The sequence below is a fragment of the Pseudomonas kuykendallii genome (genome assembly GCF_900106975.1).
Classification (GTDB): domain Bacteria; phylum Pseudomonadota; class Gammaproteobacteria; order Pseudomonadales; family Pseudomonadaceae; genus Pseudomonas_O; species Pseudomonas_O kuykendallii.
On sequence record NZ_FNNU01000002.1, the window covers coordinates 164,081 to 274,069 of the forward strand.

Sequence of the window (109,989 nt, forward strand, 5' to 3'; positions counted from 1 at the left end):
GTGTCGCTCTTCAATTGCAGGGGGACGGGTTCGCGGGTCGGATAGGGCTGGTTGTCGGCGATCTCGTCGCGTTCGCGCACCGACAACGGGCGGCTGGCGCGGTAACGCCACTGCGCCCGCGAGGTGAGGATCACCACGCCGTGGTGGTCGGTCACCAGCAATTGCTCGGGGGTATTGCCCCAGGGCACTTCGGTGATATCCAGGTCGACCTTGACCACCAGCGCCCCGAGCACCCGCTTGCCGTCCCTCACCGCCGAGGCGAAGTAGTAGCCACGCTTGCCTGACGTGGTGCCGAGGCCGAAGAAGCGCCCCTGCTGGCCGGCGATGGCCTCGCGGAAGTACGGCCGGAAGGCGAAGTTGCGGCCGATGAAGCTGTCCGGCTGGTCCCAGTTGGACGCCGCCAGGGTGTTGCCGGCGGCATCCATCAGATAGATCACCTCGGCACCGGTCTGCTCGCGCAACTGCGACAGCAGGCGATTGGCGGCCTCGTGGGTCGGCCCGCTGGCGGGCTGGTCGAGTACGGCGCGCAGTGGCGGCAGGTCGCCAAGAATCGGCGGCAGCACCTCGTAGCGGCGCAGGGTGCCGAGCAGGTTGGCGACATAGAGGTCGAGCGTCTGGCGGTTCTGTTCGGCCAGTTCGCTGCGGTAATAGCGCTCGGCGAGGTGATGCAGCGGCCACAGCAGAGGGGCCAGCAGCACGGCGAGCAGCGCCAGACTGCGCCAGCGCGGGCGGCGGGGATGGGGGTGGTCGGTCATGGGCGGCATTCTAGCAGGGCGCCGGACCCGAATATCCGTATGCTGCGCTGCGCGCACCGGGGAAGCAGGAGCTTGTGGTGCGCATGGCGCACCCTGCGCTCAGGTGGGGCTGTCGGCCAGGCACTGCGCCAGCGCCGCGCGCCAGTCGGGCAGCGAGACGCCCCATTCGCGCTGCAGCCGCGTGCAGTCGAGCCGCGAGTTCAACGGCCGCGGCGCCGGGGTTGGGTAGTCGCTCGACGGGATCGGCAGCAGCCGCGCGCGCAGGCGGTTCTGCGTGGCGAGGTGCGCGGCGATGGCCTGGGCGAAGCCGAACCAGGAGGTCTCGCCGCCGGCGCTGAAGTGATACAGGCCCCAGGCGCCGGGCGTGCCCGCCTGCCAGCGGCGGACCAGCGCCGCAGTGGCCTCGGCGATGGAATCGGCCCAGGTCGGCGCGCCGATCTGGTCGTCCACCACCTTGAGTTCGTCGCGCTCGGCCAGCAGCTTCTGCATGGTCAGCAGGAAGTTGCGCCCCTGGGTCGAGTAGACCCAGCTGGTGCGCAGGATCAGGTGCTCGCCGCCCACCGCCTGGATCGCCCGTTCGCCGGCCAGCTTGCTCTGGCCGTAGACGCCGAGCGGATTGGGTACGTCGCTTTCCAGGTAGGGCGCGGGTTTGCTGCCGTCGAACACGTAGTCGGTGGAATAGTGGATCAGCGCTGCGCCCAGGGCTGAGGCCTCCTCGGCGAGCACGCCGGGCGCCGTGGCGTTGATCGCGAAGGCCTTGTCCGGCTCGCTCTGCGCCAGGTCGACCGCCGTGTGCGCGGCGGCGTTGACGATCAGCGCCGGCCGCAGGACGCGCACTTGGCGGCGAATCGCGTCGACGTCCTGTAGGTCCAGTTGCTCGCTGCCCAGCACGCTCAGCTCGCCCAGCGGGGCAAGGCTGCGTTGCAACGCCTGGGCGACCTGGCCGTTGCGGCCGGTGACGAGAATCCTCATGGGAACAGCTCGGCTTCGGCCAGGGCGACGCCGCTGCGGTCCTTGGCCGACAACTGCGGCGTCTCATGCAGGGGCCAGTCGATGGCCAGCTGCGGGTCGTCCCAGCGGATGCAGCGCTCGTGTTCGGGGGCGTAGTAGTCGGTGGTCTTGTAGAGGAACTCGGCGCTTTCGCTGAGCACCACGAAGCCATGGGCGAAACCTTCCGGGACCCACAGCTGGCGCTTGTTGTCGGCGCTCAGGTGCACGCCGGCCCAGCGGCCGAAGGTGGGCGAGCCGCGCCGCAGGTCGACCGCGACATCGAACACTTCGCCGGCGACCACGCGCACCAGTTTTCCCTGTGGCTGACTGATCTGGTAATGCAGCCCGCGAAGCACGCCCCGCGCCGAGCGCGAATGGTTGTCCTGGACGAACTCCCGGGTGAGCCCGGTCGCCTCGGCGAAGGCGCGGGCGTTAAAGCTCTCGAAGAAGAACCCGCGCTCGTCGCCGAAGATCCGGGGTTCGAGCACCAGCACATCGGGCAGCTCGGTGGGGATGACGTTCATCGGCTCTCTTTCTCCAGCTTGTACAGGTATTCGCCGTAACCGGTCTTGCCGAAAATCCGCGCCTGGTCGAGCAGGCGCTCGCGGTCGATCCAGCCCTGCTGGAAGGCGATTTCCTCGAGGCAGGCCACCTTCAGGCCCTGGCGATGTTCGATGGTCTGCACGTATTGCGAGGCTTCCAGCAGGCTGTCGTGGGTGCCGGTGTCGAGCCAGGCGAAGCCGCGGCCGAAGCGTTCGACGCGCAGGTCGCCGCGCTGCAGGTAGGCGTTGTTGATGTCGGTGATCTCCAGCTCGCCACGCGGCGAAGGCTTGACCGCCTTGGCGATCTTGATCACGTCGTTGTCGTAGAAATACAGCCCGGTCACCGCGTAGCTGGACTTCGGCTCGGCCGGCTTCTCCTCGATGGACAGCGCGTGACCCTGCTCATCGAACTCGACCACGCCGAAGCGCTGCGGGTCCTTCACCCAGTAGCCGAACACCGTCGCGCCGCTCGGATGGGCGGCGGCGCGGGTCAACTGCTCGGTGAAACGGTGCCCGTGGAAAATGTTGTCGCCGAGGATCAGGCACACCGAGTCGTCGCCGATGAAGTCCTCGCCGATCAGGAAGGCCTGCGCCAGGCCATCCGGCGTCGGCTGTTCGGCGTACTGGAAACTCACCCCGAACTGCGCGCCGTCGCCGAGCATCTTGCGGAAGTTCGGCAGGTCCTGCGGCGTGGAGATGATCAGGATGTCGCGGATGCCGGCGAGCATCAGCACCGAGATCGGGTAGTAGATCATCGGCTTGTCGTAGATCGGCAGCAGCTGTTTGGACACGCCGAGGGTGATGGGATGCAGCCGGCTGCCAGAGCCGCCGGCGAGGATGATTCCTTTCATGGGAGTTCCTTGAGTGGGTCGATGGCGCCGAGGCGCTCGCGTTGGTAGCTGCCGTCCTGCACGCGCCGGCACCAGTCCAGGTTGTCCAGGTACCACTGCACGGTCTTGCGCAGGCCGCTGGCGAAGGTTTCCTGCGGCACCCAACCCAGCTCGCGCTGGATCTTGCCGGCGTCGATGGCGTAGCGCAGGTCATGGCCCGGGCGGTCGCTGACATAGGTGATCAGGTCTTCGTAGCGGGCGAGCCCGGCCGGCTTCCGCGGCGCCAGCTCTTCCAGCAGCGCGCAGATGGCGCGCACCACGTCGAGGTTCTTCTGCTCGTTGTGGCCGCCGATGTTGTAGGTCTCGCCGACCTTGCCCTGGCTGACCACGGTGAGCAGCGCGCGGGCGTGATCCTCGACGAACAGCCAGTCGCGCACCTGCTGGCCGTTGCCATACACCGGCAGCGGCTTGCCTTCCAGCGCGTTGAGGATCACCAGCGGGATCAGCTTCTCGGGGAAGTGATAGGGCCCGTAGTTGTTCGAGCAGTTGGTGATCAGAACCGGCAGCCCGTAGGTGCGCTGCCAGGCGCGCACCAGGTGGTCCGAGGCCGCCTTGCTCGCCGAGTAGGGCGAGCTCGGCGCGTAGGGGGTGGTTTCGCGGAACAGGTCGTCCGCGCCGTGCAGGTCGCCGTACACCTCGTCCGTGGAGATATGGTGGAAGCGGAAGGCCGACTTGCGCGGCTCCGGTAGCGTCTGCCAGTACGCGCGGCAGGCATCGAGCAGCACGTAGCTGCCGACGATATTGGTCTGGATGAAGGCGGCCGGGCCGTCGATGGAGCGGTCGACGTGGGATTCGGCGGCCAAGTGCATCACCGCGTCGGGCGCGAAGTCCGCCAGGGCGGTGGCCATCGCGGCGGCATCGCCGATGTCCGCGTGGAGAAAGGCGTAGCGCGGATTGTCGTCGATCTCCCTGAGCGACTCGAGGTTGCCGGCGTAGGTCAGCTTGTCGACGTTGAGCACCTGGTGCCCGGTGTGCTGCATGAGGTGGCGAATCAATGCCGAGCCGATGAAGCCCGCGCCGCCGGTAACCAGAATCCGCATGGATGAGTCCTGTCGTTCGAGCCATATAGAGTGTCGGCAGCGCGGGAAGGGCGCAAGTTCGGCTCGTGCACGGGGCATTATTCAACGCGCCGGCACCGCCTATCGGAATCAGCGACCCTGCCACCGCGCAAACATTCGATTTTTCGATGCCGCTCGACTTTTTTCTGGCGTGGACTATCCGACTTGGGTGATTAGTGGCCAAAAGCCGCCTTTCGTCGCCACCGCTCTAATTCGCCACTTTTTGAGGGATCGTTTGCGCAAGGCGAAAGGTCAGAGTTAACAGATTGCCACTATGGCGATATTCATGTTGTTCCAATTGATACGCGAGTGACGAAAGCGTTTTAAGCCGTCGAAAAACTCGCATCCCGAAGTATAAGCCTGACGGTTCTCGCTGCAGAGTGATCGATAGTTTCGATTTTCGATCACTGTGTCGGCGAAACTGCTCATGAGAAGATATTTCAGGATATGTAGAAATTGTTCGACAATTACAGATGCATCTAAGGAAGGAGAGGAAAGTCATGCGTGTATACGCCGTCGTACTTACTTATAACCGTCAAACCCTGCTCAAGCAGTGCCTCGAGGCGGTTTACCGTCAGACGCGGCCGTGCGATGGCGTGATCGTCATCGACAACGCCAGCACCGACGGTACCGAGCGCATGTTGATGGACGGCAGTTTTCCGGGAATGGAAGTCCACATCCTGTCGAACAACATCGGTGCGGCAGGCGGCTTCAGTGCCGGTTTCCGGATCGCCTACCAGGCCGGCGCGGACTTCGTCTGGATGATGGATGACGACGTGATCCCCGATGATGACGCCCTGGAGCGCTTGATGGACGCGGAGTCGCTGCTCGATGGCAAGCGCGTGGATCACGCGTTCCTGCTCTCCACGGCGCGCACCGAAACCGGTTTGATGACCAATACCCCGAGCATCGACCAGCGCCCCAATGCCATTGCCTACGAGAGCTGGCCGATGCTTCTGGAACATGGCCTGGCGCCGGTTTCCCGCGCCACATTCGTGTCGATTCTGGTGCCGCGGGCGACCATCGAGAAACACGGCCTGCCGATCGCGCAGATGTTCATCTGGGGCGAGGACACCGAATACACCCTGCGCATGACCCGCGATGTTCCGGGATACATGGTCGGCAATAGCAAAGTTCAGCACCTGCGCCAGACCAGTGGTGCGCTTAGTATTCGGACAGAAACTAACGCCACCCGTCTTAATTATCATCGGCACTTCATTCGCAACGAGCTTTATGTCGCCGCTAAATACCGCGGTGCCCGCGCGTTGTTGAAATGCCGCTTGCGCCAGCTTCGTTTGATCCGGCAGTTCATCTTCTCCGGTCAATTGAACAAGGCCTACATCGTGTTCCAGGGTCTGATGGAAAGTTTCAACTTTTCACCGGCCGTGGAAGCCGCTGACTCCCCGCTGGAAAATCTGGGCGTCACCTCGCGGCTGATGGGCCGCTCGGTGCCGGTGGCGCGTCCGGAAAGCGTCGTCTACGAAAACAGCGAGGTCGCGGCCGTCCAGTAACGGGCGATTCGCGAGTATGAAAAAAGCGGCCCTCGGGCCGCTTTTTTGTTTGCCTATCGCCGCCTGGCTCAACCAGGCGCCGGAAGTTCCGGCGCCTCGCTGCACTCAGTAGAGTGGGTCGGTCCTTTCAGCGATCAGCGGCCAGGCCGCGTCCTTCTCGGAAATGGTGGTGACCGGGATCGGCCAGCTGATCCCCAGGCGCTCGTCGTCGTAACGCAGGCCGCGCTCGGCGCTCGGCGTGTAGGGCGACGACACCAGGTAGGTCACTTCCACGTTGTCGGTGAGCGTCAGGAATGCATGGGCGAAGCCCGGCGGCACGTACAGCTCGTGCTTGTTGTCCTCGTTCAGCTCGAAGGCCTGATGCTGCAGGTAGGTGGAGGATTCGGCGCGGATGTCGACGATGATGTCGACGATCGCCCCACGCACGCAGCGGATCAGCTTGGCTTCGCCCACCGGTTTCATCTGGTAGTGCATGCCTCGCAGCGTGCCGCGGTCGGCGGACACCGACATGTTCTGCTGCACGTATTCGGTCTGCATGCCGTGGGCGGCGAACTCTTCCTTGCACATGGTGCGGGCGAAGAAGCCGCGCTCGTCGCCGCGCCGCTGCAGTTCGATGAGGAAGGCGTCGTTCAGTTTGGTTTCGTGAAAGATCATGCGTGCGTCCTGTGCATTCAATTCGGGAATCAGCGGCCGAAGAGGAGTTCCTGCTCGGCGTAGAGGTGATCGATCAGGCGGCCTTCCGGAACGACCACGTCGTCGAAGGTCAGCGGAGTGTCCTTCGCCACCGGGCGTGCCAGCGTGCAGCCGAGCGCCAGGCCGATCGGCAGCAGGTTCTCGCGGCGGACGACGTCGATGTTCTCGGCCACGCCGTAGACTTCGTAACCGCCGAAATCCTCGATGCGTTCGCCGGCGGCCAGGTCCTTCTTCGCCAGTGCGATCACGCCGACACTCGGGCCGCCGCGCGGGGTCAGCACCGGGTCGTCGAACAGCACTGCGCGCGCCACCGAGGTCGGCACTTCGAAGTGGCACAGGTGGTACGGCGTATAGAAGCAGTAGTAGGGGCCCGGGCCCAACTTGTAGAGCTCCAGGTAGTGCTTCTGCCGCGGGTCGTCGAGGGTTCCGAGGACGAACACGCCCGGCCCGGGGCGCGCGCCGACGACGTAGTCGACGATGCCGGGACCGTTCGGGTCCAGATGCGGCTCGAAGGCGGCGACGGTCTGCTCGATCGGTGTCAGCGGGGCACCCGGATCACCGCCCGAGAAATCCGGGCCGAGCATGCCGCGGCGTGCCACCGTCATGCCGGTGGCGTTGGCGACGATGGCCTGCTCGAAGGAAATCTTGGTGCCGTCGGCGAAGGAGGCGACCATCGCCGGCTTCTGGCCCCAGCGCTTGGCGAAGCTTTCCTGGGTGGTGGGGTTGCGGTAGGGGTCGTGCAGGCCCTTGATGTTGCCGCATAGCACCGGCTTCACGCCGATGCCGGCGACGAAGCGGTGCAGGTTCATCTGCACGCCCGGCTGGTCGCCGTCGGAGAAGGTGTAGATCACCCCGGCCTGGTCGGCCTTGACCTTGAGGATCGGGCCGATGGTGCCGTCCAGCTCGGCGTTCATCTGCACCACGTGCTTGCCGGTTTCCAGCGCGGCGAGCACTGCGTGGGCGGCGAACTCGACCGAGCCGGTGACTTCGATGATGGCGTCCAGGCCTTCGGCCCGGGCCAGCGCCACGGCGTCCTCGGTGATTGCCGGGCGGCCGGCGGCGATCATGCTCTCGAGCGCGTGCTGGCTGTCGCAGGGGGTCGCCACCAGGCCGGCCTGGCCGAACACGCCCGCGGCTTTTTCCAGGTTGCGGTTGGCGACCGCGCACAGCTGCATGCCGGGCGTGGTATTGAGGATCTGCAGGCCGATGCCCATGGCCTGGAAACCGGCCCCGATCATGCCCACACGGATAGGTTTGCCCGCGGCCTCGCGTTTGGCCAGGGCAGTGTCAACGATAATCATCGGGTATCTCCAAACGGTTGGAAGGGAAGTTCGGTCTCGAAAACCGGCTCAGGACCCCTGGCATGCCGGGCTGCTGCGGAAAGCGGCAGGCCGGCAAGCCGGATCGCGGCCCGACTTCAGTTGGACCAGGTCTTCCACGGGGCGCCCTTCGCCCAGGTATCCTCGAGCACCTGCTTGTCGCGCAGGGAATCCATGCTCTGCCAGTAACCGCTGTGGTGATAGCTGCCGAGCTTGTCCTGGGCGACCAGGCGATCCATCGGCTCGTTCTCCCAGACGGTCTGGTCGTCGTCGATCAGGTCGAAGACTTCCGGCTCGCAGACGAAGAAACCGCCGTTGATCAGGCCGCCATCGGCCGCGCCCTTCTCGCGGAAGGCCTCGACGTTGCTCAGGTCTTCGCTCAGGCGCAGGGCGCCGTAGCGGCCCGGCTGGGTGACCGCGGTGAGGGTGCACCACTTGTTCGACTCGCGGTGCGCCTTGATCAGCTTGGTGATGTCGACATCGCTGACGCCGTCGCCGTAGGTCAGGCAGAAGGTGTCGTCGCCGAGCAGGTGGCGGGCGCGCTTGAGCCGGCCGCCGGTCATGCTGTCGGCGCCGGTGTCGAGCACGGTGACGCGCCAGTCCTCGGTGGTCGCCTGCAGCCATTCGACGCCGCCGCTCTTCAGGTCGATGGTGAAGTCGGTGCGCGAGCCGCGGTAGTTGAGGAAATAGTCGCGGATGTACTCGACCTTGTAGCCGCCCAGCACGACGAAGTCGCGCATGCCGTGGGCGGCGTACATTTTCATGATGTGCCAGAGGATCGGGCGACCGCCGATCTCGACCATCGGCTTGGGCCTGACGCTGGTTTCTTCGCTCAATCGGGTACCGAAACCGCCTGCAAAAAGTGCGACCTTCATAGCCGGAACTCCTTTTCTGTATACGTGGGTGGAATGACGCTATGGGTCAGCTATTGGCCTGCCAGCGCAGGTCCTCGGACAGGCGCTTCTCGGCGATGTGACCCTGCAGCACGTGCAGGCGCACCAGCGGCGAGGTGCGGAAGTCGGCATCGGCGAACTTCATCCGGGTCAGGCCTTCGATCAGCCCGGCGATGGAGCGCTCCAGCGTCATCACCGGCTGGTGGTTGGGGGCCAGGGACTCGAACAGGCCGAAGTCCACCTGGTAGGAACGGCTGTCGGCCGGCGCGTCGGTGTTGATGCTGACGGTGGTGCCCGGCACGGCGGCGGCGACGGCGTGGGCGAAGTCGCGAACCTGCTGGTTTCGCGCGTTCGAGCCGACGTTGACGTTGAGGATGCGGCCGCCGTTGTCGGCCGGGCGCTGGATGGCCCAGTCGATGGCGCGGCCCATGTCGACCACGTCGATCAGCGGGCGCCACGGCGAGCCGTCGCTGAGCACGGTGATCTTGCCCTGGCTCAGCGCGCAGGCGACGAAGTCGTTGAGCACCAGGTCCAGGCGCAGGCGATCGGACATGCCGCAGGCGGTGGCGAAACGCAGGCAGGTGATGACCATTTCGCCGTCGAGGTCGGCCAGCTCGCGCTCGGTGCCGATCTTCGACTTGGCGTAGGCGGTGATCGGCGAAACCGGGTCGGTTTCCTTGCGCGGGCCGCCTTCGGCGATGCCGTAGACGCTGCAGCTGGAGGCGAACACGAAGTTGCGCACGCCGGCGCGGCTGGCAGCCTTGGCCACGGTGACGCTGGCTTCCTGGTTGATCGCGTGGGTCACCGCGGCGAAGCGGTCGCCCATGGGGTCGTTGGAAACCGCCGCGAGCTGCACGACGGCATCGTAGCCTTCGAGCTGCTCGACGCCGATCGCGCGGACGTCGCCATAGAACTGTTGGTCGAGGAGGTGTTCAGGAAGGGTTTGTGCGCCGGTCAGGCAATGGGCGAAATACCCGTTGTCGAAGCCGTTGATGATGGCGTCCGGATGTTGCGATCTGAGTTCGCGTACGACGGCCGGTCCGACATATCCCATGTTGCCGATGATCAGAATCTTCATGCGCTATTCCCTGCATTCGAAGTCGGTCCAGGTATCTGGAGAGAGGTTTATTGAGTAGGGGTTGTTACCGTCAAGCGAAGTCGCAGGCTGGCTGCGTCAATGTGACTAGCGGTCGGTTTTAATGACCTCAGGCGCAGAAACAAGGTTCCTATAGAGCGTCCACTTTTATGGCCAAAGGCCTGCAATGCTGGCGATACGATCGCAAAAAGCCACATCGTGGCCCAGTATTGGCGCGGTCTTGAGCGCCGTCGGTCAGCCGCTCACCGTTTGTCGGCACCTGTCCGCGGCGCGGCTGCCAAACGCAGGGCAAGCCCTTTTTCTGAGGAGGTGCCCGATGAAGATTTCGATGCTGCTGTCACTCGGCCTGGCGACCACGCTCGCCTGTATCGGCTCGGTCCAGGCCCGCGAGTCGGGCGCCGCGTCCGTCCTCTACGCGCAGGTCGCCGCCAGCGACCCCGGTTCGATCGGCTCCGGCGCGATGGGCACCGGCAAGGACGGAGAACCGCAGGTGGAGAGCCCGCGCAGCGGCTCCAGCAGCGGCACGCCTTCGGTGCCCGCCAGCGGCTCGGAAATGAACGGCGAAACCACCTCGAACGACGGCGCCGGCGGGCCGATCGCCGACGGCGAGCCGAAGGACCCGAAGACCTCCTACGACCCGCCGGTCAAGACCAAGGACAAGTGAGGCCTCAGATGCCGCTGAAGCCGTTGTAGCCCTGGTCTTCCCAGTAGCCGCCGGGGTTCTGGTTGCTGACGAACAGCTCGACGATGTGCTTGGGGTTCTTGAAGCCGAGCTTGGTCGGCACCCGCACGCGCAGCGGGTAGCCGTAGTCCGGCGGCAGGGCGACCTGGCCGAAGTCCAGCGCCAGCAGCGTCTGCGGATGCAGCGCGGTGGGCATGTCCAGGTAGGAGTAGTAGCGGTCGGCGCACTTGAATCCCACGTACTTCGCCGTGGTGTCCGCGCCGATCCGTTCCAGGAAGGTACGCAGCGGCACGCCACCCCACTGGCCGATGGCGCTCCAGCCCTCGATGCAGATCAGCCGGGTGATGTCGCTGCGTTGCGGCAACTGGCGCAACGCCTGCAGCGTCCAGGGCTGCTTGCGTTCCACCAGTCCGGAGACTTCCAGGCGATAACCGTCCAGATCGATCTCCGGCACGTTGTATTCGGCGTAGAAGGCGTTGAACGGGAAGGGATCGGTGATCTGCGTCGCCGTGTAGGTCTGCGCCAGGCGCTGGCCGCTGAACAGCCAGGCCTGCACCCGGTCGTTCCAGCGCGACATGCTCCAGAGCAGTTTGTCGACCTGGTCGCCATCCTGCAGGTTACAGCCGCCCAGCATCGCCAGCGCGCCAAGGCTCAGGCCCGAGCGCAGCAGCAGGCGGCGCTGCAGGTTGACGACTTGCGTCTGTTGCGCCGGCTCCAGCTTCGGCGGGGCTTTCTTGCGTTCACTCATGGGAAGTCTCCCTTCGGCCGCCGGTGATCATCGGCGGCAAGGTGCTCGGCACCAGCAGTACCAGGGTCAGGTGCAGGACGATGAAGGCGGCGATGCCAGCCATGGCGAAGAAATGCACGTAGCGCGCGATGTCGAAGCCGCCGAACAGGCTGGCCAGCCCGTGCAGCTGTACCGGCTTCCAGATCGCCAGGCCGGAAAGCACCACCAGCACGCCGAGCGCCAGTACCAGCCAGTAGGACAGCCGCTGTACGGCGTTGTAGTGACCGAGGCGATGCTGAAGTTTCAGGCGCAGCGCGGCGAACAGATCGCGGCGCACCGCGCTGACGCTCAGCGGTAACAGGTCGCGGGCGAAGTGGCGGCTCAACGCGCCATACAGCAGGTAGGCGAGGGCGTTGATCACCAGCAGCCACATCACGGCCAGGTGCCAGGCGATGGAGCCGCCGAGCCAGCCGCCGAGGGTCGACCAGGTGGGGAAATGGAAGGCGAACAGTGGAGAGGCGTTATAGATGCCCCAGCCGCTGCTGATCATGCAGAACATGCCGAAGGCGTTCAGCCAGTGCGTCAGGCGCACCGGCCAGGCGTGGATGCGTCGGGTGCTCATGGGCGTCTCCCGTGGCGGGGGCGGCCACGCGCAAGGCGTGGCCGCGCGGGCGGCGGATTACATCGGCGGGGTGAAACCGTCCTTGCCGATGGCAATGGCGGCGGCGTTCTTGCCGTCCGGGGTGGGGAACAGCACGATCTTCGCGCCGGGCACCAGTTGGCTGCGCTCGCCCGGCTCGACGTAGGCGATCGGCACGTCTTCGGGCACCACCAGCTGCTTCTCGCCGCCCTTGTACTGCACGGTGAGGGTGCGGCCGTTGGCCTTCTTCAGCGAGCCGACGGTGCCGTTGGTCATGGTGCCAGTGGAGCCGTCGGCGTTTTCCCAACCGTAGTGGCCTTCGCCGGAGCCCTTGAGGCTGGCCTCGAACACGGTCACTTCCAGCGCCTTGAGCGTGCCGTCGGGCTGCGGCGTGGCGGCGGAGCCGACGAAGCTGTCGGCGGCGATGTCGTCCAGCTTGGCTTTGGACACGGCGCGCAGTGCGGTCTTCTCGGTGAGCGCGATGCTCTGCTTCTGGCCGCTGCGGCTGGTGAAGTTCAGGGTGTCGGCTTGCACGTTGTCGATGGTGCCGCGCATCGGCTTGACCACTTTCATCTCGGCGGCCTGGGCGAATACGGCGGCACCGAAGAGCAGGCCGAAGGCGGAACCGAGCAGGAGTTTCTTGTGCATGGGATGTCCTCATGGCGTCGGATTGACCCTGCCATCCTCGGTCGCGGCAAGGGTCGCGAAGATGACCCGCGGATGACAAAAATGTAACCAACGCGGCAGGCCCGCCCGGCTAGAATCGGCCCACGGGACAGCGCGCCGAACCCTCGCGCGGCGCTGTCGTCCGATTGATTCCGAGACCCGGTTTTCACCGAGGAGGCCTGCATGCTGATCCGAATTCCACCGCGTTCGCGCTGCGATTCCTCGGAGATCACTCCGGAGTCGGTCTACCTGTCGCGGCGCCGTTTCATGGGCGCCGGTGCCGCGTTGCTCGGCAGTGCCGCGCTGCCGGTCTGGGCGCAGGCGCAGGCGCCGGCCTCCGGCTACGAAGGCGTCGAACCCGGCAACCCGCCGGGCTGGTTCGCGCAGAAACTCGACGGCGCGCGCTGGAAGGCGATGGAGGTGGCGGGCGAGAGCATCACGCCGTTCCAGGACGCCAGCCACTACAACAACTTCTACGAGTTCGGCCCGGACAAGGGCGACCCCGCCGCCAATGCCGGCGGCCTGCCGACCGAGCCCTGGACGGTGAAGATCGACGGCGCGGTCGGCAAGCCGGGGCAGTACAGCCTGGAAGACCTGGTCCAGCCGCACACGCTGGAGGAGCGCATCTACCGCATGCGCTGCGTCGAGGCCTGGTCGATGGTGATCCCCTGGCTCGGCTTCCCGCTGGGCGATCTGCTCAAGCGCGCCGAGCCGAGCAGCAAGGCGAAGTACGTGTCCTTCGAGACACTCAGTGACCCGGAACACATGCCCGGGCAAAAATCCCGCTTCGGCCTGATCGACTGGCCGTACCGCGAGGGCCTGCGCATGGACGAGGCGATGAACCCGCTGACGATCCTCGCGGTGGGCATGTACGGCCGTGTGCTGCCGAACCAGAACGGCGCGCCGCTGCGCCTGGTAGTGCCGTGGAAGTACGGCTTCAAGGGCATCAAGTCGATCGTGCGCATCAGCCTCGTCGAGGAGCAGCCCTACACCACCTGGCAGAACCTGGCTCCCAACGAGTACGGCTTCTACGCCAACGTCAATCCGCAGGTCGACCACCCGCGCTGGACCCAGGCCCGCGAGCGTCGGCTGCCCAGCGGGCTGTTCAGCCCCAACGTGCGCGACACCCTGATGTTCAACGGCTACGGCGACGAGGTCGCGAGCCTTTACCAGGGCATGGACCTGGCGAAGTACTACTGATGATCCGCCAACCGCTGTTGCGCGGCGGGGTGTTCCTCGCCGCGCTGATTCCGCCGCTGGTCTGGTTCTATCAGGCGCTGAGCAACGCCCTTGGGCCGGACCCGGGCAAGGTGCTGCTCGACCGTCTCGGCCAGGGCGCGCTGATCCTCCTGCTGCTGACGCTCTGCCTGTCACCGCTGCAATGGGCCACGCGCTGGTCCGGCTGGGCGCACATCCGCCGCCAGCTCGGCCTCTGGACCTTCGCCTACGCCTGCCTGCACCTGGTCGCCTACCTGCTGTTCGTCCTCGGCCTGGACTTCACCCAGCTCGCCGTCGAATTGCGCAAGCGGCCATACATCATCGTCGGTGCGCTGGCCTGGAGCGGTCTGCTGGCGCTGGCGCTGACCTCCAACCGGGCGAGCATGCGGCGCCTCGGCGCGCGCTGGAAGAAACTCCATCGGCTGGTCTACGCGGTGCTCGGCCTGGCGCTGTTGCACATGCTCTGGATCGTCCGCTCGGACATCGGCCTGTGGCTGGTCTACTTCAGCTGCGGCGCCTTGCTGCTGGCGCTGCGCCTGCCGCCGGCGAGCCGCCTGCTGAAGAAACTGCGCGGCACCCGCCCAGCCCCGGCACAGGTGTCGCGCTGATGCGCATCCTCCTGGTGGAAGACGACACCCGCACCGGTGAGTACCTGAAGAAGGGCCTCGGCGAATCCGGCTATCAGGTGGACTGGGCGCAGCACGGCGCCGACGGCCTGCACCTGGCGCTGGAGCAGCGCTACGACCTGATCGTCCTCGACGTGATGCTGCCCGGCATCGACGGCTGGCAGATCATCGAGGTGCTGCGCAAGAAGCAGGACGTGCCGATACTCTTCCTCACCGCGCGCGACCAGTTGCAGGACCGCATCCGCGGCCTGGAACTGGGCGCCGACGACTACCTGGTCAAGCCGTTCTCCTTCACCGAGCTGCTGCTGCGCATCCGCACCGTGCTGCGCCGCGGCATGGTGCGCGAGGCCGACCACTTCCACCTCGCCGACCTGGAACTGGATCTGCTGCGCCGCCGCGTCACCCGCCAGGGCCAGCCGATCACCCTGACCAACAAGGAGTTCGCCCTGCTGCATCTGCTGCTGCGCCGCGAGGGCGAAGTGCTGTCGCGCGCGCAGATCGCCTCCGAGGTCTGGGACATGAATTTCGATAGCGACACCAACGTCGTCGACGTCGCCATCAAGCGCCTGCGCGCCAAGATCGACCACCCCTACGAGAACAAACTGATCCACACCGTGCGCGGCATCGGCTACCTCTGCGAGGTGCGCCCGTGCGACGCCAGCCCTCGCTGACCCTGCGCGCCAGCCTGGCCTTCGCGGTGGTGGCGATGCTCACCGTCGGCGGTGCCGGCATGTACCTCTACCACTCGCTGCAGGCAACCCTGCTGCAGCGCAGCGACTACGGGGTGCTCGCCCGTCTCGATCATTTCCGCAAGCTGTTGCACTACGACCTCAGCCTCGAACAGTTGCAGGCCAGCCCGCAACTGGTGGAGAACATGCTCGGCGCGGAAGACGACATCTTCCTCATCGGCGAGGCCGGCCAGCCGCCGCTGATCAACGTGAACCCGCGGGGCGCCGCGCTGCCGGCGTTGCAGGCGGTGGCCGATGGCGAGCCGCTGGGCCTCGCCGACGTGCGCAGCGGCGTGGCCCCCGGCGATGTTCCGCTGCGCGCCGCCCAGGCGCGGGTGCAACTGGACGGGCGCGACGTGCGGATCACCGCCGCGCACCTGCTGGTCAAGGAAATGGCCATGCTGGAAACCTTCCGCTGGCGCATCGGCGCGGCGGTGGTGCTGGCCTTCCTGCTCACCGCGGCGCTCGGCTTCCTGCTGCTGCGTCGCGGCCTGCGTCCGCTGCGGCGGATCGCCGAACAGGCCGCGGCGATCACCCCGGCGCGCCTGCACAGCCGCCTGCAACTGGCCGACACGCCGGTGGAGCTGAGCCAACTGAGCCAGGCCTTCAACGCCATGCTCGAGCGCCTGGACGACGGCTATCGGCGCCTGACCCAGTTCTCCGCCGATCTCGCCCATGAGATCCGCACGCCGGTCGGCTCCTTGATGGGCACCGCCCAGGTCACCCTGCAGCAGCCACGCAGCGTCGACGAATATCAGGGCGTGCTGGCCTCCAGCCTCGACGAGCTGGAGCGCATCGCGCGGATGGTCGAAAGCATCCTGTTCCTCGCTCGCGCCGACGACGCCCAGGCGGTTCTCGACCTGCGCGAGCTGGAGCTGGAGGAGGAAATCCAGCGCATCGTCGCCTACTTCGAGGGCCTCGCCGACGAGCGCCAGCTGCAGGTTCGCCACGAAGGCGGTGGCCGCCTGCGCGCCGATCCGATGCTGCTGCGCCGCGCCCTGAGCAACCTGGTGGCCAACGCGATCCGCTATGCCGACGCCGGCAGCGAAATCCTCATCCGCGTGCGGGAAGAGAAGGGCGCCTGCCTGATCCAGGTGGAGAACGGCTGTTCGCCGCTGCATCCCGGCCAACTGGAGCGGCTGTTCGATCGCTTCTACCGCGCCGACCTGGCGCGCCAGGGCGGTGAGTCCAACGGCCTCGGCCTGGCCATCGTCGCGGCGATCATGCGCCTGCACGGCGGCTCGGTGAGCGTCAGCCAGGACGGCACGCGGCGCATCCGCTTCGAGCTGCGCTTCAACGTCGCCTGACCGGCGCGCCGCCCGTCACCGCCGGTCTCAGGCGTCCAGCTCGTCGTCGCGCAGCAGCACGCAGCGCAGCCCTTCGTCGGTTTCTTCGGATTCCAGCAGGTAATACATCTGCACCTTTCCGGCCGGCGACATCACCGCGGCGTAGTCGCCCGCCTCGGCGATGAAGAACGCCTTCGACGCCGGCTTGGCTTCGCACTCGATCAGCGCCTCGAAGAATGCCTGTGGGTCGGCGTCGTCGTAGAACTCCGCACGCTCGGTTTCGCTCCAGTCGGCCGGCGGCTCGAAGGCACCGAGCAAAAGGATGCGCGCATCGCCGAGGTCTTCTTCCTCGGCATCGAGGTCGTTCTGATCCGGGCGATAGACCGTGCAGTCCAGCGCCTGCGGGCTGGTGAGGATCGCGTTGCGCGCGTCCAGGCGCTTCTGCGGATCGAGGCCGGCGGCCTCGCACATCTGCACCCAGAGGGCGTCCGGGGTTGCTGCCTGTTTGCCGTTGCTCATCTGCGCTCCGTGGTCCGGTGGGAGGGCGCTCGCGGTCGCTCGCCCAGGTCGGGCTAGTGTCCGGGAGCGCGGCATGCCTGGCAAATGCCACGGCGGATGGCCTGTCGTCGGCGTTGCGCAACAGCGACGAAACCTGTGGCGCGTCGGGACGTTCTACTCATAAACCCCCGGAGGCTCGCCATGACCACCTATCACATCACCCCGACCCCCATGGGCTGGCAAATGGCCACGGAAGGCTCCGACGACGCTGTGCTGCGCACCCTGACCAAGGAAGAAATGCTGGCCGAGCTGCCGACCTACCTGGACGGCAAGACCGCTTCGGTGAAGATCTTCACCCGCGACGACACCCTCGAGGAGGCGCGTGAGTACCCCGAATACGCCCACTCGAACCCCGTGTTGAGTTGACGACCATGGATCGCTATTCGGTGAGACGCGCGGCCAACGGCTGGGAACTGGTCCGCGACGGCGAAGAACGCGCCTGCCGATTCTCCGGCAGCAAGGTGGAGATCCTGCGCATCGTCGGGCGGTTCCTCGAAGGCCAGACCGCCTCGGTGGCCATCTACAACGCCGACGGCTCCTACGCCGGCGAGCGGGTCTACCCGATGGTCGCCGAGCGCCACAAGAACGCATCCGCGCAGAAGGCGCGCGGATCATGAACCTCGTCGCGAACTCGCCAATGACTCACCCGCGAATCGGCTTCGCCTGCCAGTTCCGACATCCCGTCCGCGAGCTTTCGGCCGCCGAGCTGAAGGTGATCGAAGCGGGCTTCAACCCGCGCACCACGACCTTGCGCTGGATGGACGGGGTGTCGCCGCAGGTGGCCCGCGACAAGCTGCTGGACATCGTCACCCACAACCTCCAGGCGCAGCTGCGCCTGCTGGAGTATGTGGTCGGGCTACCCGCGACCCTGCACATGTTGCGGCTGAGCAGCGACCTGCTGCCGTTCTACAGCCATCCGCGCGGCCAGGCGTTCTACCGGGACCCGGCCGTCGCGCGGATTCTCGAGGAAGGCTTCGCGGCCATCGGTGCGCTGGCGCGGCAGGCGGACATTCGTCTGTCCTTCCATCCCGGCCAGTACTGCGTACTGGGCTCGGACAAGCCGGGCGTGGTGGAAAACAGCCTCGCCGAATTCGAGTACCACGCCGACATGATCCGCATGATGGGCTACGGCGTTCGCTTCCAGGACTTCAAATGCAACGTGCACATCGCCGGCCGCCTCGGCGGGGAGGGCATCCGTGCGGTCTGGCCGCGGCTGTCGACGGTGGCGCGCCACTGCATCACCTTCGAGAACGAGGAGAAGACCTACGGCGTCGATGACTGCCTGCAACTGGCCGACCTTGCCCCCGTCGTGCTGGACATCCATCACTGCTGGATCAACGAAGGCGACTACATCGCCCCGGACGACCCACGCATCGCACGCATCCTCGACAGCTGGCGTGGCGTGCGCCCGACCATGCACTGCTCGCAACCGACCGAGCGCCTGCAGGACGCGAGCTTCGACGCCGACCGCAAGCTGGAAATGGACGCGCTGCTGGAAGTCATGCCCCGGCGCGACCTCTACGGCCACAGCCTGCGGATGTGGAATCGCTGGACCAACGCCTACGCGCTGGGCTTCCTGCCGCGCTTCGACATCATGATCGAGGCCAAGGACAAGAACCTCGCCGCCCTGGGTTTCTACGAGGGATACCTGGTGTCCCTCGGGCGGGCGGGCGAGACGGGCGAGTCGCGGATGCTCGGTTAGGCACGCCCGCTTCCGATCGCCGCCTCGGTAGTACCCAGCGCCCCGCCCCGAAAACCCCAGGCAACAAAAAAGGCCTGCGATTGCTCGCAGGCCTTTCATCTGTATGGTGCCGGCACCAGGAGTCGAACCCGGGACCTACTGATTACAAGTCAGTTGCTCTACCAGCTGAGCTATACCGGCATGAAGGGGCGCCATTATAGCGGCAGGCGCACCGCTGTAAACCTAATCGGCATGCCTTTTTTCGGCCAGGATCAACAGGTTGCGCGGTGTGAGCTGGGGAGGGCAGAAGCTGCCCAGGCGCGTTCGGTAGCCGTGTTCTTCGAGAAACAGGGCGCGGTCCAGCGCCAGCCAGCACTCCAGCGGGCGGCGGAACAGGGCGCGGAGCAGTTCCAGGTTGCGCACCTGGGCCAGGCATTCCCATGCGGAGCGCTCGAGGCGCTGCCAGTCGGGCGTGTGATCGAGGCGCAGGCCCTTGAGTTCGCAGAGGTCGCGGCAGTAGTCGGCGAGCGACTTGTTCAGCCAGGAAGGCGGCAGCGATGGGGTCGGCAGGTACTCGTCCTGCTGGCGTATCTCGCGCTGCAGCAGGTCGAACGCCAGGCGCCTGGCCATGGACTCGTCGCGCTGCCGGCGCACGCGGGCACCGGCGGTGACGGTTTCCTGCATGGGCATGCGCAGGTCGTCCAGCGACAGGCGCAAGCTCGAGCCGGCCGCGGCGGCGCTGAGCGGCTGGTAATGCTCATCGGCGATCCGGTTGTAGCAGCAGGGCGCGAGGGCGATATGGCCGCAGCCGGCACTGCTGGCCAGATGCAGCAGGCGGATGTGCAGGTCGCCGCAGGCGTGCAGGGCGACCGGTGCCTGGTCCGCCCGCAGATGCGCGAGCACGTCGGCGGCCATCACGTCCTGACAATGATGGCTGACCGGCAACTGCAGGCGCGCGCTGAGGCGCTCGCCGACCTCCACCAGTTGCGCGTCCCATTCCAGGCTGCACACCGGCTGGCCCTGGCTGGCCAGCAGGCGGCTGAGGTGACCTTTGCCGGCGCACCAGTCGAGCCAGCTCCGTGGCGCGCTGTCGAAGCCCAGGCGGCTGGCGAAGGCGTGGATCTGCTGCCATTTGCGGCCCGGCACGTCGACGTCGAGCCGGGATCGCGGGGTCAGCTGCGCAGCGGGAAACTCGCCCAGTTCGCTGAGCGCCGTCGAGCGTTCCGCCAGTGCCGGGAAAGGCGCGGGTGCCGGCAAGTGGTGTGGCTGGTTGTGCGCGGCTTCGGCGTCATCGAGGCTGCGCTGGCGCAACCAGGCGGAAAGCGCCGGATGCTGGTCTTCCCAGGGCAGCCGGCGTTCGGTGAAGGGTTTGGGGCGCCAGAGTGCCTGGTGCTCGACGAGGAAGGCATCGAGCGCCTGGAAGCGCTCGAGCAATGCGGCGCCGTCGAGCACGGCTGCGGGCCTGAATGCCATGGGTGCAGGGCTCAGCGGCCCTGGCAGGCGTCCACGCGCAGCCAGCGTTCGAGCAGCTTGAAGGCGTTGATCAGCACGAAGGTGATAACCAGGTAGTAGATCCCGGCGGTGAAGAAACCTTCCACCGGCAGGTAGGTGCGGGCGTTCATCGTCCGCGCCACGCCGGTCAGTTCCAGCAGGGTGATGGTGCTGGCCAGCGCACTGGCCTTGAGCATCAGGATCACTTCGTTGCTGTAGGCCGGCAGGCCGATGCGCACCGCGCGCGGCAGGATGATGTGCAGCATCGACTGCGCGCGCGACATGCCGAGTGCGCGGGCGGCTTCGATCTCCCCCGGCGGTACGGACTGGATCGCCCCGCGCAGGATTTCCGCGATGTAGGCGGCGGTGTGCATGGTCATGGTCAGCACCGCGCACCAGTAGGGATCGCGCAGGTACGGCCAGAGCGGGCTCTGGCGAACGGCGTCGAACTGCGCGGCGCCGTAGTAGACGAGGAACAGCTGGACCAGCAGCGGCGTGCCGCGGAAGAAGAAGATGTAGCTGAACGGAATCGCGCGCACGTACCAGTGCCGCGACGCGCGGGCGATGCCGATCGGCAAGGCGAGGATCAACCCGGCGATGACCGAGAAGGCGACCAGTTCGAGTGTCAGGATCGCGCCGTCGGTCAGGCGCGGCAGCCATTTGATGATGACTTCCCAGTTCATGCCGCGCTCCTGATGAAGCCGCGCGAGGCGCGTTTTTCGAGGAAGTACATGCCGATCATGGCGAGGATGGTCAGGCCCAGGTAGATGAAGGCCGCGACCATGTAGAACAGGAAGGGCTCCTTGCTGGACGTCACCGCGATCTGCGAGCGGCGCATGATTTCTTCCAGGCCGATCACCGAGACCAGCGCGGTGTCCTTCATCAGGATCATGAACAGGTTGCCCAGGCCAGGCAGCGCGATGCGCCACATCTGCGGCAGGATCAGCCGCCAGAAGATGCGCGCCTTGCTCATGCCCAGGGCCAGGCCGGCTTCGCGGTGGCCCTTGGGAATGGCCAGGATGGCGCCACGGAATACCTCGGTGGCGTACGAGCCGAAGCAGATGCCCAGGGCAATGGTGCCCGCGGCGAAGGCGCTCAGCTCGAGGTTGGGCCGGCCGAGCATTTCGCCTATGGCGTGCATCAGGCCGACGGTGCCGAAATAGATGAGGAAGACCCAGAGCAGTTCGGGAACGCCGCGAACCAGGGTCGAGTAGCTGCCGCCAAGCCATCGCAGCGGCTTGTACGGGGAAGTCTTGGCGAGTGCGCCGAGCAGGCCGAGCACCAGTCCGAGGGACAGCGCGGACAAGGCCAGCTTGATGGTCATCAGCGTTCCGGCAGCCAGTGCCGGGCCGAATCCGTAAAGGTCGAAAGTCATCGCAAGGAACTATGCAAGGGAGCGTGGCAGAGGAGCGGCGCGGTGGAAACCGCGCCGTCCGGACCGATCAGTAGATGCTGAACGGGAAGTACTTGTCGTTGATCTTCTTGTAGGTACCGTCGGCAACGATTTCCTTGAGCGCGGCGTTCAGCTTCTCGCGCAGCGGGTCGTTCTTGCGCACGGCCATACCGATCTTGTCGTTGTCGAACACCGGGTCGCCCTTGAACTCGAAGTCCTTGCCAGCGGCGCTCTTCAGCCATTCCCAGTTGACGAACTTGTCGGCCAGCACACCATCGACACGGCCGGAAGCCAGGTCGAGGTAGGCGTTTTCCTGGGTGTCATAGAGTTTGACTTCGACGGTGTCGGCCATGTTGTCTTCGAGCCAGGTGCCGGCGATGGTCGCGCGCTGGGCGCCGATGACCTTGCCTTTCAGGCTGGCCTTGTCGGTTTTCAGGGTGCTGGCTTTCGGCGCGATGAATTGCAGCTTGTTGGTGTAGTAGGCGTCGGTGAAGTCGACGGCCTGCTTGCGTTCGTCGGTGATCGACATCGAAGCGGCGATGAAGTCGAATTTCTTCGAGTTCAGTGCGGGGATGATGCCGTCCCAGTCGGAAGTCACGACTTCGCACTCGGTCTTCATTTTCGCGCAGAGGGCCTGGGCGATGTCGATGTCGAAGCCGACCACCTGGCCACTGGCGTCGATCAGGTTGAAGGGTGGGTAGGCACCCTCGGTTCCGATTTTCAGCTTGTCGGCAGCGATAGCGCTGGTGCCGAACGCCAGAGTGGCGGCAGCAGCCAGCAGCATCTTCTTGTAAGTCATCATGAGGGACGTAGCTCCGTTAGCGATTGCTGGACATGAATTGTTTACAGCGCGCCGATTGCGGGTTTTCGAAGACCTGCTGCGGCGATCCTTGCTCTTCGACCAGACCGTGGTGGAGGAAAACCACCTCGCTGGATACCTGGCGGGCGAAGCTCATCTCGTGGGTAACCAGCAGCATGGTCCGACCTTCTTCGGCCAGCGCGCGGATCACATTAAGCACTTCTTGTACCATCTCCGGATCGAGCGCCGAGGTCGGTTCATCGAAAAGAATCACCTTCGGCTGCATCGCCAGGGTGCGTGCGATGGCCGCGCGCTGCTGCTGGCCGCCGGAAAGCTGATTGGGATAGACGTGGCGTTTGTCGCCGATGCCGACCTTCGCCAGCAGTGCCTCGGCCACCTCGACGGCTTCCGCCTTGCTCTGCCCGAGCACCCGGCGCGGCGCCTCGATGATGTTGTCCAGCACACTCATGTGCGGCCAGAGATTGAAGTTCTGGAAGACGAAACCGATCTCGCTGCGGATGCGGTTGATCTGCTTGTTGTCGGCGGCCACCAGCTCGCCGCTCTTGCCTTCCTTGAGCTTCAGCTCTTCGCCGGCAACGATGATCTGGCCCTGGTGGGGGTTTTCCAGCAGGTTGATGCAGCGCAGGAAGGTCGATTTGCCGGAGCCGGACGAACCCAGGATCGAGATCACATCCCCGTCGCGGGCGGTGAGGGAGATGCCCTTGAGCACCTCGAGGTCGCCGTAGCGTTTATGCAGATTGCGTACTTCAAGCGCGGGCGCGGCCTCGGCCATGGGGGGTCCTCTTCGTGGTCGGGTGCAAGCTAGCATGGGGTGAGATGACAGCCAAGCTTGCAACCTTTGATCCAATCTGGACGCTGTCGCGCTTGTCGCATCAATGAAGTTGACTGTCGCGATAAGCAAACATGCTGTCGCATTTTCAACGCCTTTCGCCGGCTGTTGGGCTCAAGTGCGTTGGGGTGAAAAGGCGCCGAACGACGCTGCGCCCTCTGTTGGTGCGCTACTTTTCGCCACGCTGCTGCATTTCGGGCGGGGGACGAGGTGAGTTCTTCCCATGGGTGGAATCGCTCCGCCCTCGTCCGCCAGCGTGCCGGGTAGCGTTCAGAGATTCTCGGCTGTTTGGATGTCGGCAGGTGTTTCGGCGCCAACTTCGGTCACGGCGAGGTCCTCGGACCCGAGGCTGGGGTTCTGCAGCGCGGTCTCGGTAGCGGCCCAGGCCTCGTCGAGGCGTTTCGACGACTCGCCGATGGAGCGCTCGGCGACTGTCCGCGACGCGTATGGTACTTGCGTAAGGGCCTCGATCCCTGCCCGCCATGCCGAATAGTAGGGCCTCAGGGTCGACTGCAGGCTGCCGGAGACGGTTCGATAGTCCCGCTCGGCCTGCAGGGTAGCGAGCTCCACGCAGTCGCGGGTGCGGATGAGGGCGGCGGCCCCGGCGAACGGCATGCTGGAGGCATCGGCCCGCCACGAGCACTCGACCCAGGACTTGCGGGTCAGTTCGCGAAAGCTCTGAGCCTCACCCGCTTCCGCGAGCGCCGCGCATGAGCTGAAGCCAGCCACCATCAATGCCACACGCATGAAAAACCTCCACGTTGCCTGTGCTAGAGCCGTTCCCGCCGGCAGGGGTTCCGTGACGTGAAGGGCGGCGCTCTTGGGGCGCCAATAATGGCACATTGGAAATGGGGAGTTCGCTTCGAAAGCGGGCGCGTTCATCGGATTTGCCCGAGGTCAAAATGCAGGCAATAAAAAACCGGCCCTGGGGCCGGTTCTTTAAGGTTTCAGGTGATTCAAGCACCACCTGAAAACGAAAGGTGGTGCCCAGGGACGGAATCGAACCGCCGACACGGGGATTTTCAATCCCCTGCTCTACCGACTGAGCTACCTGGGCAACGGGGCGCAATTAAACGGATTTGGCTTTGCCCTGTCAAGCGAGGTGAAGAAAATATTTAATCAGAACGGGCGCTTACGTTTTCGCTCAGGCGCTGGGCGGCACGTAGCCTTCGGCCTGGGCGTAGTCCTCGCCGGAGAGGAACTTGTCCATCTCGGCCTGCAGGAACTTGCGATCCTCGACGTTCATCATGTTCAGCCGGCGCTCGTTGATCAGCATGGTCTGGTGCGCCTGCCACTCGTCCCAGGCCTTCTTCGAGACGTTGTTGAACAGCTCTTCGCCCTTGGCGCCGGGGTACGGCGGACGGTCGAGGGCGGGCAGTTCCTGTTTGTACTTACGGCAGATCACGGTGCGGGTCATGGGCTTTCTCCTGCGTTCAGCTCGTCGGCGGCGCGTTTCAGCAGTTTCTTGACCGGGGCGGCGAGGCCCAGGCGCGGCGGGGTGGCGAGGTTATACCAGAGCCAGTCGGCCTCGGCCACGGCGTGGGGCATGCTGCTGACTTCCACCAGCCAGGGTTCGATGGCCAGGCGGAAATGGCTGAAGGTGTGGGTCAGCCCGGGCAGCTCGCGACGTTCGCCCAACTGCAGGAAATGCCGCGCGGCGAGGTCTTCGAGCGCCCGCAGATCGTCCAGTTCGGGCAGGCTCCAGAGGCCGCCCCAGAGGCCGCTGGCAGGGCGCCGGTAAAGTAGAATGGCGCCCTCGCGGTTGCTCAGCAGCGGCATCAGCGTGCGCTTCTGCGGCAGCTCCTTGCGTGGCTTCGGCGTCGGGAAGTCGGTCTCGCGGCCGAGCAGATGCGCGCGGCAGCCGGCGCGCAGCGGGCAGAGCAGGCAACTTGGCTTGCTGCGCGTACAGAGCGTGGCGCCGAGGTCCATCATCGCCTGGGTGTAGTTGCCGACGCGGTGCTGCGGGGTGAAGCGCTCGGCCGCGCTCCACAGCTGGCGGGCGACCTTCGGTTCGCCGGGATAGCCGCTCTGCGCGGTGTAGCGCGCCAGTACCCGCTTGACGTTGCCGTCGAGGATCGGCGCGCGCAGGCCCATGCTCAGGCTGGCGATGGCGCCGGCGGTGGACAGGCCGATGCCGGGCAGTTCGGCCAGCGCGAGCACGTCACGCGGAAACTCGCCGCCATGCTGCTCGACGACGATCTTCGCCGTGCGGTGCAGGTTGCGCGCGCGGCTGTAGTAGCCCAGGCCGGTCCAGAGGTGCAGCACTTCGTCCTCCGGCGCCTCGGCCAGTGCCTGCACGTTGGGCAGCGCCTGCATGAAGCGGCCGAAGTACTCCAGCACGGTGGCGACCTGGGTCTGCTGCAGCATGATCTCGGACACCCACACGCGGTAGGGCGTTATGCCCTGCTGCCAGGGCAGGTCCTTGCGGCCGTGGCGGTCGTACCAGTCGAGCACCGCCGCGGAGAACTGCTCGGGGCTCATCGCTTGAACAGCCCCTTGAGCGCGTCCTTGAGTTCCGGGCTGACCTTGTCGCCGAGCTTCTCCTCGATTTTCTGGTTGAGCTTGTCGCCGGCCAGTTGCGCGGCGACCTTGCCCATCCCGTCCTTGTCCAGGCGGCAGGCCTTGGCGCCCAGTTCCAGCGGGCCGCGGCAGCGCAGCGGCCAGGCGATGTCGGCATAGCGCGCATTGACCTGGCAGGCCGGGTCGGGCATTTCGCCCTTGTCGCCTTCGATGACGATGCCGACGCGGTAGTCCATGCCCAGCACGCGCAGGTCGAGGTCGCCGTCGCCGTTGACCCGCAGGCCGGGAATGCGCGCCTTGAGGTCCGGGTTGCTGGCCACGCCGTCGCGGAAGGTCAGGCTGCCCTGGAGCTGCTCGAACGGCGTGTTGCGCCCGCGCGGCTCGCTGGAGAGCGATTTGCGGTTGAGCGTGGCGATGGCCATGCACAGTTGCTGTTCGAGGTTGGCATCGACCAGTACGCCGTCGTTGAGGCTGAAGTTGGCCGTGCCGTTAAGTCCTTCGATCCAGGCCTTCTGACTATTGCCGCGGGTGCGCAGGTCGGCGTTCAGGTCGAGCAGGCCCTGGATCGGCGTCGCCTCGCCGTTGCGCTGGAGAATCTTCTCCACCGGCACGCGGGCGATGTGGCTGGTCAGGGCGAGTTGCACTTCCGGCTGGCGCGCGTCGATCCGGCCCTTGGCGTCGAAACGGCCGTCGTGCAGGTCGCCGCGCAGTTCCTCGACGACGAGCAGCCCGTCCTTGGCATTGCCCCGGAGCGAGGCATTGGTGATCGGCAGCTTGTCCAGGGTCAGCAGGCCCAGGTCGAGATCGACCTTCGCATCGAGTTTGCGCAACGGTTCGAGCGGCAGCGCCGGTTCGGCGCTCCAGGCCTGCTGCGACGGTTTCTCCGGCAGCTCGCTGGTGCCGCGGCCGGCGGCGGCGATACTGCCGTCGACTTCCGACTGGCGCGCGGCGCTGGCGGCCTTGCTGTCCTTCGAAGTGGGCGGCAGGTAGCGGTCGAGGTCCAGGCGGTCGCCCTTGAGCTGCACCTGCAATGCCCGTTTGGCCAGGTCGGTCACGGCGATGGCGCCCGTGAAGTTGCCGCCGTCGAGTTTCAGCGTGAGGTCGTTCAGCGTGATGCTGTTCTCGGTGGCAGTCAGGCGGGTGGCCAGCTCGGCCTTGCCCAGCGCGCCGGCATCGGCCATGGGGGGCAGTCGCTGGCCGATGCCTTCGAGGAACTCCCTGAGGTTGAACTCGGCGATGGACAGGCCGCCGCTGAGCTTGGGCTCGGACTCCAGGTCGCGCACCTTGAGGTCGCCGATGCCGCGCAGGCCATTGGCGGTCAGCTTGAGGCTGTTCCATTCGGCGATCTGCGCGGCGAGGTCGGCGAGCAGTTCGCCCTGCGCGCTGAAGGCCAGGGTCTTGCCTTGCAGCGGCTCGCCGGACGCCTCGCCGGACAGGCGCGCGTTGCCCAGCTGGTAGCGCTTGAGCGCGCGGTCGAAGCGCAGGTCGGCCTGCAGCTCGGTGCGCGCGCGCATCACCGGCTGGTTGCTGCCGAAGAAGGCGCTGAGCGTGATCGGGATGTCGCTGCCTTCGCGAATCGCGCCGGTGCTCAGCTCGATGCTCTCGGCGTTGAACTCGCGACCGTTGCGCTCGTCGCGATAGGCGACGCGGGCGTCCTTCACGCTGAGGCTGTCGATGTCGAGTTTCAGCGGCTCGGCGGGCGCCTCGGCGCGCTGCTCGGCGGCGTCGGAGGAGGGCGCGGAGGCCGTCACCTCGCCGCTGGCCTGGGGCGCCGGGTGGCCGACCTGTTCCCAGTTGCCGTTGCCCTGGGCATCGCGTTTCAGGGTCAAATTGAGCCCTTCGACGCGGATGTCGCTCATCTGCACCTGTTTGCGCAGCAGTGGCAGCACGCGCACGGACAGCCCGAGCATGCGCAGGTCGGCGAACGGCTCGTTCGGCGTCGCGGCGCTGGCCAGCGTGGCCTCGTGGAGTTCGATGCCGAGCCAGGGGAACAGGCTCCAGCCGATGTCGCCGTTGAGGGTCAGCTCGAGGTTGGCCTTGTCGTGGGCGATCTTGCGGATCTCGTCCTTGTAGTCGTTCGGGTCGAACAGGTGGGTCAACGCGAAACCGAGGGCGACCAGGAGCAGCAGCAGTCCGAGGAAGACCAGACCCAGGATTTTGCCGAGGGCTTTCATGGACGAGTCCTTGTAGTCGGGGTGAAGAGGCGTGCGGCAAAACAGCCGCACGCATGGAGGGCCCGCAGTATAACGCGACCGTTCAGAGCGCTGCGGCGACCCGTTCGGCGATCGCCAGGCTGGCGGTCAGCCCCGGCGATTCGATGCCGAAGAGGTTCACCAGCCCCGGCTGGCCGTGTTGCGCGGGCGTCTGGATGACGAAGTCGGCGGCCGCCTCGCCGGGGCCGGAGAGTTTCGGCCGGATGCCGCTGTAGCCCGGATTCAGGCGGCTGGCGTCGAGACCGGGGAAGTAGCGGCTGATCGCCGTGGCGAAAGGTTCGCGCAGGGCTTCGTCGACCACATAGTCGAGGGTGTCGAGATAGCGCACGTCCGGGCCGAAGCGCAGCTGCCCGCCGAGGTCGAGGGTGGCGTGCACGCCGAGGCCGGCGGTGTTGGCTTCCGGCATCGGGTAGATCAGGTGCTGGAACGGCGAGCGCCCGGCGTAGGTGAAATAGCGCCCCTGGCACATGTGCAGGGCCGGGATCTGCGCGGCGCCGAGGCCGTCGGTCTGGGCGGCGAGGCCCTGCGCGAACAGGCCGCCGGCGTTGACCACGCGCTGCGCCTTTATCTGGAACGGCTCGCCGCCGCTGACGCCGCTGGCGATCCAGCCGTCGCCGTCGTGGTGCAGGCTGTCGACGCGGGTATCGAGCACCAGTTGCGCGTCCTGCTGCTCCGCGGCGGTCAGCAAGGAGTGCATGTACAGGTGGCTGTCGATGATCCCCGTGCTCGGCGAGAGCAGCGCGGCGACGCCGCGTACCGCCGGTTCCATCTCCGCCAGCTGCGCCTGGCCGATCTTGCGCAGGTCGCCGACGCCGCAGGCCTCGGCGTTCGCCGCGAGTTTCTCCAGCTTGGCGCGTTCGGCGTCCTCCACGGCGACCAGCAGCTTGCCGATCCGCCGGTGCGGCACGTCGCGCTCGGCGCACCAGGCGTACAGCCGTTCGCGGCCTTCCAGGCAGAGTTCGGCCTTCAGCGAGCCCGGTTCGTAGTAGATGCCGGCGTGGATCACCTCCGAATTGCGGCTGGAGGTGTGGCTGCCGATGAGCTTTTCGCGCTCGACGATGAGCAGACTGTGTTGCGGGCTGGCGAGACGGGCGGCGCAGGCCAGGCCGAGGGCGCCGGCGCCAATGATTAGGGTATCGATGCTATCCATGGCGTTCGCTGCATGAAGGGCTGTTCGGGTCGGTCGTCCGGTGAGGTCGCCGAGATTCGGTGAGGGCCGAGCGGTCGCAATCACGGATGATGGCGCGTTGCCCACCTGCATGCGTCTGCCTGGCGGGGCGAAAGTTCCAGTCGCGCTGGATTTTCCCGGTCGGTGCGGTGAGTTGTCGCATGCGTCGTGGTAAATTCCGCGCGCTTGTTCCTGCCTTGCATGCACATACAACTATAGGAATTACCCATGAGCAGTTCTCCCTTGCCGGTTGGCAAGGCCGGGCCGGCGTTTCTCTCCAAGGAACGCACCATCGCCCGTCCTGGCTTCAACCGCTGGCTGGTCCCGCCAGCTGCCCTCGCGATCCATCTCTGCATCGGTATGGCCTACGGCTTCTCGGTGTTCTGGTTGCCGCTGTCGAAAGCGGTAGGCATCGGTAGCGCCGTGGCCTGCGCTCCGGAAATGGGCTTCCTCGCCCAGGTCTTCGCCGCCGACTGCGACTGGAAGATTTCCATGCTCGGCTGGATCTACACGCTGTTCTTCATCTTCCTCGGCTGCTCCGCGGCGATCTGGGGCGGCTGGCTGGAACACGCGGGCCCGCGCAAGGCCGGCCTGGTTTCGGCAGTCTGCTGGTGTGGCGGCCTGCTGATTTCCGCCCTCGGCATCTACACCCACCAGATCTGGCTGATGTGGCTGGGCTCCGGGGTGATCGGCGGCATCGGCCTCGGTCTCGGCTACATCTCGCCGGTGTCGACGCTGATCAAGTGGTTCCCGGACAAGCGCGGCATGGCCACCGGCATGGCCATCATGGGCTTCGGCGGCGGCGCCATGGTCGGCGCGCCGCTGGCGGCCAACCTGATGGGCCATTTCGCCAGCCCGACCAGCGTCGGCGTGTGGGAAAGCTTCGTCGCCATGGCCGCGATCTACTTCGTGTTCATGGTCGGCGGCGCGCTGTCGTACCGCGTCCCGCCCACCGGCTGGAAGCCCGAAGGCTGGACGCCGCCAGCGAAGAAAAGCGAGAACGCGATGATCACCCACGGCCACGTGCACGTCAGCGTCGCCTGGAAGACCCCGCAGTTCTGGCTGGTCTGGGCCGTCCTCTGCCTCAACGTGTCGGCCGGTATCGGCATCCTCGGCATGGCTTCGCCGCTGCTGCAGGAAGTCTTCGGCGGACGCCTGCTGGGTGTCGACGGCAGCTTCGGCGACCTCGACGCCGGGCAACTGGCGCAGATCGCCGCGATCGCCGCCGGCTTCACCGGCCTGCTCAGCCTGTTCAACATTGGCGGGCGCTTCTTCTGGGCGTCGATTTCCGATCACCTGGGACGCAAGGCGACCTACGCGATCTTCTTCGCCCTCGGCTTCGTGCTCTACGCCTCGGTGCCCTGGTCCGGCCATGCCGGCAGCGTGGCGCTGTTCGTCGGCGCGTTCTGCATCATCCTGTCGATGTACGGCGGTGGTTTCGCCACGGTGCCGGCCTACCTCGCCGACCTGTTCGGCACGCAGATGGTCGGCGCCATCCACGGTCGTCTGCTGACCGCCTGGGCCGTCGCCGGCGTGCTCGGCCCGGTGCTGGTCAACTACATCCGCGAGTACCAGCTGTCGATCGGCGTCGAGCGTGCCGCCGCCTACGACATCACGCTGTACATCCTCGCCGGCCTGCTGGTGCTGGGGTTCATCTGCAACCTGCTGGTGCGCCCGGTGAATCCGAAGTACTTCATGAGCGCCGAGCAACTGGCCGCCGAGCGCGCCCACGGCGAGAAGTCCGCGCCGGTCAGCGAGCTGGCCTGGTCGGCCAGCCCGTCGAGCGTGCCGCTGGTGATCGTCGCCTGGCTGGTGGTCGGCATCCCGCTGGCCTGGGGTGTCTGGGTCACGCTGCAGAAAACCGCGGCACTCTTCGGCTGAGTGCCACGACCCGCTGCGCGTCGGCCAGTCGGCGCCGATGCACAGTGACAGCCGATGGCAGGGCCAATGCCTTCGGCGCGACTTGGCGGACTTGCGGGGGCCTGGTGCGGTAACGCCGCGTCGGGCCTGTCCTCGGGGCCGCCGGGGTCTCGAGCGGCTCCGGCCCGCGGACGCGCAAACGGCTTTTCCGTGGGCCGCCGTAGCCGGCCGAGGCGCCCGTGTCTGCGGCCTGTCGTCCTACCTTGCGTTCGGCCTATAATGTCGCCCTTTCGCCCTGAGATTTCGCGGAGCTGGTGATGGCCGAACGTACGGCATCTGTCGAACGCAATACCCTGGAGACCCAGATCAAGGTCTCGATCAATCTGGATGGCAGCGGCAAGTCCCGTTTCGACATCGGCGTGCCCTTCCTCGAGCACATGCTCGACCAGATCGCCCGGCACGGCCTGATCGACCTGGACATCCAGTGCAAGGGCGACCTGCACATCGACGACCACCACACCGTGGAAGACGTCGGCATCACCCTCGGCCAGGCCTTCACCCAGGCGGTTGGCGACAAGAAGGGCATGACCCGCTACGGCCACTCCTATGTGCCGCTCGACGAGGCGCTGTCGCGCGTGGTCATCGATTTCTCCGGGCGTCCCGGCCTGCAGATGCACGTGCCGTTCACCCGCGCGGTGGTCGGCGGCTTCGATGTCGACCTGTTCCAGGAATTCTTCCAGGGCTTCGTCAACCACGCCCTGGTCAGCCTGCACATCGACAACCTGCGCGGCACCAATACCCACCACCAGATCGAAACGGTGTTCAAGGCCTTCGGCCGCGCGCTGCGCATGGCCGTGGAGCTGGACCCGCGGATGGCCGGGCAGATGCCTTCGACCAAGGGAATCCTCTGATGCAGACGGTCGCCGTGATCGACTACGGCATGGGCAACCTGCACTCCGTGGCCAAGGCGCTGGAGCACGTCGGTGCCGGCCGCGTCCAGGTGACCAGCGATGCCAACGTGATTCGTGAGGCCGACCGCGTGGTGTTCCCAGGCGTCGGCGCGATCCGCGACTGCATGGCCGAGATTCGCCGCCTGGGCTTCGACGAACTGGTCCGCGAGGTCAGCGTCGACCGTCCATTCCTCGGCATCTGCGTCGGCATGCAGGCGCTGATGCAGCGCAGCGAGGAGAACGGCGGCGTCGACTGCATCGGCCTGTTCCCCGGCCAGGTGCGCTTCTTCGGCAAGGACATGCAGGAAGACGGCGAGGCACTCAAGGTGCCGCACATGGGCTGGAACCAGGTGCGTCAGGAAGTCGATCACCCGCTGTGGCACAACATTCCCGGCGACGGCCGCTTCTACTTCGTGCACAGCTACTACATCGAGGCCGGCAACCCCCGCCAGGTGGTCGGTCGCGGCCATTACGGCAAGGAATTCGCCGCTGCACTGGCCGACGGCTCGCGCTTCGCCGTGCAGTTCCACCCGGAGAAGAGCCATACCCACGGCCTGCAATTGCTGCAGAACTTCGCCGCCTGGGATGGCCGCTGGTGAGCACCGCACGCAAGGCGAAAATGCCGATCCTGCAACTCGACGCGGCCCAGGAAAGCGCCGCGGTCGAGGTGCTCAAGCGCTTTCTCGAGGACCGTTTCGAGCTGGAGCTGGGTTCGTTCGAAGCCCGGGAAGTGCTCGATCTGTTCGCCCGGGAGGTGGCGCCGCTTTACTACAACAAGGCGATCTTCGACGTGCAGGCGCACCTCAAGGACCGCTTCGAGAGCATCGAGAGCGACCTCTGGGCGCTCGAGAAACCCTGATTACCCTTGCCGGGCCGCCCGGGTTCGCAGCGCCGAAGCGCTTGCCCGGCGTGCCTTCGAAGAAGGAACAAACATGCTGATCATCCCCGCAATCGACTTGAAGGACGGCGCCTGCGTGCGCTTGCGCCAGGGCCGTATGGACGACTCCACGGTGTTCTCCGACGATCCGGTGAGCATGGCCGCGAAGTGGGTCGAGGCCGGCTGCCGGCGCCTCCACCTGGTCGACCTCAACGGTGCCTTCGAGGGCCAGCCGGTCAACGGCGAAGTGGTCGCGGCGATCGCCCGGCGCTACCCGCACCTGCCGATCCAGATCGGCGGCGGCATCCGTTCGCTGGAGACCATCGAGCACTACATCAAGGCCGGCGTGAGCTACGTGATCATCGGCACCAAGGCGGTCAAGCAGCCGGAATTCGTCACCGAGGCGTGCAAGGCCTTCCCGGGCAAGGTCATCGTCGGCCTGGACGCCAAGGATGGCTTCGTCGCCACCGACGGCTGGGCGGAGGTCAGCGCCTTGCAGGTGGTCGACCTGGCGAAGCGCTTCGAGGCCGACGGCGTCGCCGCGATCGTCTACACCGACATCGCCAAGGACGGCATGATGCAGGGCTGCAACGTCGAGGCTACCGCAGCCCTGGCCGCCGCCAGCCGCATTCCGGTGATCGCCTCAGGCGGCATCCACAACCTGGGCGATATCGAGAAGCTGCTGCTGGCGCGCTCGCCGGGCATCGTTGGCGCCATCACCGGTCGCGCCATCTATGAAGGCACGCTGGACGTGGCCGAGGCGCAGGCCTTCTGCGACGGCTTCAAGGGCTAGATAGTTGAGGTAGGGCGCGCGGGCCGCCTGGGCTGCGCGAACCGCTGACGGTTACCGGTGCGCACGGCGCACCCTACGAGAGAAGTCGCCATGGCACTGGCTAAACGCATCATCCCCTGCCTCGACGTCGACAACGGCCGCGTGGTCAAGGGCGTGCAGTTCGAGAACATCCGCGACGCCGGCGATCCGGTGGAAATCGCCCGCCGCTACGACGAGCAGGGGGCCGACGAGATCACCTTCCTCGACATCACCGCCAGCGTCGACGGTCGCGACACCACGCTGCACACCGTCGAACGCATGGCCAGCCAGGTGTTCATCCCGCTCACCGTCGGCGGCGGCGTCAGAACGGTGCAGGACATTCGCAACCTGCTCAATGCCGGGGCGGACAAGGTCTCGATCAACACCGCGGCGGTCTTCACCCCCGAATTCGTCGGCGAGGCGTCCTCGCGGTTCGGCTCGCAATGCATCGTCGTCGCCATCGACGCCAAGCGCGTCTCGGCGCCCGGCGAAACGCCACGCTGGGAAATCTTCACCCATGGCGGGCGCAAGCCGACCGGCCTGGACGCGGTGGCCTGGGCCAGGAAGATGGAAGACCTTGGCGCCGGCGAGATCCTGCTCACCAGCATGGATCAGGACGGCGTGAAGAGCGGCTACGACCTCGGCGTCACCCGCGCCATCAGCGAGGCGGTCGGGATTCCGGTGATCGCCTCGGGCGGCGTCGGCAATCTCGAGCACCTCGCCGCCGGGATTCTCGAAGGCAAGGCCGCCGCGGTGCTCGCCGCGAGCATCTTCCATTTCGGCGAATACACCGTTCCCGAAGCCAAGGCCTACCTGGCCAGCCGCGGTATCGTCGTACGCTGACCGTGTCCGTCATCGCCCCTACGCCGGGGGCGATGCCACCGGGCGTTGCCCGAGCCTTTCGCGCGTCAGCGTTTTGCCGTCGATCAGCGTGCGCGCCCTGGCTGCGGATATCCTTCATCCACTCCATCGTTCTGCGAGAGATCATGCTCAAACGCGTATTGCTGCCGCTGCTCGGCACCTTGCTCCTGTTCGCCGGCACCGCGCGCGCCGAAATCGACAAGTACTACAGCGTCGTTCTGCTCACGGAGAACTTCCCGCCGTACAACATGGCGATCAACGGGAAGAATTTCGCCCATGAGAGCAATATCAACGGCATCGCCGTGGACATCGTTCGCGAAATGTTCAAGCGTGCCGATATCCGCTACAGCATGACGCTGCGCTTCCCCTGGGAGCGCATCTACAAGCTTGCCCAGGAGAAGCCCAACTACGGCGTGTTCGTCACCGCCCGCCTGCCGGAGCGGGAGGACGCGTTCAAGTGGGTCGGCCCGATCGGTCCCGACGACTGGGTCCTGCTGGCGCGCGGCGACAGCCCGATCAGCGTCGACAGCCTGGAAGCGGCCGGGAAGTACCGAATCGGCGCCTACAAGGGCGATGCGATCGCCGAGCACCTGGCGGAAAAGGGCCTGCAGCCGATCACCGTGCTGCGTGACCAGGAAAACGCCAGGAAACTGGAGAAAGGCCAGATCGACCTCTGGGCCACTGGCGATCCCGCCGGCCGCTACCTGGCCAGGCAGGAAGGTGTGAGCGGGCTGAAAACGGTGCTGCGTTTCGACACCGCTCAGCTCTATCTGGCACTCAACAAAAAGGTGCCGGACGAGGTGGTGCAGAAACTGCAAGCGACGCTGGAGCGGATGCGGGCCGAGGGTTTCGTCGACGAAATACTGGGTCGCTATCTGTAATCGATGCCTGGCCTACATGTAGATGAAACGCCACGGCGACAGACACTGGAGTAGTGCTGACATGCTGAAATCGTTGCAAAGGACGTTGACGTTGAGCTTGTTGCTGGTGGCCTCGGCAGTACGCGCCGAGCTGCCGGCCGACTACAAGGTGGTCCTGCTGACCGAGAACTTCCCGCCGTTCAACATGGCGATCGACGACAAGAACTTCGCCCGCGACGACGGCATCGACGGCATCAGTGCCGACATCGTGCGGGAGATGTTCAAGCGCGCGGGGATCGCCTACACCCTGACCCTGCGTTTCCCCTGGGATCGGCTCTACAACCTCACCCTCGACAAGCCCAACTACGGGCTGTTCTCGACCACCTATACCCCCGAGCGCAAACCGCTGTTCAAGTGGGTCGGTCCGCTGGCCAAGACCGGCTGGGTGCTGCTCTCGGCGCCTGGCAGCACGATCAAGGTCGCCAGCCTGAAGGAGGCCGAAAAGTACAAGCTCGGCGCCTACAAGAACGATGCGGTCAGCCAGCACCTGGAAAGCCAGGGGATGAAGCCGATCAATGCCCTGCGCGATCAGGAGAACGTCGGCAAGCTGCTCAAGGGGCAGATCGACCTGTGGGCCACCACCGACCCGGTCGGCCGCTACATCGCCAAGCAGGAGGGCGCCACCGGGCTGCAGACCGTGTTGCGCTTCAACGACGCCGAGCTGTACCTGGCGCTGAACAAGGACACCCCGGACGAGGTGGTCGAGCGCCTGCAGAAAGCCCTGGACGCCATGCGCGCCGAAGGCTTCGTCGAGGACGCGACCAACAACTACCTGTAGTTGCCACGGGCGCGCAGGCGATGCGCGCCCGTATCTCCCGACTCCCGCACGTTCTTCGCGGCGCGCCGCCGCCTAGCGATAGATCCCGCCCTTGCCATGCGCCGCCATCGCGCGGTTGCCGCGCACGGCGATCATCAGGTCGATGCCGATCCAGTCGATGCCCTGTTCGCGCAGGCGCGGCAGCTCGCGTTCGAGTACCGCGAGGGTATCCGGATGCGGGTGGCCGATGAGCACCGCCGAGCCCTGCTTGCGGGCCAGCTGAATGCCGGCGGCCAGCTGCCGGGCGACCGCCTGCGGGCTCGGATCGTCGTCGAGAAACACGTCGCGCGACAGGCTGGCGAGGCCGATCTTCTGCGCCTGGGCGGCGGCGACGGTGGCGGGGCTGGTGCGGCTGTCGAGGAAGATCAGGTGGCGGCGCTGCAACTCAGCCATCAGCCAGGCCATCGGTTCCGCCTCGGCGGTCATCCGGCTGCCCATGTGGTTGTTCAACCCGTGGGCGTAGGGCACGGCGTCGAGCGCCGCATCGAGACGCTCGTGCAGTTGTTGCAGGGGCATCTGCGGATGCCAGGAGAAGGGCCCGCCGGCAGGGTCCATCGGCAGGTGCAGGAGCACAGTCTTGCCGGCCCGATGCGCGGCCAGCGCCAGTTCGCGTGCGTGCGGGGTGTCGGGAAGGATGGACAGCGCGACCGGTCCGGGCAGGGCCAGCACGCGGCGGTCGCGTGGCGGATTCTGCCCGAGGTCGTCGATGATCAGCGCCAGGCGCGGATGTTTACCTGGCGGCGGATTTTCCTGCTCGGCCTGTGCCAGGCCAAAGACGCCCAGCAGCAGGAGCAGCAGCCAGGCCCGCACCGGCTTACTTGCTGCGGGTGAGGTTCAGGCCCTTGAGCAGGTTCAGCGCCTGGTTCAGCTGGTAGTCGTCGTCCTGCAGGCGCGGTTCGGTTTTGCTTGGATGCCCGCTGGGCTTGTCCGCGCCGCCGTTGCCGTTGCCCAGGTGGCCGGCGAGGTCGGCTTCCTTGAAGGTTTCGCCGTCGCCCTCCGGGGTGACCTTGGCGCGCGCCACTTCGATGTCGGGCACGATGCCCTGGGCCTGGATCGAGCGGCCGTTGGGGGTGAAGTACAGCGCGGTGGTGAGCTTCAGCGCGCGGTCGTTGTTCAGCGGCAGCACGGTCTGCACCGAACCCTTGCCGAAGCTGTCGGTGCCCATCAGCACGCCGCGTTTGTGGTCCTGCAGGGCGCCGGCGACGATTTCAGCCGCCGAGGCGCTGCCACCGTTGATCAGCACCACCAGCGGCACGCCTTCGCTGGCATCGGCCGGGTCGGCGGAGAAGCGCAGCTCGGAGTTGGCGATGCGGCCCTTGGTGTAGACGATCAGGCCGTCGGTGAGGAAATGGTCAGCCACTTCGACGGCGGACTGCAGCACGCCGCCGGGGTTGTTGCGCAGGTCGAGGACCAGGCCCTTGAGCTTGCCGTTGTTGTCCTTGCGCAGCTTGGCCAGGGCCTTGCCGACTTCCTCGCCGGTGTTGATCTGGAACTGGGTGATGCGCACGTAGCCGAAGCCCTTCTCGAGGAACTGGCTCTTCACGCTCTGCACCTTGATCACCGCGCGCGCCAGCTCGACGTCGAACGGCTTGCCGCCTTCGCCACGCACCAGGGTGAGGGAAATCTTGCTGCCCGGCTTGCCGCGCATCTTGTCGACGGCATCCATCATCGACAGGCCCTTGGTCGGCTGCCCGTCGATCTTCACGATCAGGTCGCCGGCCTCGATGCCGGCCTTGGACGCCGGAGTGTCGTCGATCGGCGAGACCACCTTGATGAAGCCGTCCTCGACACCGACCTCGATGCCCAGGCCGCCGAATTCGCCGCTGGTGCTTTCCTGCAGTTCCTCGAACTCCTGCGGATCGAGGTACGCGGAGTGTGGATCAAGGTTGCTGAGCATGCCCTTGATGGCGTTTTCCAGCAGTGTCTTGTCGTCCACCGGCTCGACGTAGGCCGCCTTGATGCGGTCGAGCACCTCGGCGAAGGTTCGCAGCTCGTCCAGCGGCAGCGGCGCCTTGGCCTGCGCGGCCGGTGTGGCGGGCATCGGCGCCGGCGCCATCGAGGCCGGAGGCTGTTGCGCCCAGGCGCCACCGCTGCCCGCGATGAGCGAAAGGGCCAGAGCGAGCGAGGTGGGGCGAAGCAGATGGCGCACGTGCAGCATGTCGAACTCCAAGGTAATGAACGCGCTAACCCTGCGCGCGGCACCATTGCGTGGGGTCGCTGGGGCGGCCCTGTTGGCGGATGGCGAAATACAGCGCGGGGGTTTCTTGGCCCCCGCTGGTGCCGACGGTGGCGATCGGCTCGCCGGCCTTGACGATGTCGCCGGCACTTTTCAGCAAACTCTGGTTGTGGCCGTACAGGCTGAGATAGCCCGAGCCATGGTCGAGAATGACCAGAAGCCCGGCGCCACGCAACCAGTCGGCATACACCACGCGGCCGCCATGCACCGCGCGGACCTGGGTGCCGGCACTGGCGCCAATCAGCACGCCGTCCCATTTGGTTCGAGCGTCGTCCCCGCGCGGAGTGCCGTAGCGGGCCACGATGCGCCCGTCCACCGGCCAGGGCAGCTTGCCACGGGCGCTGCCGAACGGGCCGCCGTAGTTGGCGCCGGCGCTGGACACCAGCGGCCCGCTCGGGGCGCTGGGCGTTCTGTTCGGCGCGCCCTTGGGCTGCTCGCGGGCCAGGGCTTCCTGGCGGCGTTGCTCGGCAAGCGCCTGCTGGCGCGCCTGCTCGGCCTCACGGGCCTGGCGGGCGAGGGTTTCCTCGATGGTCTTGAGCACCTGGCCGAGTTCGGCCTGTTCCTGCTCGCGGGCCTTGAGGCTGCGGTCCTTGGTCGAGTACTCCTGATTCAGCTTGGCCAGGGCTTCCTGGCGTTCCTTGCGGACCTGCGCCAGTTGCTCGCGTCGGCTGTCGAGGCCGTCCTTCTGTTCGTTGAGCTGGGCGTTCTGCGCGGCGATGTCGGTCTCGACGTTGGCCAGCTGGCGCAGGGTCTCGTTGAACGCGGTGAGCTGTTCGAGACGGGCCTGGCTGAGGTAGTCGTAGTAGGTCAGGGTACGGGCGAATTTTTCCGGGTTCTGCTGGTTGAGCAGCAGCTTGATGTATTCCTGGCGACCGCTCTGGTAGGCGGCGCGGGCCTGGATGCCGATCAGGCGTTGCTGCTCAAGGCGTGCGCCCTGGAGTTTTTTTTTCTCTTCGTCGAGGCGCTTGAGCTCGTCCTGGCTCTTGCGCATCTCCTCTTCGAGCTGCCTGACCTGCTTTTCCAGGTCGCCCATCTCGGTTTCGGTGCTGCGCAGTTGCTTCTGCACGCCGCTTTTTTCCTGCTGCACTTTCTCCAATAGCTTTTTCAGCTCGGCGACGTCCTTGCGCGCCGCCTCCAGCTGTTGCTGGGTTTCGGCGCGCTGGTCGGCGAACGCCGGGCTCAGCAACAGGGTGGCAAGCAGGAGGGTCAGGATGCGGAGCATGGAGTGCAGCGATACCGGGATAGAAGTGGAGGTTAGTATGCCTAAGAACCTGTTCACGATCTGCTGTACGTTGGCGTTACCGCGTCAAAAACAAGTTCGGATGCTCATTTACCACTCGTAAACTCCGCTTCCTCGCGTGTTTTTGCGGGAGCGCCTTGCCCTTGTAACGCTCCAGCTCGCGAGATCGTGAACAGGTGCCAGGACGGCGCGAACGCCTTGGTTCAAGCAACGGGCCGGACGCCGCGCAAACGTGCGGTGCCGGCCGCGACGGCATCAGTCCAGCGTTATGATCGAGGTGCCGGTCATTTCCCTGGGGATCGGCAGGCCCATCAACGTCAGCATGGTCGGCGCGACGTCGGCCAGCACGCCGCCTTCGCGGATGTGCAGCTTGCGCTTGCCGACATAGATGAAGGGCACCGGCTCGCAGGTGTGCGCGGTGTGCGCCTGTCCGGTGCCTTCGTCCTTCATCTGCTCGACGTTGCCGTGGTCGGCGGTGATCAGCGCTTCGCCGCCGACCTTGTCCAGCGCGGCGGCGATGCGGCCGACGCAGGTGTCGAGGCATTCCACGGCTTTCACTGCGGCTTCGAACACGCCGGTATGGCCGACCATGTCGCCGTTGGCGTAGTTGACCACGATGACATCGTAGCGCTGGTTCTCGATGGCCTCGACGATGCGGTCGGTGACCTCGGGGGCGCTCATCTCTGGTTGCAGGTCGTAGGTGGCGACTTTCGGCGACGGGATCAGGATGCGCTCTTCACCTTCGTAGGGTTCTTCGCGACCGCCGGAGAAGAAGAAGGTGACGTGGGCGTACTTCTCGGTCTCGGCGATGCGCAGCTGGGTCTTGCCGTTCTTCGCCAGGTATTCGCCGAGCACGTTGGTCAGCGCTTCCGGCTTGTAGGCGCTGGGCGCGTCGATGCTGGCGGCGTACTGCGTCAGCATCACGTAGCCGGCCAGTTTCGGCTGGCGCGCACGGGGGAAGTCCTTGAAGTCGGGCTCGACGAACACGCGGCTGAGCTCGCGGGCGCGGTCGGCGCGGAAGTTCATGAAGACCACCGCGTCGCCGTCTTCCACCGGCGCCGGGGCACCGATGGCGGTGGCCTTGACGAATTCGTCGCTCTCCTCGCGGGCGTAGGCGGCCTCTAGGCCGGCGACCGCGGTGTCGGCGGTGAACTGCGCCTTGCCGTCGACGATCAGGTCGTAGGCCTGCTGCACGCGGTCCCAGCGGTTGTCGCGGTCCATCGCGAAATAGCGCCCGATCAGCGTGGCGATGCGGCCCTTGCCCAGGCGCGCGAAGGTGGCGTCCAGCAGTTCGATGGAGGCCTGGGCGCTGCGCGGCGGGGTGTCCCGGCCGTCGAGGAAGGCGTGCAGGTAGATCTTCTCGGCGCCGCGACGCGCGGCCAGCTCGGCCATGGCGACCAGGTGATCCTGGTGGCTGTGCACGCCGCCGTCGGAGAGCAGGCCGAGGATGTGCACGGCCTTGCCCGCGCCGACGGCCTTGTCCACGGCGGTGCAGATCGCCGGGTTCTCGAAGAAGTCGCCGTCGCGGATCGCCTTGGTCACGCGGGTGAAGTCCTGATACACGACGCGGCCGGCGCCCAGGTTCATGTGGCCGACTTCGGAGTTGCCCATCTGCCCGTCCGGCAGGCCGACATCCATGCCGCTGCCGGAAATCAGGCCGTTCGGCTGGCTCGCCAGCAGGCCGTCGAGGACCGGCTTGCGCGCGGCGAGCACGGCGTTGGAGTCAGGGCTGTCGCTGTGACCGAAGCCGTCCAGGATGATCAGAACCAGGGGTTTGGGCGTTGCGCTCATGAAAGGCTTCCTGAAATTTTCCATTCGTTGCGGCGGGGTGGCCGCGCTGGGCAGTTGCCATCGAACATCGCCGGCCGTGGCGGTGACGGCGGGCTCGGCATTCTAAGGGGCACCCGGTTTCGCGTCACGGTTCGGCAGGTTTCGGCCGGCTTGGGGTGCTGTGTATACTGGCCGGCATTTTACCGTCCTGGAACCTATTGATGCTCGCCAAGCTGATTGAATTCGCCACTAACCACTACGTGCTTGCCAGCCTGTTCGTCGTGCTGCTGATCGCCCTGATCCTCAACGAATCGCGACGCGGCGGCCGCAGCCTGAGCAATCGCGAGCTGACCTCGCTGGTCAACAGTGGCGAGGGCGTGGTGTTGGACGTTCGCGTCAAGAAGGAGTTCGACACCGGGCACGTGGTCGATGCGCTGAACATTCCTTACGACAAGGTGGTCAACCGCGTGGCCGAGCTGGAAAAGCACAGGTCCAAGACCCTCATCGTGGTCGACGCCATGGGCCAGCATTCCGGAACCGTCTGCAGCGAGCTGAAGAAGCTCGGCTTCAACGCCGTCAAGCTGTCCGGCGGTATTTCCAGCTGGCGCGGAGACAACCTGCCCCTGGTCAAGTGATATGTCGAAGATCGTCATTTACACCACGCCCTGGTGTCCGTACTGCATCCGCGCCAAGCAGCTGCTCGAGCGCAAGGGTGTCGCCTTCGAGGAAATCGGCGTGGAGCGCGACGCCGCGCTGCGTGCCGAGATGACCCGCAAGGCCGGCCGCACCTCGGTACCTCAGATATGGATCGGCAGCACTCACGTGGGTGGCTGCGACGATCTCTTCGCTCTGGAGCGCGCCGGCAAACTCGACGCCTTGCTCAAGGGCTGATTTCCACTGTCGTAACTCACAAGGCCCTGCCATGACTGAAGAAACCACCAACGGCGCCGCCCAGGACGCTCAGAACCCGCAATTCTCGCTGCAGCGCATCTATGTGCGCGACCTCTCCTTCGAAGCGCCCAAGAGCCCGGAAATCTTCCGTCAGGACTGGACGCCGAGCGTCGCGCTGGACCTCAACACCCGGCAGAAGCCGCTGGAAGGCGACTTCCACGAAGTCGTGCTGACCCTCTCGGTCACCGTGAAGAACGGTGAAGAGACCGCCTTCATCGCCGAAGTGCAGCAGGCCGGCATCTTCCTGATCAAGAACCTGGACGCTGGCTCGATGAGCCACACGCTCGGCGCGTTCTGCCCGAACATCCTCTTTCCGTATGCCCGCGAAACCCTGGACAGCCTGGTCACCCGTGGCTCGTTCCCGGCGCTGATGCTGGCCCCGGTGAACTTCGATGCGCTGTACGCGCAAGAGCTGTCGCGCATGCAGTCGGCCGGTGAAGGCACGCTCAACTGAGTGTCGGATGCCGCGAATGAACGCCCTTCGGGGCGTTTTTTTATGCCCGCGCGAAGCGAAGCGGAGTCCGCAGTGAACCGTCGCAGGCGCCTCGGGTCGATTGTCCGGTAAGCCCAACGCCATCATGGAGTACCTGCAATGGACCTTATCCGCATCATCATCGCCATCCTGTTGCCGCCGCTCGGAGTCTTCCTCCAGGTCGGCTTTGGCGGGGCGTTCTGGCTGAACATCCTGCTCACGCTGCTCGGCTACATCCCCGGCATCATCCATGCCGTCTGGGTCATCGCGCGGCGCTGAGGCGGTTCACGGACGCCGGCGCGCAACGCGCCGGCTTCGGGTAAAACGACGAGCTTTGCCGCGATGTGACGCAGATCGTCTTAAATTTCCGTTTACTGAACCTTCCCTGCCTGGCATCGGACTAATGCTGATTCGGTGCGGCATTCGGAATAGTCCGGTTGCGCGCGCTGGTTTACCATGCCGGCCTCGCGTCAGAGGGAGTCGCAGAACTCCCGTGCCATTTCAGTTGCTAGGGAAGCGAAATGAACAGAACATCGCCCATCGACGAGAAGGCCTTCCGCCGCATTCTCGGCCGCAACGTGTCCCTGCCGCTCGGCATGGGTATCCTCAGCTCGCTGTTTTTCATCGCGATCATCTTCTACCTCCTCGATGTCAGCCGCTGGGTCGAGCACACCGACCGCGTCATCGCCGAATCCAACGAGACGCTGAAGCTGGTGATCGACATGGAAACCGGCCTGCGCGGTTATCTCATCACCGGTGACGAGATATTCCTCGAGCCCTATCAGCGGGCGCGCAACGAATTCGTCAGCAAGTCCACGCCGCTCAAGGAGCTGGTCGCGGACAACCCGGTGCAGGTCAACCGGATCGTCAAGATCGAACAGCTGCAGCAGCAGTGGATGGATTTTTCCGCGCGCATGATCAGCCTGCGCCGGCAGGGTGACGACTCTTACATCCAGCAGCTCAAGGACCTGTCCGGCAAGCGCCTGACCGACTCCATCCGGGTGTACTTCAGCGACGTCCTGGCGACCGAGAGCCAGTTGCGCCAGGAACGTACCGAGACGGCGCAGAAGGTCACGATCTTCGGTGTCGGCGGCGTCATCCTGCTCAATCTGCTGATCAGCGGTTTCCTCGCCTTCATGGGGCGTCGCGAACTGATGCAGCTGTCGCGCACCTACGACGAGGTGCTGGCGACCCAGGCGGCGCACGCCGAGAAGCTGCAGCAGCAGGCCTGGTTCCGCTCCGGGCAGACGCTGCTCGCCGAGGAACTGATCGGCCAGTTGAGCATGAATCAGCTGGGCGACAGCACGCTGGGCTTCCTCGCCCGCTACCTGGGCATGGTCGTCGGCGCGCTCTACGTGGTCGATGACAAGCGCCTGAAGCGCGTCTCCGCCTATGCGTTCAGCGAGGATCAGGCGAGGCAGAGGAAGGAGCTGGCATTCGGCGAGGGTCTGGTCGGCCAGGTCGCGGTGGATCGTCAGCCGATGGCCCTCGAGTCGCTGCCGGAGAATTACCTGCGGGTGAATTCGTCCCTCGGCGACAGCGTCGCCCGCTCGGTGCTGATCTTCCCGGTGGAGGACGGCGGCGAGCTCAAGGGCGTGATCGAACTGGGCTTCCTGCGTCCGCTGGAGGAAAAGGACAGCGAGTTGCTCACCCTGCTCGCCGGCAACGTCGGCTCGGCGCTGGCCGCCGTCAACTACCGGCAGCGCCTGCAACGCGCGCTGGCCGACACCCAGTCGCTCAACGAAGAGCTGCAGGTCCAGCAGGAAGAGCTGCGCAGTGCCAACGAGGAGCTGGAAGAACAGTCCTGCGCACTGCGCGAATCCCAGGCCAGCCTGGAGGCCCAGCAGGCCGAGCTGGAGCAGACCAACGAACAGCTTTCCGACCAGGCCCAGGCGCTGGAGCAGCATCGCGACCAGCTCAACGAGCGCAACCGCGACCTGCACCAGGCCCAACTGCTGCTGGAGACGCGTGCCGAAGAGCTGCAGCGCGCCAGCCGCTACAAGTCCGAATTCCTCGCCAACATGTCCCACGAGCTGCGCACGCCGCTAAACAGCTCGCTGATCCTGGCCAAGCTGCTCGCCGACAACGCCCAGGGCAATCTCAGCGAAGAGCAGGTCAAGTTCGCCAGCTCCATCTACTCCGCCGGCAACGACCTGCTCACCCTGATCAACGACATCCTCGACCTGTCCAAGGTCGAGGCCGGCAAGCTCGACATGCACCTCGAGCCGACCGGGCTGGCCCGCCTCGGCGAGAACCTCAGCAACCTGTTCCAGCCTCTGGCCGAGCAGAAGAAGCTGGATTTCCACGTCCAGTTCGAGGAAGGCGTTCCGGCCTCGGTGTTCACCGATTCGCAGCGCCTGGAACAGATCCTCAAGAACCTGCTGTCGAACGCCTTCAAGTTCACCGATAAGGGCGCCGTCACCTTGCGCATTCGCAAGCAGGACGATGAACACGTGGCACTCGACGTGATCGACAGCGGTATCGGCATCCGCGCCGAGCAGCAAGGGATCATCTTCGAGGCCTTCCGCCAGGCCGACGGCACCACCAACCGTCGCCACGGCGGCACCGGTCTCGGCCTGTCGATCTCCCGTGAGCTGGCGCGCATGCTGGGCGCCACGGTCAGCGTGGTGAGCGAGGAGGGCAAGGGCAGCACGTTCACCCTGCTGCTGCCGATCGAATACCAGGGCACTCCCGAAGACTCGCCGAACGCGCCGCAGCCGAGCGTCCCCAGCACGCCCGTCACCGAGCGCCTGCCCCTGCAGCCGCTGGCCAAGCCCGCTCCGCCGCCGGTGCCGGCGCTCACCTTTCCCGACGATCGTGACGATTTCACCCGCGAAGGGCGCAGCGTGCTGATCATCGAGGACGAGCCGCAGTTCGCGAAGATCCTCTTCGATCTGGCCCACGAGCTGAAGTACAACTGCCTGGTGGCGCATGCCGCGGATGCCGGCTACGACCTGGCGCTGCAGTACCAGCCCGACGCCATCCTGCTCGACATGCGCCTGCCCGATCATTCCGGGCTCACCGTGCTCGAGCGGCTCAAGGAGAACCCAGATACCCGGCACATCCCGGTGCATATCGTCTCCGTCGAGGATCGCCAGGAAGCGGCGATGCACATGGGCGCGGTGGGCTATGCCACCAAGCCGGTGTCGCGCGAGCAAATGAAGGACGTGTTCCTGCGCCTGGAAGCCAAGCTGGAGCAGAAGGTCAAGCGCATCCTGCTGGTGGAGGACGACGACCTCCAGCGCGAAAGCGTGACCCGCCTGATCGAGGACGACGACATCGAGATCACCGCCGTCGCGCGCGGCACCGAGGCCCTCGACGAGCTGCACCGCAACACCTTCGACTGCATGATCATCGACCTCAAGCTGCCGGACATCGACGGCAACGAGCTGCTGGCGCGGATGGCCGAGGAGGATATCCAGTCCTTCCCGCCGGTGATCGTCTACACCGGCCGCAGCCTGACCCGCGACGAGGAAACCGAGCTGCTCAAATACTCGCGCTCGATCATCATCAAGGGCGCGCGCTCGCCGGAGCGGTTGCTCGACGAAGTGACCCTGTTCCTGCACAAGGTCGAAGCGAACATGCCGCTGGAGCGGCAGAAGATGCTCAAGACCGTGCGCAACCGCGACCGCGCCTTCGAGGGCCGCAAGATCCTCCTGGTCGACGACGACGTGCGCAACATCTTCGCCCTGAGCAGCGCGCTGGAGCAGAAGGGCGCTGTGGTGGAAATCGCCCGCAACGGCCTGGAGGCCGTGGCCAAGGTGCAGGAAGACGAGGAAATCGACCTCGTGCTGATGGACATCATGATGCCGGAAATGGACGGTTACGAAGCGATGACCGAGATCCGCAAGGACCCGCGTTTCGCCCGCCTGCCGATCATCGCGGTGACCGCCAAGGCGATGAAGGACGACCAGGACCGCTGTCTGCGCGCCGGCGCCAACGACTACCTGGCCAAGCCCATCGAGCTGGACCGGTTGTTCTCGCTGATCCGCGTCTGGCTGCCCAAGCTGGAGGTCTTCTAGCCGATGCCCGAGCGCGCCCTGGAAATCGAGCTTCGCCTGCTGATCGAAGCGGTCTACCTGCGTTACAGCTACGACTTCCGCAACTACGCCATGGCCTCGCTGAAGCGGCGCGTGGTACAGGCGCTGCGGACCATCGGCTGCAGCAGCGTGTCCGAACTCCAGGGCAAGATCCTGCACGACCCGCAGGCGTTCATGGCGCTGCTGCAGTACCTCACCATCCCGGTCAGCGAGATGTTCCGCGATCCGGCGTATTACCTGGCGCTGCGTACCCAGGTGGTGCCGCTATTGCGCACCTACCCGTCGCTGAAGATCTGGATCGCCGGCTGCAGCACGGGCGAGGAGGTCTACTCGATGGCGATCCTGCTCAAGGAAGAGGGGCTGCTGGAACGCAGCCTGATCTACGCCACCGACATCAACCCGCAGTCGCTGGAACGCGCGCGCCAGGGCGTCTACACCCTGGACAGCATCCGCGCCTACACCGAGAGCTACCAGAAGGCCGGCGGCAAGCGGCTGTTCTCCGATTACTACACCGCCGCCTACGACGCGGTGCTGATGGACAAGTCGCTGCGCGAGCACGTGACCTTCGCCGACCACAGCCTGGCCACCGACAGCGTGTTCGCCGAGACCCAGTTCATTTCCTGCCGCAACGTGCTGATCTACTTCGACCGCGCGCTCCAGGACCGCGCCATCGGCCTGTTCCACGAGTCGCTTGGGCACCGCGGTTTCCTCGGGCTGGGCAGCAAGGAGAGCCTCGACTTCACCAGTTTCGCCGAGCAGTTCGAGCCCGTGTCGAAGCGCGAACGGGTGTTCCGCAAGCTATGAGCCCGACCCTCTCGCAGCGCGCCACGCGCCTGCAGGCGGTCGTCATCGGCATGTCCGCCGGTGGCCTGGAAGCCCTCAGCCAGATGCTGCGCGACATGCCCGAGGACTTCGGCCTGCCGCTGATCGTGGTCCAGCACGTGCCGGAGAACCATCCCAGCCAGATCGTCGAAATCTTCCAGCGGCTCTGCTCGTTGCAGGTGGACGAGGCTCGCGACAAGGACCGGCCCAAGCCCGGTCATTTGTATTTCGCCCCGCCGGGGTATCACCTGCAGGTGGAGATGGATCGCACCTTCAGCCTCAGCGTCGATCCGCGGGTGCATTACGCGAGGCCGTCGATTGACGTATTGTTCGACAGCGCCGCGGACGTCTGGGGCGATCAGCTGGCCGGTATCCTCCTTACCGGGGCCAATTCGGACGGCGCCGAGGGCCTGCACAGCATCGCCCGCTACGGCGGTCTGACCGTCGTGCAGGAGCCCACCGAGGCGCTCGCCGATACTATGCCGCGTTCGGCGCTCAAACTGTTCCAACCCGATTACGTGCTGCCGCTCGCCGGCATTCGCCAACTACTGCTTCGAATGGACCGCTGAACATGCTGCCGGAAATGGAGCCAGCCAAACTGCTGATCGTCGACGACCTGCCGGAGAACCTGCTGGCGCTCGACGCGTTGATCCGCAGCGAAGACATCGAGGTATTCAAGGCCGGTTCGGGTGAGGATGCCCTGGAGCTGTTGCTGCGCCACGAATTCGCGCTGGCGATTCTCGACGTGCAGATGCCGGGAATGGACGGCTTCCAGCTCGCCGAGATGATGCGCGGCGCCGAGCGCACCCGGCACATCCCGATCGTCTTCGTCAGCGCCGCCGGGCGCGAGCTGAACTACGCGTTCAAGGGCTACGAAAGCGGCGCGGTGGATTTCCTCTACAAGCCGCTGGACCCGATGGCCGTGCGCAGCAAGGTCAACGTCTTCGTCGAGCTGTACCGTCAGCGCAAGACGCTGCGCCTCCAGCTCAGCGCGCTGGAGCGCAGCCGTCACGAGCAGGAGGTGCTGCTCGGCGAGTTGCGGCAGACGCAGGTCGAGCTGCAGCACGCGGTGCGCATGCGCGACGACTTCATGTCGATGGTTTCCCACGAGCTGAAGACGCCGTTGAACACCCTGATCCTCGAAGTGCAACTGCGCCGGCTGTACCTCGATCGGGGCAACCTCGGTGCCTTCGAGCCCGATCGGCTGCGCGGCATGGTGGAGAAGGACGAGCGGCAGGTCCGTGCGCTGATCCGCCTGATCGACGACATGCTCGATGTCAGCCGCATCCGCACCGGCAAGCTGTCGATCCGCCCCGATCTGATCGACCTGGCCGCGCTGGCGAACAAGGTGGCGGACAATTTCGAGGCGCAGATGGCGCAGGCGGGCTACGTGGTTCGCCGTGAGATCAGCGGGCCGGTAATGGGTTACTGGGACGAGTTCCGCATCGAGCAGGTGGTGGCCAACCTTCTGACCAACGCCATGCGCTATGGCCGGCAGAAGCCGGTGACGATCCGCGTGAAACCGGGAGACGCATCGGTTCTGCTGCAGGTCGAGGATCAGGGCATCGGCATCTCGGAGTCCGACCAGGCGCGCATCTTCAGCCAGTTCGAGCGGGTCGGCAGCCCCGACAAGGTCGCCGGGCTGGGCCTGGGCTTGTTCATCGCGAAACAGATCGTCAGGGCTCACGGCGGCAACATCACGGTGCGCAGCTGCCTCGGCGAGGGCTCGCTGTTCTGCGTCGAGCTGCCGTTGCAACAGGCGGTGGCGATGCCCGAGAACGGCCGCGCGCTGCACAGCCGGCTGGCCTGATCGCCAGATCCCTGCGCGGTGGCTGAGCGCACCCGGCACGCGGCTGCATCCACCGGTCCTTCGCGCTGAACCACCCGCGCCGGCTCGCCTCGAACGAAGGTAGCCACCTTCGGAGAGATATCATGCGCATGCACAGAATCGCGGCCCTCACCCTTACTGGGCTGTTCGCCACCGCCGCCTTCGCCGACAACACCGGTCCGACCCATCCGGACAGCGGCGCCCGCAGCCCGCTGGACAGCAAGGATCGCCAGCAGGGCGTCTACCCGGAGCCCGGGGTCGATACGCAGGGCGGCAGCCCGAGCGCGCCGGGCGTCGACCCGCAGGACGGCGACCGCACCTCCCCGAGCCTGCCGGGCAAGTCCGGCAGCGACGACAACGGGCCGATCCCCAGCGTCGATCAGGACGGCTCGCGCGCCACCGGTTCCTGACGCGGCCTCACCGTCGCGCCTGCCAGGCGCAGTGGCCGGGGCGCGGGCCGACCTGCGGATGATTGCGACAGGTATCCGGGCGCCGTTCGTAGATCGTGCAGCGCCGGCTGAGCCGATCCAGGTACAGGCAGTCGCCGCTCGCCATGCGGGTGAGGGTGAACAGGCCGCTCTTCTGGTTGAAGTGCTCGACGCTGCCTGCCTTCATCAGACGCCGGGCGATCTGCCTTGGCGGCTCGTCGATCTCGAACTGGTCCACCAGTTGCATACGCACCAGATCACCGATGCGCGCTTCCACCGGGAGCGTGCAGCAGGTCGCGTGACAGTCGTTGCACAGACCCTTCTGGTACTTGACCCAGGTCTCGAGGCGATCGACGTCGGCATTGGCGATGGGGATGCGTTTCATGGTCTTGCTCATGGGTTGTAACGGTGGGCGCGCGATCATAGCGATGCCCAGGTTTTTTGCCAGTCCCCCTGCATGGCGTTCGCGCCGCGCCGAGGTCCGAGCTAGAGTGCTCGGACGTGCCGGGAAAGGAATCCACGGAAGCCTGAGGCTCCGTCGCCGCAGGGAATGCATTCCACAACGTTCACAGTGAGGTCCGTAGCCGATGACTCAGGAGAAACAGGTTTCAGCCGACGAGGTGGCCGCCTTCCGCGCCTCCGTCCTGTCCAAGTTGACCTATTCGGTGGGCAAAGACCCCGAACATGCCTTCGACCATGACTGGTTCGAGGCGATTGCCCTGGCCGCGCGCGATCGCCTGGTCGACCACTGGATGGATCACACCCGCAACATCTACCGGCAGGGCCAGAAACGGGTCTATTACCTCTCGCTGGAGTTCCTCATCGGGCGGCTGCTGATCGACAGCCTGAGCAACCTCGGCCTGCTCGAAGTGGCCCGCACGGCGCTGCATGACCTGGGCGTCGACCTCGACCGCATTCGCAGCCTGGAGCCGGACGCCGCGCTCGGCAACGGCGGCCTCGGCCGGTTGGCGGCGTGCTTCATGGAAAGCATGTCGACCCTTGGCGTGGCCGCGCACGGCTACGGCATCCGCTATGAACACGGGTTGTTCCGCCAGGCCATCGTCGACGGCTGGCAACAGGAACAGACCGAAACCTGGCTGGACTTCGGCAACCCCTGGGAATTCGAGCGCCCTGAAGTCAGCTATCTGATCGGCTTCGGCGGCAGCATCGCCAATATCGTCGACGACAGCGGCGAGCAGCGGCAGAAGTGGAGCCCGGGCGAGGCGGTACGGGCGATCGCCTACGACACGCCGATCGTCGGCTGGCGCGGTGTCAGCGTGAACACCCTGCGTTTGTGGCGCGCGCGTGCCGAAAGCGAGCTGCACCTGGATCGCTTCAACGCCGGCGATCACATCGGTGCGGTGGTCGAGGAAACCCGCGCGGAAAGCATCTCGCGGGTGCTTTATCCGGCCGACAGCACCGAAGCGGGTCAGGAGCTGCGCCTGCGCCAGGAGTATTTCTTCGTTTCCGCGTCGCTGCAGGACCTGATTCGCCGTCACCTGAAGCAGCGCGGCACCTTGCTCAACCTGCCCGAGTTCGCTTCGATCCAGCTCAACGACACCCACCCGGCGATCGCCGTGCCGGAGTTGATGCGGGTGCTGGTGGATATCCACGGCATCGCCTGGGACAAGGCCTGGGAGCTGACCGTCGGAACGCTCTCGTACACCAACCACACGTTGCTGCCCGAGGCGCTGGAGACCTGGTCGGTCGGCCTGATGGATCGCCTGCTGCCGCGCCACATGCAGATCATCTACCTGATCAACGCCTATCACATCGATGCGTTGCGGGCGAAGGACATCCATGACTTCGACCTGCTGCGTTCGATCTCGCTGATCGAGGAGGGCAACGGGCGCCGTGTGCGCATGGGCAACCTGGCGTTCCTCGGCTCGCACTGCGTGAACGGCGTCTCCGCGCTGCACACCGACCTGATGCGCAGCACGGTGTTCGCCGACCTGCACAAGCTCTATCCGGAGCGGATCAGCAACAAGACCAACGGCATCACCTTCCGCCGCTGGCTGTACCAGAGCAACCCGCAGCTCACCGCGCTGCTGGTGGAGTCGGTCGGCGAGAAGCTGCTGGACAGTCCGGAAACCTCGCTGCGCCTGATCGAACCCTTCGCCGACAAGGCCGCCTTCCGCAAGCGCTTCGCCGAACAGCGGCTGCACAACAAGCAACTGCTCGCCGGGCTGGTGCAGGAGCGCCTGGGGCTCTACATCGACCCGCACGCTCTGTTCGACGTGCAGATCAAGCGCATCCACGAGTACAAGCGGCAGTTGCTCAACCTGCTGCACACCGTGGCGCTGTATCAGGCGATCCGCGCCGAGCCGCATACGCAGTGGGTGCCGCGGGTGAAGATCTTCGCCGGCAAGGCGGCGGCGAGCTATCACCAGGCCAAGCTGATCATCAAGCTGGCCAACGACATCGCCCGGACGGTGAACGGCGACCCCACCGTGCGCGGCCTGCTCAAGGTGGTGTTCCTGCCCAACTACAACGTCAGCCTGGCCGAGCGGATCATCCCGGCGGCGGACCTTTCCGAGCAGATTTCCACCGCCGGGCTGGAAGCCTCGGGCACCAGCAACATGAAGTTCGCACTCAATGGCGCGCTGACCATCGGCACCCTGGATGGCGCCAACGTGGAGATGTCCGAGCAGATCGGCGCGGCCAACATGTTCATCTTCGGCATGACCGCCGACGAAGTGCAGGCACGCAAGCAGAACGGGCAGTTCTCGGCGGAGCCTTCGGTGGCGGCGTCGCCGCGCCTGGGCGAGGTGCTCCACGCGGTCCGCAGCGGGGTGTTCTCGCCCGATGATCCGGCGCGCTACACCGGCCTGATCGATGGGCTGATGGCGCACGACACCTTCCACGTCTGCGCCGACTTCGACGCCTACTGGAACGCCCAGCGCCGGGTCGAAGAGCTGTGGCACGACCAGAAGGCCTGGTGGCGGGCCGCGGCCCTGAATACCGCGCGCACCGGCTGGTTCTCGTCGGACCGGACGATCCGTCAGTACGCGACGGAAATCTGGAAAGTGATGGCGCCGGAGGAATAGCCCGCGTCACCCGGAAACGCCGCGGGGCCGAGGAAGCGATTCCCGGCCCCGCGCTCGTTTCTACAAGACGGTTCAGCCCGCGGCGTGGCGGCGTTGTTCGCCTAGCTCCAGCTCGTTGCGGTAGTTCAGTGCTTCGCTTTCGGTATGGAAGATACCGACCAGCTCGCCCTGCTGATGCACGTCCCAGGTGCGTTTGCCCAGGGCCAGGCTTTCGCGGGATTTGTGCTGGTCGTCACGCTCGGTCACGGTTACGGTCATAGCGGCGTCTCCTGACTGTCGATTGGTGCGACAGGTTGTCGCAGATCCTTTATGGAACTGCTTAGTCACCTATGTAAATCCGTGGATTCGGCGACAGACTGTTGCGCGGATCGCTATGAACTTTTACAGCGAATCGGGCCGGGTGTTGGCGGGCGCGGGCTTCTCCGGGCGGAGACTACGCGATGCGGAGTGATTCGCAGGCGGTGGGCTGAAGCCCACCCTACGGGGCGGGTGCATTGGAAGAGTGCCTCAACGAAAAATGCCCGTATCTCGCGATACGGGCATTTTCGTTTTCAGACGGCGGGTGAGGGCCGTTGGCCCTGCCGCGTCGTCAGGCTCAGTTGACCTTCGGGTTCAATTCGCCCTTGGCGTAACGCAGGTACATGTCTTCCAGCGAGATCGGCTTGATCTTCGAGGCGTTGCCGGCGGTGCCGAACGCTTCGTAGCGGGCGATGCAGACGTCACGCATGGCGGAGACGGTTTTCGCCAGGTACTTGCGCGGGTCGAACTCGCTCGGGTTCTTCGCCATGAACTCGCGGATCGCGCCGGTGGAAGCCAGGCGCAGGTCGGTGTCGATGTTGATCTTGCGCACGCCGTACTTGATGCCTTCGACGATTTCCTCGACCGGCACGCCGTAGGTTTCCTTGATGTCGCCACCGTACTCGTTGATGATTTTCAGCCATTCCTGCGGAACGGACGACGAGCCGTGCATCACCAGGTGGGTGTCGGGGATGCGGGCGTGGATTTCCTTGATCCGCTGGATCGACAGGGTGTCACCGGTCGGCGGCTTGGTGAACTTGTAGGCGCCGTGGCTGGTGCCGATGGCGATGGCCAGGGCGTCGACCTTGGTCTTGGCGACGAAGTCGGCGGCTTCTTCCGGGTCGGTCAGCAACTGGCTGTGGTCCAGGGTGCCTTCCGCGCCGACGCCGTCTTCCTCGCCGGCCATGCCGGTTTCCAGGCTGCCCAGGCAACCCAGTTCACCTTCCACCGAGACGCCGCAGGCGTGGGCGAAGGCGACGGTCTGCTGGGTCACGCGGACGTTGTATTCGTAGTCGGACGGGGTCTTGCCGTCTTCCTTCAGCGAGCCGTCCATCATCACCGAGCTGAAGCCCAGCTGAATCGAGCGCTGGCAGATGTCCGGGCTGGTGCCGTGGTCCTGGTGCATGACCACCGGGATGTGCGGGAATTCTTCCACCGCCGCGAGGATCAGGTGGCGCAGGAACGGCGCACCGGCGTATTTGCGCGCACCGGCCGAAGCCTGGACGATTACCGGGGAGTCGGTCTGGTCCGCGGCTTCCATGATGGCGCGCATCTGCTCGAGGTTGTTGACGTTGAAAGCTGGAATGCCGTAGCCGAACTCGGCGGCGTGGTCCAGCATCTGGCGCATGCTGATGAGTGCCATGGGGGTTTTCTCTCCCGGTCTGGGGGGTTAAGCGCAAAGCCTGCCTCAGGGGCGGGCCGGGTTCAAGTTTAAGCAGGTTACAGCGTTCAAGGTGCCCGGCAGCCGTGGGCGAGCAATTCGTCGTCGGCTACGCGGTAGACCAGGCCTTCGGAGCCCTTGTCGTTGAAGGTCAGTACGCCATCGCTGTAGGTGCTGCCGAACGTCGACGGCTCCTTCTTCAGGCGTTGCGGTGAAGCGTCGGCGCCGAGGCGTATCTCGACGCTGTCCTGCGAGCCGTCGGCGTAGCGCCAGTCCAGGCGGGTGCCGTTGTCACAGCTCCACCGGGTCCAGGGCGTCTGCGCCGTGGACGGCCAATGCGAACAGCCGGCCAGCAGGCTGGCCAGCGATACCGCGATGAGCGTTCTCAATCCGTTTCCTCTCAGGGGCAATCCTGCTCCGAGGCATCGCTGCTCAGGGTCGGGTCGCCGCTGCTGGCCACCTCGACACGCTGGTCGTCCCGGCTCGTCGGGCTTTCCGACGGCGGCGGGCTGAACACCTCGCAGGCACTTGGCGAACCGCCGCCGGCGCAACCGGCGACTCCTAGGCAGCACAGCAGCAACAATGAATAGCGCATGGTCGTCGTCCATTGGTCCGTTCCAGACCAAGAGACAGCGGGCGGGCCCGGTTGGTTGCCGGGGCTGCTTCGTTGGGCCTCACCGGTTGCCGCGCTGCTCCAGAATTTCCACGGCCGGCAGCACCTTGCCCTCGACGAATTCGAGGAAGGCGCCGCCGCCGGTGGAGATGTAGGAGATCTTCTCGGCCACGCCGTACTTGTCGATCGCCGCCAGGGTGTCGCCACCGCCGGCGATGGAGAAGGCCGGGCTTTCGGCGATCGCCAGGGCCAGCGCCTTGGTGCCTTCGCCGAACTGGTCGAACTCGAAGACGCCGACCGGACCGTTCCAGAGAATGGTCTTCGACGATTTCAACAGCTCGGCGAACTGCGCCGCGGTCTGCGGGCCGATGTCGAGGATCATGTCGTCATCGGCGACGTCGGCGATCGGCTTGACGGTGGCTTCGGCATCTTCGGCGAAGGCCTTGGCGACCACCACGTCCACCGGCAGCGGCACACTGACCTTGGCGGCGATGGCCTTGGCGGTATCCACCAGGTCGGCTTCGTAGAGCGACTTGCCGACCTTGTAGCCGGCGGCGGCGAGGAAGGTGTTGGCGATACCGCCGCCGACGATCAACTGGTCGCAGAGCTGGCTCAGCGAGTTCAGCACGTCGAGTTTGGTCGAGACCTTGGAGCCGGCGACGATGGCCGCCAGCGGGCGCTCGGGGCTCTTCAACGCCTTGCCCAGGGCTTCGAGTTCGGCGGCCAGCAGCGGGCCGGCGGCGGCGACCTTGGCGAACTTCGCCACGCCGTGGGTCGAGCCCTGGGCGCGGTGCGCGGTGCCGAAGGCGTCCATCACGAACACGTCGCAGAGCGCGGCGTACTTCTGCGCCAGCTCGTCGGTGTTCTTCTTCTCGCCCTTGTTGAAGCGCACGTTCTCCAGCAGCACCAGCTGGCCGGGTTGGACGTCGACGCCGTCGAGATAGTCCTTGATCAGCGGAACCTCGCGGCCCAGCGCCTTGGCCAGGTAGGAAGCGACGGGCGCCAGGCTGTCTTCTTCGCTGTAGATGCCTTCCTCGGGACGGCCCAGGTGCGAGCAGACCAGCACCGCGGCGCCCTTTTCCAGGGCCAGTTTGAGGGTTGGCAGCGCCGCGACGATGCGCGCATCGCTCTTCACCACACCTTCTTTCACCGGCACGTTGAGGTCTTCGCGAATCAGTACGCGCTTACCGTGCAGGTCCAGGTCGGTCATCTTCGCTATGTTCATGAAGGGCGTGGTCATGGAGTCGGTCCTTGAATGAGCGGTTCAGTGAGGGTGGGCAGTACGCAGGAAATGTTCCGCCACATCGAGCATGCGATTGGCGAAGCCCCATTCGTTGTCGAACCAGGCCAGCAAGTTCACCAGCCGGGGGCCGGAAACGCGGGTCAGGCTGCCATCGACGATGGCCGAATGAGGGTCGTGGTTGAAGTCGCAGCTGGCGTGCGGCAGTTCGGTGTAGGCCAGCAGGCCTTGCAACGGGCCGCTTTCCGAGGCACCACGGAGAATCCGGTTGATCTCCTGCGTGGAGGTGTCGCGAGCGGTCTGCAGGGTGATGTCGAGGCACGACACGTTGACCGTCGGCACGCGGATCGCCTTGGCCTGGATGCGCCCGGACAGCTCTGGCAGCAGCCGCTCGATACCGCGGGCGAGGCCGGTGGACACCGGAATCACCGACTGGAAGGCCGAGCGCGTGCGGCGCAGGTCCTCGTGGTGATAGGCGTCGATTACCGGCTGGTCATTCATCGCGGAGTGGATCGTGGTGATGGAAACGTATTCAAGACCTACGGCATCGTTCAAAAGTTTCAGCAACGGCACGCTGCAGTTGGTGGTGCAGGAAGCGTTGGAGACCAGCTTCTCGCCGCCACTCAGGCACGCCTGATTGATGCCGAAGACCACGGTGGCGTCGATGTCGGCCTCGCTGGCCATCGGTTGCGACAGCAGCACGCGCGGCGCGCCGGCATCGATGAAGCGCTGCGCCTCGCGGCGCGTGTTGTAGGCGCCCGAGCATTCCAGCACCAAGTCCACCTCCAGCGCGCGCCAGTCGATGGCTTCCGGCGTGCGCTCGCGCAGCACCTTCACGCAGTCGCCATTGATGTGCAGGCAGTCACCGTCGACGCTCACCGCGCCGGGGAAGCGGCCGTGGGTGGAGTCGAAGCGGGTCAGGTACTCGATGCTCGCCTGATCGGCGAGGTCGTTCAGCGCGACGATGTCGAAATTCGTCTCGTCGTGGCGCTCGTGCAGCGCCCGCAGCACGCAGCGGCCGATACGGCCATAGCCGTTGAGGGCGACTTTGTAGGAAGGCTTGGACATGGCGATCTCGGTGGGGAAACGAGCGTGGGACGGGCCAGCCGTGCAGCCCATCGGTACGCGCGATGGGCGTCGCGGCGCTCGACCCATCCTACACAGGCAGGACCCGTAGGGTGGATCGCGTTTCATCGATCCACCGAGCGGTGCAGCGGCGGATGAAAAGAGCGTCGGCTACGCCCCGATCCGCCCTGCGGCGTCGTTCCGGCTTTAGTCTTCCAGCAGCTCTTCGGCGGTCGCCAGGACGTTCTCGACGGTGAAACCGAAGTGCTCGAACAGCGCGCCGGCCGGGGCCGATTCGCCGTAGCCGGTCATGCCGATCACGCGGCCCTCGAGGCCGACGTACTTGTACCAGTAATCGGCGTGGGCGGCCTCGATGGCGATCCGCGCACCGACTTCCAGCGGCAGCACCGCCTGCTTGTAGCTGGCGTCTTGCTGGTCGAAGACGTTGGTCGACGGCATCGACACCACGCGCACCCGGCGACCCTGCTCGGTGAGCCTGTCGTAGGCGGCCATGGCCAGGCCGACTTCCGAGCCGGTGGCGATGAGGATCAGTTCCGGCTCGCCGACGCAGCCCTTGAGCACATAGCCGCCACGGCTGATGGCCGCCTCGGTTTCGTGGTCGCGCAGGTTATGCGGCAGGTTCTGGCGCGAGAAGATCAGCGAGCTCGGGCCGTCCTTGCGCTCGATGGCGTGCTTCCAGGCCACCGCGGCTTCCACCGCATCGGCCGGACGCCAGGTGTCCAGGTTCGGCGTGGTGCGCAGGCTGGTCAGTTGCTCGACCGGCTGGTGGGTCGGGCCGTCTTCGCCCAGGCCGATGGAGTCGTGGGTGAACACGAAGAGCACGCGCTGCTTCATCAGTGCGGCCATGCGCACGGCGTTGCGTGCGTATTCCATGAACATCAGGAAGGTCGCGCCGTAAGGGATCAGGCCGCCGTGGAGGGCGATGCCGTTCATGATCGCGCTCATGCCGAATTCGCGGACGCCGTAGTACATGTAGTTGCCCGAGGCGTCTTCCTGAACCACCGGCTTGCAGCCTTTCCACAGGGTCAGGTTGGAGCCGGCGAGGTCGGCGGAGCCGCCGAGCAGCTCCGGCAGCAGCGGGCCGAACGCGTTCAGGCAGTTCTGGCTGGCCTTGCGGCTGGCGATGGTCTCGCCTTTGTCGGCGACCGCGCGGATGAACTCGGAGGCTTTTTCCGAGAAGTCCGCCGGCAGCTCGCCGGCCATGCGCCGGACGAATTCGTTGGCGAGTTCCGGGTAGGCGGCGGAGTAGGCGGCGAAACGCTGGTTCCAGTCGGCTTCGGCGGCGACGCCGGCTTCCTTGGCATTCCACTCGGCGTAGATGTCGGCAGGAATTTCGAAGGGGGCGTGGTTCCAGCCCAGCGCGGCGCGGGTCAGGGCGATTTCGTCGACGCCGAGGGCGGCGCCGTGGCTTTCTTCCTTGCCCTGCTTGTTCGGCGAGCCGAAGCCGATGATGGTCTTGCAGCAGATCAGCGTCGGCTGCGCGCTCTTGCGCGCGGTGTCGATGGCCATCTTGATTTCGTCGGCGTCATGCCCGTCGACGTTGCGGATCACCTGCCAGCCGTAGGCCTCGAAGCGCGCCGGGGTGTCGTCGGTGAACCAGCCATGGACTTCGCCGTCGATGGAGATGCCGTTGTCGTCGTAGAAGGCGATCAGCTTGCCCAGGCCGAGGGTGCCGGCCAGCGAGCAGGCTTCGTGGCTGATGCCTTCCATCATGCAGCCGTCGCCGAGGAACACGTAGGTGTTGTGGTCGACGATGCTGTGGCCGTCACGGTTGAACTGGGCCGCCATGATCTTCTCCGCCAGGGCGAAGCCGACGGCGTTGGCGATGCCCTGGCCGAGCGGGCCGGTGGTGGTCTCGACGCCCGGCGCGTAGCCGAACTCCGGGTGGCCCGGCGTCTTGCTGTGCAGCTGGCGGAAGTTCTTCAGGTCGTCGATGGACAGGTCGTAGCCGGTCAGGTGCAGCAGCGAGTAGATCAGCATCGAACCGTGGCCGTTGGACAGCACGAAACGGTCGCGGTCGGCCCAGTGCGGGTTGCTCGGGTTGTGCTTGAGATAGTCGCCCCAGAGCACTTCGGCAATGTCCGCCATGCCCATGGGGGCACCGGGGTGGCCGCTGTTGGCTTTCTGCACGGCATCCATGCTCAGGGCACGAATGGCATTGGCACGCTCACGACGGCTGGGCATCGCTGATCTCCTGCGGGTCTTGTAAAAGACGGCTGACGAAAAAGGGGCGGCTATTTTCGCTTAGCGGGAGGTGATCGGGCAATGACGGAAGCGCGGACGGTCGACCGCCCATTCTCCACGCGCCCTCATCTACCCTTCGCGCTCGTCCAGAAGCTTGCCCGTGTCCTGCCGAGGCAGCGCCGTATGGCCGGGCGTGCGCGGTGCGTCAGGCGGCTCTGCGCAGGCAAGGCGCGCTGAACAGCTCGCCGTGCCAGATGCCGCGAAGCGTGCGCTGCATCACCAGCGTCCACACGGCGATCAATTGCAGCGCCGTGGCGGCGCCGATCACCCCGAACAGTGACAGCGCGGTCAGCCGGTAAAGCTCGAACGTGGCGAGGCCGAATACTCCGAGCGGGAAGGTGAAGCCCCACCAGCCGAGGTTGAAGGCCATGCGGTCGCGCAGGTAATGGCGGGTGAACAGCGTCGCCGCGACCAGCCACCAGAGCGCCGCGCCCCACAGCGCCAGGCCGCCGATCAGGCCGATGTCGCGGGCCAGCTCGGCGGCGCCCTGCAGGGGCGTGCCGGCGAACGCCAGCGGGGCATCGCGGCCCATGCTCAGCAGGCCCAGGCAACCGGTGGACAGCGGCCCGAGCGGCAGCCAGCTGGTGGCGGCGAAATCGGTGTCCGGCAGTTTGTGCAGCGCCAGGCGCAGCAGCACCAGGGTGATCAGCGAGAACGCCAGGCTCAGCGACATGCCCCACATCAGGTAGCCCACCGCGAGCATCTGCCGGGCGGCTTCCGCCGACAGGTGCGGCACCAGCACGCCGGCTGCGCTGGCGGCCACCTCGGGTGCGACGATCGGCAGCAGCCAGACGCCGGTCAGCTTCTCCAGCGCGTGGTCCTGGCGGGTGAACATCAGGTACGGCACCAGCATCGCGGTGCCCATCGCCAGCAGCGCATCGACCCACCACAGCGCCTGCGCCAGCGGATAGACGCCGTTGCCCAGGTGCCGCGCGCCGAACAGCGTCATGCCGCTGATCAGCGTCGCCAGGCCCATCGGGATCGCCCCGAGGTACATCGACTGCACCGGGTGCGTGAGCATCGGCATGAAGGTGTCGCGGAACAGCAGGCAGCGGGCGACGAACAACAGGCTGAAGGTAACGAACAGCAGCGCATTGATCAGCCAGAGGGCAAAGGCCAGGTCGTCGCGCCCGGCGAAGGCCCATGGCAGGTTGGCGATGACCAGTGCCAGCACGCCGGTGCCCATGGTCATGGCGAACCAGTTGGGCGTGAAGTGGCGGACGAAGGCCCAGGGTTCGGGCAGGCGGGTGAAGGGGCGAGGCATTGCGGCGGCTCCGAGCGGCTGGGTCAGCAAAGGTCGCCAGCCTATAAATCGGCATGCCATATTAAAAATACATATTCAGCATTCATGGCATGCTTAATCCGTATGAATCTCCACCATCTCCGTGTGTTCCTTGCCGTGGCCGAAGCCGGCAGCATCAGCGCCGGTGCCGCCAGGCTGTTCATCAGCCAGCCGGCGGTGACCCGCGAAATCCGCGAGCTGGAAGCCAGCATCGGCCTGAGCCTGTTCGACCGGCAGCCGCGCGGCGTGAGCCTCACCGAAGGCGGCGAGCGCCTGCGCCAGTACGCCCAGCGCATCTTCTCCCTGGAACAGGCGGCCGAGCGTGACCTGCGCGATTTCGCCAGCCTGGCGACCGGCGAATTGCGCCTGGGCGCGAGTGCCACCCTGGGCACCTACCTGCTGCCGACGCTGATCAACCGGTTTCGGGCCTGCTACCCGGAGGTCTTCGTCGAGCTGCTGGTGAGCAATACCCAGGTGGTCACCGATCAGCTGGACGACGCCAGCATCAGCCTGGGCTTCGTCGAGGGCCCGTTCGCCCAGGCGGACTACGCGCACCGCCTGCTCGCCCGCGACGCGCTGCTGCCGGTGGTCGGGCCGAGCCATCCGCTGGCGCGGCGCAGCGGGCTGCTGGCGGGCGAACTCGACGGCCACGCGCTGTACATGCGCGAGCCCGGTTCCGGGGCCCGGGCGAGCATCGAGCAGGCGTACGCCGAGCATGGCCTGGCGCTGCGCGCGCGGATGTCCATCGGCAGCACCGAGGCGCTCAAGCACCTGATTTCCGGCGGGGTGGGCATCGCCTGGCTGTCCGAGCGGGTGGTGGACAGCGAGCTGGCCAGCGGTCAGTTGGTGCGCCTGGATGTGCGCGATCTGCACATCGTCCGCGACCTCCACGTGCTCTGGCGCAAGGCCGACAGCCTGAGCCCGGCACCAGCGGCGTTCCTCCAGCTGGCCGAAGCGGGTTGACGTGCGGCAGGCAATATCAAAACTTTTTGATATTGCCGTTGCCCGATGTAAGTCCCCCGACTAGACTTCGGTCCCTATGAACAACCTGCGCATGCCGCACCTGCGGTTCGAACCGAGCGACGAGCTGGCTGCCCTGTGCAAGGCCGGCGGCGATCCGCTGCGGCTGAACGTGCTGCGCGCCCTGGCCAACGACTCCTTCGGCGTGCTCGAACTGGCGCAGATCTTCGCCATCGGCCAGTCCGGCATCAGCCATCACCTCAAGGTGCTGGCCCAGGCGCGGCTGGTGGCGACCCGGCGCGAGGGCAATGCGATCTTCTACCGGCGCGCGCTGCCGCAGGCCGACAGTTTCGGCGGGCGCCTGCACGCAGCGCTGCTCGAAGAGGCCGATCAACTGCAGCTGCCGGAAGACTGCCTGGCGCGGATCGCCGCGGTGCACGCGCAGCGCGCGGCGGCCAGTCGCGATTTCTTCGCCCGCATGGCGGACACCTTCCAGGCCCAGCAGGACCTGATCGCCGGGTTGCCGCAGTACCGCGAAAGCGTGCTGGCGCTGCTCGACGCGCTGAGCTTTCCGGCGCAGGCCACGGCCATCGAGGTCGGCCCCGGTGACGGCGGTTTCCTGCCGGAGCTGGCGCGCCGCTTCAGCCGCGTCACCGCGCTGGACAACAGCCCGGCGATGCTCGAGCTGGCTCGCGGACGCTGCGCGCGCGAGGGCCTCGACAACGTCGAACTGCTCCTCGCCGACGCGCTGGCCGAGCCGCAGCCGGCGGCTGATTGCGTCGTGCTGAACCTCGTACTGCATCACCTGGCGGCGCCGGCGGATGCACTGAAACACCTGGCGGGGCTGGTGAAGGCGGGCGGCAGCCTGCTTATCACCGAGCTGTGCAGCCACGACCAGAGCTGGGCCAGGACGGCCTGCGGCGATCTCTGGCTGGGTTTCGAGCAGGACGACCTGGCCCGCTGGGCCGATGCCGCGGGGCTCGCCAGCGGCGAGAGTCTCTACATTGGCCTGAGAAACGGCTTCCAGATCCAGGTTCGGCACTTCGCCAAGCCCGATCACCCCACATCAACCGGTAAAGAATAGGAACCGATCGATGAGCGAATATTCCCTGTTTACCTCCGAGTCGGTGTCCGAAGGACATCCGGACAAGATCGCCGACCAGATTTCCGATGCCGTCCTCGACGCCATCATCACCCAGGACAAGCATGCCCGCGTGGCCGTCGAAACCCTGGTCAAGACCGGCGTGGCCATCGTCGCCGGCGAAGTCACCACCAGCGCCTGGGTCGACCTGGAGCAGATCGTCCGCGACGTCATCTGCGACATCGGCTACACCAGCTCCGACGTCGGCTTCGACGGCGCCACCTGCGGCGTGATGAACATCATCGGCAAGCAGTCCCCGGACATCAATCAGGGCGTCGACCGCGCCCGGCCGGAAGACCAGGGCGCCGGCGACCAGGGCCTGATGTTCGGCTACGCCAGCGACGAAACCGACGTGCTGATGCCGGCGCCGATCCGTTTCTCCCACGCACTGGTCCAGCGCCAGGCCGAGGCGCGCAAGTCGGGCCTGCTGCCGTGGCTGCGCCCGGACGCGAAATCCCAGGTCACCTGCCAGTACGAGAACGGCAAGGTGGTCGGTATCGACGCCGTGGTGCTGTCCACCCAGCACAACCCGGACGTCACGCTGGCCGACCTGCGCGACGGCGTGATGGAACTCATCATCAAGCACGTCCTGCCGGCCGAGCTGCTGCACAAGGGCACCCAGTTCCACATCAACCCGACCGGCAACTTCGTCATCGGCGGCCCGGTGGGCGACTGCGGCCTGACCGGGCGCAAGATCATCGTCGACTCCTACGGCGGCATGGCCCGCCACGGCGGTGGCGCGTTCTCCGGCAAGGACCCGTCCAAGGTCGACCGCTCGGCCGCCTATGCCGGCCGCTACGTGGCGAAGAACATCGTTGCCGCCGGCCTCGCCGAGCGCTGCGAAATCCAGGTGTCCTATGCCATCGGCGTAGCCCAGCCGACCTCGATCTCGATCAACACCTTCGGCACCGGCAAGATCGGCGACGACAAGATCATCGCCCTGGTCCGCGAGCACTTCGACCTGCGTCCCTACGCGATCACCAGGATGCTCGACCTGTTGCACCCGATGTACCGGGCCACCGCCGCCTACGGCCACTTCGGCCGCACGCCGGAACAGCTCACGGTGGGCGACGACACCTTCACCACCTTCACCTGGGAAAAGACCGATCGGGCGGAAGCGCTGCGCGCCGCCGCCGGCCTGTAAGCCCCGTCCACGGTCCGGTGTTGGAAATGCCGGGCCGGCCCCAGCCCGCGAGAGCCTGAGCGGTCCTGTGTCCGGTCGAGCAGAAGCCCCGCCTCGGCGGGGCTTTTTCATGGGCGCGCAAAATGTGCTGGTGGCGCGCGCTGCGGGCGTCGACCGGCTCAGGGTCGGCCCCGCGGGCGAGACGCCCTGCGCCGCTTCGCTGAACTCCGCGGGGGTAGCCCGGTCTGACGCAGCATTGCCTGCCGAGTCGCGCTAAACTGCGCGGGTTTTTCCCCCTTCATACCTGGAGTCTTCCATGTCCCGCGTTTCCCTCAGCCGCTACCTGATCGAGCAAACCCGCAGTCACAACACGCCGGCTGACCTGCGCTTCCTCATCGAGGTGGTGGCGCGCGCCTGCAAGGAAATCAGCCATGCGGTCTCCAAGGGCGCGCTGGGCGGCGTGCTGGGCAGCATGGGCACCGAGAACGTGCAGGGCGAAGTGCAGAAGAAGCTCGACGTGCTCTCCAACGAAATCCTCCTGGAAGCCAACGAGTGGGGCGGCACCCTGGCCGGCATGGCGTCCGAAGAAATGGACAACGCCTACCAGATTCCCGGCCAGTACCCGAAAGGCGCCTACCTGCTCACGTTCGACCCGCTGGACGGCTCCTCGAACATCGACGTCAACGTCTCGGTCGGCACTATCTTCTCGGTGCTGCGCTGCCCGGGCGAATGCTTCAGCCAGAACGAGCCGCTGGGCGAGGAAGCTTTCCTCCAGCCCGGCACCAAGCAGGTCGCCGCCGGTTACGCCATCTACGGCCCGCAGACCATGCTGATCCTGACCTTGGGCGACGGCGTGAAGGGCTTCACCCTGGACCGCGAGATGGGCAGCTGGGTGCTCACCCACGACGACATCCGCGTGCCGGAAAGCACCGCCGAGTTCGCCATCAACATGTCCAACCAGCGCCACTGGGAAGCCCCGGTGCAGCGCTACGTGAACGAGTTGCTCGAAGGCAAGGCCGGCCCGCTGGGCAAGGACTACAACATGCGCTGGATCGCCTCGATGGTGGCCGACGTGCATCGCATCCTGACCCGTGGCGGCCTGTTCATGTACCCGCGCGATTCGCGCGATCCGTCCAAGCCCGGCAAGCTGCGCCTGATGTACGAGGCCAACCCGATGTCGATGCTGATCGAGCAGGCCGGCGGCGCGTCCACCGACGGCCACCAGCGCATCCTCGATATCCAGCCGACCTCGCTGCACCAGCGTGTCGCCGTCTACCTCGGCTCCAAGGAAGAGGTCGAGCGCGTCACCGGGTATCACCATCAGGCCTGACTCCGGAACGCCGGCGCCCTGGCAACCGCTGCTGCACTGGTGGTTCGGCGAGGGCGGCACGGCGAGCCAGATCGCCGCGCAGCGGAACCACCTGTGGTTCGGCTACCGCCAGGCTCAGGATGCCGAAGCCCGCGAGCGCTTCGGCGGGCTCGCCGCCCAGGCGTTGCAGGGCGGGCTGGACGACTGGGCGCAGACGCCCGACGGCTGGCTGGCGCTGCTGATCCTGCTCGACCAGCTTCCCCGGATGATCCATCGCGGCAAGCCCGAAGCCTTCGCCGGTGACGCCGCTGCCCAGGCGCTGCTCGATCGCGGCCTGGCGCACGGCTTGGCAGGCGCGTTGGCGCCGATCCGGCAGGTGTTCTGCTATCTGGTGCTGGAGCACGCCGAGGACCTCGATCGCCAAGAGCGCGGCGTGGTGGCGTTCGCCGCACTCGCGGACCTGCACCACGACGAGGAGCGCGCGATCTTCGATGACTTCCTTGCCTTCGCCCGCAAGCATCGCGACGTCGTCGCCCGTTTCGGCCGCTTTCCCCATCGCAACGAGATCCTCGGTCGGCTGTCCACCGATGAGGAAAAAGACTTTCTGCGTCGGCCCGGTTCGCGCTTCTGAGCCGCGGCCTTTTCAATCAGGAGCATCACACCATGTCCTTGCGCTTCTCCGCCGTACTGGTCTGCCTGCTGATAGCCGGCTGCAGCAAGATCAACCAGGAAAACTACGCCAAGATCGGCCCCGGCATGAGCAAGGCCGAAGTCGAGGCGCTGCTCGGCGAGCCGACCGAATGTTCAGGCGCCATGGGCGTGTCCAGCTGCACCTGGGGCGACCAGAAAACTTTCATCAGCGTGCAGTACGCCGCCGGCAAGGTGCTGATGTTCTCCGGCCAGGGCCTCAAGTAAAGGAGTTCGCCATGCGCCTGCTGTTCGCTGTTTTCGCCGCCCTGTTGCTCAGCGCCTGCGCCTCCGGCGATGCGCCATCGCCGCCGCGCACCGTCGCTGCGGTCGACCTGCAGCGCTACCAGGGCACCTGGTACGAACTGGCGCGCCTGCCGATGTTCTTCCAGCGCAATTGCGTGCAGTCCGAGGCCCGCTACAGCCTGCGGGCCGACGGCGCCGTTGGCGTGCGCAACCGCTGCAAGACCGCCAGTGGCGAATGGCAGGAGGCGGTCGGCGAGGCCGTGCCGCAGGTTGAGGGGCGCACGGACAAGCTCTGGGTACGGTTCGACAATTGGTTCAGCAGGCTCTTCCCCGGCCTGACCCGCGGCGAGTACTGGGTGCTCTACCTGGACGATGACTACCGCACCGCGCTCGTCGGCCACCCAAACCGCAAGTACCTGTGGCTGCTCTCGCGCACGCCCGCGGTCGACGCCGCCACCCGCGAGCGCCTGCTCGGCGTGGCCCGCGAGCAGGGATACGACGTCAGCCAGCTGATCTGGCGACAGCCGTAGCCTACTGGCGGCGACTTTGCAGGCGGATGCTCAGCAGCGTGTCCTGCTCGCCGTGGGTGAACAGGCACTGCTCGGGTCGTGGCTTGCCGCCTAGCAGCGAGGGGTTGCCGGAAAACCCCACCGGCTCCAGCGGCAGGCCGCGTGGACTGAGGTTCAGTTGGCCGTTGCCGTCGAGGTCCTGGTAGACCTGCACGGCGTAGCGGCCGGCGGGCACTTCGCGCAGCACCAGAACCGCCTCGTTCCCCTGCAGCGTGCGCAGGGGCTGCTCCGCCCATTCCGTGCTGTCGCCACGCAGCAGTGCGACGTGCGCGTCGCCGTCCTTCTGTCGTCCCTCGAGAACCAGGCGGATATCGCCGGCCAACACCGTCCCGCCCAAGGCCATCCATAAGAGCGCGCAATATGTCGTCTGGGTTACGGTTCGAAAAAAGGTCTGTGGCATAATTCGCAACATTTTGCAGGGAATTGGCAGGGTATGCGTCAGGTGCTGGTGGTCCATTACTCGCAAACCGGCCAGCTGAATCGGCTGGTTCGATCGGTTTGCGCGCCGTTGCAGGCGGATGCCGGCATCCAGGTGGATTTCCTGCCGCTCGAGCCCGCCCAACCTTACCCGTTCCCCTGGCCGTTTCTCGGTTTTTTCCGCATCTTTCCCGAAACCGTGCTGATGAAGCCGCAGCCGCTGCGGCCTCTGGCGGTGGATGCCGGGAAAGACTACGACCTGATCATCCTCGCCTACCAGGTCTGGTTCCTTTCGCCGTCGCTGCCGCTGACCAGCTTCCTCGCGTCACCGGAGGCGGCGCGCCTGCTGCGCGGGCGGCCCGTGGTGACGCTGATCGGCTGTCGCAACATGTGGCTGATGGCGCAGGAGAAGGTCAAGGCCAGGCTGGCACAGCTGGGCGCACGCCTGCTCGACAACGTTGCCCTCACCGACGCGTGCGGCACCGCCGCCAGCTTCCTCGCCACCCCGCTGTGGATGTTCACCGGCCGCCGCAAGCCCTATCACTGGGTGCCTGAAGCCGGTATCGCGGATGCGGAGATCAGCGCGGCCAGCCGTTTTGGCGAGGCCATCGCGCGGCGCCTGTCGGCCGATGCGTTGCCACTCGAGCAACCCATGTTGCGTGGGCTCGGCGCGGTGAAAGTGGACGAGAAACTGATCGGCAGCGAGACCGTGGGCAACCGCAGCTTTCAGCTGTGGAGCCGCCTGCTCAGCGCGCTGGGCCCGCAACAGAGCCGTCGACGCGGCGCCGGGCTGCTGCTCTACATCGTCTTTCTGATCAGCCTGATCATCACCGTGGTGCCCGTCGGCGCACTGCTGAAGAAGGTGCTGGCGCCGCTGTTCAAGGCGCGGACGCAGCGTCAAAAGGACTACTTCGCCGGCCCGTCCGGCGAGTGACTTGACCGAGGAATCCCGTGGTTCAACCTGTATTCATCAATCGCATCAGTGCTTTCCTGCCCCACGACGCCGTCGACAACGAGCAGATGGAGGCGCGCCTGGGCCTGGTCGGTGGCAAGCCGTCGCGGGCGCGCAAGCTGGTCCTGCGCAGCAACGGCATCACCCAGCGCCATTACGTGATCGACCCCGCCACGGGCGAGCCGAGCATGAGCAACGCGCAGCTTAGCGCCGAGGCGATCCGCGGCCTGGCCGGGGAGGGTTTCGCGCTGGACGCGCTCGATTGCCTGGTCGCCAGCAGTTCCTCGCCCGACCAGGTGATGCCCAACCACGCGGTGATGGTCCACGGCGAACTGGGCAATCCCCCCTGCGAGGTGGTGTCCACCGCCGGTATCTGCCTGTGCGGCATGAGCGCGCTGAAATACGCCTGGATGAGCGTCGCCAGCGGCGAGAGCCGCAACGCCGTGGCCTGCGGGTCGGAGGTGGCCTCGACGCTGATGCAGGCGCGCAACTTCAACGCCGAATACGAAAGCCGCGTCGACGACCTGGAAAGCCACCCGGAGATCGCCTTCGAGAAGGACTTCCTGCGCTGGATGCTCTCCGACGGCGCCGGCGCGGTGCTCCTGCAGGGCCAGCCGAATGCACGCGGGCTGAGCCTGCGCGTCGACTGGATCGACATCTACTCCTTCGCCGACCAGATGCCGCCGTGCATGTACGCCGGCGCCGACATGCAGGACGACCAGCTGACCGGCTGGAGCCGCTTCGATGCCGAGGAACGCAACCGCCGCTCGGTGATGGCGATCAAGCAGAACGTCAAGCTGCTCAACGAGAACATCGTCAAGTACACCGTCGAGCAGGCGTTGCAGCGGATCATGGCGCGCCGCGAACTGCGCGTCGGCGACATCGAGCATTTCCTGCCGCACTACTCGTCGCAGTTCTTCCGCGACCGCCTCGCCGTCGGCCTGGCCAACGCCGATCTGCCGATCCCCCAGGAGCGCTGGTTCACCAACCTGACCCGCAAGGGCAACACCGGCGCGGCCTCGATCTTCATCATGCTCGAGGAGCTGTTCAACGGCGGCGGCCTGCTCAGCGGCGAGCGGCTGCTCTGCTACGTTCCGGAAAGTGGGCGCTTCTCCAGCGCCTTCATGCATCTGACGGTGGTCGGCGATGAAGCTTGACGAGGTTCCGCAGGATCACAGCTCCACATACGGCGGGCACAGCAAGCTGGTTTACGCGGTGGATGCCAGCGGCCACTACCAGCGCGCGCAGAGCGATGGCTGGGAGCCCGAGGCCTATGCCACGCAACTGGCGGTCGCCGAGCTGGAGGCTCACGAGGCCGAAGCGCGGGGCGCCTGGCAGCGTGGCGAGGCATCGCCGCTGAAATGCCTGATGTACCGCTATCGCCTGGACGAACCGGCGCTGGGGCAGATCACCGGGCTCTGGCAGTGGCGCATCCGCCGGCATTTCCGTGCAGAGGTGTACCGCCGTCTGCCGGCGTCGATCCTGGCGCGCTACGCGGAGGCGTTCGGCCTGCCGCTCGAGGAATTGCTGGGCTACCAGAAGGATTTGGCATGAGCGTTTTCCAACACCGCCAGAGCGCCCATTGCGAAAGCGGCGTGATGGCCAGCCTGCTGACCCACGCCGGGCTGCCGATGAGCGAGCCGATGGCGTTCGGCCTGGCCTCCGGTCTGGCGTTCGCCTACCTGCCGATCGTCAAGCTCAGCGGCATGCCGCTGATCGCCTACCGCATGCCGCCGCGTCACCTGATCAAAACGCTGAGCAAGCGCCTCGGCGCGCGGTTGCACAGCCGCACCTTCGGCAACCCGGAGCAGGGCCGCCGCGAACTGGACGCGGCGCTCGACGCCGGGCGCCTCGCCGGTCTGCAGAGTTCGGTGTTCTGGCTGCCGTACTTCCCGCCGGAAATGCGCTTCCACTTCAATGCCCACAACCTGCTGGCCTACGGCCGCGAGGGCAACGAGTACCTGATCAGCGACCCGGTGTTCGAGCAGCCGATGCGCTGCGCCGCCGAGGACCTGCAGAAGGCGCGCTTCGCCAAGGGCGCGCTGGCCGCCAAGGGCCTGATGTACTGGCTCGACGACGTGCCGCTGGAACAGGACTGGGATCGCCTGATCCGCAAGAGCGTGCTGGCCACCACGCGCATCCTCGACGGCATGCCGCTGCCGTGGATCGGCATTCGCGGCATCCAGCACCTGGCCGATCGCGTCGCCCGGCTCGATCCGGCGCAGGCCAAGTACAACCGTCTGTACCTGACCCACATCGTGCGCATGCAGGAAGAGATCGGCACCGGCGGTGCGGGTTTTCGCTTCATGTACGCCAGCTTCCTCCAGGAGGCCGGCGAGAAGCTGGGCGACGCGTCCCTGGGTGAAGCCTCGGCGCGGCTGACCGCCATCGGTGATGAGTGGCGCCAGTTTGCCTCGGCCTGCGTACGGGCCAGCCGCAGCAAAAGCGAAGCGCCGAACTTTGCGCCGATTGCCGATTCGTTGCGGGGGATTGCCTTGCAGGAGCGGGCGTTGATGAAAGAACTGGAGGCGTGGGCGAAGCGCAAGGGCTGATGCCGGCGTATGGCCTAGCGAATCGTGCGTTGGCTGGCCCTCACCCCTAACCCCTCTCCCGCTTGCGGGAGAGGGCGGGGGAGAGGGTAGCGGTTCAGAACGTGGCGACGAGCTCGAGGCGTTGCACCTCGACACCCGCCGTCAACGCTTCGAAGCTATCGCCGGCCGGAACATCGCGCCCCTCCAGCAACACCCCCCGCACACAAAAATCCCCGCGCTCGTCCACGACCAGGAGCAGCGCCTGGCTCACCACCCCATCCTGCAGATCCAGCCGCGCCAGATTCGACAGCTGCGACCACACCTTCGCCCCGGCGCCGATGAACAGGTTCGGTCCTTCCAGCCCCAACTGCTGCGCCACATGAAAGCCGGCGGCATTGCTGACGCTATTGACGAACTCGAACGGCTTGGGCTGCTTGCGCTGCACGCACACCGCTTCCAGCAGGGCGATCATGGTCGGCCGGGCGGGGTGGTGGGAGGCGAGGTACAGGCCGCAGTCGCTGCGGATGTCTGCCTTGATCAACGCACCGCCCAGCAGCGCCTGAAAGATCAGCCGGTCGATGCGCCGCGGCGGGTTGCTCAGGTACCGGCTCAGCGCGGCTTTCAGGTCCTTGTCGCCGGTCGTGGCCAGGCCGTGGATTTCGCTGGCGGCGATGACCGTCATTGCTCACCCCCGCAGCCTTGCAGCACCAGGCTGGCGTTGTTGCCGCCAAAACCGAAGAAGTTGGCCAGCACCAGGGCGTCATCGGCCAGCTGAAGGGGCTGGCCGCTCAGCGGCAGGCTGGCCTCGGTGGCGTAGTCCAGCCCCGGCAGAGGCCCCTGTTGCAGGGCGTGCATCAGCAGCAGGGTTTCGCTCAGGCCGCAGGCGCCGAGGGTGTGGCCGAGCCAGGGTTTGAGCACGCACAGCGCCGGCATGCGCTCGGGATAGAGGCTGAGCATGCCGTTGGTTTCGGCATGGTCGTTGGCGTGGGTGGCGGTGCCGTGCAGCTTGATCAGGGCGATATCGCCGGCATCGCGCCCGGCGCTGGCCAGGGCCTTTCGCATCACCCAGTCGATGTGGCTGCCGTCTTCGCGGGTGGTGGTCAGGCTGGTGGTGTCGCAGGCGCTGAAGCCGCCGAGCAGGCGGGCCAGGGGCGCGCTGCCGGGTTCCAGCCCGAGCAGGGCGGCGCAGTAGGTTTCGCCCAGCACCAGGCCGTCGCGTTCGGGGTGAAATGGACGGTAGCGGCCGCTGGGGCTCAGTAGGTTGAGGGCGCCAAAGCCCTGCATCGCCACGGCACTCGGCGTTTCGAAGGCCAGCACCAGGACCCGGGCAAGAGGCCCGGCGGCCAGCTGCCGGGCGCCGTACAGCAGGCCATTGGCGGCGCTGGTGCAGGCGGTGTTCAGGGTGTAGGCCTCGGCGAACCCCCAGCGCTCGCGCAACTGCCCGGCAAGCCGATCCAGCGAGGTGGAATCGTTTGGCACGAACCCGCCGCGCTCCGCCGCCAGGGTTTCCAGCTCGACGATATCCAGCGCGGTGCTGGCGACAATCAGCAGGCAGTCGTCCAGCCTGCCGCGATCGGCGCCGAGGGTTTCGCCCAGCAGACGATTCAGGCGCGCGTCGAGGCTTTCCTCGTTCGCCGGCACATTCAGGTAGGTGCGCGGCTCCTGCACGTCATGCAGCACGAACTCACGGCCAGGCGCCCGCTGCCCTTCACGCAGGGCCCGGCTGGCGGTGGCCAGGTCGTCTCCCAGCGCGCAGTGCAGGGCACCGCGCTGCAGGTAGACCGGCGTCACTGCTGCTGCCTGATGAAGGCGGCGATGCTGGCGATGCTGTTGAGGATGCGCCTACCGTCCTTGGCGCCTTCGATGCGCACGTTGTAGTGCTGCTGGAGCGCCAGGGAGACCTGCAGGGCGTCGAGGCTGTCCATCTGCACCCGGCTTTTCTGGCCGAACAGCGGCTCGTCGTCGGTGATGCTCTGCCAGTCGATGTCGTCTTCCTTGTCGCATTCGACGATCAGCAGACGTTTGAGCTGTTCTTCTAGTTGTGTGTTGTCCATTGCGTTTGCTGCACTCGTTTACGGAACAGGAACAACCCGCCAGCGCCCAGCACCAGGGCGAAGAGCAGCAGGCGCGCGCAGTAGGGGGTAACGTCGGCCAGCGAGCCGTGGCCCACCAGCAGGGTCAGGAAGGCGTCCAGCGCCCAGCTCATCGGCGAAAGCTCGGCCAGGCGGGCCATCGCGGCGGGCATCACGCTCTTCGGGACCATGATCCCGCCGAGCGCGGCGAGGATTATATTCAGCCCGCCGCCAAGCAACAGCGCCTGTTCCGCGCTGCGCGCCAGGGCCGCCAGCAACAGCCCGAGGCTTCCGGTGGCAAGCCCGATGCTCAGCGCCAGCAGGGCGTAGGCCAGCGGGCTGCCGGGCAGGCTCAGCGCGGGCAGGCCGAGCAGCGGCAGCCCGTAGTGGCCGAGGGCGAGAAGCAGGGCGAACTGCAGCAGGTTGATCGCCAGGTAGGGCAGCAGTTTGCTCAGGGCCAGCGTGGCGAGGCTCAGGCCGAGGCCGCGAAATCGCAGCAGGGTGCCGCTCTGCTGTTCGCGCTGGAATCCGCCCGCCATCGGCAGCACCACGAAGAACATGCCGAAGATCAGCCAGGCCGGCACGCTCAGCTGGGTGGCGTTGGCGCGGCCGCTGAGTTCGCCACTGAGCAACTGGTCCTGTTCCTCGATCGCGCTTTGCGTGCGCTCTTGAACCCGCTGCAGGCGCTGCGCCGGCGTCAGGTCGCCGTCCAGCGCGCCGCTGTCCTGCAGGTAGGCGAGCAGGCGGGTCTGCGCCAGGGCGATGGTCACCGCGCCGCGCACGCGCTGGCGCGACAGGCTGTCGACCCGCGCCGGGAAGCTCAGCGTCGGCCCCTTGTGCGGCGTATCCAGCAATGTGCTGTCGAAGTCCGCCGGGAGGATCACCCGGCTCAGCGCCTCAGGGCTGTCGGCGAGCAGGCGGCTGTCGGGCAGCTGCGCCTGCAGGGCGTCGGCGAAGAACCGGCTCGAGTCGCTGGCCTGCGGCGCCTCCAGCACCAGGCTGAGCGGCGGCGGGCGGTCCTGCAGGTAGCTGGACATGGCGAACGCCATCAGCAGCAGGAACAGTGCCGGCATGATGAACAGCACGGCCAGCGCATGCGGGTCGCGGGCCAGCAGCAGCCCTTCCTTGCGCACCAGGGCGCGCAGTCTCACAGCCTTCCTCCGTTGAGGCGCAGGTACAGCTGCTCGAGCGACGGGCGGCCGAAGCGCAGCAGGCTGGGCAACTCGTCCTGCCTGGCGATGAAGTCGCTGATGGCGCGGAGCTGATGGCCGTCCAGCGCGGCGATGCGGATTCCGTTGGGGATCGTCTCCGCCGTCAGCTGCAACCCGGCCAGCAGCTCATCCAGGCCGGGCGGAGCCTGTCGGGGCCACTCCAGCAACAGGCCGTGTTCATCGCCGAGCAACTCCCGCTTGTCCACATCGAGGCGCACGCGGCCTTCGTGCAGCAGGAAGATGCGTTGCGCCACGCGCTCGACTTCCTCGAGGTAGTGACTGGTGTAGATCACCGCCTTGCCGCTGGCGGTGAGCGCCTCCACGGCGCCCAGGAGCAACTGGCGGCTGCGCGCGTCGACACCCACGGTGGCTTCGTCGAAGAGGTACAGCGCGGCCGGCTGCAGCAGTCCGATGGCGAAGTTAAGACGGCGCTGCTCGCCGCCGGAGAGTCGCTCGGCGCGGCGCGACAGCTTGTCTTCCAGCGCCGTGCTGGCGATGCAGCGTTCCATCAGGTCGCGGCGTTCGGCGCCGCGCAGGCGGTAGAGGTCGGCGAACAGCTCGAGGTTCTCGCGCACCTTCAGGCCGGCGTAGAACGCCAGTTGCTGCGGCACCAGGGCCAGGCGACGCGGGCCGCGCCAGCGAATCTCGCCCTGTTGCGGCTGCAGCACGCCGCTGATCAGCGAGAGCAGGGTGGTCTTGCCGGCGCCATTGCTGCCGAGCAGCCCCAGGCACTGGCCCGCTTCGAGCTGCAGGTGGATGTTCTCCAGCGCCGCCGACTCGGCGCCCGGATAGCAAAAGCCGAGCCCTTCCAGTTCAAGCATGGACCAGCACCAGCAGCAGTTTGCCGTCCAGCAGCAGGCGCCCCTCGGCATGCACGGCGAAGGCGTACAGCGCACCGGCCGGGCTCAGGGCCTCCTGCGTCGCGCTGACCTGCAGGGCGCCGTCGCGGCGTTGCGGTTCGTGGTGCAGGAGGAGGTGCGAGAGCTTGCCGACCAGCGCCATCTCGATGGAATCGTCGGCGCCATATAGGGCACCATGCGCCGCACACAGCTGCGCGGCGGCTTCGAACAGCAGGCAGGGCGAGGCCTCTTCGCCGAACGCGGCGAGGTGATGCCAGGCGGTGAGGCCGATGATGCGCGCGGGGTCGTGCTCGATCAGGCGATCCAGCCAGAGGGCTTCACCCTGATGCGGCAGCAGCGTGTGCAGTTGATCGCGGTCCATTGCTTGCGGTCGCAGCGAAGGGGCTGGCAGTGTAACAGAGGGGTCGGCGGCCGCGTGGTGTCGGGCCCGGACGATCAGGGCGGGAGAAGGAATAGGGATGATGTGGCAGCAATGGTTGGGGTTCCTGCTGGGAAGCCTGGTTCTGACAGGCGTCTCGTGGCAGGCCCTGCGCCGGCCGAACTCGCATGGGTTCTACCGTTTCTTTGCCTGGGAGGCGATGCTCGCGCTGTTCGTGGTGAACGCGCCGGTGTGGTTCGAGAACCGCTTCGCGCTGCATCAGAAGGTGTCCTGGGTCCTGCTGTTCGGCTCGCTGGCGGTGCTGTTCCTCGGCCTCTACCAACTGCTGCGTTACGGTCGGCCGAACCGCGGCCGGCGCGGCGACGCCGAACTGTTCGACTTCGAGCGAACCTCGCAACTGGTGACCGGCGGGATCTACCGCTTCATCCGCCATCCGCTGTACTGCTCCCTGCTGCTGCTGACCTGGGGCATCTGCTGCAAGCAGATCGGTCCGCTGACGCTGCTCCTGGCCGGCGTCGCCAGCGTGCTGCTGCACCGGGCGGCACGCTGCGACGAGAGCGAATGCCTGGCCTATTTCGGCGAGGCCTACCGCCTCTACATGCAGCGCAGCCGGATGTTCATTCCCTACCTTTTCTGATGGCTGGATGGCGCGGATCGGGGTCGGCAGATAAATGAACCGACGGTCATCCCGAGTTCGGCCATTCATGGTTATGATGCCCGCCAAGACAGCACGGCAGTACCCGCCGGGGTCCTTCGTCAACTACGGGAGCGCAGCAATGGAAACGTTGTATCCGGAGATCAAACCTTTCGCGCGCCATGAGCTGGCGGTGGATGACACGCACCAGCTCTATGTCGACGAAAGCGGCTCGCCGGATGGGCTGCCGGTGCTCTTCGTGCATGGTGGCCCGGGCGCCGGTTGCGATTCGCTGTCGCGGCGCTTCTTCGACCCGCGGCTGTACCGCATCGTCACCTTCGACCAGCGCGGCTGCGGGCGTTCTACGCCGCATGCGAGCCTGGAGAACAACACCACCTGGGATCTGGTGGCCGACATGGAGCGCATCCGCGAGCACCTGGGCATCGACAAGTGGGTGCTGTTCGGCGGTTCCTGGGGCTCGACGCTGTCGCTGGCCTACGCGCAGACCCACGCCGAGCGCGTGCACGCGCTGATCCTGCGCGGCATCTTCCTCTGCCGGCCGCAGGAGATTTCCTGGTTCTACCAGGAAGGCGCCAGCCGGCTGTTCCCCGATTACTGGCAGGATTACCTGGCGCCGATCCCGCAGGAAGAGCGCGGCGACCTGGTCCAGGCGTTCTACAAACGCCTCACCGGCAGCGACCAGATCGCCCAGATGGGTGCGGCCAAGGCCTGGGCCTGCTGGGAAGGGCGCACCCTGACGCTGCGACCCAACCCGCAGACGGTCGAGCGTTTCCACGAACGCGCGCTGTCCATCGCCCGGATCGAGTGCCACTACTTCGTCAACGACGCCTACCTGGAACCCAACCAACTGCTGCGCGACATGCTGAAGATCGCCCACCTGCCAGGCGTCATCGTGCATGGCCGCTACGACGTGGTGACGCCGCTGGACAACGCCTGGGAACTGCACCAGGCCTGGCCGAACAGCGAACTGCAGATCGTCCGCGAAGCCGGCCACGCCGCCTCCGAGCCGGGCATCATCGATGCGCTGGTGCGTGCCACCAACGCGATGGCCCGGCGCCTGCTCGATCTGCCTCTGGACGAGGCGTGAAGGCACTGTTGCAGCGCGTGCTTGGTGCACGCGTCGAGGTGCAGGGCGAAACCGTCGGCGCGATCGACCAGGGCCTGCTGGCGCTGATCGGCGTCGAAAAGCACGACGATGCGGCCAGCGCCGAGCGCCTGCTGCACAAGCTGCTCAACTACCGCGTGTTCTCCGACCCCGCCGGCAAGATGAACCTGTCGCTAAGCGACGTCGGCGGCGGCCTGCTGCTGGTGTCCCAGTTCACCCTGGTCGCCGACACCGCAGCGGCCTGCGGCCGAGCTTCTCCAGCGCGGCGCCGCCGGAGCAGGGGCGTGCGCTGTTCGAGCATCTGCTGGCGCAGGCCGGCGTCCGTCATCCGCGTGTCGCCAGCGGCCGCTTCGGCGCCGACATGCAGGTGCATCTGGTCAACGACGGGCCGGTGACTTTCCTGCTCGAAAGCTGATCTGTCGCACGACGATTGGCTCCTTTCTTGCCTCATCCTGGCTCGCCTTGGGCGGCGCCTGCGGTTAGCATGCGCCGCCAGCGAGCGGCCGGTCCGCTCGGCGAGCTTCCATGGAAATTGCCCCCTTCTGGAGATGAAATGAAACGATTTCTCGCGTCATTGCTGTTATCCGCCTGCGCCCTGAGCGGCCTGGCCCACGCCGGCATGGTCGACGATGTGGTCAAGCGCGGCACCCTGCGCGTCGGCATGGACCCGACCTACATGCCCTTCGAGATGACCAACAAGCGGGGCGAGATCATCGGCTTCGAAGTCGACCTGCTCAAGGCCATGGCGAAGGCCATGGGCGTCAAGCTGGAGCTGGTCTCCACCGGCTACGACGGCATCATCCCGGCGCTGCTGACCGACAAGTTCGACATGATCGGTTCGGGCATGACCCTGACCCAGGAACGCAACCTGCGGATCAACTTCTCCGAGCCCTTCATCGTGGTTGGCCAGACCCTGCTGATCCGCAAGGAACTGGCCAACGACGTGAAGTCGTACAAGGACCTCAACGATCCGAAGTACCGCATCACCTCGAAGATCGGCACCACCGGCGAAATGGTCGCCAAGAAGCTGATCGCCCAGGCCAAGTACAACGGCTTCGACAACGAGCAGGAAGCGGTGATGGACGTGGTCAACGGCAAGGCCGATGCCTTCATCTATGACGCCCCGTACAACGTCGTCGCGGTCACCAAGGCCGGCGCCGGCAAGCTGCTGTTCATCGAAGAGCCCTTCACCTACGAGCCGCTGGCGTTCGGTCTGAAGAAAGGCGACTACGACAGCCTCAACTGGATCAACAACTTCCTGGCCCAGGCCAAGAAGGACGGCACCTACGATCGCATCCATGCCAAGTGGTTCAAGAACACCGACTGGCTCAAGGATATGGAATAAGTGAGAGTCGCCGAGGGCCGCCCGCGCGGTCCTCGGCGCTTTTATGATGTGTCCGCTTCCACGTTGTACCCGAGATATCCCGTGACCAAGAAGAAACGTCCCCTCTGGCCCTGGCACCTGCTGACCGTTCTGATCCTGGTCGGGCTGGCCGCCGGTATCTGGTATTCCACCTCGCTGATTTCCTACGAGTGGCGCTGGAACCGTGTGCCGCAGTATTTCGCTTATCAGGCCGAGGACGCGCAGCGCGCTGCCGACTTCGGCCGTGTCGAGTCCGTCGTCGAAGACGGCGACCGAGCCCGTGTCACCCTGGCCACCGAGAGTGGCAAGCAGCAGGTCGTCGAAGTCGCCCGCAACAGCCTGCTGGTCGCCGAGGGCGATGACGTCAGCGAAGGCGACAGCCTGGGCGTGAACCGTCACTGGGCTGCCGGTCCGCTGCTCTGGGGGCTGTGGACCACGCTGTGGATTTCCGTCGCCGCCGGCGCCGCCGGGCTGGTCATCGGCCTGTTCACCGGCCTCTGCAGGCTGTCGCCGAACCCGACCCTGCGCGATCTTTCCAGCGTCTATGTCGAACTGGTGCGCGGCACGCCGCTGCTGGTGCAGATCTTCATCTTCTATTTCTTCATCGGCACTGTGCTCAACCTGTCCCGCGAGTTCGCCGGGGTGGCGGCGCTGGCGCTGTTCACCGGCGCCTACGTCGCCGAGATCGTTCGCGCCGGGGTGCAGTCGATCGCCCGCGGGCAGAGCGAGGCGGCGCGCTCGCTGGGCCTCAATGGTGCCCAGGCGATGCGCCACGTCATCCTGCCGCAGGCGTTCAAGCGCGTGCTGCCACCGCTGGCCGGGCAGTTCATCAGCCTGGTCAAGGACACCTCGCTGGTCTCGGTGATCGCCATCACCGAACTGACCAAGAGTGGCCGCGAGGCGATCACCACTTCGTTCTCGACCTTCGAGATCTGGTTCTGCGTCGCCGCGCTGTATCTGGTGATCAACCTGCCGTTGTCACAAATCGCCAACAAGCTGGAGCGGAGGCTCGCGCAAAGTGATTGAAGTACGCGACCTGACCAAGGTGTTCGACACCCGCGGCCACGTGGTGCGCGCGGTCGACGATGTATCCACCGACGTGGCCAGGGGCGAGGTGCTGGTGGTGATCGGCCCGTCCGGCTCCGGCAAGTCGACCTTCCTGCGCTGCCTCAACGGGCTGGAGGAGATCGATTCCGGTTCGGTGAGCATCGACGGGCTCGACCTGGCCAACCCGAAGACCGACATCAACGCCTATCGCCGGGAAGTCGGCATGGTCTTCCAGCATTTCAACCTGTTCCCGCATATGACCGTGCTGGAGAACCTCTGCCTGGCGCAGAAGGTGGTGCGCAAGCGCGGCAAGGCCGAGCGCGAGGACAAGGCGCGGGCGTTGCTGGAGAAGGTGGGCATCGGGCAGAAGGTCAACGAGTATCCGTCGCGCCTCTCCGGCGGCCAGCAGCAGCGCGTAGCCATCGCCCGGGCGCTGTGCATGGACCCGAAGGTGATGCTGTTCGACGAGCCGACCTCGGCGCTCGACCCGGAAATGGTCGGCGAGGTGCTGGATGTGATGAAGACCCTGGCGCTGGAAGGCATGACCATGGTCTGCGTGACCCACGAGATGGGTTTCGCCCGCGAAGTGGCGGACCGGGTGCTGTTCTTCGATCACGGCAAGCTGCTCGAGGACACCGCTCCGGCGGAGTTTTTCGCCCATCCGAAAGACCCGCGCGCGCAGGCATTTTTGCGCCAAGTGCTGTAGGGCCGGCGCGGCGGGTTGCGCCCAGATAACGGTTGGAACCGGGTCGCCGGCCGATTTTTCATACGCCAACGCAGCGGGAAACAATCGATGCCACGCACTGGAGCGCAACGTCCGGTGATTAGCGGCGTGCAGCCGCTTGCCGAGCCCGTTCGTCGTCCCTCATCATTCACACCCCGAGAGGCTGCCCAGGGCGGCTTCGGGGAATCATTGCGTACTCACGCGGTCGTTTATGGGTCATCGCCGTCTAGCTTGCGGCTTATAGAAGCAATCTGACGAGTAAGGGGATTACGTTGGTCTCTCATTCCATTGCAGCAGCTTCCTGGCCCGAAAAGCTTCGCCCGATGCTGCTGGGTTTTGCCTTGTTTACCGCCTTCGGCGCCGCGCAGGTCCAGGCATTCAGCCTCGACGACGTTGGCACGGAAGCGAAGAATCTGGCCGACAAGGCCTACGAAGCACCGAAGAACAACCTGCCCAAGTCGCTGCGCGACCTCAAGTTCGCCGACTACCAGCAGATTCAGTACCGTTCCGACAAGCTGTTCTGGGCCGAGCGCGATACCCCCTTCAAGCTGAGCTTCTATCACCAGGGCATGCAGTTCGACACCCCGGTGAAACTCAACGAAGTCACCGCCACCAGCGTCCATGAGATCCAGTACGACCCGAACAATTTCAGCTTCGGTTCGCTGCAGCTCGATCACAGCCCGGAAGCGCTGAAGGACCTGGGCTACGCCGGCTTCCGCGTGCTCTATCCGATCAACAACGCGGACAAGCAGGACGAAGTGATGACCCTGCTCGGTGCCAGCTATTTCCGCGTGATCGGCAAGGGCCAGACCTACGGCCTGTCCGCGCGCGGCCTGGCCATCGACACCGCGCTACCGTCCGGCGAAGAATTCCCGCGCTTTCGCGAGTTCTGGATCGAGCGTCCGAAAGCCGGTGACAAGCATCTGGTGATCTACGCGCTGCTCGACTCGCCGCGTGCCACCGGCGCCTATCGCTTCATCCTGCGTCCGGGTGACGACGCGGTGGTCGACGTGAAGTCGCGGGTCTACCTGCGCGACACCGTCAATCGCATCGGCCTGGCGCCGCTGACCTCGATGTACCTGTTCGGCTCCAACCAGCCATCCCCGCACCTCAACTACCGCCCGGAACTGCACGACTCCGACGGCCTGGCGATCCACGCCGGTGACGGCGAGTGGCTATGGCGCCCGCTGAACAATCCGAAGCACCTCGCCGTCAGCGCCTTCTCGGTCGAGAATCCCAAAGGCTTCGGCCTGCTCCAGCGCGGCCGCGAGTTCGCCCGCTTCGAGGACCTCGACGACCGCTACGACCTGCGTCCGAGTGCCTGGATCGAGCCCAAGGGCGACTGGGGCAAAGGCCAGGTGCAACTGGTGGAAATCCCCACGCCGGACGAGACCAACGACAACATCGTCGCCTTCTGGACCCCGGCGGAACTGCCCGCGAACGGCGAGCCGCTGGAACTGGACTATCGCCAGCACTGGACGCTGAACGAGCCGGCGCTGCATGCGCAGGACAGCGCCTGGGTCGCCCAGACCCGCCGCTCCACCGGCGACGTCAAGCAATCCAACCTGATCCGTCAGGCCGACGGCAGCATCGCCCTGCTGGTCGACTTCGTCGGCCCGGCGCTGGCAGCTCGCCCCGAGGGCGAGCCGCTGAGCAGCCAGGTCAGCGTCGGCGACAACGGCGAGCTGGTCGAGAACAGCCTGCGCTACAACGCGGTGACCAAGGGCCGGCGCCTGACCCTGCGCTTCAAGGTCAAGGACCCGACGCTGCCGGTGGAAATACGTGCCGCGCTGGTCGATGGCGAGCGCACCCTCAGCGAAACCTGGAGCTACCAGTTGCCCGCCGATGAATAAACCCCATGAAAGCGCCTCGCCCGCCGAGGCCTACCGGCACCATCTGGGACTGTCCGCCGAGGACGGTGATCTTGCCTCTGCGGACGACATCGACGTGCTGCTCGGCGGGCTGGCCACGCGGGGACGCGTGAACGGCGCCACCGGCGAAGCCGCGCTGGACTCGGTCGGCCGTCGCCTGGAGCTGGCCTGGCCGGATCTGCGCGACAGCGATGTGATCGGCGTCGACGCCGGGCAGCGGGTCTGCCTCAAGGCGACTCCGCCGGTGCGGCGTACCCGCATGCTGCCCGAACCCTGGATGACCAACCCGCTGGTGCGCGGGTGGCGCAAGCTGTTCGGCGCGCCGCCCAAGCGCCTGCGTCCGCCCGCCGAGGCCGACGAGTACGCGCACTGGCGCACCGTCGGTGCCTGGCGGCGGATGATCCTGCTGATCCTGATGCTGGCGCAGACCGTGGTCGCGACCTGGTACATGAAGCAGGTGCTGCCGTACCAGGGCTGGGGCATGGTCGACCTGCAGGAAGTCTTCCAGCAGGGCTGGCTCGCCTCGATCCGCCAGGTCCTGCCCTATGTCGTGCAGACCAGCATCCTGCTGCTCTTCGCGCTGCTCTGCTGCTGGGTCTCGGCAGGTTTCTGGACCGCGCTGATGGGCTTCCTGCAACTGCTCACCGGGCGCGACAAGTACAGCATCTCGGCCAGCTCCACCGGCGAGGAGCCGATCGACCCGCAGGCGCGTACCGCGCTGGTCATGCCGATCGCCAACGAGGACGTGCCGCGCGTCTTCGCCGGTCTTCGCGCAACCTACGAATCGCTGGCCGCCACCGGGCAGCTGGAGCACTTCGACTTCTTCGTGCTCAGCGACAGCAACCAGCCGGACGTCTGCGTCGCCGAGCAGAACGCCTGGCTCGACCTGTGCCGCGAGGTGAAGGGCTTCGGCCACATCTTCTACCGCCGCCGGCGGCGCCGCGTGAAGCGCAAGAGCGGCAACATCGACGACTTCTGCCGCCGCTGGGGCAGCGACTACCGCTACATGGTGGTGCTCGACGCCGACAGCGTGATGAGTGGCGAATGCCTGGTGCGCCTGACCCAGCTGATGGAGGCCAATCCGCGCGCGGGGATCATCCAGACCGCGCCCAAGGCGTCCGGCATGGACACTCTCTATGCGCGCATGCAGCAGTACGCGACGCGCGTCTACGGCCCGCTGTTCACCGCCGGCCTGCATTTCTGGCAGCTCGGCGAATCGCATTACTGGGGCCATAACGCGATCATCCGCATGCAGCCGTTCATCGAGCACTGCGCGCTGGCGCCGTTGCCTGGCACCGGCTCCTTCGCCGGGGCGATCCTCTCCCACGACTTCGTCGAGGCGGCGCTGATGCGGCGTGCCGGCTGGGGCGTGTGGATCGCCTACGACCTGCCCGGCAGCTACGAGGAACTGCCGCCGAACCTGCTGGACGAGCTCAAGCGCGACCGCCGCTGGTGCCACGGCAACCTGATGAACTTCCGCCTGTTCCTGGTCAAGGGCATGCACCCGGTGCACCGCGCGGTGTTCCTCACCGGGGTGATGTCCTACCTGTCGGCGCCGCTGTGGTTCCTCTTCCTGGTGCTGTCCACCGCGCTGCTGGCGATCCACCAGTTGCTCGAGCCGCAGTACTTCCTACAGCCGGGCCAGCTGTTCCCGGTGTGGCCGCGCTGGCGTCCGGAGGAGGCCATCGCGCTGTTCTCCACCACGCTGCTGATGTTGTTCCTGCCCAAGCTGCTCAGTGTGATGCTGATCTGGTTCCAGGGCGCGCGGGAGTACGGTGGCAAGTTCAAGGTGACGGTGTCGATGCTGCTGGAGATGTTCTTCTCCATGCTGCTGGCGCCGGTGCGCATGCTCTACCACACGATTTTCGTGACGGCGGCGTTCCTCGGCTGGTCGGTGCAGTGGAATTCACCGCAGCGTGACGACGACGCCACGCCGTGGAGCGAAGCGATCCGTCGCCACGGCATGCAGACGCTGCTCGGCGCCGCCTGGACGGCGCTGGTCGCCTGGCTGAACCCGCAGTTCCTCTGGTGGCTGTCGCCGATCGTGCTGTCGTTGATGCTGTCGATTCCGGTCTCGGTGCTTTCCAGCCGTTCGCGTCCGGGTATCGCCACGCGCCGCGCGAAGCTGTTCGTGATCCCCGAGGAGAGCAACACGCCGCGCGAGCTGAGCGCCACCGACGAGTACACCCAGCTCAACCGCGACAACCAGTTGAAGGACGGCTTCCGCAAAGCGGTGGTCGATCCCTCGTTGAACGCGCTGGCCTGTGCGCTGGGAACCGCTCGACATGGCCACAGCGAGATCATCGAGCGGCAGCGTCAGCAGCAGATCGAGCGAGCCCTCAGCGAAGGGCCGAAGGCTCTGGACGGTGCACGCAAGATGTTCCTGCTCAGCGACCCGGTCGCGCTGTCGCGCCTGCATGCGCAGGTCTGGCGCAACGGCGTGGCACCCTGGCTGGCCGGTTGGGAAAAACTCCCCGCCGCCTCGGCCAACCCGCCAACGGGCACCCTCCAGGCCGACGGGCTTCCCCAGCCCGCGGTCTGAAACCGAAGCGGCGATGCGTGATCGCATCGCCGCCCGGTTCCTCGACGGTTTCAGGCCCTCAGTAGACGCCGGCGGATGCCTTCGGGCATGGACGAATCCGCCGCCGTTTCCGCGGCCGGCTCCAGTCCCAGTTCCATCAGCCAGTTCAGCGCCAGCTCGTGCAGCCGGGCCTTTTCGTAGATCGGCCAGGCTCGGCGTGCAGCGGGAAACTGCTCCAGCTCGTAGCCGAAGGTGCGCAGCGGCCGGCGGCTCTGCAGGGCCGCCGCCAGCAGCGGATGGGCATGCGGGTCGTGCAGGTCGAAGAGGAATGCCTCGCGCATGTCGATGCGGTCGGCGGTGTCCAGCGGCGGGATGCCGGCATAGCGCTCGGGATCGCTTTCCAGCTGGTGGAGGGTCTGCGCGTCGGGGTCGTCGGCATCCAGTGAGATGAACTGGCCGCTGTGCAGATCGAGGTAGTGCTCGAGGGGGCCCGGATCGTCCAGTGCGCGTTCCAGGCGGTGCATGTCGATGGTCAATACGCGCATATCGTCGGCCTCCTGGGGTTTCCACCCGCAGTAGACCATAGTCACGGCCACCCGTGCGGCGCCCTTCGCGCGGGCGCCGACGACGGGGCGATCAGGTCCGGAAGCGCGCCACCCGTTGTTGCAGTTCGGCGCCCAGGCGGGCCAGCTCGACGCTCGAGGCCGCGGTTTCCTCGCTGGACGAGGCGGTCTGCTCGGAGATGTCGCGCACGTTGATCACGCTGCGGTTGATCTCCTCGGCGACCACGCCCTGCTGTTCGGCCGCGGCGGCGATCTGCTGATTCATCGCCTGGATGGTCGACACCGCCCGGGCGATGTCGCCGAGACGGCTGCCGGCGCTGCGGGTCAGCTCGACCGTGCTTTCGGTCAGCGCCCGGCTGCTGTCCATCAGGCTGGCGGCGCGCTGGGTGCCGCTCTGCAGGCCCGCGATCAGCTCCTCTATCTCCTCGGTGGATTTCTGCGTGCGTTGCGCCAGGCCGCGTACTTCGTCGGCGACCACGGCGAAACCGCGTCCGGCGTCCCCGGCACGGGCGGCCTCGATGGCGGCGTTGAGCGCCAGTAGGTTGGTCTGCTCGGCGACCGACTTGATCACGTCGAGCACGCTGCCGATGCGCTCGCTTTCCTGCTTGAGCAGGCCGACCGCATCGTTGGAGCGGCTCACTTCGGCGGCCAGGCGATCCATCTGCCCCACCGCGTCGTTCACCGCGGTTTCGCCCTCGCGGGCCTGGCGATCGGCATTGCTGGCCGCGAGCGAGGCTTCCTCGGCGTTGCGTGCGACTTCCTGCACGGTAGCGGCCATCTCGTTCATCGCGGTGGCGACCTGGTCGGTCTCGCTCTTCTGGTTGTTCACCCCGGCGCTGGTCTGCTCGGTGACCGCGGACAGCTGTTCGGCGGCGCTGGCGATCTGGGTGACGCCGTCGCGGATATGCCCGAGCAGCTCGCGCAGGTTGAGGGTCATGCGCTGCATGCTCTTCTGCAACTGGCCAAGTTCGTCTTTGCGTCGCACCTGAATGTCCTGGCTTAGGTCGCCGGACGCGATACGTTCCGCCGCGACCAGGGTGAGGTTGAGGGGGCGGGTAATCTGCCGGGTGATCAGCGCCGCGGCGAACACGCCGATCAGCAGCGCCAACGCGGCGCTGATCGCGAGCAGCCCGCGGGTGCGCCCGGTTTCGCTGGTGCGCTTCTCGTTCTGGATCTGGTAGAGCTGCTGGGCGATCTGCAGGAAGCGCTCACCCTCGCTCTGCATGGCGGCGAACTGAGCGGCAGCCGCATCGCTGGCGGTCCGGAACTGCGCGACGGCATTACGGTAAGCCTGCAGTGCGGTGGCGATTTCGCCCAGGCTGGCATCTGCCGCGCCGGTCTGCTGGCCCAGTTGGGTGACGCTGCCGATGGCGGCGTCGACGGCGTCGAGCGCGGTCTGTTGCACGCTCGGATCGTTGCTGTAGGTGTAGCCGCGCACCTGGTAGCGCGCCTGCTGCATAGCGAGGCGCAGTTGGGCGACGAGGCGGAACTCGGCGAGCCGGGTGGCATCGTCGAGCGCGCTGTCACCGAGCACGCGCTGCTTCAGGGCGGTGATCAGTTGCACGGCGTGATCGGCATTGCTGCCAAGGCTGGCGCGGGCAGCCTCGCGGGTCTGGTAGGCCTGGCCCAGCAGCTCGATGGCTTTCTGGTAGGCGTCATTGGTGGCGTCCTGCTCGCCAACCAGTTCCATGTCGTCGGGGTCGAGGGTCGCGCCCAGGTCGTCGGAGATCTTGTCGATGTCCTTTAGGTGGCCACGCAGCCGCTCGGCCGTAGCGGGCTCCTGCTTGATCAGATACTGCAGGCGGGAGACGTTCAGGTCCTTGGTCATTTCGCCGAAGCGCGCGGCCGCGCCCAGTTTGTCTCCGCGCTCGATGGTCTGTCCAAGGCTGAACCAGCCGGTAAGGGTGATCAGCAGGGTAAGCAGCAGCACCAGGCCGAAGCCCAGAGCGAGTTTGAGTTTGACGCTAAGGTTGTCGAACCAGTCCATCGAGTGTCTCCACGACAAGAAGGCCATTCCCTGGGGCGGGATGCTGCGCTTATCGGCCGCAGGTCGCGACTCTATAGAGGTGTAGGACAATTTTACAGGCGAACCGTGAAATCCGCAGGACGCGGGTTCAGTACAGGCGTGCGAGGAGGGCGGTGACGGCGGTTTCGACCCGCAGGATGCGATCGCCGAGCTGCACGGGCGCCAGTCCCGCCGCGATCATCTTCTCGACTTCATAGGGAATCCAGCCGCCTTCCGGGCCGATCGCCAGCGTCACCGGAGCGTCGACGCCGCGCGGGCAGGCGGGGTAGTCGCCCGGGTGGGCGATCAGACCGAGGCTGTCGGCAGCGACCGATGCCAGTCGATCTTCTACGAAGGGCTTGAAGCGCTTCTCGATGCTCACGTCCGGCAACACCGTGTCGCGCGCCTGTTCCAGACCGAGAATCAGCTGTTCGCGGATCGCGGCAGGCTCGAGGAAGGGCGTCTGCCAGAAGCTCTTTTCCACGCGGTAGCTGTTCAGCAGGACCAGGCGCGGAACGCCCATGGCGGCGACCGTCTGCAGCACGCGGCGAAGCATCTTCGGGCGCGGCAGGGCGAGCAGCAGGGTCAGCGGCAGCTTGGCCGGAGGTGTCTGGTCGAGATCGACCTGCAGTTCCGCTTCGTCGGCTTGTAGCCGCAGCAGGCGCGCCGTGCCCATCGCTCCGCCCAGGCGGCCGACGCGCAGGCTGTCGCCGGCCTCGGCGCGGTGCACGTCATGCAGGTGGGTGAGGCGGCGATCGCGCAGGATCGCCCGGTCCGCCGCGACGAAATCGGCGTCTTCCAGCAACAACAGGTTCACGGCAGCGGCGCGGGCGGCTGGTCGGCGCGTTCGCTGTCTTCCTGCTCGTCGCGGCTCTTGCGCACGAAGCGCGAGAACAGCAAGCCGACCTCGAAGAGCATCCACATCGGCACGGCCAGCAGGGTCTGCGACATGGGGTCCGGTGGGGTGAGGATCATCCCGACCACGAAGCAGCCGATGATCACGTAAGGGCGGATCTTCTTCAGGTAGGCGACGTCGACGACGCCGATCAGCGTCAGCAGGACCACCGCGACCGGAATCTCGAAGGTCAGGCCGAAGGCGAACAGCAGAGTGAGGAAGTCCAGGTAGCTGTTCACGTCGGTCATCGTGGTGACGCCTTCCGGCGCCTGGCTGATGAAGAAGTGGAACATCAGCGGGAACACCAGGTAGTAGGCGAAGGCCATTCCGGCGTAGAACAGCACGATGCTCGACGCCAGCATCGGCACGGCGATGCGCTTCTCGTGCTTGTACAGGCCCGGCGCGATGAAGCCCCAGATCTGCCCGAGGATGATCGGCATCGCCAGCAGCACCGAGACGATCATGGTCAGCTTCAGTGGCGCGAGGAACGCCGAGGCCGGATCGATGGAGATCATCGTCGCGCCTTCGGGGAGAAAGCGCCGCAGCGGTTCCGAGGCGTAGGCGTAGATCTGTTTGGAGAAGTACAGCAGGCTGATGAAAATCAGGAAGACCGCGGCCACGCAGCGCAGCAGGCGCGTGCGTAGCTCGGTGAGGTGCGAAACCAGGGGCATTTCCTGGTCCTGTTCCGGTATCTCGCTCATGGGTTACGCGGCGGCTCTGGCGTGACGGGGGTATCGACCGCCGGCGGCGACAGGGCGTCGCTCTTCGGCTCGGGATGCAGCGCGGCCTCCACGGTCTCCGGCGAAGCGGCGCTGGGCTGCTCCGGCGTGGTGTTCGTCGGCGGCTGGATGCTGCGCTTCATCTCGCGCTCCAGCGACAGGATGTTCTCGTTGTGCAACTGCCGGCGAATCTCGTCGGCGCCGATTTCGCGCTCCACTTCCTGTTTGATCGCATTGAAGCTGCGCTTGAGCCGGCCCACCCAAAGGCCGGCGGTACGCGCCGCGCCCGGCAGGCGCTCCGGCCCGAGGACCAGCAACGCCACCAGGGCGATCAGCAGCAGTTCGCCGAAGCTGATACCGAACATGGATTAATCCTTGCGCGCCGGCTCTTCGACCTTGTGCGCCTGCGCGTCGATGGTGTGCGGCTGCTCGAGCGGCGTGGTCGAGGCCTTCGGCTCTTCGGTCGGGCGCTCGTCGTCGTTCATCGCCTTGCGGAAGCCCTTGATCGATTCGCCGACATCCGCGCCCAGGCCCTTGAGCTTCTTGGTGCCGAAGACCAGTACTACGACAATGAGAATGACGATCCAGTGTTTCCAGTCGAAAATGCCCATGGAGAACCTCGTGTGATTAATGGGAGTCGGAGCGGGCGGCCTTTTCGGCATGCCCGGAGAGGCCGAAGCGCCGGTCCAGTTCGTCCAGCACGGCCTGCGGATGCTGGCCGAGGGCGGCGAGCATGACCAGGCTATGGAACCACAGGTCGGCGGTTTCGTAGATCAGGTCGCTGCAGTCGCCGCTACTGGCGGCGTCCTTGGCAGCGAGGATGGTTTCCACCGACTCCTCGCCGAGTTTTTCCAGGATCTTGTTCAGACCCTTGTGGTACAGACTGGCGACGTAGGAACTGTCGGCCGACGCGCCCTTGCGCGCCTCGAGCACTTCGGCCAGGCGGTCGAGCGTGTCAGTCATGGTGATGGCCCACCGCGTAGATGGCTTTCGGGTCTTTCAGCGGCGCCTCGACGGTCTTCCAGTCGCCCTCCTGGTAAACCCGGTAGAAGCAGCTTTCGCGCCCGGTGTGGCAGGCAATGCCGCCGACCTGCTCGACCATCAGGATGATCACGTCGGCGTCGCAGTCCAGGCGCAGTTCGTGCAGCTTCTGCACGTGGCCGGAGTCCTCACCCTTGCGCCAGAGCTTGTTGCGCGATCGCGACCAGTAGATCGCCCGGTTTTCCGCGACGGTCAGGCTCAGCGCCTCACGGTTCATCCAGGCCATCATCAGCACCCGGCCCGTACGGTGGTCCTGGGCGATGGCGGCGACCAGGCCGTCGGCGTTCCAGTTGATCTCGTCAAGCCAGTCTTTCATGGTGTCTTTCCGCGCCGGCGCGCCCTGTTCGCAGGGCTCGCGCCGTACTGCCAGTGTCTATGGAGGGGACCTAGTGTGCCAGCCGATGACGCGGCTGGCTATCGGCGCACGACCAGGTAAAGACCCGCCGCGGCCATGATCCACATCGGCCAGGCCTCGATCGCGTTCAGCGATCCGGCGTTCGCGGCGAGTACCGCACCACCGCCGAGCAGGGCTGCACCGAGCAGGCGCAAGATGCCGCCGTCGCGACGTTCGCGCCAGGGAGGCGGCGGGTCTTCGGCATGCGGTTGCGACATCCGTTCGAGCAGGTCGCGGGTCATGTTGGCCAGGTGCGGCACCTGTTCGAGTTGTGTCTGCAGGTTGCGCAGCAGGGTTTTCGGGCTCATCCGCTCCTTCATCCAGCGTTCGAGGAAGGGTTGCGCGGTGGTCCAGAGGTCGAGGTCCGGGTAAAGCTGGCGACCGAGGCCTTCGATGTTCAGCAGGGTTTTCTGCAGCAGCACCAGCTGCGGCTGGATTTCCATGTTGAAGCGCCGTGCGGTCTGGAACAGGCGCAGCAGCAACTGGCCGAAGGAAATGTCGCGCAGCGGCTTCTCGAAGATCGGCTCGCAGACGGTACGGATCGCCGCCTCGAACTCGTTGACCTTGGTGTCCTTGGGAATCCAGCCGGAGTCGATGTGCAACTGCGCCACCTTGCGGTAGTCGCGCTTGAAGAACGCCACCAGGTTGCGTGCCAGGTAATCCTGGTCTTCCGGCGTGAGGCTGCCGACGATGCCGCAGTCCACCGCGATGTATTGCGGGTTCCACGGTTGCTGGGTGCTGACGAAAATGTTGCCGGGGTGCATGTCGGCGTGGAAGAAGCTGTCGCGGAACACCTGGGTGAAGAAGATCTCCACGCCGCGCTCGGCGAGCAGCTTCATGTCGGTACGCTGGCTGGCGAGGGTCGCCAGGTCGGTGACCGGAACGCCGTAGATGCGCTCCATCACCAGCACTTTCGGCCGGCAGTAGTCCCAGTGCACCTGTGGCACGTAGAGCAGCGGCGAGCCGGCGAAGTTGCGCTTCAGCTGGCTGGAGTTGGCCGCCTCGCGAAGCAGGTCGAGTTCGTCGTAGATGACCCGCTCGTAGTCGCTGACCACTTCCACCGGGTGCAGGCGGCGCGCCTCGCTGGACAGCCGCTCCGCGAGCCGGGCGATCAGGAACAGCCAGGCGATGTCCTGGGCGATCACCGGCTTGAGCCCCGGACGCACCACCTTGACCACCACTTCCTCGCCGCTGTGCAGGCGCGCGGTATGCACCTGGGCTACCGAGGCCGAGGCCAGCGGTTGCTGCTCGAAGCGGGCGAACAGCCGGGCGATCGGCGCGCCGAGCTGCGACTCGATCAGGGCCACGGCCTGTTGCGGCGGGAACGGCGGCACCTTGTCCTGCAGGAAGCTCAGCTCGTCGGCGATATCTTCGGGCAGCAGGTCGCGGCGCGTGGAGAGAATCTGGCCGAACTTGATGAACACCGGGCCGAGGCCTTCCAGCGCCAGGCGCAGGCGCTGCCCGCGGCTGTGCGGCGAGGTGCGCCGCGGCAGCCAGCGCCAGGGCAGCAGGTAGCCGCAGACGCGCAGGTACCAGGGCAGCGGCAGTTCGAGGACCAGGTCGTCGAGGCGATAGCGGATCACCACGAAGAGGATGCGGAGCAGGCGGCTTAGCGCGGCGAACAGCTTCATGCTTGGGGCTTGGGTCCTTGGACGAGACGCTCGACACGCGCCTCAAGACGGTCGAGGGCCAGTTTCAGCGCATCGAGTTCGGCGAAACGTGCTTCGGCTTCGCGGGCACCGACCAGGCTGGCGGTTTCCTCGGCCAGGTAATCCTTGAGGTCGAGACGCAGGCTGTCGAGGCTCTGCTCGGCCCAGTTCGACGCACCGCGCAGGCGACTGCCGAGCACATGGCTGGCCACCGGGCCGATCCAGCGCGACAGCTCGTATTCCCAGTCCAGCTCGAGGTCCTGAAGTACCGCCGACAGTTCCATCAGCACGCCGCTGTCGCCGTCGATCTGCACGTCCGGGCGATGCAGCACGGCGGTCTTCTGCCGGCTGGTGGCCAGGCGCAGCAGGGTGCCGGCGGGGGCGCGCAGCACGCAATCCGCCGGAGCCGCCCATTGCCGGGCCAGGCGCAGGCCGTCCGCGTGCGGCAGGATGAACAGGCGCACGGCGGGCGAGGCGCAGTCGACCTCGATCACCTTGCCGGACAGCCCGGCGAGGCGCGCCTGCGCGCTGCTGTCCAGCGCGAGGATTCGGTTGATGCCGCTTTCGGCGGCGGCGAGCAGGGCCTGGGTGATCATCAGGGCTTGATTCCCCGATGCAGGGCGACGATGCCGCCGGTCATGTTGTGGAAGGTGACCGCGGCGAAGCCGGCATCGGCCATCATGCCCTTGAGGGTTTCCTGATCCGGGTGCATGCGGATCGACTCGGCGAGGTAGCGGTAGCTGTCGGCATCGTTGGTGATCAGCTTGCCCATCATCGGCAGCAGACTGAACGAGTAGACGTCGTAGGCCTTGGACAGCAGCGCGCTGGACGGTTTGGAGAACTCCAGTACCAGCAGCCGGCCACCCGGCTTGAGCACACGCAGCATCGAGCGCAGGGCGTCTTCCTTGTGGGTGACGTTGCGCAGCCCAAAGGCGATGGTCACCACGTCGAAGTGGTTGTCCGGGAAGGGCAGCTTTTCCGCGTCGGCTTGGACGAACTTGACGTTGCCGGAGACGCCCTTGTCCATCAGGCGGTCGCGGCCGACGGCGAGCATCGAGGCGTTGATGTCGGCCAGTACCACTTCGCCGGTCGGGCCGACCAGGCGCGAAAACTGCCGGGTCAGGTCGCCGGTGCCGCCCGCGATGTCGAGCACCCGGTTGCCGGTGCGTACACCGGAGAGCTCGATGGTGAAGCGCTTCCACAGGCGATGAACGCCGCCGGACATCAGGTCGTTCATCAGGTCGTACTTGGCCGCCACCGAATGGAACACCTCGGCGACTTTCTGCGCCTTCTGGCTCTCCGGCACGCTCTTGTAGCCGAAGTGGGTGGTGGGCTCGGCGTCTTGGCGGTTAAGCGGATCGTTCATGTCGCAGGCACCGGTGAATAAAAGTGGCGGCCATTCTAAACCGAAAAGCCGACGCCAGGCGCCACGCGCTGTGCGCCGTGCGCGCCGCCGTGGGGCGTGGCTGGTCGCGCTTGATATAGTGTCGCGTCCAACTGCCGCAGCAAGGAGCCTGCATGTCCTCCATCCGCATCGAACGCGAACATTCCCTCGGCCTGGAAGCCGCCCGCGGCAAGGCCGAGGCGATCGCTGCCCGGCTCGCCAGCGATTTCGGCGTCAGCTCGCAATGGGCCGGCGACGATCTCGAGCTGAGTCACTCGGCGGCCAATGGGCGCATTCAGGTCGAGGAAGACAGGGTACGCATCGAGTTGAAACTGGGCCTGATGCTCGCCGCGATGAAGGCGCCGATCCAGGCGAAGATCGAGCGCAGCCTGGAGAAGGCGCTGGGCCAGGCCTGAGCACTGCCCCGTTGCCCTTGAATACGCCGGCTCGAGACCTCGGGCCGGCGCTCAGAGCATCAGCCTGACCACCGATTCGCTGGGGTCGCGCGAGCGCCCGGCGGCGGCGAGTTGCTCCAGGTACTCGGCCCAGAGTTGTTTCTGGTGCGTAGCCAGCTGGTACAGGTAGTCCCAGCTGAACAGGCCGCTGTCGTGGCCGTCGTCGAAGGTCAGTTTCAACGCGTAGTTGCCCGCCGCCTCCACCTTGCTCAGGCCGACGCCGATCTTGCCGTACTGCAGGACCGGCGTGCCGTGACCCTGCACTTCGGCCGACGGCGAATGCACGCGGAGGAATTCGGCGGGCAGGCTGTAACGCTCGGCGCCGTATTCCAGGTCCAGGGTTTTCGACGCCTTGCGCAGTTTGATCGCGGTGGGGACGCGCATCGGTGGAGCTCCAGCGGATTCACCCGCGACGAAGGATCGGCCCTCGCCGCGGGGCAGGTTCAGAGAATGTAGCGCGACAGGTCTTCGTCCTGCGCCAGTTCGCCGAGGTGGCCGTTGACGTAGGCGGCGTCGATGCGGATCGGCGCGCCGTTCTGCTGCGAGGCGAGGTCGCCGGCGCTGAACGAGACCTCCTCGAGCAGGCGTTCGAGCAGCGTGTGCAGGCGCCGGGCACCGATGTTCTCGGTCTTTTCGTTGACCTGCCAGGCGATCTCGGCGAGGCGCTTGATGCCGTCCTCGACGAATTCGATGTGCAGCCCTTCGGTCTTCAGCAGCTCGCGGTACTGCTCGGTGAGCGAGGCGTGCGGCTCGGTGAGGATGCGCTCGAAGTCCTGCGGCGACAGCGCCTTGAGTTCGACGCGGATCGGCAGGCGGCCCTGCAGCTCCGGCACCAGGTCGCTGGGCTTGGACAGGTGGAAGGCACCCGAGGCGATGAACAGGATGTGGTCGGTCTTGACCATGCCCAGCTTGGTGTTGACCGTGCTGCCCTCGATCAGCGGCAGCAGGTCGCGCTGCACACCCTCGCGGGAGACGTCCGCGCCGCCGGCGTTGGCGCGCTTGGCGACCTTGTCGATCTCGTCGATGAAGACGATGCCGTTCTGCTCCACGGCTTCCAGCGCCTTGGCCTTGAGTTCTTCCTCGTTGACCAGGCGCGCGGCTTCCTCGTCGCGGACCAGTTTCAGCGCTTCCCTGACCTTCAGCTTGCGGCTCTTCTTCTTGCCCTTGCCCATGTTGGAGAAGAGGTTCTGCAACTGGCTGGTCATTTCCTCCATGCCGGGCGGCGCCATGATTTCCACGCCGGCCGGGGCTTCCGCCACTTCGATCTCGATGTCCTTGTCGTCCAGCTGGCCTTCGCGCAGGCGCTTGCGGAACAGTTGGCGGGTGTTCGAGTCGCCGCTCGGCACCGCGTCGTCGTTGAAGCCGGTGCGTGCCGGCGGCAGCAGCGCATCGAGGATGCGTTCCTCCGCGGCGTCTTCGGCGCGGTGGGCGACGCGGACCATTTCCTGCTCGCGGAGCATCTTGATCGCTGCGTCGGCGAGGTCGCGGATGATCGATTCGACATCGCGGCCGACGTAGCCAACCTCGGTGAACTTGGTCGCTTCCACCTTGATGAACGGGGCGTTGGCCAGCTTGGCCAGGCGCCGGGCGATTTCGGTCTTGCCGACGCCGGTCGGGCCGATCATCAGGATGTTCTTCGGCGTCACCTCGGGGCGCAGCTCGGCCGGCAGTTGCATGCGCCGCCAGCGGTTGCGCAGGGCGATGGCGACGGCGCGCTTGGCATCTTCCTGGCCGATGATGTGGCGGTTGAGTTCGTGGACGATCTCGCGGGGCGTCATGGACATAGTGGTTGGCTCGTTGCAGACGTTGGCCGCGCGGCGCTCGGGCCGGGCGGCGGAGGGAGGTGGAGACGCGTCAGATCGCCGAATCCAGCTCTTCGAGAGTGAGGTTCTGATTGGTGAAGACACAGATCGAACCGGCAATGTTCAATGCGCTTTCGGCGATCTCGCGCGCCGACAGTTCGCTGTGCCTGAGCAGCGCCATGGCCGCGGCCTGGGCGAAGCCGCCGCCCGAACCCATGGCGATCAGGCCTTCCTCGGGTTCGACGACGTCGCCGTTGCCGGTGATGATCAGCGAGGCATCCTTGTTGGCCACCGCCAGCATGGCTTCCAGGCGGCTCAGCGAACGGTCGGTGCGCCAGTCCTTGGCCAGTTCGACGGCCGCGCGCACCAGGTGGCCCTGATGCCGCTCGAGCTGGCTTTCGAAGCGTTCGAAGAGGGTGAAGGCGTCCGCGGTGGCGCCGGCGAAGCCGGCCAGCACCTCACCGTGGTAGAGGCGGCGAACCTTCTTCGCGTTGCCTTTCATCACGGTGTTGCCGAGGGAAACCTGGCCGTCGCCGCCCATGACGACTTTGCCGTTGCGGCGAATTGAAACGATGGTGGTCAAGGGGGACATCTCCACGCAGCGGGGCATTCTTGCCCGAATGGAGATTCATATGGGGGCGCGAAGCAGAGGCTTCAAGCCGTCCCTCGATCGGGAACGGCGTTGCAGCCCGCGCGCCGGCCCGGCGCGCCTGAAGCGTTCCGGCCTCAGCGCACCTGTCGCTGTTGCAGCAGCAGGTTGCCGAAACCGCTGGCGGAGAGCTGCTTCTGCGCGCCGGCCAGTTGTTCCTTGCTGGCGAACGGACCGACCAGCACGCGGTACCAGACTTCCTCGCGCACGGTGCCGGACTCCACCTGCACCGCCTGGCCGAGCAGGATGATCTGCGCGCGCACCCGGTCGGCATCGGCCTGCTTGCGGAACGAGCCGGCCTGCAGGAAGTACTGCGTGGTCAGCGGCGCCTTGGCCACAGTCGTCGCGTTCGCCGGCGTGTTCGGCGCGGGCACGGCGACCGGCGGGGGCGGCGGAGGCACTTGGCCATTGAGCGCCGCCTCGGCGCGCGCGGTATCGATCTTCGCCGCCTGCTCGGGCGTCACCGGGGTGGCGGGCGGCGTGGCCGGCATCGAGTCGGGTGGCACTATCACTTCGGATTCGGGCAGCAGCGTGTAGAAGTCGTACTTCGGCTTCACCGGGCCGGCGACTTCGGCGGCGGCCTTCTGCGCGGCTTTCTGCGCGACCTCGGGTTTGACCCGCTTGATCTTGTCGTCACCGGGCTCGAGCTTCATCAGCAGCACCACGAAGGCGCCGATCGCCAACCCGCAGGCGAGCCACAGCCAGCCCGGGATGGGTTTCTTCGAGGGGGCCTGGTAGCGGCTGGCGCCACGCTTGGGGGGAGCCTTCTTCTTTGCCGCCACTTACATGCGCTCCAGGGTCTGCAGGCCCAGCAGTTCGAGACCCTGCTTGAGGGTGCGCCCGGTCAGCGCGGCGAGGCGCAGACGGCTCTGGCGGGTTTGCTCGTCCTCGGCGGCGAGGATCGGGCAATGCTCGTAGAAGCTGGAGAACAGCCCGGCGAGGTCGTACAGGTAGCTGCACAGCACGTGCGGCACGCCTTTCTCGGCGACGTTGCCGAGCACTTCGCCGAACTGCGCCAGCTTGCCGGCCAGCGCCAGTTCCTGCTCGGCCTGCAGGACGATGCGTCCGTCCAGCTCGTGATAGCCCTTGCCCAGCTTGCGGAACACGCTGGCCACGCGGGTGTAGGCGTAGAGCAGGTAGGGCGCGGTGTTGCCCTCGAAGCTGAGCATCTGCTCGAAGTTGAAGCTGTAGTCGCTGCTGCGGTGCTTGGAGAGGTCGGCGTATTTCACCGCGCCGATGCCCACCGCGTGGGCGATCTGGCGCAGTTCGGCGTCGTCCAGTTCGGGGTTCTTGCCCTTGACCAGCGCATAGGCGCGCTCTTCGGCCTCGTCGAGCAGGTCGACCAGCTTTACCGTGCCGCCGTCGCGGGTCTTGAACGGACGGCCGTCTGCGCCGTTCATGGTGCCGAAGCCCATGTGTTCGAGCTGCATGCTCGGCGGTACGAACCCCGCGCGACGGGCCACGGCGAAGACCATCTGGAAGTGCAGCGCCTGGCGCTGGTCGACGAAGTACAATGCGCGGTCGGCCTTCAGCACGCCGGCGCGGTAGCGCGTGGCGGCGAGATCGGTGGTGGCGTAGAGGTAGCCGCCACCGGCTTTCTGCACGATCAGCGGCAGCGGGTTGCCCTCGGAGTTCTTGAACTCGTCGAGGAACACGCAGCGCGCGCCTTCGCTTTCGGTGAGCAGGCCCTTGGCGTCTAGGTCGGCGACCACCTGGGCGAGGTCGTCGTTGTAGGCGCTCTCGCCCTTGACGTCGGCCATGCTCAGCTTCACGCCGAGGCGGTCGTAGACCTTCTGGCAGTGGCTCAGGGAGATGTCGTTGAAGCGGTGCCACAGACGCAGGCATTCGGCGTCGCCGGCCTGCAGCTGGACCACCAGCTCGCGGGCGCGGTCGGCGAATTCGGCGGATTCGTCGAAGCGTTTCTTCGCTGCGCGGTAGAACCCTTCGAGGTCGGAGAGCTCGGCGTCGCTGCCCACCGGCTGCTCCTGCATGAACGCCAGCAGCATGCCGAACTGGGTGCCCCAGTCGCCGACGTGGTTCTGCCGGATCACTTCGTCGCCGAGGAATTCCAGCACCCGCGCCACGCCGTCGCCGATGATGGTCGAACGCAGGTGGCCGACGTGCATTTCCTTGGCCAGGTTGGGCGCCGACAGGTCGACCACCACGCGCTGCGCCTCGCCGCTCTTGCGCACGCCGAGGTGCGCGTCGGCCAACGCCGCTTCCAGGCGCCCGGCCAGGGCGTCGCTGTTCTGGAAGAAGTTGAGGAAGCCCGGCCCGGCGATTTCCACCTTGGCCAACTGCTCGTCGGCGGGCAGCGCGGCGATCAGTTTTTCCGCCAGGTCACGCGGCTTCATCGCCGCCGGCTTGGCCAGCATCATGGCGATGTTGCTGGCGAAATCGCCGTGGGTCTTATCCTTGCTGTTCTCCACCTGGATCGTCGGCGTAAGACCCTCGGGCAGCACGCCGTCGGCGACGAGGCGTGTCAGGGCTTGCTGGATCAGCTGGCGAATCGTGTCTTTCATAGTCTGCTCGGTCGGCCTTGGCGGGTCGAAAACCGCGGATTATAGAGGCAGTCAGGAGCCGGGCGCGAGGACGTAGGGTGCGCCATGCGCACCGAGCCTCGGCTGCGCGGGCGATATGCCTTTCGTCAGAACAGATCGATCGGGTCCACGTCCAGCGACCAGCGCACCGCGCGGCCGCCGGGCAGTTGCTCCAGGCGCGGCAGCCAGACGCTCATCAGCCGGTGCAGCGGCGCGCGGGCGTTCGCTTGCAGCAGCAACTGCGCGCGGTAGCGACCGGCGCGGCGCTCCATCGGTGCCGGCACCGGGCCGAGCAGTTCGATGCCGCTCAACTGCAATTCCTCGAGCAGGTGCTCGGCCTCGCTGCAGGCCTGGTCGAGAAAGTCTTCGGCCTGGCCGGGTTTGTGCGCCTCGCCGCGCAGCAGTGCGAGGTGGGCGAACGGCGGCAGGCCGGCGGCGCGGCGTTCGCTCAGGGCCTGCTCGGCGAAGGCGAAATAGCCTTGCTCGGTGAGTTGCACCAGCAGCGGATGATCGGCCAGATGGGTCTGGATGATCACCATTCCCGGCTCCTCGGCGCGGCCGGCACGCCCGGCGACCTGGACGATCAGCTGCGCCATGCGCTCGCTGGCGCGGAAGTCGGCGGAGAACAGCCCGCCGTCGGCGTCGAGGATCGCCACCAGGGTGACGCGCGGGAAGTGGTGGCCCTTGGCGAGCATCTGCGTGCCGACCAGCAGGCACGGCTCGCCGCGCTGGATGGTGCTGAACAGCGTGTCCATCGCGCCCTTGCGCGAGGTGCTGTCGCGGTCGATGCGCAGCACCGGGTACTGCGGAAAGAGGATTTCCAGGCGTTCCTCGGCGCGTTCGGTGCCGGTGCCCAGCGGGCGCAGGTCGACCAGGCCGCATTTCGGGCAGTTCGCCGGGCGCCGTTCGCTGTGCCCGCAGTGGTGGCAGCGCAGTTCGTTGGAGCGTTGGTGCACGGTCATTCGCGCGTCGCAGCGCGGGCAGGCGCTGATCCAGCCGCAGTCGTGGCAGAGCAGGGTCGGCGCGAAGCCGCGGCGGTTGAGGAACACCAGCACCTGCTGGCCGGCCTCCAGCGTCTGCGTGATGGCCTGCTGCAGCGGTGCGGAGATGCCCGCGTCCAGCGGCCGGCTCTTGATGTCCAGGCGCAGGAAGCGCGGTGGTTTGGCCCCGCCGGCGCGCTGGGTCAGGCGCAGCAGACCGTAGCGCCCGGCGTGGGCATTGTGCAGGCTTTCCAGCGAGGGCGTGGCCGAGCCGAGGACGATCGGCACCTGGTCCTGGCGCGCGCGCACCAGCGCCAGGTCGCGCGCGTGGTAGCGCAGACCTTCCTGCTGTTTATAGGAGGCGTCGTGTTCCTCGTCGACGATGATCAGCCCCGGCCGCTGCAGCGGCGTGAACAGCGCCGAGCGCGTGCCGATGACGATGTCGGCCTCGCCGTCGCGCGCGGCGAGCCAGGCGTCCAGGCGTTCGCGGTCGTTGACGTTGGAGTGCAGCAGGGCGATCCGCGCGTTGAAGCGCTGCTCGAAGCGCGCCAGCGTCTGCGGGCCGAGGTTGATCTCCGGGATAAGCACCAGCACCTGCTTGCCGGTCTCCAGCGCCTGGCGGATCAGTTGCAGGTAGACCTCGGTCTTGCCGCTGCCGGTGACACCGGCCAGGAGGAAGGCCTGGAAGCCACCGAAGCTCGAGCGTATCGCCTCGCAGGCGGCGCGCTGCTCGGGATTGAGCGGCAGTTCCGGCTGCGCCAGCCAGCTGCCGGCGCGTTTCATCGGTGCGCTGCGGCGCACTTCGACGCTGACCAGGCGCTTCTCCAGCAGCAGCTCCAGGCTGTCGCGGTTCAGTTGCAGCTTGCTCAACAGCGAATGCGCGACGCCGTGGGCGTGCTGCGCCAGGGTGCGCAACGCCTCGCGCTGGCGCGGCGCGCGGGTCAGGCGCGGGTCGTCGAGGCGGGCGCCGTCGGCCACGTGCCAGAAGCGCTCCTGCCGCGCTTCCGCCGGCTCGCCCTGGCGCAGCAGCACCGGCAACGCCCAGCTCAGCGTGTCGCCGAGGCTGTGCTGGTAGTACTGTGCGGTCCACAGGCAGAGCTTGAACAGCGCCGGCGGCATCGGCGTCTGTTCGTCGAGCAACTGCAGCGCCGGCCGCAGCTTGTCCGCAGGAACCTCGCTGGTTTCGCTGGCCTCGACGAGGATGCCGATCACCTCGCGCCGACCGAACGGCACGCGCACGCGCATGCCCGGCTGCAGGCTCGCGGCCGTCGCGCCCAGTGGTGCGCGGTAGTCGAACAGGCGGCGCAGCGGCGAGGGCAGGGCGAGGCGGAGGATGAGTTCGGGCACGCGCGGGTCCTTGGATTTGGGCGGCGTCGATCTTAGCAGTCCGCGACCTCCAGTCGCCGATCCCGCGCGTGCTCGCGCATGTTTTCCGCTGACGGACGGCGAGGTTCGCCGCTTGCAGGCCTTCGATGTCGGGCGTATATTACGCGGCTCGTTTCCGTGCGGTACTCGACATAGGGTTGGGTGGCGGCACGCCAGACACAGAGGAATACACCATGAAAGCCGATATCCATCCGAATTATGTCGAGATCGACGCCACCTGCAGCTGCGGCAACGTCATCAAGACCCGCTCCACCCTGGGCAAGAACCTGAGCCTGGACGTTTGCTCCGAGTGCCACCCGTTCTACACCGGTAAGCAAAAGGTGCTCGACACCGGCGGCCGTATCGACCGCTTCAAGCAGCGTTTCGGCGTGTTCGGCGCCAAGTAAGCGCAAGCTGCCAAGGAAGGCCCATGGGTTTTCCGGAGCTGTTGAAAAAGGCGTCCCTGGTGGGCGCCTTTTTCGTTTCTGCCTCGGCTGTTCTGCCGTCGCTCGCGGCCTGCCCCGCACCTCCCCAGTCGCTGCACCCCGTCGAAGTCCGTCGCGTCGTCGATGGCGACACGCTGCGCCTCGCCGATGGGCGCAGCGTGCGCCTGATCGGTCTGAACGCGCCTGAACTGGGCCGCGACGGACGGCCCGCCGAAGCCTTCGCGGAGGTGGCGCGCCGACGCCTGGAGGCGCTGGTGGCCGCCAGTGACGGTCGCGTGATCGTTCAGCCCGGGCGCGAGGCGAAGGATCGCTATGGGCGCACCCTGGCGAACGTGTTCGACAGCCGCGGGCTGAACCTCGAGGAGCGCCTGCTCGCCGAGGGGCTGGGGTATCAGGTCGCCATCGCGCCCAATGACGGGCTGCTGGTCTGCCAGCAGGCCGCGGAGCGTGCGGCGCGCGCGTCCGGCCTGGGGCTATGGCGCAAGGCGCCGGTCCAGACGCCGGCACAGCTGAAGGCTGCCGGCTTCGCGCTGGTCCGGGCCCGCGTGAGGGGTGTCGAGCACAACCGCGGCGGGCTCTGGATCGAGCTCGAGGGCCCGCTGGTCCTGCGCATCGAGCCGAAATGGATCGCCCAGTTCGACCCCAAGGCGCTGGAGGCACTGGTCGGTCGGCAGATCGAGGTGCGTGGCTGGGTGGTGGATCGTGCGCGGCGTGCTGCGCTGAAGTCCGGGCAGGCGCGCTGGCTGCTGGCAGTGAGCCATCCGGCGATGCTCCAGGCGCTGCCCTGAGCGCGAATCACTGGCGTCCGCGTGGTGTGAAACGCCCTTCCTAGAGAGCTCCAGAAGGCTGACCGGGCAGTCTTGTTCGGCACTATCTTCACGCGTATCCTCGGCCGCCAGCCTGTTTTCACTAGCAAAAAAAGCGGAAATCCGACATGTCAGACCTTAAAACTGCCGCTCTCGAATACCACGCACTGCCGCGCCCGGGGAAGCTCAGCGTGGAGCTGACCAAGCCCACCGCGACAGCTCGTGACCTGGCCCTGGCCTACAGCCCAGGCGTCGCCGAGCCGGTCCGCGAGATCGGCCGCGATCCCGAACTGGCCTACACGTACACCGGCAAGGGCAACCTGGTCGCGGTGATCTCCGACGGTACCGCGATTCTCGGTCTGGGCAACCTCGGCCCGCTGGCTTCCAAGCCGGTGATGGAAGGCAAGGGCGTGCTGTTCAAGCGGTTCGCCGGTATCGACGTGTTCGACATCGAAGTCGATGCGGAAAGCCCGCAGGCGTTCATCGACACCGTCAAGCGCATCTCGATCACCTTCGGTGGCATCAATCTCGAGGACATCAAGGCGCCCGAGTGCTTCGAGATCGAGCGCGCGCTGATCGAACAGTGCGATATCCCGGTGTTCCACGATGACCAGCACGGCACCGCCATCGTCACCGCCGCCGGCATGCTCAACGCTCTGGAAATCGCCGGCAAAACCCTGCCCGAAGCGAAGATCGTCTGCCTCGGTGCCGGCGCCGCCGCCACGTCCTGCATGAAGCTGCTGGTGAGCATGGGCGCGAAGGTCGAGAACATCTTCATGATCGACCGCAAGGGTGTCATCCACGCCGGCCGCGACGACCTCAACCAGTACAAGGCGGTGTTCGCCCACGAGACCGGCAAGCGCACGCTGGCCGACGCCCTCGACGGCGCCGACGTGTTCGTCGGTCTTTCCGGCGCCAACCTGCTCAAGGCGGAAGACCTGGCGCGCATGGCGGCCAACCCGATCGTCTTCGCCTGCTCCAACCCGGACCCGGAAATCGCCCCGGAGCTGGCCCATGCGACGCGCAACGACGTGATCATGGCGACCGGCCGTTCGGACTACCCGAACCAGGTGAACAACGTGCTCGGCTTCCCGTTCATCTTCCGTGGCGCCCTCGACGTGCGCGCCAAGCGCATCAACGAGGAGATGAAGATCGCCGCCGCGCTGGCCCTGCGTGACCTGGCCAAGCTGCCGGTGCCGCAGGAAGTCTGCGATGCCTACGGCGGCATCGCCCTGAGCTTCGGTCGCGAGTACATCATCCCGAAGCCGATGGACCCGCGCCTGATTACCGTGATTTCCGAGGCGGTCGCCAAGGCCGCCGTGGAAACCGGTGTCGCCACGCTGCCTTATCCGAAGCACTACCCGCTGAAGAGCGTCGATGACGTGTTCCTCGGCTGAGTCTTCGGCAACAAAGAAAAACCCCGCCTAGGCGGGGTTTTCTTTTTGCGCCGGGAGAGTCCTAGAACAGGTCGATCGGCGCCGCCTCGTCGCTCGGCAACGGGCTACCCGGCGCGCTCATGCCGGGCTCGATCTCGCTCATCGGCGGCGGCGAGTCCTCGCTCTTGAACAGCTCGAAGTAGGCATCGGGCGATCCCGGTGGCGCGGCGCGCCCGCTGACAGGGTCGACGCGCAGGGAGATGATCCCGTCCGGTTCCGCCGGCGCGTGCTCCGGCTTGCCTTTGAGCGCGGCGCTCATGTAGCTCATCCAGATCGGCAATGCCACGGTGCCGCCGAATTCGCTACGGCCGAGGGTCTCCGGCTGGTCGAAGCCGGCCCAGACGCTGGTCACGTAATCGGCATTGTAGCCGGAGAACCAGCTGTCCTTGGAGTCGTTGGTGGTGCCGGTCTTCCCGGCGATGTCGCCGCGTCCCATCGCCAGGGCGCGCCGGCCGGTGCCGCGCTTGATCACGTCCTGCAGCATGCTGGTGAGGATGTAGGTGGTGCGCGGGTCGACGATGCGCTCGGCGACGGCGGGTGCCTGCGGGTCTTTCGCTTCGTCCGCGCCACTGCCGCCGGTGGCTTCCTCGGCGGTCTGGGTGCGCGGCTCGGCATCCTGTGTGGCCGCTGCCGCGCTCGGCGGATTGGCGGTGAACAGCACTTCGCCGTCGCGGCTCTCGATACGCTGGATCAGGTAGGGCCGGATCTTGTAGCCACCGTTGGCGAAGGTGCTCCAGCCGGTCACGATTTCCATCGGCGTCAGGTTGGCCGTGCCCAGCGCCAGCGACAGGTTGCGCGGCAGCTCCTGCTTGTTGAAGCCGAAGCGGCTGACGTAGTTGAGGGCGTAGTCGATGCCGATGGTCTGCAGCAGGCGGATGGAGACCAGGTTGCGCGACTTGTATAGCGCTTCGCGCAGGCGGATCGGGCCGAGGAAGGTATTGGTGTCGTTCTTCGGTCGCCAGACCTTGTCCAGGTACTCGTCGACGAAGACGATCGGCGCGTCGTTCACCAGGCTCGCGGGCGTGAAGCCGGCGTCCAGCGCCGCGCTATAAATGAAGGGTTTGAAGCTGGAGCCCGGCTGGCGTTTGGCCTGGGCCGCGCGGTTGTAGTTGCTCTGCTCGAAGGCGAAGCCACCAACCAGGGCGCGGATGGCGCCGTTGTTCGGGTCCAGCGAAACCAGCGCGCTCTGTGCGCTCGGCACCTGGCTGAAGCGCAGGCTGCCGTCCTCCTGGCGCTGTACGCGAACAAGGTCGCCCACCTGCACCACGTCCGACGGCTTCTGCGGGCGCGCGCCCATGCTGTTGCTGTTGATGAACGGGCGGGCCCATTTCATGCTGTCCCAGGCGACGGCTTCTTCTTTCCCGTCGCGGGTCAGCACGAGGATGCCGCTGCTCTCCACCTGGCTGACCACTGCTGGCTCGAGACTACCCAGCGTGCGGTACTTGGGCAGCTCCTGCAGCCAGGCTTCGCGGGTCATGTTCGGGTAGCGGGTTTCCGGGCCGCGATAGCCGTGGCGCTGGTCGTAGCTAATCAGTCCGTCCTGCACCGCCTTGTTGGCCGCCAGTTGCAGGTCGCTCGGCACGGTCGTGGTGACGCGGAAACCGTCGGTGTAGGCGGCGCTGCCGAAGCGGCCGACCATCTCCGCACGTGCCATTTCCGCGATGTAGGGCGCGGCCAGCTCGGGAGTCTGCACGTGATAACGGGCGTCGATCGGTTCGGCCAGCGCGGCCTTGTAGCGCGTCTCGTCGATCTTGCCGAGGCGGAACATGCGTCCGAGGATCCAGTCGCGCCGCTCCTTGCTGCGCACCGGATCCATCAGCGGGTTGTAGCGCGAGGGCGCCTTCGGAAGACCGGCTATCATCGCCATCTGCCCGAGGCTCAAGTCTCGGATGGATTTGCCGTAATAGACTTGAGCGGCGGCTTCGATCCCATAGGCGCGATTGCCCAGGTAGATCTTGTTGACGTAGAGCTCGAGGATTTCATCCTTGCTCAGCTCGCGTTCGATCTGCAGCGCGAGCAGGATCTCGGTGATCTTGCGCGAGAAGCTGCGCTCGCTGGTGAGGAAGTAGTTCTTCGCCACCTGCATGGTGATGGTGCTGCCGCCACTCTGAATATGGCCGGTCTTCAAGAGTTGAGAGGCGGCGCGCATCAGGCTGCTGACGTCGACGCCATAATGGTTTGCAAAGTTGTCATCCTCGGCGGATAAGAGGGCCTGGATGAAGTCCTTGGGGATGTCGGCGAACTGGATGGGGGTACGTCGCATCTCGCCAAATTCGGCGATCAGCTTCTCGTCGCTGCTGTACACACGCAGCGGAATCTGCAGTTGGATGCTGCGCAGTGAGTCCACGGAAGGGAGGGTTGGGCTCAGATAAAGAAAGGCGCCACTGAGACCAAGCAAAAGGCCACAGAAAACGGCTACGCAAGACCACCAGAAGAATTTCAGCAGGCGTATCAAATGCTTGGTTTTCCAGATAAAAGAATGAGTTAGCAGAAGGCGAAGCGGAAAGCGGAAAGCCGTTCACATTATAAGCGGTTTTTTTGCCGGGGAGCCATTTGCGCTTCTGTCAAGACTGTTATTTAATGTGAAAAAACATAAATAGTCCGTAAGTAGCGGATGCCAATAGGAAATCGGACGTGCTAGGGCTCTTCACCAAGAAAGCGAATACGCTGCTGGGGATCGATATCAGCTCGACCTCGGTAAAGCTCCTCGAACTGAGTCGCTCGGGTGGCCGCTACAAAGTAGAGGCCTATGCCGTCGAGCCGCTCCCGATAAACGCCGTGGTGGAAAAGAACATCGCCGAACTCGAGGGCGTGGGGCAGGCGCTCGCTCGTGTGACAGCCAAGGCCAAGACCGGCGTGAAGGCCGTGGCGGTGGCCGTGGCCGGCTCCGCAGTCATCACCAAGACGATCGAAATGGAGTCGGGCCTCAACGATGACGAGTTGGAAAACCAACTGAAGATCGAGGCTGATCAGTACATTCCTTATCCGTTGGAAGAAGTTGCCATCGATTTCGAAGTTCAGGGCACCTCGGTACGCAATCCCGAGCGGGTTGAAGTGCTGCTGGCTGCTTGCCGCAAGGAGAACGTCGAGGTCCGTGAGGCAGCGTTGGCATTGGCCGGTCTCACGGCCAAGGTCGTGGACGTCGAAGCCTATGCGCTGGAGCGTGCCTATGGTCTTCTCGCCGAGCAACTGGGGGGCGAGCGGGACGAGATGACCGTTGCCGTGGTGGACATCGGCGCCACCATGACCACCCTCAGCGTGCTGCACAATGGCCGCACCATCTATACCCGTGAGCAGCTTTTCGGCGGGCGCCAGCTGACCGAGGAAATCCAGCGTCGCTATGGCCTGTCGGTCGAGGAAGCCGGCCTTGCCAAGAAACAGGGCGGCCTTCCGGATGACTACGAAAGCGAAGTGTTGCTGCCGTTCAAGGAGGCCGTGGTCCAGCAGGTTTCCCGCTCCCTGCAGTTCTTCTTCGCCGCGGGTCAGTTCAACGACGTCGACTACATCATGTTGGCCGGTGGCACCGCCTCCATTCCCGATCTGGATCGTTTGATCCAGCAGAAAATCGGTACTCAGACGCTGGTCGCCAACCCCTTCGCCGATATGGCCCTGAGCGGCAAAGTCAACGCAGGGGCCCTGGCCAGTGATGCGCCGGCGTTGATGATTGCCTGTGGTCTGGCGATGAGGAGTTTCGACTGACATGGCACGGATCAACTTACTTCCTTGGCGCGAGCAGCTTCGCGAAGAGCGCAAGCAGCGCTTCCTCGTTACCTTGGGTGGTGTCTTGTTGGTGGCTGGTGGCGCGGTCTTTCTGGCCTCCCAGTACCTGGATTCCGCGATAGAGAACCAGCGTGCCCGCAACGACTATGTGCGTACGGAGATTTCCCTGCTTGATGCAAGGATCGCGGAGATCAGAGAGCTGAGGACTCGTCGCCAGCAACTGCTCGAGCGGATGAAGATCATTCAGGACCTACAGGGGAATCGTCCGATCATCGGCCGAGTCTTCGATCAGCTTGTTCGTACGTTGCCGGAAGGTGTGTATTTCACCGAGCTGAAAATGAACGGCTCGACGATCGCTATCACCGGGGCTGCTGAATCCAACAATCGAGTCTCCAACCTGATGCGCAATCTGGATTCCTCGCAATGGCTCACGGCGCCGAACCTCACGGAAGTAAAGGCTGTGACCGCCGGGGAAGTTGACCAGGCGAACGTCTTCCAGCTGACGGTACAGCAGACCCAGCCGAAAGCTGATGTGGAAGGAGCCGCGAAATGAGTCTTGCCGATTCCCTGGCTAGTTTGCGCAAGGTGGATCTGGGCGATCTGGATTTGAACAACCTGGGTTCATGGCCGGCGCCAGTCAAGGCGATAGCCTGTTTCCTGCTCCTGGTTGCGGTTCTGGCGCTTGGTTACAACTTCCATCTCAAGGATCTTCAGGCCGATCTCGATCAGCAGCGTAGCGAAGAGCTGACGTTGAAGGAACAGTTCTCCAGCAAGGCATTCCAGTCCGCCAACCTGGAAGCCTACAAGGAGCAAATGAAGGAAATGGAAGTCTCCTTCGGCGCCCTGCTAAGGCAGTTGCCCAGCGATACTGAAGTGCCTGGCTTGCTTGAGGATATTACGCGTACCGGGCTGGGCAGCGGGCTGGAATTCGAGGAGATCAAATTGCTTCCGGAGGCCGCGCAGCAGTTTTATATCGAACTTCCCATACAAATTACGGTAGTGGGCGCTTATCACGATTTGGCGACGTTCGTGAGCGGTGTCGCCAGCTTGCCGCGGATCGTCACGTTGCACGATTTCGACATCAAGCCGGTGAACGCTGCCAGCCCCAACAAGTTGCGCATGAGCATCTTGGCCAAGACCTATCGTTACAACGAGACCGGGGTGCAGAAATGAAAAGCCCCCATCTTTTTGTAGGCACCGCTCTGGTGCTGGTTCTCGCGGGTTGCGGTGTCAGCAACGACTTCAGCGATTTGCAGAACTACATGGACGAGGTTCGCGCGAGGCCGAAGGGTTCGATCGAGCCGTTGCCCAAATTTCAGCCCTACGAGGCCTTCACCTATAGCGCCGCTGCCATGCGCAGTCCATTCCAGCCGCCGGTGAAGATCGATCTGGCTCGGCAGCAGAAGGGCTCCAAGGACATCAAGCCGGACGAAACACGGGTCAAGCAGTTCCTTGAAGGCTTCAATATCGAAACGTTTGAAATGGTTGGCACGCTTTCCAACGAGGGTGGGATGTTTGCCTTGGTCCGGGGTGCCGGTGGAGTCCATCGAATTCGTGTAGGGGACTACCTCGGAAGAAACAACGGACGGATTGTGGCCATCAACGAGAACGCGATCGAAGTTGTGGAGGTCGTTCCAGACGGAGAGGGTGGCTGGTTGGAAAGGCCGCGTAGCCTGGCCCTAAAAGAACGCTCATAGGGACAGGGACATGAAGAATTATTGCCAGTCAGCACAACGGAATCAGAGAATGAACAGCAAACTTTCGCGCCTAGCTCTATCAATGTTGGCGGCTCTGATTGCGCCTGAAGTGTTGGCAGCCAATCTCCAGGGTTTGGATGTCGCGGCGTTGCCGGGCAATCGTGTCGAGCTGAAGCTTTCCTTTGACGAGCCTGTTCCAGTTCCGCGCGGTTACACCATCGAACAACCGGCCCGTATTGCGCTCGATCTGCCCGGTGTCAGCAGTAAGTTGGGTGCCAAGAACAAGGAGCTCGGCGTAGGCAACGCGCGAAGCGTCACTGTCGTCGAGGTGAAGGACCGCACGCGTCTGATCGTTAATCTGGCGACTCTCGTGCCCTACAGCACCCGTGCTGAAGGCAATAACCTGTATGTCGTGGTGGGTGAAGGAGCTATTGGTGCTCCCGTTCCCCAGCCGGTCGCCGTCCAGGCGCCTGTCAGCTCCAAAGCGCCTGCTGCTCCTGTTTCGAAAACCTTCGCTCCGGCCGGTAAGGCCATCAGTGGGATCGATTTCCAGCGTGGTGATCAGGGCGAAGGGAATGTGGTTATTGCGCTCTCCGATCCAACGGTAAGTCCGAACATTCAGGAGCAAGGCGGA

Annotated in this window: 115 protein-coding genes, 2 tRNA genes and 2 pseudogenes (2 of these 119 only partly in view); 55 read left to right on the plus strand and 64 right to left on the minus strand. The window is 66.0% G+C overall.

The genetic code is table 11. The annotated features are described in order from the left end of the window. The 5 genes from BLV15_RS05910 to rfbB all read right to left on the minus strand — a co-directional run. Positions 1 to 755, minus strand: partial view of a sensor histidine kinase gene (locus BLV15_RS05910; protein WP_090225502.1) — the 5' end (the start) only. Its footprint begins 1,054 nt before the window's first position; only the first 755 of its 1,809 coding nucleotides appear in the window; its start codon is at positions 753 to 755; its stop codon lies off the left edge, out of view. A 99-nt stretch (positions 756 to 854) separates the two neighbouring features. Then, entirely contained in the window at positions 855 to 1,727 is an 873-nt protein-coding gene (gene rfbD / locus BLV15_RS05915; RefSeq protein ID WP_090225504.1) for a dTDP-4-dehydrorhamnose reductase, read from the minus strand. Next, entirely contained in the window at positions 1,724 to 2,269 is a 546-nt protein-coding gene (rfbC, locus tag BLV15_RS05920; protein WP_090225506.1) for a dTDP-4-dehydrorhamnose 3,5-epimerase, read from the minus strand. Before rfbC (BLV15_RS05920) ends, rfbD begins: the two co-directional genes overlap by 4 nt. Then, positions 2,266 to 3,138 carry a glucose-1-phosphate thymidylyltransferase RfbA gene (rfbA, locus tag BLV15_RS05925; protein ID WP_090225507.1) on the minus strand — a complete coding sequence of 291 codons (873 nt, stop codon included), beginning with the start codon at positions 3,136 to 3,138 and terminating at the stop codon, positions 2,266 to 2,268. Before rfbA ends, rfbC (BLV15_RS05920) begins: the two co-directional genes overlap by 4 nt. Continuing rightward, on the minus strand, positions 3,135 to 4,217 hold the full coding sequence (gene rfbB, locus BLV15_RS05930) for a dTDP-glucose 4,6-dehydratase (protein WP_090225509.1): 1,083 nt from the start codon (positions 4,215 to 4,217) through the stop codon (positions 3,135 to 3,137). Before rfbB ends, rfbA begins: the two co-directional genes overlap by 4 nt. Before the next feature lie 518 nt (positions 4,218 to 4,735). On the opposite strand from rfbB, the gene BLV15_RS05935 reads away from it, so the two are divergent. After that, on the plus strand, positions 4,736 to 5,746 hold the full coding sequence (locus BLV15_RS05935) for a glycosyltransferase family 2 protein (protein ID WP_217632875.1): 1,011 nt from the start codon (positions 4,736 to 4,738) through the stop codon (positions 5,744 to 5,746). Positions 5,747 to 5,851: 105 nt separating this feature from the next. Here the strand turns inward: BLV15_RS05935 and rfbC (BLV15_RS05940) are convergent, their stop codons facing one another. From rfbC (BLV15_RS05940) to BLV15_RS05955, 4 genes are all read right to left on the minus strand, one after another. Continuing rightward, entirely contained in the window at positions 5,852 to 6,400 is a 549-nt protein-coding gene (rfbC, locus tag BLV15_RS05940) for a dTDP-4-dehydrorhamnose 3,5-epimerase (protein ID WP_090225512.1), read from the minus strand. Positions 6,401 to 6,429: 29 nt separating this feature from the next. Then, positions 6,430 to 7,740 carry an NAD(P)H-dependent oxidoreductase gene (locus BLV15_RS05945; protein WP_090225514.1) on the minus strand — a complete coding sequence of 437 codons (1,311 nt, stop codon included), beginning with the start codon at positions 7,738 to 7,740 and terminating at the stop codon, positions 6,430 to 6,432. A gap of 116 nt (positions 7,741 to 7,856) precedes the next feature. Beyond that, entirely contained in the window at positions 7,857 to 8,633 is a 777-nt protein-coding gene (gene rfbF / locus BLV15_RS05950; RefSeq protein ID WP_090225516.1) for a glucose-1-phosphate cytidylyltransferase, read from the minus strand. A 46-nt stretch (positions 8,634 to 8,679) separates the two neighbouring features. Continuing rightward, positions 8,680 to 9,729, minus strand: coding sequence for an NAD-dependent epimerase/dehydratase family protein (locus BLV15_RS05955; protein ID WP_090225517.1), 1,050 nt, complete (start codon positions 9,727 to 9,729; stop codon positions 8,680 to 8,682). A gap of 334 nt (positions 9,730 to 10,063) precedes the next feature. Here BLV15_RS05955 and BLV15_RS05960 point away from each other — a divergent pair, with 334 nt between their 5' ends. Beyond that, positions 10,064 to 10,411, plus strand: a complete 348-nt coding sequence (locus BLV15_RS05960; protein WP_090225519.1) for a hypothetical protein — start codon at positions 10,064 to 10,066, stop codon at positions 10,409 to 10,411. Positions 10,412 to 10,415: 4 nt separating this feature from the next. On the opposite strand, the gene BLV15_RS05965 is transcribed toward BLV15_RS05960, so the two are convergent. From BLV15_RS05965 to BLV15_RS05975, 3 genes are read right to left on the minus strand one after another with little or no spacing between them, the layout of a single operon-like run. Then, a complete protein-coding gene (locus BLV15_RS05965) occupies positions 10,416 to 11,177 on the minus strand; it encodes a molybdopterin-dependent oxidoreductase (RefSeq protein WP_090225520.1) in 762 nt (253 codons plus the stop codon). Further along, on the minus strand, positions 11,170 to 11,778 hold the full coding sequence (locus tag BLV15_RS05970; protein ID WP_090225522.1) for a cytochrome b/b6 domain-containing protein: 609 nt from the start codon (positions 11,776 to 11,778) through the stop codon (positions 11,170 to 11,172). Before BLV15_RS05970 ends, BLV15_RS05965 begins: the two co-directional genes overlap by 8 nt. Before the next feature lie 57 nt (positions 11,779 to 11,835). After that, positions 11,836 to 12,444, minus strand: a complete 609-nt coding sequence (locus BLV15_RS05975; RefSeq protein ID WP_090225523.1) for a hypothetical protein — start codon at positions 12,442 to 12,444, stop codon at positions 11,836 to 11,838. Between the two features lie 201 nt (positions 12,445 to 12,645). Here BLV15_RS05975 and msrP point away from each other — a divergent pair, with 201 nt between their 5' ends. Genes msrP through BLV15_RS05995 form a run of 4 tightly spaced genes read left to right on the plus strand, consistent with a single transcriptional unit; the run spans position 12,646 to position 16,341 of the window. Then, entirely contained in the window at positions 12,646 to 13,662 is a 1,017-nt protein-coding gene (gene msrP / locus BLV15_RS05980) for a protein-methionine-sulfoxide reductase catalytic subunit MsrP (protein WP_090225524.1), read from the plus strand. Positions 13,663 to 13,664: 2 nt separating this feature from the next. Next, on the plus strand, positions 13,665 to 14,288 hold the full coding sequence (gene msrQ, locus BLV15_RS05985; RefSeq protein WP_090227352.1) for a protein-methionine-sulfoxide reductase heme-binding subunit MsrQ: 624 nt from the start codon (positions 13,665 to 13,667) through the stop codon (positions 14,286 to 14,288). Further along, positions 14,288 to 14,977 (plus strand): heavy metal response regulator transcription factor, encoded by a 690-nt coding sequence (locus BLV15_RS05990; protein WP_090225525.1) that lies wholly within the window; start codon positions 14,288 to 14,290, stop codon positions 14,975 to 14,977. Before msrQ ends, BLV15_RS05990 begins: the two co-directional genes overlap by 1 nt. Continuing rightward, positions 14,956 to 16,341, plus strand: a complete 1,386-nt coding sequence (locus tag BLV15_RS05995; protein ID WP_090225526.1) for a heavy metal sensor histidine kinase — start codon at positions 14,956 to 14,958, stop codon at positions 16,339 to 16,341. The genes BLV15_RS05990 and BLV15_RS05995 overlap by 22 nt, the downstream gene beginning before the upstream one ends. 27 nt (positions 16,342 to 16,368) lie before the next feature. Here BLV15_RS05995 and BLV15_RS06000 read toward each other — a convergent pair whose 3' ends face one another. Next, positions 16,369 to 16,791 (minus strand): hypothetical protein, encoded by a 423-nt coding sequence (locus tag BLV15_RS06000; RefSeq protein WP_090227355.1) that lies wholly within the window; start codon positions 16,789 to 16,791, stop codon positions 16,369 to 16,371. Between the two features lie 228 nt (positions 16,792 to 17,019). On the opposite strand from BLV15_RS06000, the gene BLV15_RS06005 reads away from it, so the two are divergent. From BLV15_RS06005 to BLV15_RS06015, 3 genes are read left to right on the plus strand one after another with little or no spacing between them, the layout of a single operon-like run. Continuing rightward, positions 17,020 to 17,244 carry a DUF2188 domain-containing protein gene (locus BLV15_RS06005; RefSeq protein WP_090225528.1) on the plus strand — a complete coding sequence of 75 codons (225 nt, stop codon included), beginning with the start codon at positions 17,020 to 17,022 and terminating at the stop codon, positions 17,242 to 17,244. 5 nt (positions 17,245 to 17,249) lie between these two features. Continuing rightward, entirely contained in the window at positions 17,250 to 17,495 is a 246-nt protein-coding gene (locus tag BLV15_RS06010) for a hypothetical protein (protein ID WP_090225529.1), read from the plus strand. A 20-nt stretch (positions 17,496 to 17,515) separates the two neighbouring features. Next, complete coding sequence (locus BLV15_RS06015; protein WP_090227357.1) at positions 17,516 to 18,580, plus strand: apurinic/apyrimidinic endonuclease family protein; 1,065 nt, start codon at positions 17,516 to 17,518, stop codon at positions 18,578 to 18,580. 104 nt (positions 18,581 to 18,684) lie between these two features. On the opposite strand, the gene BLV15_RS06020 is transcribed toward BLV15_RS06015, so the two are convergent. The 12 genes from BLV15_RS06020 to BLV15_RS06075 form a co-directional block, all read right to left on the minus strand. Beyond that, positions 18,685 to 18,760 (minus strand) — tRNA-Thr (locus tag BLV15_RS06020). Positions 18,761 to 18,802: 42 nt separating this feature from the next. Then, positions 18,803 to 20,032, minus strand: coding sequence for a methyltransferase (locus BLV15_RS06025; protein ID WP_090225532.1), 1,230 nt, complete (start codon positions 20,030 to 20,032; stop codon positions 18,803 to 18,805). An 11-nt stretch (positions 20,033 to 20,043) separates the two neighbouring features. Continuing rightward, positions 20,044 to 20,733 (minus strand): ABC transporter permease, encoded by a 690-nt coding sequence (locus BLV15_RS06030; protein WP_090225534.1) that lies wholly within the window; start codon positions 20,731 to 20,733, stop codon positions 20,044 to 20,046. Then, complete coding sequence (locus BLV15_RS06035) at positions 20,730 to 21,425, minus strand: ABC transporter permease (RefSeq protein WP_090225535.1); 696 nt, start codon at positions 21,423 to 21,425, stop codon at positions 20,730 to 20,732. Before BLV15_RS06035 ends, BLV15_RS06030 begins: the two co-directional genes overlap by 4 nt. 67 nt (positions 21,426 to 21,492) lie before the next feature. Beyond that, positions 21,493 to 22,245, minus strand: coding sequence for an ABC transporter substrate-binding protein (locus BLV15_RS06040; RefSeq protein ID WP_090225537.1), 753 nt, complete (start codon positions 22,243 to 22,245; stop codon positions 21,493 to 21,495). A 16-nt stretch (positions 22,246 to 22,261) separates the two neighbouring features. Beyond that, positions 22,262 to 23,035 carry an ABC transporter ATP-binding protein gene (locus BLV15_RS06045; RefSeq protein ID WP_090225539.1) on the minus strand — a complete coding sequence of 258 codons (774 nt, stop codon included), beginning with the start codon at positions 23,033 to 23,035 and terminating at the stop codon, positions 22,262 to 22,264. Positions 23,036 to 23,362: 327 nt separating this feature from the next. Continuing rightward, entirely contained in the window at positions 23,363 to 23,839 is a 477-nt protein-coding gene (locus BLV15_RS06050) for a hypothetical protein (RefSeq protein WP_090225541.1), read from the minus strand. 234 nt (positions 23,840 to 24,073) lie between these two features. Then, positions 24,074 to 24,149: transfer RNA gene (locus BLV15_RS06055), tRNA-Phe, on the minus strand. Between the two features lie 87 nt (positions 24,150 to 24,236). Next, positions 24,237 to 24,509 carry an oxidative damage protection protein gene (locus tag BLV15_RS06060; protein WP_090225542.1) on the minus strand — a complete coding sequence of 91 codons (273 nt, stop codon included), beginning with the start codon at positions 24,507 to 24,509 and terminating at the stop codon, positions 24,237 to 24,239. Further along, a complete protein-coding gene (mutY, locus tag BLV15_RS06065; protein WP_090225544.1) occupies positions 24,506 to 25,573 on the minus strand; it encodes an A/G-specific adenine glycosylase in 1,068 nt (355 codons plus the stop codon). Before mutY ends, BLV15_RS06060 begins: the two co-directional genes overlap by 4 nt. Next, positions 25,570 to 27,786: an AsmA family protein gene (locus BLV15_RS06070; RefSeq protein ID WP_090225545.1), complete on the minus strand. Its 2,217-nt coding sequence runs from the start codon at positions 27,784 to 27,786 to the stop codon at positions 25,570 to 25,572. Before BLV15_RS06070 ends, mutY begins: the two co-directional genes overlap by 4 nt. 82 nt (positions 27,787 to 27,868) lie before the next feature. Further along, positions 27,869 to 28,975 carry an NAD(P)/FAD-dependent oxidoreductase gene (locus BLV15_RS06075; RefSeq protein WP_090225547.1) on the minus strand — a complete coding sequence of 369 codons (1,107 nt, stop codon included), beginning with the start codon at positions 28,973 to 28,975 and terminating at the stop codon, positions 27,869 to 27,871. Positions 28,976 to 29,221: 246 nt separating this feature from the next. Here BLV15_RS06075 and BLV15_RS06080 point away from each other — a divergent pair, with 246 nt between their 5' ends. The 8 genes from BLV15_RS06080 to BLV15_RS06115 all read left to right on the plus strand — a co-directional run bounded on the left by BLV15_RS06080 (position 29,222) and on the right by BLV15_RS06115 (position 36,050). Continuing rightward, positions 29,222 to 30,874 carry an OFA family MFS transporter gene (locus tag BLV15_RS06080; RefSeq protein WP_090225548.1) on the plus strand — a complete coding sequence of 551 codons (1,653 nt, stop codon included), beginning with the start codon at positions 29,222 to 29,224 and terminating at the stop codon, positions 30,872 to 30,874. A gap of 296 nt (positions 30,875 to 31,170) precedes the next feature. Beyond that, positions 31,171 to 31,764, plus strand: a complete 594-nt coding sequence (gene hisB, locus BLV15_RS06085; RefSeq protein WP_090225550.1) for an imidazoleglycerol-phosphate dehydratase HisB — start codon at positions 31,171 to 31,173, stop codon at positions 31,762 to 31,764. Next, a complete protein-coding gene (hisH, locus tag BLV15_RS06090) occupies positions 31,764 to 32,402 on the plus strand; it encodes an imidazole glycerol phosphate synthase subunit HisH (protein WP_090225552.1) in 639 nt (212 codons plus the stop codon). The genes hisB and hisH overlap by 1 nt, the downstream gene beginning before the upstream one ends. Positions 32,403 to 32,422: 20 nt before the next feature. Then, positions 32,423 to 32,662, plus strand: a complete 240-nt coding sequence (locus BLV15_RS06095) for a DUF2164 domain-containing protein (RefSeq protein ID WP_090227359.1) — start codon at positions 32,423 to 32,425, stop codon at positions 32,660 to 32,662. A 73-nt stretch (positions 32,663 to 32,735) separates the two neighbouring features. Beyond that, positions 32,736 to 33,473, plus strand: coding sequence for a 1-(5-phosphoribosyl)-5-[(5-phosphoribosylamino)methylideneamino]imidazole-4-carboxamide isomerase (gene hisA, locus BLV15_RS06100; RefSeq protein WP_090225553.1), 738 nt, complete (start codon positions 32,736 to 32,738; stop codon positions 33,471 to 33,473). Between the two features lie 90 nt (positions 33,474 to 33,563). Further along, on the plus strand, positions 33,564 to 34,334 hold the full coding sequence (gene hisF, locus BLV15_RS06105; protein WP_090225555.1) for an imidazole glycerol phosphate synthase subunit HisF: 771 nt from the start codon (positions 33,564 to 33,566) through the stop codon (positions 34,332 to 34,334). A 143-nt stretch (positions 34,335 to 34,477) separates the two neighbouring features. Then, a complete protein-coding gene (locus BLV15_RS06110; protein ID WP_090225557.1) occupies positions 34,478 to 35,233 on the plus strand; it encodes a substrate-binding periplasmic protein in 756 nt (251 codons plus the stop codon). 61 nt (positions 35,234 to 35,294) lie between these two features. Further along, on the plus strand, positions 35,295 to 36,050 hold the full coding sequence (locus BLV15_RS06115) for a substrate-binding periplasmic protein (protein ID WP_090225558.1): 756 nt from the start codon (positions 35,295 to 35,297) through the stop codon (positions 36,048 to 36,050). 72 nt (positions 36,051 to 36,122) lie between these two features. Here BLV15_RS06115 and BLV15_RS06120 read toward each other — a convergent pair whose 3' ends face one another. The 4 genes from BLV15_RS06120 to gpmI all read right to left on the minus strand — a co-directional run bounded on the left by BLV15_RS06120 (position 36,123) and on the right by gpmI (position 41,356). Next, the gene (locus BLV15_RS06120) at positions 36,123 to 36,899 is read right to left on the minus strand and encodes a divergent polysaccharide deacetylase family protein (RefSeq protein WP_090225560.1); all 777 of its coding nucleotides are present in this window, start codon (positions 36,897 to 36,899) and stop codon (positions 36,123 to 36,125) included. Between the two features lie 4 nt (positions 36,900 to 36,903). Next, positions 36,904 to 38,238 (minus strand): S41 family peptidase, encoded by a 1,335-nt coding sequence (locus BLV15_RS06125; protein ID WP_175534329.1) that lies wholly within the window; start codon positions 38,236 to 38,238, stop codon positions 36,904 to 36,906. A 34-nt stretch (positions 38,239 to 38,272) separates the two neighbouring features. Continuing rightward, on the minus strand, positions 38,273 to 39,547 hold the full coding sequence (locus tag BLV15_RS06130; protein WP_090225564.1) for a murein hydrolase activator EnvC family protein: 1,275 nt from the start codon (positions 39,545 to 39,547) through the stop codon (positions 38,273 to 38,275). A 273-nt stretch (positions 39,548 to 39,820) separates the two neighbouring features. Continuing rightward, the gene (gene gpmI / locus BLV15_RS06135; RefSeq protein WP_090225565.1) at positions 39,821 to 41,356 is read right to left on the minus strand and encodes a 2,3-bisphosphoglycerate-independent phosphoglycerate mutase; all 1,536 of its coding nucleotides are present in this window, start codon (positions 41,354 to 41,356) and stop codon (positions 39,821 to 39,823) included. Between the two features lie 200 nt (positions 41,357 to 41,556). Between gpmI and BLV15_RS06140 the strand changes: the two genes are divergently transcribed. The 9 genes from BLV15_RS06140 (at position 41,557) to BLV15_RS06180 (ending at position 49,858) form a co-directional block, all read left to right on the plus strand. Then, complete coding sequence (locus BLV15_RS06140) at positions 41,557 to 41,970, plus strand: rhodanese-like domain-containing protein (RefSeq protein ID WP_090225566.1); 414 nt, start codon at positions 41,557 to 41,559, stop codon at positions 41,968 to 41,970. A 1-nt stretch (position 41,971) separates the two neighbouring features. Next, positions 41,972 to 42,226, plus strand: a complete 255-nt coding sequence (grxC, locus tag BLV15_RS06145; protein ID WP_090225568.1) for a glutaredoxin 3 — start codon at positions 41,972 to 41,974, stop codon at positions 42,224 to 42,226. A 31-nt stretch (positions 42,227 to 42,257) separates the two neighbouring features. Beyond that, positions 42,258 to 42,740, plus strand: a complete 483-nt coding sequence (gene secB, locus BLV15_RS06150; protein WP_090225569.1) for a protein-export chaperone SecB — start codon at positions 42,258 to 42,260, stop codon at positions 42,738 to 42,740. A 138-nt stretch (positions 42,741 to 42,878) separates the two neighbouring features. Next, positions 42,879 to 43,037, plus strand: coding sequence for a YqaE/Pmp3 family membrane protein (locus BLV15_RS06155; RefSeq protein WP_090225571.1), 159 nt, complete (start codon positions 42,879 to 42,881; stop codon positions 43,035 to 43,037). Positions 43,038 to 43,279: 242 nt separating this feature from the next. After that, a complete protein-coding gene (locus tag BLV15_RS06160) occupies positions 43,280 to 46,780 on the plus strand; it encodes a response regulator (RefSeq protein WP_090225573.1) in 3,501 nt (1,166 codons plus the stop codon). A gap of 3 nt (positions 46,781 to 46,783) precedes the next feature. After that, complete coding sequence (locus tag BLV15_RS06165; RefSeq protein WP_090225574.1) at positions 46,784 to 47,602, plus strand: CheR family methyltransferase; 819 nt, start codon at positions 46,784 to 46,786, stop codon at positions 47,600 to 47,602. Further along, a complete protein-coding gene (locus BLV15_RS06170; protein ID WP_090225576.1) occupies positions 47,599 to 48,189 on the plus strand; it encodes a chemotaxis protein CheB in 591 nt (196 codons plus the stop codon). Before BLV15_RS06165 ends, BLV15_RS06170 begins: the two co-directional genes overlap by 4 nt. Positions 48,190 to 48,191: 2 nt before the next feature. Continuing rightward, positions 48,192 to 49,430 (plus strand): hybrid sensor histidine kinase/response regulator, encoded by a 1,239-nt coding sequence (locus BLV15_RS06175; protein WP_090225578.1) that lies wholly within the window; start codon positions 48,192 to 48,194, stop codon positions 49,428 to 49,430. A 122-nt stretch (positions 49,431 to 49,552) separates the two neighbouring features. After that, positions 49,553 to 49,858: a hypothetical protein gene (locus BLV15_RS06180; protein WP_090225579.1), complete on the plus strand. Its 306-nt coding sequence runs from the start codon at positions 49,553 to 49,555 to the stop codon at positions 49,856 to 49,858. A 7-nt stretch (positions 49,859 to 49,865) separates the two neighbouring features. On the opposite strand, the gene BLV15_RS06185 is transcribed toward BLV15_RS06180, so the two are convergent. Next, entirely contained in the window at positions 49,866 to 50,261 is a 396-nt protein-coding gene (locus BLV15_RS06185) for a YkgJ family cysteine cluster protein (protein ID WP_090225581.1), read from the minus strand. 202 nt (positions 50,262 to 50,463) lie between these two features. Here BLV15_RS06185 and BLV15_RS06190 point away from each other — a divergent pair, with 202 nt between their 5' ends. Next, positions 50,464 to 52,923 carry a glycogen/starch/alpha-glucan phosphorylase gene (locus BLV15_RS06190; protein WP_090225583.1) on the plus strand — a complete coding sequence of 820 codons (2,460 nt, stop codon included), beginning with the start codon at positions 50,464 to 50,466 and terminating at the stop codon, positions 52,921 to 52,923. A gap of 72 nt (positions 52,924 to 52,995) precedes the next feature. Here the strand turns inward: BLV15_RS06190 and BLV15_RS06195 are convergent, their stop codons facing one another. From BLV15_RS06195 to BLV15_RS06230, 8 genes are all read right to left on the minus strand, one after another. Continuing rightward, positions 52,996 to 53,181, minus strand: a complete 186-nt coding sequence (locus BLV15_RS06195) for a hypothetical protein (RefSeq protein ID WP_090225584.1) — start codon at positions 53,179 to 53,181, stop codon at positions 52,996 to 52,998. A 337-nt stretch (positions 53,182 to 53,518) separates the two neighbouring features. Next, on the minus strand, positions 53,519 to 54,583 hold the full coding sequence (gene fba, locus BLV15_RS06200) for a class II fructose-bisphosphate aldolase (RefSeq protein ID WP_090225587.1): 1,065 nt from the start codon (positions 54,581 to 54,583) through the stop codon (positions 53,519 to 53,521). Positions 54,584 to 54,669: 86 nt separating this feature from the next. After that, complete coding sequence (locus tag BLV15_RS06205) at positions 54,670 to 54,990, minus strand: MliC family protein (protein WP_090225589.1); 321 nt, start codon at positions 54,988 to 54,990, stop codon at positions 54,670 to 54,672. An 11-nt stretch (positions 54,991 to 55,001) separates the two neighbouring features. Further along, complete coding sequence (locus BLV15_RS06210) at positions 55,002 to 55,196, minus strand: hypothetical protein (RefSeq protein WP_090225591.1); 195 nt, start codon at positions 55,194 to 55,196, stop codon at positions 55,002 to 55,004. A 79-nt stretch (positions 55,197 to 55,275) separates the two neighbouring features. Continuing rightward, positions 55,276 to 56,439 (minus strand): phosphoglycerate kinase, encoded by a 1,164-nt coding sequence (locus tag BLV15_RS06215; RefSeq protein ID WP_090227361.1) that lies wholly within the window; start codon positions 56,437 to 56,439, stop codon positions 55,276 to 55,278. A gap of 39 nt (positions 56,440 to 56,478) precedes the next feature. After that, positions 56,479 to 57,522, minus strand: coding sequence for an erythrose-4-phosphate dehydrogenase (gene epd / locus BLV15_RS06220; protein WP_090225592.1), 1,044 nt, complete (start codon positions 57,520 to 57,522; stop codon positions 56,479 to 56,481). Positions 57,523 to 57,726: 204 nt separating this feature from the next. Continuing rightward, a complete protein-coding gene (tkt, locus tag BLV15_RS06225) occupies positions 57,727 to 59,724 on the minus strand; it encodes a transketolase (RefSeq protein WP_090225594.1) in 1,998 nt (665 codons plus the stop codon). 205 nt (positions 59,725 to 59,929) lie between these two features. Next, the gene (locus BLV15_RS06230; RefSeq protein ID WP_090225595.1) at positions 59,930 to 61,048 is read right to left on the minus strand and encodes a TDT family transporter; all 1,119 of its coding nucleotides are present in this window, start codon (positions 61,046 to 61,048) and stop codon (positions 59,930 to 59,932) included. Positions 61,049 to 61,150: 102 nt separating this feature from the next. Here BLV15_RS06230 and BLV15_RS06235 point away from each other — a divergent pair, with 102 nt between their 5' ends. From BLV15_RS06235 to BLV15_RS06265, 7 genes are all read left to right on the plus strand, one after another. Next, complete coding sequence (locus BLV15_RS06235; protein WP_090225596.1) at positions 61,151 to 62,029, plus strand: LysR family transcriptional regulator; 879 nt, start codon at positions 61,151 to 61,153, stop codon at positions 62,027 to 62,029. 76 nt (positions 62,030 to 62,105) lie between these two features. Then, positions 62,106 to 63,110, plus strand: coding sequence for an ArsR/SmtB family transcription factor (locus BLV15_RS06240; RefSeq protein WP_090225597.1), 1,005 nt, complete (start codon positions 62,106 to 62,108; stop codon positions 63,108 to 63,110). A gap of 10 nt (positions 63,111 to 63,120) precedes the next feature. Then, entirely contained in the window at positions 63,121 to 64,311 is a 1,191-nt protein-coding gene (gene metK / locus BLV15_RS06245) for a methionine adenosyltransferase (RefSeq protein WP_090225599.1), read from the plus strand. A 295-nt stretch (positions 64,312 to 64,606) separates the two neighbouring features. Continuing rightward, positions 64,607 to 65,620 carry a class 1 fructose-bisphosphatase gene (locus tag BLV15_RS06250; protein ID WP_090225601.1) on the plus strand — a complete coding sequence of 338 codons (1,014 nt, stop codon included), beginning with the start codon at positions 64,607 to 64,609 and terminating at the stop codon, positions 65,618 to 65,620. Then, a complete protein-coding gene (locus BLV15_RS06255) occupies positions 65,610 to 66,230 on the plus strand; it encodes a DUF924 family protein (protein ID WP_090227364.1) in 621 nt (206 codons plus the stop codon). Before BLV15_RS06250 ends, BLV15_RS06255 begins: the two co-directional genes overlap by 11 nt. A gap of 32 nt (positions 66,231 to 66,262) precedes the next feature. Then, entirely contained in the window at positions 66,263 to 66,514 is a 252-nt protein-coding gene (gene bamE / locus BLV15_RS06260; protein ID WP_090225603.1) for an outer membrane protein assembly factor BamE domain-containing protein, read from the plus strand. An 11-nt stretch (positions 66,515 to 66,525) separates the two neighbouring features. Continuing rightward, on the plus strand, positions 66,526 to 67,062 hold the full coding sequence (locus tag BLV15_RS06265; RefSeq protein WP_090225604.1) for a lipocalin family protein: 537 nt from the start codon (positions 66,526 to 66,528) through the stop codon (positions 67,060 to 67,062). Between the two features lies 1 nt (position 67,063). On the opposite strand, the gene BLV15_RS06270 is transcribed toward BLV15_RS06265, so the two are convergent. Beyond that, positions 67,064 to 67,426 (minus strand): DUF2141 domain-containing protein, encoded by a 363-nt coding sequence (locus tag BLV15_RS06270; protein ID WP_175534304.1) that lies wholly within the window; start codon positions 67,424 to 67,426, stop codon positions 67,064 to 67,066. 108 nt (positions 67,427 to 67,534) lie between these two features. Here BLV15_RS06270 and BLV15_RS06275 point away from each other — a divergent pair, with 108 nt between their 5' ends. Genes BLV15_RS06275 through darH form a run of 4 tightly spaced genes read left to right on the plus strand, consistent with a single transcriptional unit; the run spans position 67,535 to position 71,022 of the window. Beyond that, a complete protein-coding gene (locus tag BLV15_RS06275; RefSeq protein ID WP_090225606.1) occupies positions 67,535 to 68,452 on the plus strand; it encodes a hypothetical protein in 918 nt (305 codons plus the stop codon). 17 nt (positions 68,453 to 68,469) lie between these two features. Further along, a complete protein-coding gene (locus BLV15_RS06280; protein WP_090225608.1) occupies positions 68,470 to 69,627 on the plus strand; it encodes a beta-ketoacyl-ACP synthase III in 1,158 nt (385 codons plus the stop codon). Beyond that, positions 69,617 to 70,024, plus strand: a complete 408-nt coding sequence (locus BLV15_RS06285) for a DarG family dialkylresorcinol biosynthesis protein (protein WP_090225610.1) — start codon at positions 69,617 to 69,619, stop codon at positions 70,022 to 70,024. The genes BLV15_RS06280 and BLV15_RS06285 overlap by 11 nt, the downstream gene beginning before the upstream one ends. Continuing rightward, positions 70,021 to 71,022, plus strand: coding sequence for a BtrH-related acyltransferase DarH (gene darH / locus BLV15_RS06290; protein WP_090225612.1), 1,002 nt, complete (start codon positions 70,021 to 70,023; stop codon positions 71,020 to 71,022). The genes BLV15_RS06285 and darH overlap by 4 nt, the downstream gene beginning before the upstream one ends. Positions 71,023 to 71,116: 94 nt before the next feature. Here darH and BLV15_RS06295 read toward each other — a convergent pair whose 3' ends face one another. From BLV15_RS06295 to BLV15_RS06320, 6 genes are read right to left on the minus strand one after another with little or no spacing between them, the layout of a single operon-like run. Further along, entirely contained in the window at positions 71,117 to 71,683 is a 567-nt protein-coding gene (locus tag BLV15_RS06295; RefSeq protein ID WP_090225613.1) for a hypothetical protein, read from the minus strand. Continuing rightward, positions 71,680 to 72,792 carry a beta-ketoacyl synthase N-terminal-like domain-containing protein gene (locus BLV15_RS06300; protein ID WP_090225615.1) on the minus strand — a complete coding sequence of 371 codons (1,113 nt, stop codon included), beginning with the start codon at positions 72,790 to 72,792 and terminating at the stop codon, positions 71,680 to 71,682. The genes BLV15_RS06295 and BLV15_RS06300 overlap by 4 nt, the downstream gene beginning before the upstream one ends. Continuing rightward, positions 72,789 to 73,055 carry an acyl carrier protein gene (locus tag BLV15_RS06305; RefSeq protein ID WP_090225617.1) on the minus strand — a complete coding sequence of 89 codons (267 nt, stop codon included), beginning with the start codon at positions 73,053 to 73,055 and terminating at the stop codon, positions 72,789 to 72,791. The genes BLV15_RS06300 and BLV15_RS06305 overlap by 4 nt, the downstream gene beginning before the upstream one ends. After that, positions 73,037 to 74,224 (minus strand): ABC transporter permease, encoded by a 1,188-nt coding sequence (locus BLV15_RS06310; protein WP_090225619.1) that lies wholly within the window; start codon positions 74,222 to 74,224, stop codon positions 73,037 to 73,039. Before BLV15_RS06310 ends, BLV15_RS06305 begins: the two co-directional genes overlap by 19 nt. Beyond that, positions 74,221 to 75,105: an ABC transporter ATP-binding protein gene (locus BLV15_RS06315; RefSeq protein WP_090225620.1), complete on the minus strand. Its 885-nt coding sequence runs from the start codon at positions 75,103 to 75,105 to the stop codon at positions 74,221 to 74,223. Before BLV15_RS06315 ends, BLV15_RS06310 begins: the two co-directional genes overlap by 4 nt. After that, positions 75,098 to 75,505, minus strand: a complete 408-nt coding sequence (locus BLV15_RS06320; RefSeq protein ID WP_090225622.1) for a hotdog family protein — start codon at positions 75,503 to 75,505, stop codon at positions 75,098 to 75,100. Before BLV15_RS06320 ends, BLV15_RS06315 begins: the two co-directional genes overlap by 8 nt. 97 nt (positions 75,506 to 75,602) lie before the next feature. Here BLV15_RS06320 and BLV15_RS06325 point away from each other — a divergent pair, with 97 nt between their 5' ends. The 8 genes and pseudogenes from BLV15_RS06325 (at position 75,603) to mdoH (ending at position 84,830) form a co-directional block, all read left to right on the plus strand. Next, positions 75,603 to 76,160, plus strand: a complete 558-nt coding sequence (locus tag BLV15_RS06325; protein WP_090225623.1) for a methyltransferase family protein — start codon at positions 75,603 to 75,605, stop codon at positions 76,158 to 76,160. 139 nt (positions 76,161 to 76,299) lie between these two features. Next, on the plus strand, positions 76,300 to 77,265 hold the full coding sequence (gene pip / locus BLV15_RS06330) for a prolyl aminopeptidase (RefSeq protein ID WP_090225624.1): 966 nt from the start codon (positions 76,300 to 76,302) through the stop codon (positions 77,263 to 77,265). Continuing rightward, a pseudogene (dtd, locus tag BLV15_RS06335) lies at positions 77,262 to 77,698 on the plus strand (D-aminoacyl-tRNA deacylase). Before pip ends, dtd begins: the two are co-directional and overlap by 4 nt. Positions 77,699 to 77,836: 138 nt before the next feature. Next, on the plus strand, positions 77,837 to 78,628 hold the full coding sequence (locus BLV15_RS06340) for a transporter substrate-binding domain-containing protein (RefSeq protein ID WP_090225625.1): 792 nt from the start codon (positions 77,837 to 77,839) through the stop codon (positions 78,626 to 78,628). Positions 78,629 to 78,709: 81 nt separating this feature from the next. Beyond that, positions 78,710 to 79,672, plus strand: coding sequence for an amino acid ABC transporter permease (locus BLV15_RS06345; RefSeq protein WP_090225627.1), 963 nt, complete (start codon positions 78,710 to 78,712; stop codon positions 79,670 to 79,672). Further along, on the plus strand, positions 79,665 to 80,399 hold the full coding sequence (locus tag BLV15_RS06350) for an amino acid ABC transporter ATP-binding protein (RefSeq protein ID WP_090225629.1): 735 nt from the start codon (positions 79,665 to 79,667) through the stop codon (positions 80,397 to 80,399). The genes BLV15_RS06345 and BLV15_RS06350 overlap by 8 nt, the downstream gene beginning before the upstream one ends. A 341-nt stretch (positions 80,400 to 80,740) precedes the next feature. Continuing rightward, entirely contained in the window at positions 80,741 to 82,270 is a 1,530-nt protein-coding gene (locus BLV15_RS06355) for a glucan biosynthesis protein G (protein WP_090225630.1), read from the plus strand. Beyond that, positions 82,263 to 84,830 carry a glucans biosynthesis glucosyltransferase MdoH gene (gene mdoH / locus BLV15_RS06360; protein WP_090225632.1) on the plus strand — a complete coding sequence of 856 codons (2,568 nt, stop codon included), beginning with the start codon at positions 82,263 to 82,265 and terminating at the stop codon, positions 84,828 to 84,830. The genes BLV15_RS06355 and mdoH overlap by 8 nt, the downstream gene beginning before the upstream one ends. A 50-nt stretch (positions 84,831 to 84,880) precedes the next feature. Here mdoH and BLV15_RS06365 read toward each other — a convergent pair whose 3' ends face one another. The 12 genes and pseudogenes from BLV15_RS06365 to ubiE all read right to left on the minus strand — a co-directional run bounded on the left by BLV15_RS06365 (position 84,881) and on the right by ubiE (position 93,441). Continuing rightward, entirely contained in the window at positions 84,881 to 85,354 is a 474-nt protein-coding gene (locus BLV15_RS06365; RefSeq protein ID WP_090225633.1) for a UPF0158 family protein, read from the minus strand. 91 nt (positions 85,355 to 85,445) lie between these two features. Beyond that, a complete protein-coding gene (locus BLV15_RS22470; RefSeq protein ID WP_407072476.1) occupies positions 85,446 to 86,318 on the minus strand; it encodes a methyl-accepting chemotaxis protein in 873 nt (290 codons plus the stop codon). Positions 86,319 to 86,348: 30 nt separating this feature from the next. Next, positions 86,349 to 87,386 (minus strand): annotated as a pseudogene (locus BLV15_RS22475) (methyl-accepting chemotaxis protein); the annotation flags it as partial. A gap of 100 nt (positions 87,387 to 87,486) precedes the next feature. Then, positions 87,487 to 88,194 carry a 16S rRNA (uracil(1498)-N(3))-methyltransferase gene (locus tag BLV15_RS06375; protein ID WP_090225636.1) on the minus strand — a complete coding sequence of 236 codons (708 nt, stop codon included), beginning with the start codon at positions 88,192 to 88,194 and terminating at the stop codon, positions 87,487 to 87,489. Then, entirely contained in the window at positions 88,191 to 88,973 is a 783-nt protein-coding gene (gene tatC, locus BLV15_RS06380; protein WP_090225638.1) for a twin-arginine translocase subunit TatC, read from the minus strand. The genes BLV15_RS06375 and tatC overlap by 4 nt, the downstream gene beginning before the upstream one ends. Beyond that, on the minus strand, positions 88,970 to 89,356 hold the full coding sequence (tatB, locus tag BLV15_RS06385) for a Sec-independent protein translocase protein TatB (RefSeq protein WP_090225639.1): 387 nt from the start codon (positions 89,354 to 89,356) through the stop codon (positions 88,970 to 88,972). Before tatB ends, tatC begins: the two co-directional genes overlap by 4 nt. A 3-nt stretch (positions 89,357 to 89,359) precedes the next feature. Next, a complete protein-coding gene (locus tag BLV15_RS06390; RefSeq protein ID WP_090225641.1) occupies positions 89,360 to 89,602 on the minus strand; it encodes a twin-arginine translocase TatA/TatE family subunit in 243 nt (80 codons plus the stop codon). A gap of 16 nt (positions 89,603 to 89,618) precedes the next feature. Then, positions 89,619 to 89,954 carry a phosphoribosyl-ATP diphosphatase gene (locus tag BLV15_RS06395; RefSeq protein WP_090225642.1) on the minus strand — a complete coding sequence of 112 codons (336 nt, stop codon included), beginning with the start codon at positions 89,952 to 89,954 and terminating at the stop codon, positions 89,619 to 89,621. Beyond that, complete coding sequence (gene hisI / locus BLV15_RS06400) at positions 89,947 to 90,348, minus strand: phosphoribosyl-AMP cyclohydrolase (RefSeq protein WP_090225645.1); 402 nt, start codon at positions 90,346 to 90,348, stop codon at positions 89,947 to 89,949. Before hisI ends, BLV15_RS06395 begins: the two co-directional genes overlap by 8 nt. Positions 90,349 to 90,446: 98 nt before the next feature. Further along, positions 90,447 to 92,057 carry a ubiquinone biosynthesis regulatory protein kinase UbiB gene (gene ubiB / locus BLV15_RS06405; protein ID WP_090225646.1) on the minus strand — a complete coding sequence of 537 codons (1,611 nt, stop codon included), beginning with the start codon at positions 92,055 to 92,057 and terminating at the stop codon, positions 90,447 to 90,449. Next, positions 92,054 to 92,671 carry a ubiquinone biosynthesis accessory factor UbiJ gene (locus BLV15_RS06410; RefSeq protein WP_090225648.1) on the minus strand — a complete coding sequence of 206 codons (618 nt, stop codon included), beginning with the start codon at positions 92,669 to 92,671 and terminating at the stop codon, positions 92,054 to 92,056. The genes ubiB and BLV15_RS06410 overlap by 4 nt, the downstream gene beginning before the upstream one ends. Continuing rightward, positions 92,671 to 93,441, minus strand: coding sequence for a bifunctional demethylmenaquinone methyltransferase/2-methoxy-6-polyprenyl-1,4-benzoquinol methylase UbiE (ubiE, locus tag BLV15_RS06415; RefSeq protein WP_090225649.1), 771 nt, complete (start codon positions 93,439 to 93,441; stop codon positions 92,671 to 92,673). Before ubiE ends, BLV15_RS06410 begins: the two co-directional genes overlap by 1 nt. Positions 93,442 to 93,593: 152 nt before the next feature. On the opposite strand from ubiE, the gene BLV15_RS06420 reads away from it, so the two are divergent. After that, the gene (locus BLV15_RS06420; protein WP_090225651.1) at positions 93,594 to 93,875 is read left to right on the plus strand and encodes a polyhydroxyalkanoic acid system family protein; all 282 of its coding nucleotides are present in this window, start codon (positions 93,594 to 93,596) and stop codon (positions 93,873 to 93,875) included. Positions 93,876 to 93,926: 51 nt separating this feature from the next. Here BLV15_RS06420 and BLV15_RS06425 read toward each other — a convergent pair whose 3' ends face one another. From BLV15_RS06425 to BLV15_RS06450, 6 genes are all read right to left on the minus strand, one after another. Continuing rightward, positions 93,927 to 94,298, minus strand: coding sequence for a gamma-butyrobetaine hydroxylase family protein (locus BLV15_RS06425; RefSeq protein WP_090225652.1), 372 nt, complete (start codon positions 94,296 to 94,298; stop codon positions 93,927 to 93,929). A 59-nt stretch (positions 94,299 to 94,357) separates the two neighbouring features. After that, the gene (hslU, locus tag BLV15_RS06430; RefSeq protein WP_090225654.1) at positions 94,358 to 95,698 is read right to left on the minus strand and encodes an ATP-dependent protease ATPase subunit HslU; all 1,341 of its coding nucleotides are present in this window, start codon (positions 95,696 to 95,698) and stop codon (positions 94,358 to 94,360) included. 70 nt (positions 95,699 to 95,768) lie between these two features. After that, positions 95,769 to 96,299, minus strand: a complete 531-nt coding sequence (hslV, locus tag BLV15_RS06435) for an ATP-dependent protease subunit HslV (protein ID WP_090225655.1) — start codon at positions 96,297 to 96,299, stop codon at positions 95,769 to 95,771. Between the two features lie 143 nt (positions 96,300 to 96,442). Then, complete coding sequence (locus BLV15_RS06440) at positions 96,443 to 97,147, minus strand: SPOR domain-containing protein (protein ID WP_090225657.1); 705 nt, start codon at positions 97,145 to 97,147, stop codon at positions 96,443 to 96,445. Then, a complete protein-coding gene (argS, locus tag BLV15_RS06445; protein WP_090225658.1) occupies positions 97,148 to 98,887 on the minus strand; it encodes an arginine--tRNA ligase in 1,740 nt (579 codons plus the stop codon). Positions 98,888 to 99,012: 125 nt separating this feature from the next. Then, positions 99,013 to 101,232: a primosomal protein N' gene (locus tag BLV15_RS06450; protein ID WP_090225660.1), complete on the minus strand. Its 2,220-nt coding sequence runs from the start codon at positions 101,230 to 101,232 to the stop codon at positions 99,013 to 99,015. Positions 101,233 to 101,444: 212 nt separating this feature from the next. Between BLV15_RS06450 and rpmE the strand changes: the two genes are divergently transcribed. The 3 genes from rpmE (at position 101,445) to BLV15_RS06465 (ending at position 103,899) form a co-directional block, all read left to right on the plus strand. Further along, positions 101,445 to 101,657 (plus strand): 50S ribosomal protein L31, encoded by a 213-nt coding sequence (gene rpmE / locus BLV15_RS06455; protein WP_003459015.1) that lies wholly within the window; start codon positions 101,445 to 101,447, stop codon positions 101,655 to 101,657. 23 nt (positions 101,658 to 101,680) lie between these two features. Beyond that, positions 101,681 to 102,484: a thermonuclease family protein gene (locus BLV15_RS06460; protein ID WP_090225661.1), complete on the plus strand. Its 804-nt coding sequence runs from the start codon at positions 101,681 to 101,683 to the stop codon at positions 102,482 to 102,484. A gap of 146 nt (positions 102,485 to 102,630) precedes the next feature. Continuing rightward, positions 102,631 to 103,899, plus strand: coding sequence for a malic enzyme-like NAD(P)-binding protein (locus BLV15_RS06465; RefSeq protein ID WP_090225663.1), 1,269 nt, complete (start codon positions 102,631 to 102,633; stop codon positions 103,897 to 103,899). 61 nt (positions 103,900 to 103,960) lie between these two features. On the opposite strand, the gene BLV15_RS06470 is transcribed toward BLV15_RS06465, so the two are convergent. Next, positions 103,961 to 106,390, minus strand: coding sequence for a penicillin-binding protein 1A (locus tag BLV15_RS06470; RefSeq protein WP_175534330.1), 2,430 nt, complete (start codon positions 106,388 to 106,390; stop codon positions 103,961 to 103,963). A gap of 182 nt (positions 106,391 to 106,572) precedes the next feature. Between BLV15_RS06470 and BLV15_RS06475 the strand changes: the two genes are divergently transcribed. The 5 genes in view from BLV15_RS06475 to BLV15_RS06495 are tightly spaced (at most 49 nt apart) and all read left to right on the plus strand, a layout consistent with a single transcriptional unit that may run on beyond the window. Next, positions 106,573 to 107,637 (plus strand): pilus assembly protein PilM, encoded by a 1,065-nt coding sequence (locus BLV15_RS06475; RefSeq protein ID WP_090225665.1) that lies wholly within the window; start codon positions 106,573 to 106,575, stop codon positions 107,635 to 107,637. 1 nt (position 107,638) lies between these two features. Further along, entirely contained in the window at positions 107,639 to 108,211 is a 573-nt protein-coding gene (locus BLV15_RS06480; protein WP_090225667.1) for a PilN domain-containing protein, read from the plus strand. Then, the gene (gene pilO, locus BLV15_RS06485) at positions 108,208 to 108,831 is read left to right on the plus strand and encodes a type 4a pilus biogenesis protein PilO (protein WP_090225668.1); all 624 of its coding nucleotides are present in this window, start codon (positions 108,208 to 108,210) and stop codon (positions 108,829 to 108,831) included. Before BLV15_RS06480 ends, pilO begins: the two co-directional genes overlap by 4 nt. Further along, a complete protein-coding gene (pilP, locus tag BLV15_RS06490; protein ID WP_090225670.1) occupies positions 108,828 to 109,355 on the plus strand; it encodes a type 4a pilus biogenesis lipoprotein PilP in 528 nt (175 codons plus the stop codon). The genes pilO and pilP overlap by 4 nt, the downstream gene beginning before the upstream one ends. A gap of 49 nt (positions 109,356 to 109,404) precedes the next feature. Beyond that, on the plus strand, positions 109,405 to 109,989 hold the start of the coding sequence (locus BLV15_RS06495) for a type IV pilus secretin PilQ (RefSeq protein ID WP_090225671.1). It continues 1,584 nt past the right edge of the window; 585 of the gene's 2,169 nt are visible here — the first part of the coding sequence; the start codon lies at positions 109,405 to 109,407; the stop codon falls past the right edge of the window.

Coding starts and splice junctions, on each gene's coding strand:
- rfbD (WP_090225504.1), bottom strand. CDS start 1,727: ATGAGGATTCTCGTCACCGGCCGCAACGGCCAGGTCGCCCAGGCGTTG.
- rfbC (WP_090225506.1), bottom strand. CDS start 2,269: ATGAACGTCATCCCCACCGAGCTGCCCGATGTGCTGGTGCTCGAACCC.
- rfbA (WP_090225507.1), bottom strand. CDS start 3,138: ATGAAAGGAATCATCCTCGCCGGCGGCTCTGGCAGCCGGCTGCATCCC.
- rfbB (WP_090225509.1), bottom strand. CDS start 4,217: ATGCGGATTCTGGTTACCGGCGGCGCGGGCTTCATCGGCTCGGCATTG.
- BLV15_RS05935 (WP_217632875.1), top strand. CDS start 4,736: ATGCGTGTATACGCCGTCGTACTTACTTATAACCGTCAAACCCTGCTC.
- rfbC (WP_090225512.1), bottom strand. CDS start 6,400: ATGATCTTTCACGAAACCAAACTGAACGACGCCTTCCTCATCGAACTG.
- BLV15_RS05945 (WP_090225514.1), bottom strand. CDS start 7,740: ATGATTATCGTTGACACTGCCCTGGCCAAACGCGAGGCCGCGGGCAAA.
- rfbF (WP_090225516.1), bottom strand. CDS start 8,633: ATGAAGGTCGCACTTTTTGCAGGCGGTTTCGGTACCCGATTGAGCGAA.
- BLV15_RS05955 (WP_090225517.1), bottom strand. CDS start 9,729: ATGAAGATTCTGATCATCGGCAACATGGGATATGTCGGACCGGCCGTC.
- BLV15_RS05960 (WP_090225519.1), top strand. CDS start 10,064: ATGAAGATTTCGATGCTGCTGTCACTCGGCCTGGCGACCACGCTCGCC.
- BLV15_RS05965 (WP_090225520.1), bottom strand. CDS start 11,177: ATGAGTGAACGCAAGAAAGCCCCGCCGAAGCTGGAGCCGGCGCAACAG.
- BLV15_RS05970 (WP_090225522.1), bottom strand. CDS start 11,778: ATGAGCACCCGACGCATCCACGCCTGGCCGGTGCGCCTGACGCACTGG.
- BLV15_RS05975 (WP_090225523.1), bottom strand. CDS start 12,444: ATGCACAAGAAACTCCTGCTCGGTTCCGCCTTCGGCCTGCTCTTCGGT.
- msrP (WP_090225524.1), top strand. CDS start 12,646: ATGCTGATCCGAATTCCACCGCGTTCGCGCTGCGATTCCTCGGAGATC.
- BLV15_RS05990 (WP_090225525.1), top strand. CDS start 14,288: ATGCGCATCCTCCTGGTGGAAGACGACACCCGCACCGGTGAGTACCTG.
- BLV15_RS06000 (WP_090227355.1), bottom strand. CDS start 16,791: ATGTGCGAGGCCGCCGGCCTCGATCCGCAGAAGCGCCTGGACGCGCGC.
- BLV15_RS06005 (WP_090225528.1), top strand. CDS start 17,020: ATGACCACCTATCACATCACCCCGACCCCCATGGGCTGGCAAATGGCC.
- BLV15_RS06010 (WP_090225529.1), top strand. CDS start 17,250: ATGGATCGCTATTCGGTGAGACGCGCGGCCAACGGCTGGGAACTGGTC.
- BLV15_RS06015 (WP_090227357.1), top strand. CDS start 17,516: ATGACTCACCCGCGAATCGGCTTCGCCTGCCAGTTCCGACATCCCGTC.
- BLV15_RS06025 (WP_090225532.1), bottom strand. CDS start 20,032: ATGGCATTCAGGCCCGCAGCCGTGCTCGACGGCGCCGCATTGCTCGAG.
- BLV15_RS06030 (WP_090225534.1), bottom strand. CDS start 20,733: ATGAACTGGGAAGTCATCATCAAATGGCTGCCGCGCCTGACCGACGGC.
- BLV15_RS06035 (WP_090225535.1), bottom strand. CDS start 21,425: ATGACTTTCGACCTTTACGGATTCGGCCCGGCACTGGCTGCCGGAACG.
- BLV15_RS06040 (WP_090225537.1), bottom strand. CDS start 22,245: ATGATGACTTACAAGAAGATGCTGCTGGCTGCTGCCGCCACTCTGGCG.
- BLV15_RS06045 (WP_090225539.1), bottom strand. CDS start 23,035: ATGGCCGAGGCCGCGCCCGCGCTTGAAGTACGCAATCTGCATAAACGC.
- BLV15_RS06050 (WP_090225541.1), bottom strand. CDS start 23,839: ATGCGTGTGGCATTGATGGTGGCTGGCTTCAGCTCATGCGCGGCGCTC.
- BLV15_RS06060 (WP_090225542.1), bottom strand. CDS start 24,509: ATGACCCGCACCGTGATCTGCCGTAAGTACAAACAGGAACTGCCCGCC.
- mutY (WP_090225544.1), bottom strand. CDS start 25,573: ATGAGCCCCGAGCAGTTCTCCGCGGCGGTGCTCGACTGGTACGACCGC.
- BLV15_RS06070 (WP_090225545.1), bottom strand. CDS start 27,786: ATGAAAGCCCTCGGCAAAATCCTGGGTCTGGTCTTCCTCGGACTGCTG.
- BLV15_RS06075 (WP_090225547.1), bottom strand. CDS start 28,975: ATGGATAGCATCGATACCCTAATCATTGGCGCCGGCGCCCTCGGCCTG.
- BLV15_RS06080 (WP_090225548.1), top strand. CDS start 29,222: ATGAGCAGTTCTCCCTTGCCGGTTGGCAAGGCCGGGCCGGCGTTTCTC.
- hisB (WP_090225550.1), top strand. CDS start 31,171: ATGGCCGAACGTACGGCATCTGTCGAACGCAATACCCTGGAGACCCAG.
- hisH (WP_090225552.1), top strand. CDS start 31,764: ATGCAGACGGTCGCCGTGATCGACTACGGCATGGGCAACCTGCACTCC.
- BLV15_RS06095 (WP_090227359.1), top strand. CDS start 32,423: ATGCCGATCCTGCAACTCGACGCGGCCCAGGAAAGCGCCGCGGTCGAG.
- hisA (WP_090225553.1), top strand. CDS start 32,736: ATGCTGATCATCCCCGCAATCGACTTGAAGGACGGCGCCTGCGTGCGC.
- hisF (WP_090225555.1), top strand. CDS start 33,564: ATGGCACTGGCTAAACGCATCATCCCCTGCCTCGACGTCGACAACGGC.
- BLV15_RS06110 (WP_090225557.1), top strand. CDS start 34,478: ATGCTCAAACGCGTATTGCTGCCGCTGCTCGGCACCTTGCTCCTGTTC.
- BLV15_RS06115 (WP_090225558.1), top strand. CDS start 35,295: ATGCTGAAATCGTTGCAAAGGACGTTGACGTTGAGCTTGTTGCTGGTG.
- BLV15_RS06130 (WP_090225564.1), bottom strand. CDS start 39,547: ATGCTCCGCATCCTGACCCTCCTGCTTGCCACCCTGTTGCTGAGCCCG.
- gpmI (WP_090225565.1), bottom strand. CDS start 41,356: ATGAGCGCAACGCCCAAACCCCTGGTTCTGATCATCCTGGACGGCTTC.
- BLV15_RS06140 (WP_090225566.1), top strand. CDS start 41,557: ATGCTCGCCAAGCTGATTGAATTCGCCACTAACCACTACGTGCTTGCC.
- grxC (WP_090225568.1), top strand. CDS start 41,972: ATGTCGAAGATCGTCATTTACACCACGCCCTGGTGTCCGTACTGCATC.
- secB (WP_090225569.1), top strand. CDS start 42,258: ATGACTGAAGAAACCACCAACGGCGCCGCCCAGGACGCTCAGAACCCG.
- BLV15_RS06155 (WP_090225571.1), top strand. CDS start 42,879: ATGGACCTTATCCGCATCATCATCGCCATCCTGTTGCCGCCGCTCGGA.
- BLV15_RS06160 (WP_090225573.1), top strand. CDS start 43,280: ATGAACAGAACATCGCCCATCGACGAGAAGGCCTTCCGCCGCATTCTC.
- BLV15_RS06165 (WP_090225574.1), top strand. CDS start 46,784: ATGCCCGAGCGCGCCCTGGAAATCGAGCTTCGCCTGCTGATCGAAGCG.
- BLV15_RS06170 (WP_090225576.1), top strand. CDS start 47,599: ATGAGCCCGACCCTCTCGCAGCGCGCCACGCGCCTGCAGGCGGTCGTC.
- BLV15_RS06175 (WP_090225578.1), top strand. CDS start 48,192: ATGCTGCCGGAAATGGAGCCAGCCAAACTGCTGATCGTCGACGACCTG.
- BLV15_RS06180 (WP_090225579.1), top strand. CDS start 49,553: ATGCGCATGCACAGAATCGCGGCCCTCACCCTTACTGGGCTGTTCGCC.
- BLV15_RS06185 (WP_090225581.1), bottom strand. CDS start 50,261: ATGAAACGCATCCCCATCGCCAATGCCGACGTCGATCGCCTCGAGACC.
- BLV15_RS06190 (WP_090225583.1), top strand. CDS start 50,464: ATGACTCAGGAGAAACAGGTTTCAGCCGACGAGGTGGCCGCCTTCCGC.
- BLV15_RS06195 (WP_090225584.1), bottom strand. CDS start 53,181: ATGACCGTAACCGTGACCGAGCGTGACGACCAGCACAAATCCCGCGAA.
- fba (WP_090225587.1), bottom strand. CDS start 54,583: ATGGCACTCATCAGCATGCGCCAGATGCTGGACCACGCCGCCGAGTTC.
- BLV15_RS06210 (WP_090225591.1), bottom strand. CDS start 55,196: ATGCGCTATTCATTGTTGCTGCTGTGCTGCCTAGGAGTCGCCGGTTGC.
- BLV15_RS06215 (WP_090227361.1), bottom strand. CDS start 56,439: ATGAACATAGCGAAGATGACCGACCTGGACCTGCACGGTAAGCGCGTA.
- epd (WP_090225592.1), bottom strand. CDS start 57,522: ATGTCCAAGCCTTCCTACAAAGTCGCCCTCAACGGCTATGGCCGTATC.
- tkt (WP_090225594.1), bottom strand. CDS start 59,724: ATGCCCAGCCGTCGTGAGCGTGCCAATGCCATTCGTGCCCTGAGCATG.
- BLV15_RS06230 (WP_090225595.1), bottom strand. CDS start 61,048: ATGCCTCGCCCCTTCACCCGCCTGCCCGAACCCTGGGCCTTCGTCCGC.
- BLV15_RS06235 (WP_090225596.1), top strand. CDS start 61,151: ATGAATCTCCACCATCTCCGTGTGTTCCTTGCCGTGGCCGAAGCCGGC.
- BLV15_RS06240 (WP_090225597.1), top strand. CDS start 62,106: ATGAACAACCTGCGCATGCCGCACCTGCGGTTCGAACCGAGCGACGAG.
- metK (WP_090225599.1), top strand. CDS start 63,121: ATGAGCGAATATTCCCTGTTTACCTCCGAGTCGGTGTCCGAAGGACAT.
- BLV15_RS06250 (WP_090225601.1), top strand. CDS start 64,607: ATGTCCCGCGTTTCCCTCAGCCGCTACCTGATCGAGCAAACCCGCAGT.
- bamE (WP_090225603.1), top strand. CDS start 66,263: ATGTCCTTGCGCTTCTCCGCCGTACTGGTCTGCCTGCTGATAGCCGGC.
- BLV15_RS06265 (WP_090225604.1), top strand. CDS start 66,526: ATGCGCCTGCTGTTCGCTGTTTTCGCCGCCCTGTTGCTCAGCGCCTGC.
- BLV15_RS06275 (WP_090225606.1), top strand. CDS start 67,535: ATGCGTCAGGTGCTGGTGGTCCATTACTCGCAAACCGGCCAGCTGAAT.
- BLV15_RS06285 (WP_090225610.1), top strand. CDS start 69,617: ATGAAGCTTGACGAGGTTCCGCAGGATCACAGCTCCACATACGGCGGG.
- darH (WP_090225612.1), top strand. CDS start 70,021: ATGAGCGTTTTCCAACACCGCCAGAGCGCCCATTGCGAAAGCGGCGTG.
- BLV15_RS06295 (WP_090225613.1), bottom strand. CDS start 71,683: ATGACGGTCATCGCCGCCAGCGAAATCCACGGCCTGGCCACGACCGGC.
- BLV15_RS06305 (WP_090225617.1), bottom strand. CDS start 73,055: ATGGACAACACACAACTAGAAGAACAGCTCAAACGTCTGCTGATCGTC.
- BLV15_RS06315 (WP_090225620.1), bottom strand. CDS start 75,105: ATGCTTGAACTGGAAGGGCTCGGCTTTTGCTATCCGGGCGCCGAGTCG.
- BLV15_RS06320 (WP_090225622.1), bottom strand. CDS start 75,505: ATGGACCGCGATCAACTGCACACGCTGCTGCCGCATCAGGGTGAAGCC.
- BLV15_RS06325 (WP_090225623.1), top strand. CDS start 75,603: ATGATGTGGCAGCAATGGTTGGGGTTCCTGCTGGGAAGCCTGGTTCTG.
- pip (WP_090225624.1), top strand. CDS start 76,300: ATGGAAACGTTGTATCCGGAGATCAAACCTTTCGCGCGCCATGAGCTG.
- BLV15_RS06340 (WP_090225625.1), top strand. CDS start 77,837: ATGAAACGATTTCTCGCGTCATTGCTGTTATCCGCCTGCGCCCTGAGC.
- BLV15_RS06355 (WP_090225630.1), top strand. CDS start 80,741: ATGCTGCTGGGTTTTGCCTTGTTTACCGCCTTCGGCGCCGCGCAGGTC.
- mdoH (WP_090225632.1), top strand. CDS start 82,263: ATGAATAAACCCCATGAAAGCGCCTCGCCCGCCGAGGCCTACCGGCAC.
- BLV15_RS06365 (WP_090225633.1), bottom strand. CDS start 85,354: ATGCGCGTATTGACCATCGACATGCACCGCCTGGAACGCGCACTGGAC.
- BLV15_RS22470 (WP_407072476.1), bottom strand. CDS start 86,318: ATGCAGCGCATGACCCTCAACCTGCGCGAGCTGCTCGGGCATATCCGC.
- tatC (WP_090225638.1), bottom strand. CDS start 88,973: ATGAGCGAGATACCGGAACAGGACCAGGAAATGCCCCTGGTTTCGCAC.
- tatB (WP_090225639.1), bottom strand. CDS start 89,356: ATGTTCGGTATCAGCTTCGGCGAACTGCTGCTGATCGCCCTGGTGGCG.
- BLV15_RS06390 (WP_090225641.1), bottom strand. CDS start 89,602: ATGGGCATTTTCGACTGGAAACACTGGATCGTCATTCTCATTGTCGTA.
- BLV15_RS06395 (WP_090225642.1), bottom strand. CDS start 89,954: ATGACTGACACGCTCGACCGCCTGGCCGAAGTGCTCGAGGCGCGCAAG.
- hisI (WP_090225645.1), bottom strand. CDS start 90,348: ATGAAAGACTGGCTTGACGAGATCAACTGGAACGCCGACGGCCTGGTC.
- ubiB (WP_090225646.1), bottom strand. CDS start 92,057: ATGAAGCTGTTCGCCGCGCTAAGCCGCCTGCTCCGCATCCTCTTCGTG.
- BLV15_RS06410 (WP_090225648.1), bottom strand. CDS start 92,671: ATGATCACCCAGGCCCTGCTCGCCGCCGCCGAAAGCGGCATCAACCGA.
- ubiE (WP_090225649.1), bottom strand. CDS start 93,441: ATGAACGATCCGCTTAACCGCCAAGACGCCGAGCCCACCACCCACTTC.
- BLV15_RS06420 (WP_090225651.1), top strand. CDS start 93,594: ATGTCCTCCATCCGCATCGAACGCGAACATTCCCTCGGCCTGGAAGCC.
- BLV15_RS06425 (WP_090225652.1), bottom strand. CDS start 94,298: ATGCGCGTCCCCACCGCGATCAAACTGCGCAAGGCGTCGAAAACCCTG.
- hslU (WP_090225654.1), bottom strand. CDS start 95,698: ATGTCCATGACGCCCCGCGAGATCGTCCACGAACTCAACCGCCACATC.
- argS (WP_090225658.1), bottom strand. CDS start 98,887: ATGAAAGACACGATTCGCCAGCTGATCCAGCAAGCCCTGACACGCCTC.
- rpmE (WP_003459015.1), top strand. CDS start 101,445: ATGAAAGCCGATATCCATCCGAATTATGTCGAGATCGACGCCACCTGC.
- BLV15_RS06460 (WP_090225661.1), top strand. CDS start 101,681: ATGGGTTTTCCGGAGCTGTTGAAAAAGGCGTCCCTGGTGGGCGCCTTT.
- BLV15_RS06465 (WP_090225663.1), top strand. CDS start 102,631: ATGTCAGACCTTAAAACTGCCGCTCTCGAATACCACGCACTGCCGCGC.
- BLV15_RS06480 (WP_090225667.1), top strand. CDS start 107,639: ATGGCACGGATCAACTTACTTCCTTGGCGCGAGCAGCTTCGCGAAGAG.
- pilO (WP_090225668.1), top strand. CDS start 108,208: ATGAGTCTTGCCGATTCCCTGGCTAGTTTGCGCAAGGTGGATCTGGGC.
- pilP (WP_090225670.1), top strand. CDS start 108,828: ATGAAAAGCCCCCATCTTTTTGTAGGCACCGCTCTGGTGCTGGTTCTC.